At 67.5% G+C, this 111,131-nt stretch carries 99 protein-coding genes, 3 tRNA genes and 2 riboswitches (1 of these 104 cut by a window edge); of the genes, 56 read left to right on the forward strand and 46 right to left on the reverse strand.

Features of this window, described 5'->3' with window-relative positions:
* Positions 1–887 carry the 3' portion of a LysR family transcriptional regulator gene (locus QO033_RS11670; RefSeq protein WP_284481152.1) on the forward strand. 31 nt of this gene lie to the left of the window's left edge, so only the last 887 of its 918 coding nucleotides appear in the window; the start codon falls outside the window, past its left edge; the stop codon is at positions 885–887.
* A gap of 84 nt (positions 888–971) precedes the next feature.
* Here the strand turns inward: QO033_RS11670 and QO033_RS11675 are convergent, their stop codons facing one another.
* Entirely contained in the window at positions 972–1,205 is a 234-nt protein-coding gene (locus QO033_RS11675) for a hypothetical protein (protein ID WP_284481153.1), read from the reverse strand.
* Between the two features lie 330 nt (positions 1,206–1,535).
* Here QO033_RS11675 and QO033_RS11680 point away from each other — a divergent pair.
* Positions 1,536–1,612, forward strand: a tRNA-Arg gene (locus QO033_RS11680).
* 170 nt (positions 1,613–1,782) lie between these two features.
* Here QO033_RS11680 and QO033_RS11685 read toward each other — a convergent pair.
* The 14 genes from QO033_RS11685 to iscR all read right to left on the reverse strand — a co-directional run bounded on the left by QO033_RS11685 (position 1,783) and on the right by iscR (position 18,939).
* Positions 1,783–6,393, reverse strand: coding sequence for a M10 family metallopeptidase C-terminal domain-containing protein (locus QO033_RS11685; protein WP_284481154.1), 4,611 nt, complete (start codon positions 6,391–6,393; stop codon positions 1,783–1,785).
* A gap of 770 nt (positions 6,394–7,163) precedes the next feature.
* Complete coding sequence (locus QO033_RS11690; RefSeq protein WP_284481155.1) at positions 7,164–8,312, reverse strand: Hint domain-containing protein; 1,149 nt, start codon at positions 8,310–8,312, stop codon at positions 7,164–7,166.
* A gap of 171 nt (positions 8,313–8,483) precedes the next feature.
* On the reverse strand, positions 8,484–9,500 hold the full coding sequence (locus tag QO033_RS11695) for a methyltransferase (RefSeq protein ID WP_284481156.1): 1,017 nt from the start codon (positions 9,498–9,500) through the stop codon (positions 8,484–8,486).
* Positions 9,501–9,622: 122 nt separating this feature from the next.
* Entirely contained in the window at positions 9,623–10,843 is a 1,221-nt protein-coding gene (locus QO033_RS11700) for a cysteine desulfurase (protein ID WP_284481157.1), read from the reverse strand.
* Positions 10,836–11,420 carry a Yip1 family protein gene (locus QO033_RS11705; protein WP_284481158.1) on the reverse strand — a complete coding sequence of 195 codons (585 nt, stop codon included), beginning with the start codon at positions 11,418–11,420 and terminating at the stop codon, positions 10,836–10,838. Before QO033_RS11705 ends, QO033_RS11700 begins: the two co-directional genes overlap by 8 nt.
* Positions 11,417–11,902, reverse strand: a complete 486-nt coding sequence (locus QO033_RS11710) for a YIP1 family protein (protein ID WP_284481159.1) — start codon at positions 11,900–11,902, stop codon at positions 11,417–11,419. Before QO033_RS11710 ends, QO033_RS11705 begins: the two co-directional genes overlap by 4 nt.
* A complete protein-coding gene (locus tag QO033_RS11715) occupies positions 11,902–13,185 on the reverse strand; it encodes a SufB/SufD family protein (protein WP_284481160.1) in 1,284 nt (427 codons plus the stop codon). Before QO033_RS11715 ends, QO033_RS11710 begins: the two co-directional genes overlap by 1 nt.
* Complete coding sequence (gene sufC / locus QO033_RS11720; protein WP_284481161.1) at positions 13,185–13,940, reverse strand: Fe-S cluster assembly ATPase SufC; 756 nt, start codon at positions 13,938–13,940, stop codon at positions 13,185–13,187. The genes QO033_RS11715 and sufC overlap by 1 nt, the downstream gene beginning before the upstream one ends.
* 65 nt (positions 13,941–14,005) lie before the next feature.
* Positions 14,006–14,611 carry a hypothetical protein gene (locus QO033_RS11725; protein WP_284481162.1) on the reverse strand — a complete coding sequence of 202 codons (606 nt, stop codon included), beginning with the start codon at positions 14,609–14,611 and terminating at the stop codon, positions 14,006–14,008.
* Between the two features lie 3 nt (positions 14,612–14,614).
* Positions 14,615–14,926 carry a heavy metal-binding domain-containing protein gene (locus tag QO033_RS11730; protein ID WP_284481163.1) on the reverse strand — a complete coding sequence of 104 codons (312 nt, stop codon included), beginning with the start codon at positions 14,924–14,926 and terminating at the stop codon, positions 14,615–14,617.
* 39 nt (positions 14,927–14,965) lie between these two features.
* Positions 14,966–15,883: an FkbM family methyltransferase gene (locus QO033_RS11735; protein WP_284481164.1), complete on the reverse strand. Its 918-nt coding sequence runs from the start codon at positions 15,881–15,883 to the stop codon at positions 14,966–14,968.
* The gene (gene sufB / locus QO033_RS11740; RefSeq protein ID WP_284481165.1) at positions 15,880–17,403 is read right to left on the reverse strand and encodes a Fe-S cluster assembly protein SufB; all 1,524 of its coding nucleotides are present in this window, start codon (positions 17,401–17,403) and stop codon (positions 15,880–15,882) included. The genes QO033_RS11735 and sufB overlap by 4 nt, the downstream gene beginning before the upstream one ends.
* A 17-nt stretch (positions 17,404–17,420) precedes the next feature.
* Positions 17,421–18,473, reverse strand: a complete 1,053-nt coding sequence (locus tag QO033_RS11745; protein WP_284481166.1) for a cysteine desulfurase family protein — start codon at positions 18,471–18,473, stop codon at positions 17,421–17,423.
* A 4-nt stretch (positions 18,474–18,477) separates the two neighbouring features.
* Positions 18,478–18,939, reverse strand: a complete 462-nt coding sequence (iscR, locus tag QO033_RS11750; protein ID WP_284481167.1) for a Fe-S cluster assembly transcriptional regulator IscR — start codon at positions 18,937–18,939, stop codon at positions 18,478–18,480.
* 183 nt (positions 18,940–19,122) lie between these two features.
* Here iscR and QO033_RS11755 point away from each other — a divergent pair, with 183 nt between their 5' ends.
* The 7 genes from QO033_RS11755 to typA all read left to right on the forward strand — a co-directional run bounded on the left by QO033_RS11755 (position 19,123) and on the right by typA (position 25,871).
* Positions 19,123–19,776, forward strand: a complete 654-nt coding sequence (locus tag QO033_RS11755; RefSeq protein WP_284481168.1) for an alpha/beta hydrolase — start codon at positions 19,123–19,125, stop codon at positions 19,774–19,776.
* A gap of 75 nt (positions 19,777–19,851) precedes the next feature.
* Positions 19,852–20,448 (forward strand): HD domain-containing protein, encoded by a 597-nt coding sequence (locus QO033_RS11760; protein ID WP_284481169.1) that lies wholly within the window; start codon positions 19,852–19,854, stop codon positions 20,446–20,448.
* A 159-nt stretch (positions 20,449–20,607) separates the two neighbouring features.
* Entirely contained in the window at positions 20,608–21,822 is a 1,215-nt protein-coding gene (locus QO033_RS11765; RefSeq protein ID WP_284481170.1) for an NADP-dependent isocitrate dehydrogenase, read from the forward strand.
* A gap of 173 nt (positions 21,823–21,995) precedes the next feature.
* Positions 21,996–22,628 (forward strand): YitT family protein, encoded by a 633-nt coding sequence (locus tag QO033_RS11770; protein ID WP_284481171.1) that lies wholly within the window; start codon positions 21,996–21,998, stop codon positions 22,626–22,628.
* Positions 22,629–22,817: 189 nt separating this feature from the next.
* Positions 22,818–23,537, forward strand: a complete 720-nt coding sequence (locus QO033_RS11775; RefSeq protein ID WP_284481172.1) for a sulfotransferase family protein — start codon at positions 22,818–22,820, stop codon at positions 23,535–23,537.
* A 103-nt stretch (positions 23,538–23,640) separates the two neighbouring features.
* Positions 23,641–23,976, forward strand: a complete 336-nt coding sequence (locus QO033_RS11780; protein ID WP_284481173.1) for an SMR family transporter — start codon at positions 23,641–23,643, stop codon at positions 23,974–23,976.
* Between the two features lie 77 nt (positions 23,977–24,053).
* Entirely contained in the window at positions 24,054–25,871 is a 1,818-nt protein-coding gene (gene typA, locus QO033_RS11785) for a translational GTPase TypA (RefSeq protein WP_284481174.1), read from the forward strand.
* 81 nt (positions 25,872–25,952) lie between these two features.
* Here the strand turns inward: typA and QO033_RS11790 are convergent, their stop codons facing one another.
* Both QO033_RS11790 and QO033_RS11795 read right to left on the reverse strand, forming a co-directional pair.
* On the reverse strand, positions 25,953–26,546 hold the full coding sequence (locus QO033_RS11790) for an SAM-dependent methyltransferase (protein ID WP_284481252.1): 594 nt from the start codon (positions 26,544–26,546) through the stop codon (positions 25,953–25,955).
* Positions 26,547–26,620: 74 nt separating this feature from the next.
* Entirely contained in the window at positions 26,621–27,700 is a 1,080-nt protein-coding gene (locus QO033_RS11795) for a PA0069 family radical SAM protein (protein ID WP_284481175.1), read from the reverse strand.
* A 187-nt stretch (positions 27,701–27,887) separates the two neighbouring features.
* Between QO033_RS11795 and QO033_RS11800 the strand changes: the two genes are divergently transcribed.
* Both QO033_RS11800 and QO033_RS11805 read left to right on the forward strand, forming a co-directional pair.
* Entirely contained in the window at positions 27,888–28,586 is a 699-nt protein-coding gene (locus tag QO033_RS11800; protein WP_284481176.1) for a corrinoid protein, read from the forward strand.
* 3 nt (positions 28,587–28,589) lie between these two features.
* Positions 28,590–29,297, forward strand: coding sequence for a DUF1638 domain-containing protein (locus QO033_RS11805; protein WP_407682111.1), 708 nt, complete (start codon positions 28,590–28,592; stop codon positions 29,295–29,297).
* Positions 29,298–29,605: 308 nt separating this feature from the next.
* Here QO033_RS11805 and QO033_RS11810 read toward each other — a convergent pair whose 3' ends face one another.
* A complete protein-coding gene (locus QO033_RS11810) occupies positions 29,606–30,016 on the reverse strand; it encodes a SufE family protein (protein ID WP_284481178.1) in 411 nt (136 codons plus the stop codon).
* A 139-nt stretch (positions 30,017–30,155) separates the two neighbouring features.
* On the opposite strand from QO033_RS11810, the gene QO033_RS11815 reads away from it, so the two are divergent.
* A complete protein-coding gene (locus tag QO033_RS11815; RefSeq protein ID WP_284481179.1) occupies positions 30,156–30,677 on the forward strand; it encodes a hypothetical protein in 522 nt (173 codons plus the stop codon).
* Between the two features lie 68 nt (positions 30,678–30,745).
* Here QO033_RS11815 and rnd read toward each other — a convergent pair whose 3' ends face one another.
* From rnd to purM, 3 genes are all read right to left on the reverse strand, one after another.
* Positions 30,746–31,903 (reverse strand): ribonuclease D, encoded by a 1,158-nt coding sequence (rnd, locus tag QO033_RS11820; protein WP_284481180.1) that lies wholly within the window; start codon positions 31,901–31,903, stop codon positions 30,746–30,748.
* 133 nt (positions 31,904–32,036) lie between these two features.
* Positions 32,037–32,633: a phosphoribosylglycinamide formyltransferase gene (gene purN / locus QO033_RS11825; RefSeq protein WP_284481181.1), complete on the reverse strand. Its 597-nt coding sequence runs from the start codon at positions 32,631–32,633 to the stop codon at positions 32,037–32,039.
* Positions 32,630–33,676, reverse strand: a complete 1,047-nt coding sequence (gene purM, locus QO033_RS11830) for a phosphoribosylformylglycinamidine cyclo-ligase (protein ID WP_284481182.1) — start codon at positions 33,674–33,676, stop codon at positions 32,630–32,632. Before purM ends, purN begins: the two co-directional genes overlap by 4 nt.
* Before the next feature lie 119 nt (positions 33,677–33,795).
* On the opposite strand from purM, the gene QO033_RS11835 reads away from it, so the two are divergent.
* Positions 33,796–33,871: transfer RNA gene (locus tag QO033_RS11835), tRNA-Ile, on the forward strand.
* A gap of 610 nt (positions 33,872–34,481) precedes the next feature.
* Here the strand turns inward: QO033_RS11835 and QO033_RS11840 are convergent.
* Positions 34,482–34,721, reverse strand: coding sequence for a hypothetical protein (locus QO033_RS11840; RefSeq protein WP_284481183.1), 240 nt, complete (start codon positions 34,719–34,721; stop codon positions 34,482–34,484).
* A 149-nt stretch (positions 34,722–34,870) separates the two neighbouring features.
* Between QO033_RS11840 and QO033_RS11845 the strand changes: the two genes are divergently transcribed.
* Complete coding sequence (locus QO033_RS11845) at positions 34,871–36,517, forward strand: tetratricopeptide repeat protein (RefSeq protein WP_284481184.1); 1,647 nt, start codon at positions 34,871–34,873, stop codon at positions 36,515–36,517.
* A gap of 71 nt (positions 36,518–36,588) precedes the next feature.
* Here QO033_RS11845 and QO033_RS11850 read toward each other — a convergent pair whose 3' ends face one another.
* The gene (locus tag QO033_RS11850) at positions 36,589–38,322 is read right to left on the reverse strand and encodes a tetratricopeptide repeat protein (protein ID WP_284481185.1); all 1,734 of its coding nucleotides are present in this window, start codon (positions 38,320–38,322) and stop codon (positions 36,589–36,591) included.
* Between the two features lie 162 nt (positions 38,323–38,484).
* On the opposite strand from QO033_RS11850, the gene QO033_RS11855 reads away from it, so the two are divergent.
* A complete protein-coding gene (locus QO033_RS11855) occupies positions 38,485–38,733 on the forward strand; it encodes a hypothetical protein (RefSeq protein WP_284481186.1) in 249 nt (82 codons plus the stop codon).
* A gap of 295 nt (positions 38,734–39,028) precedes the next feature.
* On the opposite strand, the gene QO033_RS11860 is transcribed toward QO033_RS11855, so the two are convergent.
* The 4 genes from QO033_RS11860 to QO033_RS11875 form a co-directional block, all read right to left on the reverse strand.
* Positions 39,029–41,224, reverse strand: a complete 2,196-nt coding sequence (locus QO033_RS11860; RefSeq protein WP_284481187.1) for a xanthine dehydrogenase family protein molybdopterin-binding subunit — start codon at positions 41,222–41,224, stop codon at positions 39,029–39,031.
* Between the two features lie 3 nt (positions 41,225–41,227).
* Positions 41,228–41,674, reverse strand: a complete 447-nt coding sequence (locus tag QO033_RS11865) for a (2Fe-2S)-binding protein (protein WP_284481188.1) — start codon at positions 41,672–41,674, stop codon at positions 41,228–41,230.
* A gap of 199 nt (positions 41,675–41,873) precedes the next feature.
* Positions 41,874–43,253: an MFS transporter gene (locus tag QO033_RS11870; protein ID WP_284481189.1), complete on the reverse strand. Its 1,380-nt coding sequence runs from the start codon at positions 43,251–43,253 to the stop codon at positions 41,874–41,876.
* A complete protein-coding gene (locus tag QO033_RS11875; RefSeq protein ID WP_284481190.1) occupies positions 43,250–43,966 on the reverse strand; it encodes a dihydrofolate reductase family protein in 717 nt (238 codons plus the stop codon). The genes QO033_RS11870 and QO033_RS11875 overlap by 4 nt, the downstream gene beginning before the upstream one ends.
* A 305-nt stretch (positions 43,967–44,271) precedes the next feature.
* Here QO033_RS11875 and QO033_RS11880 point away from each other — a divergent pair, with 305 nt between their 5' ends.
* Positions 44,272–44,709 (forward strand): cytochrome P460 family protein, encoded by a 438-nt coding sequence (locus QO033_RS11880; RefSeq protein WP_284481191.1) that lies wholly within the window; start codon positions 44,272–44,274, stop codon positions 44,707–44,709.
* Positions 44,710–44,793: 84 nt separating this feature from the next.
* On the opposite strand, the gene QO033_RS11885 is transcribed toward QO033_RS11880, so the two are convergent.
* Together QO033_RS11885 and QO033_RS11890 are read right to left on the reverse strand one after the other, a co-directional pair.
* Positions 44,794–45,807, reverse strand: a complete 1,014-nt coding sequence (locus tag QO033_RS11885; RefSeq protein ID WP_284481192.1) for a PQQ-dependent sugar dehydrogenase — start codon at positions 45,805–45,807, stop codon at positions 44,794–44,796.
* Positions 45,797–46,258 (reverse strand): (R)-mandelonitrile lyase, encoded by a 462-nt coding sequence (locus QO033_RS11890; RefSeq protein WP_284481193.1) that lies wholly within the window; start codon positions 46,256–46,258, stop codon positions 45,797–45,799. The genes QO033_RS11885 and QO033_RS11890 overlap by 11 nt, the downstream gene beginning before the upstream one ends.
* 464 nt (positions 46,259–46,722) lie before the next feature.
* Between QO033_RS11890 and QO033_RS11895 the strand changes: the two genes are divergently transcribed.
* Complete coding sequence (locus tag QO033_RS11895) at positions 46,723–47,469, forward strand: SDR family oxidoreductase (RefSeq protein WP_284481194.1); 747 nt, start codon at positions 46,723–46,725, stop codon at positions 47,467–47,469.
* 142 nt (positions 47,470–47,611) lie between these two features.
* Here QO033_RS11895 and QO033_RS11900 read toward each other — a convergent pair whose 3' ends face one another.
* On the reverse strand, positions 47,612–49,021 hold the full coding sequence (locus tag QO033_RS11900; RefSeq protein WP_284481195.1) for an amidase: 1,410 nt from the start codon (positions 49,019–49,021) through the stop codon (positions 47,612–47,614).
* Positions 49,022–49,148: 127 nt separating this feature from the next.
* On the opposite strand from QO033_RS11900, the gene QO033_RS11905 reads away from it, so the two are divergent.
* Positions 49,149–50,072: a LysR family transcriptional regulator gene (locus QO033_RS11905; RefSeq protein ID WP_284481196.1), complete on the forward strand. Its 924-nt coding sequence runs from the start codon at positions 49,149–49,151 to the stop codon at positions 50,070–50,072.
* Between the two features lie 21 nt (positions 50,073–50,093).
* On the opposite strand, the gene QO033_RS11910 is transcribed toward QO033_RS11905, so the two are convergent.
* From QO033_RS11910 to QO033_RS11920, 3 genes are all read right to left on the reverse strand, one after another.
* Positions 50,094–51,155 (reverse strand): hypothetical protein, encoded by a 1,062-nt coding sequence (locus QO033_RS11910; protein ID WP_284481197.1) that lies wholly within the window; start codon positions 51,153–51,155, stop codon positions 50,094–50,096.
* A 137-nt stretch (positions 51,156–51,292) separates the two neighbouring features.
* Positions 51,293–54,001: a cation-transporting P-type ATPase gene (locus QO033_RS11915; protein WP_284481198.1), complete on the reverse strand. Its 2,709-nt coding sequence runs from the start codon at positions 53,999–54,001 to the stop codon at positions 51,293–51,295.
* A gap of 172 nt (positions 54,002–54,173) precedes the next feature.
* Positions 54,174–55,490, reverse strand: coding sequence for an ATP-binding protein (locus QO033_RS11920; protein WP_284481199.1), 1,317 nt, complete (start codon positions 55,488–55,490; stop codon positions 54,174–54,176).
* A 145-nt stretch (positions 55,491–55,635) separates the two neighbouring features.
* Between QO033_RS11920 and QO033_RS11925 the strand changes: the two genes are divergently transcribed.
* Together QO033_RS11925 and QO033_RS11930 are read left to right on the forward strand one after the other, a co-directional pair.
* Positions 55,636–56,550, forward strand: a complete 915-nt coding sequence (locus QO033_RS11925) for an MBL fold metallo-hydrolase (RefSeq protein WP_284481253.1) — start codon at positions 55,636–55,638, stop codon at positions 56,548–56,550.
* A 100-nt stretch (positions 56,551–56,650) separates the two neighbouring features.
* Positions 56,651–56,725, forward strand: a tRNA-Asn gene (locus tag QO033_RS11930).
* A gap of 298 nt (positions 56,726–57,023) precedes the next feature.
* Here the strand turns inward: QO033_RS11930 and QO033_RS11935 are convergent.
* Positions 57,024–57,818, reverse strand: a complete 795-nt coding sequence (locus QO033_RS11935) for a sulfite exporter TauE/SafE family protein (RefSeq protein WP_284481200.1) — start codon at positions 57,816–57,818, stop codon at positions 57,024–57,026.
* Between the two features lie 378 nt (positions 57,819–58,196).
* Between QO033_RS11935 and QO033_RS11940 the strand changes: the two genes are divergently transcribed.
* The gene (locus QO033_RS11940) at positions 58,197–59,033 is read left to right on the forward strand and encodes an IclR family transcriptional regulator (RefSeq protein WP_284481201.1); all 837 of its coding nucleotides are present in this window, start codon (positions 58,197–58,199) and stop codon (positions 59,031–59,033) included.
* A 1-nt stretch (position 59,034) separates the two neighbouring features.
* Positions 59,035–59,862, forward strand: coding sequence for an IclR family transcriptional regulator (locus QO033_RS11945; RefSeq protein ID WP_284481202.1), 828 nt, complete (start codon positions 59,035–59,037; stop codon positions 59,860–59,862).
* A gap of 18 nt (positions 59,863–59,880) precedes the next feature.
* Here the strand turns inward: QO033_RS11945 and QO033_RS11950 are convergent, their stop codons facing one another.
* Positions 59,881–60,573: an EthD domain-containing protein gene (locus QO033_RS11950; protein ID WP_284481203.1), complete on the reverse strand. Its 693-nt coding sequence runs from the start codon at positions 60,571–60,573 to the stop codon at positions 59,881–59,883.
* Between the two features lie 39 nt (positions 60,574–60,612).
* Positions 60,613–61,767 (reverse strand): NADH:flavin oxidoreductase/NADH oxidase, encoded by a 1,155-nt coding sequence (locus QO033_RS11955; RefSeq protein ID WP_284481204.1) that lies wholly within the window; start codon positions 61,765–61,767, stop codon positions 60,613–60,615.
* Positions 61,768–61,933: 166 nt separating this feature from the next.
* On the opposite strand from QO033_RS11955, the gene QO033_RS11960 reads away from it, so the two are divergent.
* Complete coding sequence (locus QO033_RS11960; protein WP_284481205.1) at positions 61,934–62,545, forward strand: NAD(P)-dependent oxidoreductase; 612 nt, start codon at positions 61,934–61,936, stop codon at positions 62,543–62,545.
* A gap of 26 nt (positions 62,546–62,571) precedes the next feature.
* Here the strand turns inward: QO033_RS11960 and QO033_RS11965 are convergent, their stop codons facing one another.
* The gene (locus tag QO033_RS11965) at positions 62,572–63,333 is read right to left on the reverse strand and encodes an SDR family NAD(P)-dependent oxidoreductase (protein ID WP_284481206.1); all 762 of its coding nucleotides are present in this window, start codon (positions 63,331–63,333) and stop codon (positions 62,572–62,574) included.
* A gap of 206 nt (positions 63,334–63,539) precedes the next feature.
* On the opposite strand from QO033_RS11965, the gene QO033_RS11970 reads away from it, so the two are divergent.
* Positions 63,540–64,361: a helix-turn-helix transcriptional regulator gene (locus QO033_RS11970; RefSeq protein ID WP_284481207.1), complete on the forward strand. Its 822-nt coding sequence runs from the start codon at positions 63,540–63,542 to the stop codon at positions 64,359–64,361.
* Between the two features lie 34 nt (positions 64,362–64,395).
* Here the strand turns inward: QO033_RS11970 and QO033_RS11975 are convergent, their stop codons facing one another.
* Positions 64,396–65,343: an AraC family transcriptional regulator gene (locus QO033_RS11975; protein WP_284481208.1), complete on the reverse strand. Its 948-nt coding sequence runs from the start codon at positions 65,341–65,343 to the stop codon at positions 64,396–64,398.
* 323 nt (positions 65,344–65,666) lie between these two features.
* Between QO033_RS11975 and QO033_RS11980 the strand changes: the two genes are divergently transcribed.
* Together QO033_RS11980 and QO033_RS11985 are read left to right on the forward strand one after the other, a co-directional pair.
* Positions 65,667–67,376, forward strand: coding sequence for an FAD-dependent oxidoreductase (locus QO033_RS11980; protein ID WP_284481209.1), 1,710 nt, complete (start codon positions 65,667–65,669; stop codon positions 67,374–67,376).
* Positions 67,377–67,408: 32 nt separating this feature from the next.
* Positions 67,409–68,047: an EthD family reductase gene (locus tag QO033_RS11985; protein WP_284481210.1), complete on the forward strand. Its 639-nt coding sequence runs from the start codon at positions 67,409–67,411 to the stop codon at positions 68,045–68,047.
* Positions 68,048–68,150: 103 nt separating this feature from the next.
* Here QO033_RS11985 and QO033_RS11990 read toward each other — a convergent pair whose 3' ends face one another.
* The 4 genes from QO033_RS11990 to QO033_RS12005 form a co-directional block, all read right to left on the reverse strand.
* Positions 68,151–68,951 (reverse strand): SDR family NAD(P)-dependent oxidoreductase, encoded by an 801-nt coding sequence (locus tag QO033_RS11990; RefSeq protein WP_284481211.1) that lies wholly within the window; start codon positions 68,949–68,951, stop codon positions 68,151–68,153.
* A 106-nt stretch (positions 68,952–69,057) separates the two neighbouring features.
* The gene (locus tag QO033_RS11995; RefSeq protein WP_284481212.1) at positions 69,058–70,155 is read right to left on the reverse strand and encodes a C4-dicarboxylate TRAP transporter substrate-binding protein; all 1,098 of its coding nucleotides are present in this window, start codon (positions 70,153–70,155) and stop codon (positions 69,058–69,060) included.
* A 40-nt stretch (positions 70,156–70,195) separates the two neighbouring features.
* Positions 70,196–71,506, reverse strand: a complete 1,311-nt coding sequence (locus QO033_RS12000) for a TRAP transporter large permease (RefSeq protein ID WP_284481213.1) — start codon at positions 71,504–71,506, stop codon at positions 70,196–70,198.
* Between the two features lies 1 nt (position 71,507).
* Positions 71,508–72,029, reverse strand: coding sequence for a TRAP transporter small permease (locus QO033_RS12005; protein ID WP_284481214.1), 522 nt, complete (start codon positions 72,027–72,029; stop codon positions 71,508–71,510).
* Between the two features lie 689 nt (positions 72,030–72,718).
* On the opposite strand from QO033_RS12005, the gene mtlD reads away from it, so the two are divergent.
* Positions 72,719–74,944 carry a bifunctional mannitol-1-phosphate dehydrogenase/phosphatase gene (gene mtlD, locus QO033_RS12010; RefSeq protein WP_284481215.1) on the forward strand — a complete coding sequence of 742 codons (2,226 nt, stop codon included), beginning with the start codon at positions 72,719–72,721 and terminating at the stop codon, positions 74,942–74,944.
* 90 nt (positions 74,945–75,034) lie between these two features.
* Here the strand turns inward: mtlD and QO033_RS12015 are convergent, their stop codons facing one another.
* Positions 75,035–76,018 carry a TauD/TfdA family dioxygenase gene (locus tag QO033_RS12015; RefSeq protein ID WP_284481216.1) on the reverse strand — a complete coding sequence of 328 codons (984 nt, stop codon included), beginning with the start codon at positions 76,016–76,018 and terminating at the stop codon, positions 75,035–75,037.
* A gap of 253 nt (positions 76,019–76,271) precedes the next feature.
* On the opposite strand from QO033_RS12015, the gene QO033_RS12020 reads away from it, so the two are divergent.
* From QO033_RS12020 to cobJ, 8 genes are all read left to right on the forward strand, one after another.
* Positions 76,272–76,874, forward strand: a complete 603-nt coding sequence (locus tag QO033_RS12020) for a TetR/AcrR family transcriptional regulator (protein ID WP_284481217.1) — start codon at positions 76,272–76,274, stop codon at positions 76,872–76,874.
* Positions 76,875–76,943: 69 nt separating this feature from the next.
* Positions 76,944–77,173: riboswitch (cobalamin riboswitch) on the forward strand.
* A gap of 95 nt (positions 77,174–77,268) precedes the next feature.
* Positions 77,269–77,631 carry a DUF1636 domain-containing protein gene (locus QO033_RS12025; protein WP_284481218.1) on the forward strand — a complete coding sequence of 121 codons (363 nt, stop codon included), beginning with the start codon at positions 77,269–77,271 and terminating at the stop codon, positions 77,629–77,631.
* 6 nt (positions 77,632–77,637) lie between these two features.
* Positions 77,638–78,672 (forward strand): cobalamin biosynthesis protein CobW, encoded by a 1,035-nt coding sequence (cobW, locus tag QO033_RS12030; protein ID WP_284481219.1) that lies wholly within the window; start codon positions 77,638–77,640, stop codon positions 78,670–78,672.
* A 137-nt stretch (positions 78,673–78,809) separates the two neighbouring features.
* On the forward strand, positions 78,810–82,055 hold the full coding sequence (gene cobN, locus QO033_RS12035) for a cobaltochelatase subunit CobN (protein WP_284481220.1): 3,246 nt from the start codon (positions 78,810–78,812) through the stop codon (positions 82,053–82,055).
* Positions 82,052–83,218 carry a precorrin-3B synthase gene (cobG, locus tag QO033_RS12040; RefSeq protein WP_284481221.1) on the forward strand — a complete coding sequence of 389 codons (1,167 nt, stop codon included), beginning with the start codon at positions 82,052–82,054 and terminating at the stop codon, positions 83,216–83,218. The genes cobN and cobG overlap by 4 nt, the downstream gene beginning before the upstream one ends.
* Positions 83,219–83,848, forward strand: coding sequence for a precorrin-8X methylmutase (locus QO033_RS12045; protein WP_284481222.1), 630 nt, complete (start codon positions 83,219–83,221; stop codon positions 83,846–83,848).
* 2 nt (positions 83,849–83,850) lie between these two features.
* On the forward strand, positions 83,851–84,567 hold the full coding sequence (locus QO033_RS12050; RefSeq protein WP_284481223.1) for a precorrin-2 C(20)-methyltransferase: 717 nt from the start codon (positions 83,851–83,853) through the stop codon (positions 84,565–84,567).
* Positions 84,564–85,301: a precorrin-3B C(17)-methyltransferase gene (cobJ, locus tag QO033_RS12055; protein ID WP_284481224.1), complete on the forward strand. Its 738-nt coding sequence runs from the start codon at positions 84,564–84,566 to the stop codon at positions 85,299–85,301. Before QO033_RS12050 ends, cobJ begins: the two co-directional genes overlap by 4 nt.
* Here the strand turns inward: cobJ and QO033_RS12060 are convergent.
* Positions 85,277–86,026, reverse strand: coding sequence for a cobalt-precorrin-6A reductase (locus QO033_RS12060; RefSeq protein WP_284481225.1), 750 nt, complete (start codon positions 86,024–86,026; stop codon positions 85,277–85,279). The two genes, cobJ and QO033_RS12060, sit on opposite strands and share 25 nt — an antisense overlap.
* On the opposite strand from QO033_RS12060, the gene cbiE reads away from it, so the two are divergent.
* The 11 genes from cbiE (at position 86,025) to QO033_RS12115 (ending at position 95,713) form a co-directional block, all read left to right on the forward strand.
* Positions 86,025–87,212, forward strand: a complete 1,188-nt coding sequence (gene cbiE / locus QO033_RS12065) for a precorrin-6y C5,15-methyltransferase (decarboxylating) subunit CbiE (RefSeq protein WP_284481226.1) — start codon at positions 86,025–86,027, stop codon at positions 87,210–87,212. The two genes, QO033_RS12060 and cbiE, sit on opposite strands and share 2 nt — an antisense overlap.
* Entirely contained in the window at positions 87,209–87,571 is a 363-nt protein-coding gene (locus QO033_RS12070; RefSeq protein ID WP_284481227.1) for a cobalamin biosynthesis protein, read from the forward strand. The genes cbiE and QO033_RS12070 overlap by 4 nt, the downstream gene beginning before the upstream one ends.
* Positions 87,568–88,353: a precorrin-4 C(11)-methyltransferase gene (gene cobM, locus QO033_RS12075; RefSeq protein WP_284481228.1), complete on the forward strand. Its 786-nt coding sequence runs from the start codon at positions 87,568–87,570 to the stop codon at positions 88,351–88,353. Before QO033_RS12070 ends, cobM begins: the two co-directional genes overlap by 4 nt.
* A complete protein-coding gene (locus tag QO033_RS12080; protein WP_284481229.1) occupies positions 88,350–89,672 on the forward strand; it encodes a cobyrinate a,c-diamide synthase in 1,323 nt (440 codons plus the stop codon). The genes cobM and QO033_RS12080 overlap by 4 nt, the downstream gene beginning before the upstream one ends.
* Positions 89,669–90,391, forward strand: a complete 723-nt coding sequence (gene cobA, locus QO033_RS12085; protein ID WP_284481230.1) for a uroporphyrinogen-III C-methyltransferase — start codon at positions 89,669–89,671, stop codon at positions 90,389–90,391. The genes QO033_RS12080 and cobA overlap by 4 nt, the downstream gene beginning before the upstream one ends.
* 17 nt (positions 90,392–90,408) lie before the next feature.
* Positions 90,409–90,637, forward strand: a riboswitch (cobalamin riboswitch).
* A gap of 79 nt (positions 90,638–90,716) precedes the next feature.
* A complete protein-coding gene (locus QO033_RS12090; protein WP_284481231.1) occupies positions 90,717–91,394 on the forward strand; it encodes an energy-coupling factor ABC transporter permease in 678 nt (225 codons plus the stop codon).
* A 75-nt stretch (positions 91,395–91,469) separates the two neighbouring features.
* A complete protein-coding gene (gene cobF, locus QO033_RS12095; protein ID WP_284481232.1) occupies positions 91,470–92,240 on the forward strand; it encodes a precorrin-6A synthase (deacetylating) in 771 nt (256 codons plus the stop codon).
* 253 nt (positions 92,241–92,493) lie between these two features.
* Entirely contained in the window at positions 92,494–93,312 is an 819-nt protein-coding gene (locus tag QO033_RS12100; RefSeq protein WP_284481233.1) for a UDP-2,3-diacylglucosamine diphosphatase, read from the forward strand.
* A complete protein-coding gene (locus tag QO033_RS12105) occupies positions 93,305–94,432 on the forward strand; it encodes a ceramide glucosyltransferase (RefSeq protein ID WP_407682112.1) in 1,128 nt (375 codons plus the stop codon). The genes QO033_RS12100 and QO033_RS12105 overlap by 8 nt, the downstream gene beginning before the upstream one ends.
* A gap of 1 nt (position 94,433) precedes the next feature.
* Positions 94,434–95,006: a DedA family protein gene (locus tag QO033_RS12110; RefSeq protein ID WP_284481235.1), complete on the forward strand. Its 573-nt coding sequence runs from the start codon at positions 94,434–94,436 to the stop codon at positions 95,004–95,006.
* On the forward strand, positions 95,003–95,713 hold the full coding sequence (locus QO033_RS12115; protein ID WP_284481236.1) for a glycosyltransferase family 2 protein: 711 nt from the start codon (positions 95,003–95,005) through the stop codon (positions 95,711–95,713). Before QO033_RS12110 ends, QO033_RS12115 begins: the two co-directional genes overlap by 4 nt.
* Before the next feature lie 18 nt (positions 95,714–95,731).
* On the opposite strand, the gene QO033_RS12120 is transcribed toward QO033_RS12115, so the two are convergent.
* The gene (locus tag QO033_RS12120) at positions 95,732–96,280 is read right to left on the reverse strand and encodes a TetR/AcrR family transcriptional regulator (RefSeq protein ID WP_284481237.1); all 549 of its coding nucleotides are present in this window, start codon (positions 96,278–96,280) and stop codon (positions 95,732–95,734) included.
* Positions 96,281–96,451: 171 nt separating this feature from the next.
* Between QO033_RS12120 and QO033_RS12125 the strand changes: the two genes are divergently transcribed.
* Complete coding sequence (locus QO033_RS12125; protein WP_284481238.1) at positions 96,452–97,864, forward strand: MFS transporter; 1,413 nt, start codon at positions 96,452–96,454, stop codon at positions 97,862–97,864.
* Positions 97,865–97,953: 89 nt separating this feature from the next.
* Here the strand turns inward: QO033_RS12125 and QO033_RS12130 are convergent, their stop codons facing one another.
* Positions 97,954–99,546 carry a gamma-glutamyltransferase family protein gene (locus tag QO033_RS12130; RefSeq protein ID WP_284481239.1) on the reverse strand — a complete coding sequence of 531 codons (1,593 nt, stop codon included), beginning with the start codon at positions 99,544–99,546 and terminating at the stop codon, positions 97,954–97,956.
* Positions 99,547–99,912: 366 nt separating this feature from the next.
* On the opposite strand from QO033_RS12130, the gene QO033_RS12135 reads away from it, so the two are divergent.
* The 9 genes from QO033_RS12135 to QO033_RS12175 all read left to right on the forward strand — a co-directional run.
* Entirely contained in the window at positions 99,913–100,557 is a 645-nt protein-coding gene (locus QO033_RS12135) for a GntR family transcriptional regulator (RefSeq protein WP_284481240.1), read from the forward strand.
* 51 nt (positions 100,558–100,608) lie between these two features.
* Positions 100,609–101,433 (forward strand): sulfite exporter TauE/SafE family protein, encoded by an 825-nt coding sequence (locus QO033_RS12140; RefSeq protein WP_284481241.1) that lies wholly within the window; start codon positions 100,609–100,611, stop codon positions 101,431–101,433.
* Between the two features lie 112 nt (positions 101,434–101,545).
* Positions 101,546–102,184: a FecR family protein gene (locus QO033_RS12145; RefSeq protein ID WP_284481242.1), complete on the forward strand. Its 639-nt coding sequence runs from the start codon at positions 101,546–101,548 to the stop codon at positions 102,182–102,184.
* Positions 102,178–104,034, forward strand: coding sequence for an adenylate/guanylate cyclase domain-containing protein (locus tag QO033_RS12150; protein ID WP_284481243.1), 1,857 nt, complete (start codon positions 102,178–102,180; stop codon positions 104,032–104,034). The genes QO033_RS12145 and QO033_RS12150 overlap by 7 nt, the downstream gene beginning before the upstream one ends.
* A gap of 88 nt (positions 104,035–104,122) precedes the next feature.
* On the forward strand, positions 104,123–105,853 hold the full coding sequence (locus QO033_RS12155) for a sigma-54-dependent Fis family transcriptional regulator (RefSeq protein WP_284481244.1): 1,731 nt from the start codon (positions 104,123–104,125) through the stop codon (positions 105,851–105,853).
* Between the two features lie 138 nt (positions 105,854–105,991).
* Positions 105,992–107,791 carry a flavin-containing monooxygenase gene (locus tag QO033_RS12160; RefSeq protein WP_284481245.1) on the forward strand — a complete coding sequence of 600 codons (1,800 nt, stop codon included), beginning with the start codon at positions 105,992–105,994 and terminating at the stop codon, positions 107,789–107,791.
* 67 nt (positions 107,792–107,858) lie between these two features.
* A complete protein-coding gene (locus QO033_RS12165; RefSeq protein WP_284481246.1) occupies positions 107,859–108,911 on the forward strand; it encodes a 2,3-butanediol dehydrogenase in 1,053 nt (350 codons plus the stop codon).
* Between the two features lie 266 nt (positions 108,912–109,177).
* Complete coding sequence (locus QO033_RS12170) at positions 109,178–109,999, forward strand: class I SAM-dependent methyltransferase (RefSeq protein ID WP_284481247.1); 822 nt, start codon at positions 109,178–109,180, stop codon at positions 109,997–109,999.
* Between the two features lie 182 nt (positions 110,000–110,181).
* On the forward strand, positions 110,182–111,131 hold a 950-nt coding region (locus QO033_RS12175; protein WP_284481248.1), incomplete at its 3' end, for a hypothetical protein.

Raw genomic sequence — 111,131 nt, forward strand, 5'->3', positions numbered from 1 at the left:
TTCAGGCCGTTGTCGAACAGGGCAACTTCAGCCGCGCCGCCGAACGGCTGAACACCACCCAGCCGTCGCTGTCGCAAGCGATCCGTGATCTTGAGGATGCGCTGGGCGCCCGGCTGTTCGACCGCACCACCCGCCGTGTCGATCTGACCGAAGCCGGGCGGGCCTTTGCCGCCTCCGCGCTCAGCGGCCTCGGCGCCATCGAACGGGCGGTAAGCAATGTCCGCGATCTCTCCACCCTGCGGGGCGGCCGGATACGGATTGCCGCGCCGCCGCTGCTGGCCGCCACCGCCCTGCCCCGTTTCGTCCGCCGCGCCGCCCGCGCCCATCCCGGACTGCAGATTCAGATCGCTGACGTCGGCACCGATGCGATCCTGGACCGGGTGCGCTCCGGTCAGGCGGAGATCGGGATCGGCACCTTTCATCCGGCCGAGGACGGGCTGCAATCGACCAGCATCCTGCAGGACAGCCTGATGGTGTTTATGCCCGAGAATCACCCGCTGGCGGCGCAACCGGTCCTGAACTGGCGCGCGCTGCGCGATCTGCCGATCGCTACGCTGACGCGGGAGAGCGGTATCCGTCTGCTGGTCGATGTCGGTTTCGAGAGCGCCCGGCAGCCATTGCGCCCGGCCTTCGAGGCACATCAAATCTTCACGCTGCTGTCGCTGGTGGAGGCTGGTCAGGCCGTGGCGGTGCTGCCGGCCTACTCGCAGGCGGCGCTCTATGGTCGGGCGGTCGCGGTCAGACCTCTGACCGACCCGGTGATCAGCCGCGATGTCTCGGTGATCCGGGCGCGCGACCGGTCGGCGCCGCCGGCGGTTCAGGCGCTGCTTCCGCTGCTGCGCACCACCCTGCGCGAGATGGTCGAGGAGGTTCTGACCGGCGGGTAAGCTGCCCGCCGTGTCACCTTTTCAGATCCGGGACGGATGACGGCGCATGGCCGGTCAGTCCGGTCCCGAAGCCCACCCGCCGGATCAGTTGCCGGTCGTGGTGGTGGTGGTGCTGTCGTCGTCGGACAGCGCAACGCCCAGCATGACGGCGCCGGCAACGAGGGCCGCGCCCTGATCCTGCGTCAGGCCAGTATTGCCCAGCATCTTCGGGGCGTCTTGGCCGGCCGGGGGCGTCTGCGCCGCCGGCGTCGATTGGGCAAATGCTGCGGAGGAGAAGGCCAGAGTGGCCACGGCGGCGGTTGCGATGAAAGCTTTCATCAAATCTTCCTTTCCTATTCACGTCTTGGCGACGCCCGCAACATAAGCCACGGTTAACGCTCACTGAACAGAGGCAATTTGCCGCTCACCGTCCGTCGGCGGCGGGCTGCGCCCCGGCGCCCAACTGCGCGGCAAAACTCTGCCGATGCAATAGCTGCGTAGGCTTTCGTGGCGTCATCGGCAAAGATTTGCACAGCATGGCGAACCGGCGGATCGTCGAGCGGCGCGGCCCCCCGACATGGGCCGGATTGCGTCGCGGCAACTTCCCGGGGCCAAGCTGGTTTTTGCGATTGCAGCCCCGCGCGCGATGCCCTATACGCCCCAGCACAGGCACCTGTAGCTCAGCTGGATAGAGCGCTGCCCTCCGAAGGCAGAGGCCAGAGGTTCGAATCCTCTCAGGTGCGCCATCTTTCTCTCTCTGCCAGTCTCCGCACACCGCCTGCCGTTTAGCGCGCGCCATGTCTTGGCCTTCGGCACTGGCCCTGACGCTTCGGCCCAGATCTGCCCGCCGTCCCGACACAAAAAAGTCGGACCAGGAAACCCGATCCGACTGAGATTGCGACATGCGAAGCCCGGGTCAGGCGAACCAGAAGTCGGAGCTGTCGAGATCGGCCTTCTGCACCCCCAGCAGGGTGATGCTGTTCGACGCGTTCACCGTGATCACCGTATCGGCCCCGACATCGGCCGTGCGGCTGAGCAGATCGGCGAAATCCGCGATCAGGTCGCTGGAGATCGAGATCACATCCGCCTCGCCGCTGGCGCCGGCATGGAAATCGGCGATCCGGTCCTGACCGAAGCCGGCCGCGAACAGGAAGAGATCATCGCCCTCGCCGCCGTTCAGCAGATCGTCGCCGCGCCGGCCGTCGAGCGTATCGTCGCCCCGCCCGCCATAGAGCGCGTCATCGCCGCCCCGGCCGGTGATCACGTTGTCCAGCACATTGCCGCCCAGGACCTGCCCGTCGCCGGTGGTCGCCATGAGATTCTCGACATTAGCGATCGCCCCGAGCGAGAAACTGGCCAGCCCGGTGCGCACCGTATCGATCCCCTTGTCGAACCATTCGACAATCACATCCCCGGCGTTGTCGACGACATAGGTGTCGTCGCCGGCTCCGCCGGACATGATGTCCGCCCCGGCGCCGCCATTGAGCCAATCGTCGCCGGCCCCGGCCAGAAGCTGATCCGCCCCCAACCGGCCATAGAGCAGATCGTCGCCGCGCCGGCCGTCGAGCGTATCGTCGCCCCGCCCGCCATAGAGCGCGTCATCGCCGCCCCGGCCGGTGATCACGTTGTCCAGCACATTGCCGCCCAGGACCTGCCCGTCGCCGGTGGTCGCCAAGAGATTCTCGACATTGGCGATCGCCCCGAGCGAGAAACTGGCCAGCCCGGTGCGCACCGTATCGATCCCCTTGTCGAACCATTCGATAATCACATCCCCGGCGTTGTCGACGACATAGGTGTCGTCGCCGGCTCCGCCGGACATGATGTCCGCCCCGGCGCCGCCATTGAGCCAGTCGTCGCCGGCCCCGGCCAGAAGCTGATCCGCCCCCAACCGGCCATAGAGCAGATCGTCGCCGGTGTTGCCGGTAAGGACATTGTCCAGCGCGTTGCCGGTGAGCGACTGGCCCGCGGCGGAGGTGCCGGTGAGATTCTCGACCTCGTCGAAGGCCTTCAGCCCCAGCGCGGAGAGGGCTGTCCGCACCGTGTCGACGCCGCCGTCGAAGCTCTCGGTGATGATATCCGCCAGATCGTCGACGACATAGGTATCGTCGCCCTGTCCGCCATTCATGATGTCGGCGCCAGCGCGACCGTCCAGCCAGTCGTCCCCCAACCCGCCATAGAGCGCGTCATCGCCGATATGGCCGGTGATCACATTGTCCAGCGCGTTGCCGGAGAGGGTCTGACCGCCGGCAGACAGGCCGGTCAGGTTTTCCACGTTGTCATAGGACAGCTTCAGATAGGCCAGCTCGGTGCGCACCGTGTCGATCCCGCCACCGGCCCATTCGACGATCTGATCTCCGGCGCTATCGACGAGATAGAGGTCATCGCCGGTGCCACCATTCATGATATCGTCGCCGAGGCCGCCGTTCAGCACATCATCGCCGGCGAGCCCTCGCAGGGTATCGTTCCCGGCCCCGCCATAGAGCGCATCGTCGCCGATATGGCCTGTGATCACATTGTCCAGCGCGTTGCCGGCGAGCGTCTGCCCCGCGGCGGAGGTGCCGGTCAGGTTCTCGACGCCCACGTAATGGGTGAGCCCCAGGCTGGCGAGCGCGGTCAGCACCGTATCGGTGCCACGCCCTTCCCCTTCGACGACGGTGTCGCCGAGACTGTCGACGACATAGGTGTCGTCGCCCAGCCAGCCCGACATGAAATCGTCACCGGCGCCGCCGTCCAGCGTGTCGTTGCCCAGGCCGCCATCCAGCGTATCGTTGCCCGCGGCGCCAATGATGACGTTGTCCAGATCGTTGCCGCCGAGGATCTGCCCCTCCGAATTGGTGCCGGTCAGGTTCTCGACATTGTCGAAGTCCGACAGCTCCCAAAACGTCAGCCGGGTCTCCACGGTATCGACGCCGCCATCGGCCCATTCCACGATCGCATCGGCAACGTCGAAGACGATATAGGTGTCGTCACCGGCACCGCCATACATCAGATCGTCGCCCGTGCCACCATCCAGGAAGTCGTCGCCGGCCCGTCCAAAGAGCGTATCGTTGCCGTAAGAGCCATAGATGCGATCGTCGCCGATATTGCCGGTGATCACGTTGTCCCGGTAGTTGCCGGCCAGGATCTGGCCGGTGGTGGCGCTGCCGGTCAGGTTCTCCACGTTCACCAGCTTGCCAAGCCCGACCGAGTCCCAATCACTGATGATCAGATCGGTGCCGCTGTCGGGGTTCTCGATGATCACGTCCCCCTCGTCCTGCAGCAGGTATATGTCGTCGCCGAGCCCGCCGATCATGCGGTCATCGCCCTCTCCGCCGTCCAGCAGGTCGTCACCGCTGCCCCCGTTGAGAGTGTCGCGCCGGTCGCCGCCCCGCAGCGTGTCGTTGCCGGCGCCGCCCTGCAGATTGTCGAAATTCGTACTGCCGATCAGGACATTGTCCGTTGCGTCGCCAAGAAGCTCGATCTTGTAGCCGTCATTCCCGAAATGGTTCCACCACAAGAAGGTGAAGGCGGAGACGTCGATATCACTCACCCCGTTCTCAGCATAGATCCGCAGGGTGACATCGGGACTGGACAACCAGTAATCGCCTTCGAGCTGCAGATTGGAGGCGAAACTGGTGCCGAGCTGTTCGCTGCTGATTTCGATGATCGTCTCCCACGGGTCGATCAACGCGGCGATGCGCTCGATTGAGGAGACCTGCACCTCGCGGAAGTCGAAAGTCCCATGGCCCTCAATCCGGATGGTGTCGACATCCGCACCGCCGTCGACAACGATGGTCGGCCGCAGGACGTTGCCGTAGTTGAAGATGATCTGATCGCCGCCCACGCCGCCGTAGATTTCGGTATGGGCGCCGGTGCCCCAGATATAGATCTCGTCGTGGCCGCCGTTGCCATAGATCGTCTGATCCTGGTTCGGGGCCCAGATTTCATCGTTGTTCTCGCCGCCGATCAGCTCCAGCCTGTCGTCTGAGACCGTGTTCCAGCCGGAAAAGCTCACCGAAGGCGACCAGATCGTGGAGCCATCGATATGGAGCCGCAGCGTGTGCGAGGCCCCGGCGCTGGGGGTTTCGTTGACGATCGAGCTAAAGCTTGCATAGGTCGCGTCGATGACGGTGGTCACCCCCGGGGCATCGCCGGTCAGTTCCAGCCGCTCTACCGACAGGCTGGCGTGGACATCTCTGCGGAAGTCGAAATAGCCGCCGCCTTCCAACTGCACCCGGTCGGTGCCGCTGCCGCCGGTCACGGTTTCGCCCGCCGCCAGATCGGCGCCGCCGTTGCGGTAGAGGAAGATATCGTCGCCTGCACCGCCCGTCATGATATCGGCGCCGGCCCCGCCCTCAAGAAAGTCGTTGCCGTTTCCTCCGCTGAGGACATCGTCGCCGAGCCCGCCGAACAGCGTGTCGTTGCCACCCTCGCCATGGATCGTATCGTTGCCGGCGCCGCCATCGATAATGTTGTCGGCGTCATTGCCATAGATCACCTCGTCACCGGCACCGCCGATGATATTCTCGATGATCGTGCCCGGCGCCAGCGAGAGGTTGCCGATCAGACCGCCGACATCCGACAGCGACGGCGCGATGTTGCTGGCAGAGGTCACCCGCATGTCGATCCGGCTGGAATTCGCGAAGCCCGACAGATCCAGCGTATCGATGCCGCCGGTATCCACCAGGCTCAGCGTGCTGGTCGCCAACAGCGTGTCGAGCGAGGCGAAGACCGAATTCGCGGTGTCGGCCGCCGGTCCCGTCGTCCCCGGGGTCCAGTCGGTCCAGCTGGTATTGAAGCCCCAGACGGTATCCCCGCCGGTGGCGCCATTGGCCAGACCGTAGCCCATCGGGCTGTACATCCGGTCCAGCGTCACCCAGTCGACGACCTGCGGCCCCACCACATTGACATCGCCCAGGGCGCTGCCGCTCGGCGTTGCCTGCCCCGGCGCGGTGTAATTGTCCTGCGCCCAGTAGGACATCATGGAGAACTGAATCGTATCGTTTCTCCATTGCGCCTGAACGTCATAGGTCATGTCCCCGTTGTCGGGGCTGTAGTTGCCCGGGCGCCCCAGTCCCAGTGCGGTGCCGATCTCGCGCAGGGCCGCGTGAAAGTAGTAATCGCCCAGCGTGCCGTCGCCCGCCCAGTCCTGGGCAATGTTCACCCAGGCGTTGATGATGGACCCGTCGGCCGACTGGTTGAAGTTGGCAAAGGCCTGCCCGGCAATCTCGTCCCCGAAATTCAGATCGGCGTCGGTGGCGTCGGTTTCGACGAAATCGATGCCCAGGATCGTCTCGTAGATATCGAGAGCGTGGCGAATCGCGTCGATCCGGGTGGCGCCGAGGATCCCGTCGGCATCGTAATCGTTGCCGCCGATGTTGTAGGTGATCACCCCGTCCCGGGCGTTGAGCCCGCTGTCAGCGAGGTTCCAGAACGGCGTCGGCCATTCCGGCACCGGCCCGTCGAACCCGTCGGTGAAGCCGAGACGGTCATCCCAGTAGTCCGCCTCAAGACTGTCGGTGTTCAGCTCATTCAGGTAGACCGACATAGTGTCGAGCGAGACCGCCGGATCGGGCGACGCGACCGCAACCGGCGCAGTCGCAACCGGGCCCGCCCCGGCGCCTTCATCAGCCGCCGGAGCGGCCTCCGGCGCGGAAGGGAGGACCGAGGGCATTTGTACGGCCGCGCTGTTGGGGCGCGCGGGCGTCGCCTCAGCAGCCCCCCCGGTCCCGAGGCTTGCGGTGTCCGGCTGGGGGGGGAGAATCGTCACCGGGGTGACCGCCGCAGACAGCACCCCATCCGTTTCACCGCCCGCATCCGCCGCTGAGGCCCCGGTTCCTGTCGCTCCGGCAGGCTCCTCCGTCGGCGCGACGCGTTCCACCCCGTGCCCCGCGGGAGCATCAGGCCCATCCTCTGTGTCCGGCGCGTCCTCTGCCAGTGCATCCGGCTCGGGGTCCGCGTGGTCTGATGCGGCCGGCAGATCCGGCTCTGGCATCGCCACCGCGGGCCCTGATGTCACGCTCTCGCCCGGAAGGTAGCTTTCGATCGCCCGCCTCAACCGATCGACCTCCTCCGCATCGACACCATCGAAGCCATTGTTTTGAAAATGAGTCATCTCGAAATCCCCTCCGGTAAAAGCGCTTTACCCTCCTGGATTGAGAGCCAAAACACATCACAACTTAGTGATGCTCATCAGTTTTGGAATATATCGTCAAGGCGTCGCCGGACTTGTGCCGAAATGAGCATGTTCATGCTCAGGGCTCGCTGCTTTCCGACGCGGTCTCCGCGGTGACCCCGGCCCTGTCGCCATGCCCGGGCTCAGGCCTCGACGCAGGGCACCGCCGCCGCGGCCAAAGGTGCGGATGCGGCACCCGCGGCCGCCATCCCCAGCGGACGGAAGGCCTTGGGACGCGCGGCGACCCGGCGGGCCCATTTGCCGCATTTGCCGAAATGACGCGCATGCCGAGGCGCGGTTGGATAAAGCGCGCAGAGGCGGATCACATCGATCGGACTGACACCCTTCATCGCCTCGCGGCCCGGAAAAAAGCTCTCCACCGCGATACCTTCGGCAAAAACGATCTCATGCTGCGCGAAGGCGAGGTTGAAATAATCGACACTGCCCCTGGCGGGCGCGCGGCGCACTCCGGGGCGCGACAGCTGCGCCTTGGCCGCCACCAGGCATTGCCGAGCGGCGCCGGCATGCAGCAACCGGTGCTGCGGCGAGCAGATCAGATCGTTCAGCGGCAGACCGTCGCCCAGACTGCCGGCGGCGATCCTCACCGGCGCCATATGGGCGTTGCTCCGGTCCAGCTCCACCCCGCGTGCCACCACGAACGCCAGAGGCTGCGGCCCGTGATCCAGCGTCGACACCAGGTCGCCGGGGCGCAGGGTCTCGACCGGGCGCGCTCCCGCCGGCGTGGCGATCCGGGTGCCCGGCACGAAACAGGGCACGGCGGCATTTATCATATCCTCGAAATCGAGCTCACCATCGTTATCGCCCTGATCGGGGTCGCCATTTTCGTCCTCGGCCGAATAGGTCATATGGCTCGGATCCTCGGGCAGGTTGCCGTTAAGGTCATAGAGGAGATAGCCCCCCGACCCGCGCAGCACGATATATTCGTCGCCCCCGCCCAGCCCGCCGACGATGTCATGCGCGGGCACCAGCCGTTCATACCCCGGCACCGCCGACCATCCCGCTTCGCCAGTGTTGGGGTCGCCATCGGGATCATCGGCGGCGGAATAGGCTTCCAGACGCCACATCTGGCCGTTCTGAAACTCCGTCGCCGTGCTGTTGACATTCTGATACCACACCAGCCGATAGCTGTCGCTGGCCCCACCAAGCGCTTCGACGTCATAGAGCTCCATTGCGAACCCGGGCTGGCCCGGGTTGCTGCTTTGACGATAGCTGCCGACGGAGGCGAGCATGTCGCCCCGCATCGGGATCGGATCGGTATAGGTTGCGGACATGGCAAACGGCCTTTGACACCAGCATCAACACAGGACGGGACGGCCTGGGCTGAAGTTAACTTATTAAGGAACGAATACCCGACATCCTCGGGAGGTTCAAAGCCACGCCAGCGCATAGCCGCCATGCCGACGCGAGGTCATGCATCCCGCATACCTTTGATATCTGTAGGTTTATGCCGGCTTCACCGCGGCGGCCAGCATGGTCATTTCCGGGATCATCACGCCGACATCGACCGCCTCGAACCCGGCCGTTTCCAGCGCCAGTTTCAGCCAGCCCTCGTCCAGCGATCGCGCCCGCGGGGTAAAGGCGGTGTGCTGCAACTGCCAGAGCGCGGCCAGCTTGGGGCCGCTGCGATCCTCGCGCACCACGAAATCATGCAGCAGGAAGCGGCCGCCCGGCGCCAGGTGATCGCGGGCCCGGGCGATCAGCCCGTCATGGGTCTCCCCCGGCACGCCGGAGAACAGGTAGGACATCAGCACCGCATCTTGCCCGCCCGGCCAGCCGGTCTCCAGCGCATTGCCCTCGACATAGGTGATCCGGTCGGACAGCCCGGCCTGTTCGACATATTCGCGCCCCAGCTTCGCGACATTGGGGAAGTCGACGATGGTCACGCTGAGATCGGGAAACGCCTTGCACAGGGTGATGGCGAAGGCGCCGGTGCCGCCACCGACATCCAGCAGCGTCTTCGCCGCCGACAGGTCGATCTTGCGCGCCAGCTGCCGCGCCGGCCCGAGCGAGCCGGCATGCTGGCTGGCGGAATAGAGCCTGGCCTCCTCCGGATCGGCGAACCATTCGGCATAGGAGGCGGTGGCCTCCTCCGGAAGATTGTCCTGCAGCGCATCGTCGATCTGATCCAGCAGACCATACATCTGTTGGCCCACCTGCAGCCGCAGGTAATCGCCGAAGTCGTATTTGGCGCCCTTGACCAGAAACGCCTCTGCCGCCGGAGAGTTGGCGAAACGGCCGTCGCCCCGTGCCTCCACCAGGCCGAGCCCGGCCAGCGCCGTCATCAGGGTTTCGGTTCGCGCCTCATCCAGGGGGCAGCTTTCGGCCAGCTCGGCACAGCTTTGCGGCCCGTCGGAGAGATGGGTAAAGACCCCTGCCCCCAAGGCGGCGAACAGCGCCTTCGATCCCATGAACCCGAATGCGATTTCGGAAATCTGGTCGGCTTCGGTCAGTACGGTCATCTTCTCTCCCTTCGAGGTTGCCTCGAAGAGAGGTTAGCCGGGTCCCGGATGAAATGCCATTCGCGACACGGGATATGTCGTTTTTCGACCTCTTCCCGCCGTCGCGAATGGTCATGTTTTGGTCAGGCGAAGAGTTCCCTCGCCAGTTCCAGCGCCTCGATCAGCCGGTCGACCTCTTCCGTGGTGTTGTACAGCCCGAAGGAGGCGCGGCAGGTGGCGCTGAGCCCCAGATGCTCCATCAGCGGCCCGGCGCAGTGATGACCAGCGCGCACCGCCACCCCCTTCTTGTCGAGGATGGTGGAGATATCGTGCGGGTGGGCGCCACCCTCCATCGTCAGCGAGAAGATCGCCGCCTTGCCGGGCGCCTGCCCCTGCACATGCAGCCAGTTCAGCTTGGCAAACTCGGCCTGGGCATAATCGCGCAGGCCGGCCTCATGGGCGGCGATGTTCTCCATGCCCAGATCCATCATGTATTCCAGCGCCACCCCGAGACCGATCATCTGGACGATGCCGGGCGTGCCGGCCTCGAACTTCAGCGGCGGATCGGCATAGGTCACCTGATCGCGGGTCACTTCGCGGATCATGTCGCCGCCGCCGAGAAACGGGCGCATCTCCGCCATCCGCTCCGCCTTGACATAGATCGCGCCGGAGCTTGACGGACCATAGAGCTTGTGGCCAGTGATGGCGTAGAAATCGCAGCCGATGTCCTGCACGTCGACCGGCATATGCACCGCGCCCTGGCTGCCGTCGACCAGCACCGGCACCCCCTTGGCATGGGCCCCTGCGGTGATCGCCTTCACATCCACCACCGTGCCCAGCACGTTGGAGCAATGGGTCACCGCCACCAGTTTCGTCTTCGGGCCGATGGCATCGATCACTGCCTGCGGGTCGAGCGATCCGTCCGGCGCCATTTCCACCCATTTCAGCACCGCCCCCTGGCGTTCGCGCAGGAAATGCCAGGGCACGATATTGGCGTGATGCTCCATCACGCTCAGCACGATCTCGTCGCCCGGTTCGAACCGTGGCGCCGCCCAGGCGTAGGAGACCATGTTGATCCCCTCAGTGGTGCCGGAGTTGAAGATGATCTCATCCTCATGCCCGGCGTTCAGGAACCGCGCGACAGTGCCGCGCACGGCCTCGTATTTCTCGGTCGCGAGGTTGGACAGATAATGCAGCCCGCGGTGCACATTGGCATATTCATGCGCATAGCTGCGGGTGACGGCGTCGATCACCACCTGCGGCTTCTGCGCCGAGGCGCCGTTATCCAGATAGGTCAGCGGCTTGCCGTTCACCTCCCGCGACAGGATCGGGAAATCGGCACGGATTTTGGTCAGATCATACATTCTGGGGGGTCCCCGGCAGCACGCCCCCGAGGAGCGCGATCAGGATGAAAAGGATCACGGTCATGATCACCATCGACAGCACCAGCACGCCCACGGCCCGCGGCAGCGACGCCAGCCCATGCGCCACATCGATGAAATGCACCATGATATAAAGCCCGAACAGCATCGCGGCGAAGACGCCGATCAGCGCCAGCCCGGGTGACAACAGGGTCAGCACCAGGGTCGCCACCTGCACCAGGATGCGCAGCAGCTGCATCCACAGAACCAGCGTCATGATCGCCTCGACCGAGGCGGTGCCGCCCAGCATCCGCCCCGCCCAATAAAGCGAGACGACGGAGAGCAGAAGGCTCGCCCCCACGAAGGCGGCGAAGATCAGCGGCATCCCCAGGGGGCCGGGCATCTGCACCCCCATGATCAGATCCGACAGGCTGTAGACCAGCGCGCTCAGCACCGCCGACAGCACCAGCGCGGTCCACAGCACCGGCCGTGGCAGCCCCAGACCGATCAGCAGGCGGGCGGCCTCTGCCGGACGGGTCAGCGAAAGGCCGATCATGTCGGCCCAGAAGGTCTTGTTCATACCGGTTGCCTCTCTGCCTGCCGCAAGCCGGACAGCCAGAACCAAAGAAACAGGCCGAGCCAGATCAGCCCGACGGCGTCGCGGGCCGGGCCCGGACCGATAAAGCCCGAAACCAGCCCATGCAGCAAGAGCGCCGGGGTCGAGGCCAGAAGCGCCCAGAACAGCGCCAGCCGCGCCCCGTACCAGCCGCCGCGCCCCCCCACGGCCCGGGCCAGCACATGGCTGGCGGCCGCCAGCAGGTAGAACAGCAGCGGCGCGATGATCACCCAGGCCAGCAAGCTGGCGCCGAGGATCATGTTCAGCTCCTGCCCGCTCAGGTAGGCCTCGCGCGAAAGCCGCGGCAGCTGCGCGACAAAGACGATCACGCAGCCGGCCATCAGGATGGCCAGCGCCCGGTCCTCCCGCTGGCCGGAGGCAAGCAGCTCTCGCATCACCCGCCCCGGACCGCGATAGGTCGCCACGATATGGCCGGTGACCGACATCAGCTGCGGCGGGCCAGCCAGGCTTCGAGCCGTTCCAGCAGATCTTCCGCCAGCTTCGGATCCTCGATCTCGTCCACCGCCTCGGCCAGGAAGGCCAGGGTCAGCAGATTAGTAGCGTCCTTCTCCGGCACCCCGCGCGAACGCAGGTAGAACAGCGATTCCTCGTCGATCGCGCCAGAGGTGGAGCCATGCGAACAGGCCACGTCATCGGCATAGATCTCAAGCTCCGGCTTGGCCAGGAACTGGCTGTCGCCATCCAGCAGCAGCGACTGGCTGATCTGATAGCCATCGGTCTTCTGCGCCTTCTGGTTGACCAGGATCTTGCCCTGGAACACCCCGACCGCGCCGTTCTTCAGCACCTTTTTGAACACCTGCCGGCTTTCGCAGTTCAGCGCATCATGGGTGACGAAGACGGTGTCGTCGTGATGGAAATCACCATCGCCCAGGCAGGCGCCGGCGACATGGGCCAGCGCATCGTCGCCGGTGAATTCGACGATCTGCTCATTACGGGTCATCACCCCGTTCACCGTCAGGGTGAAGGATTTGTAGACCGAACGCGCGCCGAGACGACTGAACATATGGGTCACCGCCCGGCGTTCGTGATCGCGGCCCTGGGCCCGGACATGGTGCAGCTTGCCGCCGTCGGCGATGTCGACCTCGATGCACTTGTTGAACCGGGCCGCCGCCGGACCGTTCTCCAGCAGCGTCAGCTCCGCCTCCGGTTCCACCCGGATGATGTGGTGCAGGATCGCATCCGAGGTCTCGGAGGCATGCACATAGACGAGGCTGATCGGCTTCGACGGCGTACGGGTGACATGGATCGCCAGACCGTCGCGAGCGAAGGCCGTGTTCAGCGCCGCCAGCGGCCGGGCCACCGGATGCTGCCCCCGTTCCTCAAGAACGCCATAGAGGTCCTTGGCCCAGTGGATGTCCTTGTCGCAGATATCGGCGATCCGGTCGATGCGAACCCCCTCCAGCTCCAGATCGTCGGAGGCCTCGGGATCGAACACCCCGTCGACGAAGACGATCTTCAGCCGGTCGATGGAGGAAAACACCGGCACTTCGTCGTTGTCGAAGACCCGTGCCGGCAGCGGTTCCGGCTGGATCAGCGTGTCCGGGCGGGTGAAGCGCCAGTATTCGTCGCGCCGCTGCGGCAGGCCCATCTCGGTCAGCCGTGCCAGCGCCTCCTTGCGGGGCTTGTCCAGGCAGCCGCCCTCCGGCAGGACCAGCCCGGCGAGCCGCGCCTCAAGCGCCTCCTGCGCCTTGCGTTCAGGGACCGCCATCACGCCACCTCGTTCAGGATGTCGGCATATCCGTTGGTCTCGACCTCGAGCGCCAGCTCGGGCCCGCCGGTCTTGATGATCCGGCCCTTGGCCATGATGTGCACCACATCGGGTTTGATGTGATCGAGCAGCCGCTGATAATGGGTGATCACCAGGAAACCGCGGCCAGCGTCCCGCAGCGCGTTGACACCGTCGGAGACCAGTTTCATCGCATCGACGTCGAGACCGGAATCGGTTTCATCGAGGATACACATCTTCGGCTCGAGCATCGCCATCTGCAGGATTTCATTGCGCTTCTTCTCACCACCGGAGAAACCGACGTTGACCGGCCGCTTCAGCATGTCGGCATCGATCTTCAGCGCCTTGGCGCGTTCGCGCACCAGCTTGAGGAAATCGGCCGCGCTCAGCTCCTCTTCGCCGCGCGCCTTGCGCTGCGCGTTCACCGCGGTGCGCAGGAAGGTCATGTTGCCGACCCCGGGGATCTCCACCGGGTACTGGAAGGCCAGGAACAGGCCGGCGGCGGCGCGTTCTTCCGGTTCCATGTCCAGCAGGCTCTCGCCGTCGAGCGTGGCGGTGCCTTCGGTCACCTCATAGCCGTCGCGCCCGGCCAGCACATAGCTGAGCGTCGATTTGCCCGAGCCGTTCGGCCCCATGATCGCATGCACGGTTCCCGGCTCGACAGTCAGGTCGACCCCTTTGAGGATTTGCTTATCCTCTTCTTCAAGCTGCACGTGCAGGTTCTTGATTTCCAGCATCTTTTCCTCTTTCTCGTCTCAGGCCACGGGGGTCCCCGGGCGATGTTCCTATGTCTGTGCCAGCCTCAAGGCCGGGTCATGTATTTGATCACCTGCAACAGCCGGTCGGGCGGAACGGGTTGCGGCGTCACGTCGAAGGCGGCCATCCGTCCGATGATCTGCGGCGTGCCCAGAAACTCCTCCGCCCGCGAAAACCAGCTGCGATGGGTGTAATCGTCGAACAACAGCGTCACTGGACGGGTGATCGAAAACGCCGTGGCCAGGGCACAGCCGATCCGGAACCGTCCATCCACCAGCACCACGTCCGGGTGGCGAAACCCCTTTTTCCCCCAGATCTTAAGCGGATAGTCCGGGAACTTGCGCCAGTCGCTCTCATCCTTCGGATGCCCCCAGTCGCGGGTCTTGCCGATGTCGGACCAGTGGATGTCCACCTTTGTCCCCGCGGCCGGCGGGTTGTCCGCGAACCAGCCCTGCATCATCTTCGCCCATTTGCGGTCGCTCTCGACCGAGGTGACATGTTTGCGCGGCATCTCCGCCGCAAGCACGGTGGAGCCGCCGGAACCATATTCCAGGATCACCTCTGCCGCCTCATAGGCCGTGCGCAGCGCCTCCGCCTCCGGCGCGGGCAGCGTCAGGACCGGGCGATCGATATGGGCGGCGGCAGCGGGCATGGCTTAGTCCAGGACCACCGCAGTGCCGGAGGCGCTGACCATCAGCATGTTGTTGATCACCTCGTAATCCAGATCGACACCGACGACGGCAGTGGCCCCGAGGGCGGCGGCGCGCTCTTCCATCTCGGCCAGGGCGGTGGCCCGGGCGCGTCCCAGCTCCTGCTCGTAAGCGCCTGATCGGCCACCGAGAATATCGGTGATCCCGGCAAAGAGATCGCGGATGACATTGGCACCGAGGATGGCTTCGCCGACGACGATGCCCTTGTAGCCGGTAATCTTGCGCCCCTCGACCGAGGGTGTCGTTGTCACGATCATTTTCCGCATCCTTTTTCTTTAAAGATCAGGCCGCTGGCCTTAACTCTTCATCCAATCCGGCAAAAACTGCAGAAACCCTTCGGCAACCTCGGGACCGATCACGCCACGCTCTTCCAGCCGGTCGAGGCAATGGATCGCCAGGTCGAAACTGTCAAACACCGTGCCGGCGGCGATCGCCAGCTGCGTCCACTGCGCATCGCTCCATTCCCCGGGCGCCTCCGGGTTACGGATATAGACCGCGTCACCATCGATCAACTGACTGCGAACAGCCTTTCCTTTCAAGGCTTTGGCCTGCGAATTTGCCACCATAGAGGGTTTGGCGAACATCAGCTTGTGCAGCACGAAACCCTGTTCGTGCAGCTCCACATCCAGCTTGCCCCAGAGCGGTTCGCCCTCATACATGCGATAGAACCGCACCTCGGGGATGATGCAGACCGCCTGCGACAGCTTCTGCCGGCCGTGCCGGATCACGTCCAGCTCCCCGCCCTGAATGTCGATCTTCAGCAGGTCGGGCGGCGGCAGATCGTCCAGATCGTCCAGCGCCACCAGATCGATCTCTGCCTGAGGCGCCTCGGGGCGATACCAGCCGGGATGGCCAAGAAAGGCCACCGACTGTTCCCGGATCGGATAGAGCGATCCCAGCCCGTTCTGCGGATGCATGTGGAAGGTGCCCTTGCCGGGCGCCCCCACTGCCTTGTTGATGTAATGCGCCCCCGGCCGCGGATTGGCCTCGAGTGCGGCAAAGGCCTTCTCTTCCGGCTCGAACCCCCAGACCTCGCAACCGCCGAGTGTCAACAGCGGATCGTAATCGGGCGTATTGATCGGATTGGCCCCGACGTCGAGGATGCGCAGCGGCCGCGCCGGCGCCAGCCGGTCGCGCAGATAGGCGACACGCTCCGGCAACAGCCGACGGCCGGGCACTGCCTTCCCCTGCGGATCGGGGCCGTCCATGCTCATCCCACGGACCCTTCCAGGCTGATCGCCACCAGCTGCTGGGCTTCCATGGCGAATTCCATCGGCAGCGCCTGCAGCACGTCCTTGCAGAACCCGTTGACCACCAGCGCCACGGCCTCTTCCTCGTCCATGCCGCGCGATCGGCAGTAGAACAGCTGATCCTCGTCCACCTTGGAGGTCGTCGCCTCGTGTTCCGCCCGCGAGGAGTTGTTCTTCACCTCGATGTACGGGACCGTATGGGCGCCGCACTGGTTGCCGATCAGCAGGCTGTCGCATTGGGTGTAGTTGCGGCTGTTCTTCGCCTTCGGATGCATCGACACCAGCCCGCGATAGGTGTTCTGCGCCTTACCGGCCGAGATCCCCTTGGACACGATCCGCGACCGGGTGTTCTTGCCCAGGTGGATCATCTTGGTGCCGGTATCGGCCTGCTGGTAATTGTTGGCGATGGCGATCGAATAGAATTCGCCCTGGCTGTCGTCGCCGCGCAGGATGCAGGAGGGGTATTTCCAGGTCACGGCAGAGCCGGTTTCCACCTGCGTCCACATCACCTTGGCGCGGTCACCGCGGCAATCGGCGCGCTTGGTGACGAAGTTATAGATGCCGCCCTTGCCGTTCTCGTCGCCCGGATACCAGTTCTGGACGGTGGAATATTTCACCTCGGCGTCTTCCTCGATGATGATCTCCACCACCGCGGCGTGCAGCTGGGACTTGTCCCGCTGGGGCGCCGTGCAGCCCTCCAGATAGGACACGTAAGATCCCTTGTCGGCGATGATCAGCGTGCGTTCGAACTGACCGGTGTTCTCCGCGTTGATGCGGAAATAGGTGCTCAGTTCCATCGGGCAGCGCACGCCGGGCGGCACATAGACGAAGGAGCCATCGGAGAAGACGGCGGAGTTCAGCGTGGCATAGAAGTTGTCGGAGACCGGCACGACCGACCCGAGGTATTTCCGCACCAGCTCGGGATGTTCCTTGATCGCCTCGGAGATCGAACAGAAGATCACGCCGGCCTTCTGCAGCTCCGCCTGGAAGGTGGTGCCGACCGAGACGGAATCGAACACCGCGTCCACCGCGACCTTGCGGCCCTCGGTGGGCATGTTCTCCGCCCCTTCGACACCGGCCAGGATCATCTGTTCCTTCAGCGGGATGCCGAGCTTTTCATAGGTGGCCAGCAGCTTGGGGTCGACCTCGTCCAGCGACTTCGGCTTGACCTCCATGCTTTTCGGCCGGGCATAGTAATACTGGTCCTGGAAATCGATCTCGGGATAGTCGATCATCGCCCAGTCGGGCTCTTTCATCTTCAGCCAGCGGGCATAGGCCTCGAGACGCCATTCTGTCATCCACTCCGGCTCGCCGTTCTTGTCGGAGATCAGCCGCACGATGTCCTCGGTCAGCCCCTTGGGGGCATAGTCGGTCTCGATCTCGGTTTCCCAGCCGTATTTATAGGTGCCGCCCACATCGCGCACCGCATCGACCGTCTCCTGATCGACCCCTTCTTTGACCCCAGTCTGATCTATCGCGACCATCTGCTTCACTCCTGACCTCACGCCGCGCGGGCGCGATGTTTCTTTTGTTTTTCGCCCCACGCTTCGGCAAAGCGCAGCACATCTTCTTCGGTTGTTGCAGGCCCCAGCGAAACGCGGATCGCGCCACCGGCCGTGGCCGCATCATATCCCATTGCCGTCAGCGCCTCACTGGCCTTGGCCTTGCCGCTGGAACAGGCGCTGCCGGCGCTGATGGCGAAGCCCGCCAGATCCATCTGCATCACCTGTGTTTCCCCCTTCCAGCCGGGGGTGGCAAAGCAACTGGTGTTCGGCAGGCGCGCCGCCGATTTGCCCACGAAAATAGTCGCTGGCGCCATATCGGCAATAGATGACTCTAGAATATTTCTAAGTTTTTCGACCCCGGTCCAGACCCCGTCGGCCAGATCGCGCGCCGCCGCCTCGGCCGCCGCGCCGAAACCGGCGATGCCGATGGTATTCTCGGTGCCGGAGCGGCGCCCCATTTCCTGGCCACCACCGCGGATCTGCGCCGCCAGATCGGTGCCGCGCCGGATCACCAGCGCCCCGACCCCCTTCGGACCGCCGAGCTTATGGGCCGAAATCATCGCCATCTCCGCCCCGCACCAGTTGAAGGCGAAGGGGATCTTGCCGAAGGCCTGGGTGGCATCGGTTACCGCCAGCCCCTCGGGCAACCGTTGCAGCACCCCGGTTTCGGAATTCGCTGCCTGCAGCACGCTCCGCCCCGGATCGGACATCTGCACCCGGCCGTCACGGTCCACCGCCAGATCCTCGGTTATCCATGCCCGGATCGCGTCGTGTTCCACCGCCGCGCCATGCAGTCCGCGCCCGGCGCAGGCCAGCGCCGCCGCCTCGGTCGAGCCGGAGGTGAAGATCACATCCGCCCCCTCGGCGCCAAAGGCCGCCGCCACCTGGCCGCGGGCGCGTTCGATCAGCCCCTTGGCGGCGCGCCCCTCGGCATGCACGCTGGAGGGGTTGCCGGCCAGATCCATCGCCGCGATCATCGCCTCGCGCGCCTCGCGGCGCAGCGGAACGGTGGCGTTGTAATCCAGATAGACCCGCGGTTTCACCGACATCACCCTACTCCGCGTCGACCACGGCAAAGATCGAGGGCACCGCCGGACAGGGCGCCAGCCCGTTTTCCACCACATCGGCCAGGCTGGTCTGATGCAGGAAGACATAGACATGCGCGCTGAGGCTTTCCCACAGCCTGTTGGTCAGCGACTGCGCCCGGCTGCCCGACGACCCGCCCGAGGCACCGGCGCCCTTGTGCATCGCATCGACCGTCTCGTCGACCGCCGCCAGCACATCGACGACGCGAATCTCCGTCGACGGCCGCGCCAAACGATAGCCGCCGCCCGGCCCCCGCACCGAGGTCACCAGATCGGCGCGGCGCAGCTTGACGAAGAGCTGTTCCAGATAAGGCAGCGAAATCTTCTGCCGCAGCGAGATATCGCCGAGCGTCACCAGCGCCCCCTCGGGCTGCAGCGCAATATCCGCCAACGCCACCATCGCGTAGCGTCCCTTGGTTGACAGCTTCATGTTCGCGGCCTCCAGACCAGATTTTACACGCGATTCTTGACGTTGCGCCTGTCAATGCGTATGTCCGCGGGACAGCGCAAGACCCCGCCCTGCGCAAAAAGTTAGAAACGTTCTAAGGTGCCTTAGGAATTCTGTCAAGAATGTCCGGGACACCCTCCGACCAAAACAGGACAGACGCCCAATATGCCCGAGGTGATTTTCGCCGGACCCGAAGGCCGCCTGGAAGGCCGCTATCACCCGCAAAAGGAAAAAGACGCCCCCATCGCCATCGTGCTGCATCCGCATCCGCAGTTCGGCGGCACCATGAACAACAAGGTCGTCTACAACCTGCACTATGCCTTTTATAACATGGGCTTCACGGTGCTGCGGTTCAATTTCCGCGGTGTCGGCCGCAGCCAGGGCGAATACGATCAGGGCGTCGGAGAGCTGTCGGATGCCGCGGCCGCGCTGGATTACCTGCAGTCGATGAACAACAACTCCAAGCATTGCTGGGTTGCCGGGTTCTCCTTCGGGGCCTGGATCGGCATGCAGCTGCTGATGCGCCGGCCGGAGATCACCGGCTTCATCTCGGTCTCGCCGCCTGCGAACATGTACGATTTCTCCTTCCTGGCGCCCTGCCCGTCCTCGGGCCTGATCATCAACGGCGACGCCGACCGCGTGGCGCCGCCCGCCGATACCACGGCACTGGTGAACAAGCTGCACGAGCAGAAGGGCATCACCATCACCCATCAGGAAATCCCCGGGGCGGATCATTTCTTCCAGGGCGAACACATGGATACGATGATCGGCGATGTCACCAGCTATGTGAAGCGCCGGCTGACGGAAAACACCCGCTAAGGGCCCGCCCGGCTCAGCCTCCAATCCCCGTCGCGGGGGACCAGCCTCCCCGCGACCGCCGACAGAAAGCCCGACATGACCGATACGCCCACCGCGCGGCTGGACGCGCAGATCGACTTTCTGAAGGAAACCGACAAGCTGAAATCGATCGACCGCGCCACGCGGCTGATCGGCAACGGCCGGTTCGAAAACTCCGCCGAACACAGCTGGCACATCATGCTGCACGCGCTGGTGCTGGCCGATCAGGCCGGCCCCGGGGTCGATATCGACCGGGTGCTGAAGATGCTTCTGCTGCACGACATCGTCGAGATCGACGCCGGCGACGCGCCGATTCACGGGCAAGTCGATCACGCCGCCATGGCCGCCAAGGAAGAGGCCGCGGCGCAGCGTCTCTTCGGTCTGCTGCCGGCCGATCAGGCCGAAAGCTTTCTGACCCTGTGGCGTGAATTCGAAGCTGCAGAGACCCCGGATGCGCAGTTCGCCAAGGCCATCGACCGGTTCCAGAGCCCGGTGATCAATCTGGAGAACGGCGGCGGCAGCTGGGACGACTACAACGTCACCCTGGCCCAGATGGAGACCCGCGTCGGTGCCCCCATCAGCCGCGGCGCGCCGGGTCTATGGGCCTGGCTGCAACCCAAGCTCGCCGCCTTCTTCGCCCGCCGCACCAGCTGAAGCTGCCGCAAGACCCGGCGGCGTCGCCGAGCCGGGTAAAATCTGTGCGACAAATCGGTATACCTTCGCATACATTCTTTTCTGCGCTGCGGAATTGCGCTACACCGCGCCCGACTCCCCTCCCGGAGCCTCCTCCACCGCAGCACAGGGACCGCACCGATGACCAAGATCAAGGTGAACAACCCGATCGTCGATATCGACGGCGACGAAATGACCCGGATCATCTGGGACTTCATCAAGAAGAAACTGATCCTCCCCTACCTGGATGTCGATCTGCTCTATTACGACCTAGGCATCACCGAGCGTGACCGCACCGACGACCAGATCACCGTGGACGCCGCCATGAAGATCAAAGAGGTCGGCGTCGGCGTCAAATGCGCCACCATCACCCCCGACGAGGCGCGGGTCGAGGAATTCGGCCTGAAACGGATGTACCCCAGCCCCAACGGCACCATCCGCAACATCCTGGGCGGCGTGGTGTTCCGCGCTCCGATCATCTGCCGCAACGTGCCACGGCTGGTGCCGGGCTGGACCAAGCCCATCGTGGTCGGCCGCCACGCCTTTGGCGATCAGTACAAATGCACCGATTTCCGCTTTCCCGGCGCCGGCAAGATCACCCTGAAGTTCGAGGGCGAAGACGGCACAGTGATCGAGAAGGAGGTCTACGACGCCCCCTCCGCCGGTATCACCATGGCGATGTACAACCTGGACAAGTCGATCATCGACTTCGCCCGCGCCTCGCTGAACTACGGGCTGAACCTGGGCTGGCCGGTCTACCTGTCGACCAAGAATACCATCATGAAGGCCTATGACGGCCGCTTCAAGGATCTGTTCCAGCAGGTCTTTGACGAGGAATTCGCCGACGCCTTCAAGGAAAAGGGCATCTGGTACGAACACCGGCTGATCGACGACATGGTGGCAAGCTCGCTGAAATGGTCGGGCGGTTATGTCTGGGCCTGCAAGAACTACGATGGCGACGTGCAGTCCGACACCGTGGCGCAGGGCTTCGGCAGCCTGGGCATGATGACCTCGCAGCTGATGACCCCGGATGGCAAGATCGTCGAGGCCGAGGCGGCGCACGGCACAGTCACCCGCCACTATCGCCAGCATCAGGCCGGCAAGGAAACCTCGACCAACTCGATCGCCTCGATCTTCGCCTGGACCGGCGGGCTGAAGCACCGCGCCAAGCTGGACGACAACACCGCGCTGATGACCTTCGCCCAGACGCTGGAGAAGGTCATCGTCGACACCGTGGAATCGGGCTGGATGACCAAGGATCTGGCGCTTCTGGTGGGCCCGGACCAGAAATGGCTGACCACCATGGGCTTCCTCGAAAAGATCGACGAGAACCTGAACAAGGCGCTCGCCGGCTGAGCCAGACCGCAGGCAAGTGGTATCTGCCCGGACCCTCTGCCGAGGATCCGGGCATTTTCTTTCCCGCCCCTCCGAAATCCGCACCGGTTACAGGTCGGCCCTTGACTGGTCAGCATTGCTGTCCTAATTTCTGCATGTGCAAAGCGACGTTTCGACCGCAAAGGACTGTGGGAATGACGATGCAGACCAACGTGCAGACGACTGTTCAGAAATCGGTGGATCACAGCGCCCTTGACGATGTGCAGGGGCTGGGACTGGGTATCTTCCTGTCCGGGATCGGCATCTATGTGCTGACCAGCGCCGGGCTGATCACCGGGCAGACCGCCGGGGTGGCGGTGATCCTGTCCTATCTGACGGGCTGGTCCTTCGGCGCCATGTTCTTTCTGATCAACATCCCCTTCTACCTGCTGGCCTATCGCCGGCTGGGGCTGGAGTTCACCGTCAAATCCGCACTCTCGGTGACGTTGCTGTCGGTGATGACGGAACTGCTGCCGCTGGGCTGGACCGTCGGGCCGATGTCGCAACCGCTGGCGGCGCTGATCTTCGGCGCGGCCACCGGGCTGGGCCTGCTGGCGCTGTTTCGCCACAAGGGATCGCTGGGCGGTCTCGGCGTCGTCGCCCTGCTGGTGCAGGATACCACCGGCTTCAGGGCCGGCTATGTCCAGCTGATCGTCGATGCGGTGATCTTCTCCATCGGGATTTTCCTGTTCCCCGGCGAAACCGTTCTGTGGTCGCTCCTCGGGGCGCTGGCGCTGAACATGGTGATCGCCTTCAACCACCGCCGCGACCGCTACGTCGCCACCTGAGGCAGCGCGCGGCAGCGCCTTCCCTCCCCCGCGGACCCGGAGCCCCCCTGAGAGCCGGGCGACGGAAATCCTGTCTGCTGTCGTTGAAGGTCAAAACGACCCGACGACATGAAGGACAGCCCCAATGAATGCCTGCCGCCCCGGTGCCGCGACACGCCCCATGCTCCACGCCCCCCGGAGGCGCGCGGCATGAGCCGACATCTCCCGCTGATCCCGGCGCCGACCTGGCATCTGGCATCCTATCCCCGCAGCGGCAATCACCTGGTTCGCAGCCTGATCGAATTCGCCACTCACCGGCCGACGCTGGGCTGCCCCGGCGCGACCCAGGACGCCCCGATCTACCAGCGCCCCGCCAATGCCCGCGCCCGGCTGATCGATATCCGCGACGCCGATCCGGTGGCCTTCAAGTCGCATTTCGCCAATCAGATCCAGCGCCACGATCAGGACTATCTGATCGACCATTTCCTGCTGATCACCCGCGACCCGCGCGAGGCGATCTCCTCGCATCTGGCGCGCGATCTGACCCGGCATTTCTGCCTTGGCGACCGCACCCTGCGCCGGCGGGTCGAGCAGGAGCTGAACATCTATATCGCCCTGCTCTATGCCTATCGCGCCTATCCGGCGCGGCGGCGGCTGCATGTGCGGTTCGAGGACCTGACCGCACCGCCCGAACGGTCGCACCCGGCGGCGCGCGCCCTGCTCGATGCGATGGGGCTGCCCTCGGCCGAGCTGACGGCCGCCGGCTGGCTGCAGGTGCGCAAGATCGCCGCCGCCAGCCAGCATTCGCTGGGGCGCCGCGGCCAAAAGGTCCGCGCCCGGCTGCGTCAGGCCGTGGGAGCCCGGATCGGTGCCGCGGATGTGGACCATTTCCTGGCGACCGGAAGCTGGTCCGGCCCGTTGTCGGGCTGAGCCGTCGCGGACACCCTTGTCCCGCGCGCCCGGCTCTGGTTAGAGGAAACGGGGTCCCGCCCGATCCCCGTTCCCGTCTGCCCGTTCCGCGCCGAGGTGTTTGATGCCGTTGCACTACGTTTACCTGATCCTCGCCGTCGCGGCGGAGACCATCGGCACCACGGCGCTGCAGGCCAGCCAGCAGTTCACCCGGCTCTGGCCCTCGGTTCTGGTGGTGATCAGCTACGCCGTCAGCTTCTACCTGCTGGCCCAGGTGCTGCGCCTGATGCCGGTCGGCATCGTCTATGCGATCTGGTCCGGGCTCGGCATCGTCTTCATCGCCGCCATCGGCTTCGTCGCCTTCGGGCAGAAGCTCGACGCCCCGGCGCTGCTGGGTCTCGGGCTGATCATCGCCGGCATTCTCGTCATCAATCTGTTCTCCAGCTCCACCGGGCACTGATCTGCGGCAATTTACACTGGCCTTCTGCGTTGCAGCAGGCTATGCGCCCTGCAATTCCTGCATTCGAGGCAAGACATATGGACCTTCGCAATATCGCGATCATCGCGCACGTTGACCACGGCAAGACCACGCTGGTGGACGAGCTGCTGAAACAATCGGGCGCCTTCCGCGAAAACCAGGCCGTGGCCGAACGCGCCATGGACAGCAACGACCTGGAGCGCGAACGGGGCATCACCATCTTCGCCAAGCCGACCTCGGTCGAGTGGAAAGGCACCCGGATCAACATCGTCGACACCCCCGGCCACGCCGATTTCGGCGGCGAGGTGGAGCGCATCCTGTCGATGGTCGACGGTGTGGTGCTGCTGGTCGACGCCGCGGAAGGCCCGATGCCGCAGACCAAATTCGTCACCTCCAAGGCGCTGGCACTGGGGCTGCGCCCGATCGTGGTGCTGAACAAGGTCGACAAGCCCGATGCCGAACCCGACCGGGCGCTGGACGAATGCTTCGACCTCTTCGCCTCGCTCGACGCGGATGAGGATCAGCTCGATTTCCCGCACATGTATGCCTCCGGCCGCTCCGGCTGGGCCGATGCCGAGCTCGACGGGCCGCGCAAGGATCTCTCTGCGCTGTTCAACCTGATCGTCAACCACGTGCCGGCGCCGCGCCAGATCAAGCATCAGGACGAGGATTTCCGGATGCTGGCCACGACGCTCGGATCCGACCCCTTCGTCGGCCGCATCCTGACCGGCCGGATCGAAACCGGCCGCGTCAAGGTCGGCCAGACGGTGCAGGCGATCTCCCGCATCGGCCAGAAGATCGAGCAATTCCGCGTCACCCGGGTGCAGGCCTTCCGCGGTCTGGGTCAGGCAGACATCGAAGAAGGTCTGGCCGGCGATATCGTCAGCCTCGCCGGGATGACCAAGGCCACCGTGGCCGATACCATCTGCGCCCTGGCCGTGGACGATCCGCTGGACGCCCAACCGATCGACCCGCCGACCATCACCGTGACCTTCGGCATCAACGACAGCCCGCTGGCTGGCCGTGAAGGCAAGAAGGTGCAATCGCGCGTCATCCGCGAACGGCTGATGAAAGAGGCCGAATCCAACGTCGCCATCAAGATCGCCGACACCCCCGGCGGCGAGGCCTTCGAGGTCTCCGGCCGTGGCGAACTGCAGATGGGCGTTCTGATCGAGAACATGCGCCGCGAAGGGTTCGAGCTGTCGATCTCCCGCCCGCAGGTGATCATGCGCGAAGAGGACGGCCAGCGGCTGGAGCCGATCGAAGAGGTCACCATCGACGTCGACGACGAATACTCCGGCGCGGTGATCGAAAAGCTGACCGGCGCGCGCAAGGGCGATCTGGTCGAGATGCGGCAGAACGCCGGCAAGACCCGGATCGTCGCCCATGTGCCGTCGCGCGGGCTGATCGGCTATCACGGCGAATTCCTGACCGACACCCGCGGCACCGGCGTGCTGAACCGCGTGTTCCACTCCTGGGCGCCCTACAAGGGGCCGATCCCGGGCCGGCGCCAGGGCGTGCTGATCTCGATGGAAGACGGCGAGGCAGTGGCCTATGCGCTGTGGAACCTCGAAGAACGCGGCAAGCTGTTCCTGGGCGCCCAGGCCAAGGTCTATCAGGGCATGATCATCGGCGAGCACTCGCGCGACAACGACTTGGAAGTGAACCCGCTGAAGGGCAAGAAGCTGACCAACGTGCGGGCCTCCGGCACCGACGAGGCCGTAAAGCTGACCACCCCGATCACCCTGTCGCTGGAAGAGGCCATTGCCTACATCAACGACGACGAGCTGGTCGAGGTCACCCCGAATTCGATCCGCCTGCGCAAACGCTATCTCGACCCGCATGAGCGCAAGCGGATGGCAAAGAGCAACGGGTAAATCTGCCCGCTTTCACGACGAAGGCCGCCCCAATGGGCGGCCTTTTCTTTGGCAGGCTGCTGGCAGGGCCCACGCGCCGGGTCAGAGCGGCTTGCGGGCGATGAAATCGATCAGCGCGGAGCGGCCGGAATGCCCAGGGCCTTCGTCGATCTCGCGCTCATAGGCCGCGCAACGCAGCAGCTCCCAGCCCGGGAACGCCTGCGTCAGCATCTCCTCGGTATACATATGCGACGGGTCGCGCGGTCCGCCGGTGCCATACTCCACCTGTTTCGGCGTGTAGCCATGCAGCAGCAGAAGCCCGCCCGGCGCCACCGCCTGCGCCATCCAGCGAAACAGCTGATCCCGTTGCGCCGGCGCCGCGAACTGGATGAAGATGCCGACCACGACATCGAAGCTTTGGCTCCAGTCCCAGTCCTCGATGCCCGAAAGGTGATAATCGACCGCGACACCGCGTTCCGCCGCGAGCCCCCGCGCCTTTTCCAGACCGACCGGAGATGCATCGAAGGCAGTCACCCGATGCCCTTCGGCGGCGAGGAAGCTGGAGTTCCGTCCCTCGCCATCGGCAACGCAGAGAACCGTCGATCCCGGCGCCAGGCTACCCGCCCTATCGGCCAGAAAGGCCGCCGGCGCCACCCCGAACAGATATCCCGGTTGCGCATAGCGTTGATCCCACATCGACATGGCGGCTCCCCGATTATTCAGTGTCATCAGGGCGATATGGGGCCAACCGCCGCCCGGTCAAGCGCCGGTCAGAACAAAGACAGCTGATCGCCCTTCTGCGGCGGCACCCGGAACAGATCGGTGCGCAGCGGCGCCACCCTGCCGTTCAATCCCAGCCGCCCGGCCGCGGTGCGGAACCGTTCGGCGATCATCCGGGCGTATTCGCCCTCGCCCCGCATCCGGTGGCCCCAGCGCGGATCGTAATCGCGCCCGCCGTGCATTTCCCGCACCCGCGCCATCACCCGGGCGGCGCGGCCCGGTTCCTGTTCGGCCAGCCATTCCTGCCACAGCGGCGACACCTCGCGCGGCAGCCGCAGCATGATCCAGCTCGCCGCATCGGCTCCGGCCGCCTTGCCCGCCTCCAGGATCGCCTCAAGCTCGTGATCGGTCAGCGCCGGCACCACCGGCGACACCATCAGCCGCACCGGCACCCCGGCCGCCGTCAGCCGGCGAATGGTTTCCAGCCGCCGCGCCGGACGCGGCACCCGCGGTTCCATCCGCCGCGCCAGATCGGCATCGAGCGTGGTCACCGACAGCCCGACCCGCACCAGCCCGCGCGCGGCCATCGGGCCGAGGATGTCCAGATCGCGCTCCACCAGGGTGCCCTTGGTGACGATGGCGACCGGATGATTGAACTCGGCCAGGACCTCCAGCACCGACCGGGTGATGCGCCGCTCCGCCTCCAGCGGCTGATAGGGGTCGGTATTGGTCCCCAGCGCCAGCACCGCCACCCGGTAGCGTTTCGCGCTCAGCTCCTGTCGCAACAGCTCCGGCGCCCCGGGCCGCGCCAGCAGCCGGGTTTCGAAATCTAGCCCCGGCGACAACCCCAGATAGGCATGGCTGGGCCGGGCAAAGCAGTAGATGCAGCCATGCTCGCATCCACGATAGGGATTCAGCGACCGGTCGAAGGGCAGATCGGGGGATTTGTTCCAGGCGATCGCGCTGCGCTGCGGCTCGTCGCGCACCTCGGTCCGGAAGCCGGGGCGCGGTTCGGGGATATCCCAGCCGTCCGCCTCCTCCACCCGCCCGAGATCGAAGCGACCCGGCTGATTGCTGGCGGCGCCCCGGGCGCGGCGGCGGTCTGGGTCTATGACAGGATCGGGACTCATATGCCGACGTTAGAACAAAAAAGGAACATGCGCAATTCCCCGCGACCGGCCGCCGCATTTTCCCGCTGTTGGTCGGTTGCGGCGCGGCGGGTGTCGCAAATATCACAACCCGTCGACCGGCTTGTGGCATCAAGATATGCAGATCACCACCTGCGGGGATTTCCCCGCCTGTCAGGGAAATGCGCCCATGTCGGAAGAAGATGACATCATCCTCAGCGAGCTCGATGACGAAGAGCTGGTCCAGCAGATGTTCGACGACCTCTACGACGGTCTCAGGGAAGAGATCGAGGAAGGCGTCAATATTCTTCTGGACCGCGGCTGGGCCCCGTATCGCATCCTGACCGAAGCGCTGGTCGGCGGCATGACCATCGTCGGCGCCGATTTCCGCGATGGTATCCTCTTCGTGCCCGAAGTGCTGCTGGCGGCCAACGCGATGAAGGGCGGCATGGCCATCCTGAAACCGCTGCTGGCCGAAACCGGCGCGCCGCGGGTCGGCAAGATGGTGATCGGCACCGTCAAGGGAGACATTCACGACATCGGCAAGAACCTGGTGTCGATGATGATGGAAGGCGCCGGTTTCGAGGTCGTCGACCTCGGCATCAACAACCCGGTCGAGAATTATCTCGAGGCGCTGGAAACCGAACAGCCCGACATCCTGGGCATGTCCGCCCTGCTGACCACCACCATGCCCTATATGAAGGTGGTGATCGACACTCTGGTCGAACAGGGCAAGCGCGACGATTATATCGTGCTGGTCGGCGGTGCGCCGCTGAACGAGGAATTCGGCAAGGCGATCGGGGCCGATGCCTATTGCCGTGACGCGGCCGTCGCGGTGGAGACAGCCAAGACCTTCGTGGCGCGCAAACACAACTCGATGAGCGCCTGAGCCATGGTGCGGCGGCGGTCCAAAGACCGCCCCGCGCGGCGGCCCGGATTGCCGCCGCCGGCACCGGGCGGCGCCCTGACCGACAGCCGCCTGACGGAGGAAGGCTTCGCGCCCCCCGTGGCGGCGCCCGGTCGCATCCTGCTGATCGCCTGCGGCGCTCTGGCGCGGGAAATCCTGGCTCTCAGGCAGGCGAACGGCTGGGATCACATCGACCTGACCTGCCTGCCCGCGATCCTGCACAATCACCCCGACCGGATCACCGAAGCGGTGGAAACCGCCGTCGACGCCCATCGGGCGCGCTACCGGACGATCTATGTCGTCTATGCCGACTGCGGCACCGGCGGCCGGCTGGCTGCGGCCTGCGCCCGGCTCGGGGTCGAAATGGTGGCCGGGCCGCATTGCTATTCCTTCTTCGAAGGCAATGCCCGTTTCGCAGCCGAAGACGAACCCACCGCCTTCTACCTGACCGATTTCCTGGTACGCCAGTTCGACGCCTTCGTCTGGCGGCCGCTGCAGCTGGACCGGCATCCGGAGCTGCGCGACCTCTACTTCGGGAATTACACCAAGCTGGTCTATCAGGCGCAGACCGAGGATGCGGCCCTGACCGAACGCGCCCGCGCCTGCGCCGACCGGCTCGGCCTGAACTTCGAACGGCGCTCTACCGGCTACGGCGATCTGGAAACCACCCTCAGGGACTGGGCCGGCCGCTGAGGCAGAGAATGCGCCTGCGGCGCATGCCTTCGGCGAGAGTATTTTGACAGAGAAGAAGGCTCCGGGCGGGCTCGGTCCACCCCGCCATCCGGCCAGCTCAGGCGGGACGGCGGGGCTTCTCCTCTGACGGCCATCGGCTCTCCAGCCTGTACCGCGCGTCTAGGGAAGCAGACCTTGATGAATGAGGGGTTAACCAACCGCGCGCGCGCCGACACCCCAGGCGCGCCCGTCCTGCTTCTTCTCTGCAAAAATACTCAACGGACCCGGCACCGGCCGCGATCGTCACCGGTGTCGGGCCGGGCGCGCGATCAGACCTGTTCCGCGGCGACCAGGCGGATCCGTTCGATCATCGCGGTGAGCCCGTTGGAGCGTTGTGCCGAGAGGTGATCGTTGAGCCCGAGACGGCCGAGCTCGCCACGGGCATCGATCCCCGGCACCTCCGCCACCGGCACCCCGTTGTAGAGCGCGCGTAGGACCGCGATCAGGCCGCGGACGATCATCGCGTCGCTGTCGCCGTCAAAATGGAACACGCCGTTCTCGATCACCGGGTGCAGCCAGACCTGGCTGGCACAGCCGTCGACCTTGGTGGCCGGCACCTTCAGCGCCTCGGCCAGCGGCTCCATCGCCTTGCCGCGATCGATCACGTAGCGATAGCGATCCTCCCAATCCTCAAGAAACTCGAAATCCTCGACAATTTCTTCGAAGGCGGGCGCAGCCATGGGACGGGGTCCTTGCAGGGTTGTTGACGGCTTCTGACCTAAGACCCGCCTGCGCGACTGTCCAGACCCGGCTTGCCGCTTTTCAACCGCGCCGCGATGCGGTAGTCGGAGAGGACGGACCAAGAAAGAGTTTCGGCACATGCAAAGACCTCTCACTGTTCTGCTGGTGGCAAGCCTGGTGCTGGCCGGATGCGGCTGGCGCGACTCGCGGCTCAACCCCGGCAACTGGTTCGGCAAGAGCCGGTCGGAGGCTATCGAACCCGCGCAGCCAGATCCGGTGAACCCACTGCTGCCCAAGAAAAACGGCAAGGGCATGTTCGCCCGGCCGGATCCCGAGGATCTGAGTGTGCCGATCTACACCGTCAGCAAGCTCGAGGTCGAGCCGACCAATACCGGCGCTATCATCTACGCCGAGGGCGTGGCGCAGCGGCAGGGCCCCTATGACGTGGAGCTGCGCGATATCAGCACCGCGGAGGAAGAGGCCGAGGGCGTGCTGTCGCTGTCCTACCGCGTGGTCTATCCGAGGAAAGCGACACCGCAGGGGAGCGAATATTCCCGGACGGTGCGCGCGGCGCTGTCGATGAGCAAACAGCAACTGAGCCGGATCAAGACCATCCGGGTGAGCGGCGAGACCAATCAGCAGGTAACCCGCCGCCGCTGACCACAGCACAGGCGCCGCGGCGGATCAGCCGCGCCGCCATCGACCGCCTGCGCCCGGGTCCGGTCAGATCAGAGATCGACGACGCGCACGGTCTGGCCCTTGGCCGCCAGCGCGATCTTGCCTTCACAGAGCTGCAGCGCATCGGCGCCGAACACCTCGTAGCGCCAGCCCTTCATCGCCGGAACGTCGCGCAGCCCGGCGGCGATGGCGTCCAGATCCGCGCTCGGCGCGATCAGCTTCGCCGCCACACCGGCGCTTTCGGTCTTCGCCTTCAGCAGCACCCGCAGCAGATCGGCCAGCGCCGGGTTCACCTGCAGCTTGTCGCGGCTGCGGTCGGGTTTCGGCAGATCGTCGGCGGGGCAGTCGATGCCGCGGCCGATGGCGCTGAGGATACCGTCGGCGATGGCGCCGCGCCGCGCCTCTCGCAGCAACAGGCGCAGCCCGCCCAGATCGGCATGGGTGCGCGGCTTGACCGAGGCCATCTCGACCAGCGCGTCATCCTTGTAGACCCGGTTGCGCGGCACGTTGTGATCCTGGGCATAGGATTCGCGGAACGCCGCCAGTTCGCGCACGATGGCGAGGAAGCGGGCTGAGTTGGTGCGGGTCTTGACCCGGCGCCAGGCCTCTTCCGGGCGGATGTCATAGGTGGCCGGATCGGTCAGGATCTCCAGCTCTTCGGTGACCCAGTGGCTGCGGCCGGATTTCTCCAGCTCCGCCGCCAGATATTCGTAAATCTTGCGCAGATGAGTGACATCGGCCAACGCATAGCGTTTCTGCGCATCGCTCAGCGGCCGGCGCGACCAGTCGGTGAAGCGCGAGGTCTTGTCCAACGGCTGATGCACGATCTTGCGCACCAGGGTCTCGTATCCGGCCTGTTCGCCAAAGCCGCAGACCATCGCCGCGACCTGGGTATCGAACAACGGCTTCGGAAACACCCCGGCCTCGACCCAGAAGATCTCCAGATCCTGGCGCGCGGCATGGAACACCTTCACCACGTTTTCATCGCGGAAGAGCGCATAGAGCGGCTCAAGCGAAATCCCCTCGGCCAGCGGGTCGAGCAGAACGGCGGTTTCGTCGGTGTCGCCCGGCATCGCCAGCTGCACCAGGCACAGCTTGGAATAATAGGTCCGCTCGCGCAGGAATTCGGTGTCGACGGTAACGTAGGGCTGGGTCCGGGCAGCGTCGCAGAAGTCTTGCAGGTCCTGCGTGGTCGTGAGCGTTTTCATCAAATGCGTTTTCTATGTTCCTGAAGTCCGGTCCGACCCGGCCGAAAATCGCGGCGGACGTCGGATTTGGGATTCATACGCACTTCCAGATCGCTTTGCAAATCCACAGATCGCCGGCGATGACTGGCGCGGCTCAGCCCAGAAAGATCGGCGTCCGGTCCCCTTCGGCGAACCGCCGCAGCACCGCGGGATAGAGGATATGCTCCTGCTCCAGCACCCGGGCGGCCAGCACCTCCGGCGTGTCGCCCGGCAGCACCGGCACCCGCGCCTGCCCCAGAATCGGCCCGTCGTCCAGTTCGGCGGTCACCTCATGGACGCTGCAGCCATGTTCCGCGTCGCCGGCTTCCAGCGCCCGCGCATGGGTGTGCAACCCCTTGTACTTCGGCAGCAGCGAGGGGTGGATGTTCAGCATCCGGCCCTGCCACTGGCTGACGAAACCGGCGGTGAGCACCCGCATGAACCCCGCCAGACAGACGATATCGGGCTGCGCCGCCAGCAGCGGTTTCATCAACTCCGCCTCGAAGGCGGCGCGATCCCCCTTGAAGGGGCGGTGTTCGACGAAGGCGGTCGGCACGCCACGGTCGGCCGCCTTGGCCAGCCCGCCGGCGTCGGGATCGTTCGACAGCACCAGACAGGGCCGCGCCGGGTGATCGCCGGTCATGCTGTCGACCAGCGCGACCATATTCGATCCGCCCCCCGACAGCAGGATCGCCACGCGTTTGTGGCTCACGACAGCGCCCCTTTGTAGGAAACCCCCTGCCCCGCCGTCACCGTGCCGAGCGTCGAGACGCTCTCGCCCGCGGCGGTGAGCAGTTCGGTCAATGCCTCCGCCCGCTCCGGCGCCACCACGACGATCATGCCGATGCCGCAGTTGAAGGTCTTGAGCAGTTCCGCCTGCGCCATGCCACCGGTCTCGGCCAGCCAACCGAAGACGGGAGGCAGCGCCCAGGCGTCCAGATCGATGTCCGCGCCCAGTCCCTCGGGCAGGACCCGCGGCAGGTTCTCGGTCAACCCGCCGCCGGTGATATGGGCCAGCGCATGCACGCCGCCGGCCCGGATCGCCGCCAGCACCTGGGTGACATAGAGGCGCGTCGGCGTCAGCAGCGCCGCACCCAGCGTGCCCTCGCCCCAGGGGCAGGCATCGTCCCAGCCGAGCCCGGAGATCTCGACCAGCTTGCGCACAAGCGAATAGCCGTTGGAATGCACCCCGTTGGAGCCGAGCCCCAGCAGCACGTCGCCCTCGGCCACACCCTCGGGCAGCGCGGTGCCGCGTTCCATGGCGCCGACGGCAAAGCCTGCCAGGTCGAAATCGCCCGCCGGATACATGCCCGGCATTTCCGCCGTCTCGCCGCCGATCAGGGCGCAGCCCGATTGTGCACAGCCCTCGGCGATGCCTTCGATGATCCGCGCCGCCTGCTCGGTCTCCAGCTTGCCGGTGGCGAAGTAGTCGAGGAAGAACAGCGGCTCAGCCCCCTGGCAGACCAGATCGTTGACGCACATGGCCACCAGATCGATGCCGACGCCGTCGACATTGCCGGTATCGATGGCGATCCGCAGCTTGGTACCGACGCCGTCGGTCGCCGCCACCAGCACCGGATCGCTGTAGCCGGCCGCCTTCAGATCGAAGAGCGCCCCGAAGCCGCCCAGCCCGCTGGCCACGCCGGGCCGCGCGGTGCGCTTGGCCGCCGGCTTGATCCGTTCGACGAGCGCATTGCCCGCGTCGATATCCACGCCTGCTTCGGCATAGGTGATGCCGTTCTTGCCTGTCGTCATCGGCCGGTCCCTTCGATCGCTGATTGCGCGCGGGTTAGTCGATTGCGCGCCCCGATGCAACGGTTTGACGACGGATAGGCTTGACGCCGAAGCGGATCGTGATACGCAAACAGGCAGGCGGGCCTGTAGCTCAATGGTTAGAGCAGAGCGCTCATAACGCTTTGGTTGCGGGTTCAAGTCCTGCCGGGCCTACCACCAGATTCGCATCGACTTGATTTTTCAAGGAAAAATCAAAGGGTGTCCTGCCTAAACCTACGCGCGGGGCACCGGCTCACAGAATCGCATGGCCTGTTGCCGGAACGGCCGCCCTGATCCTCCTCCCTTTCCATCGCTTTGTCGGCGCGGACAGGCCACATGCCAGCGACATCCGCATCAGGCCTTCGGGAAAAGACCCAGCAGAGGCGAATAAAGCGCGGTGGCCAGACGTAGAGGCCCTGCGAATGGGCTTCAAGGAAGGCACCGAACCGCGAGCCAGTCGCGAACGGCTCGGCCGACGACGGCCGTCGCTAGTCGAGCGGCGCGCTGCTGGTAGCCGCGGGGGTCACCCTATCGTGGCACGAGACCCGCCCTGTCGACGCTCCGACCCCGGCCAGTCCCGACCCGATGCCGAAGTGACCCGAAGCCGGCCTTTGCGGCCAAAGCGATTGCGCGACGTCCAAGCGGCGCCCCGTACGGGCGGGTCGCCCGGCCCGGCTGTCCCCGGTCGGGCCGAAACCGGCGCGGTGAACCTGCCCTGCTGCGCTTGCGGCCATGGTGGGGCCGCCCCACAGGTCCTTCGCCAGCCGGCCCGCGGATACGGGTGCTCCTATCCGCGCTTTGGGACATACCGGGAAAAGGCCCGGTCGGCGTCGCGGCGGGACATCCCCATATCGTCCAGCCGCTCGGCCGGAAGCGACTTGAGCTGCTGTTTCTGGCGATAGCGGTTGTCCGCGTCGGCAATCCAGTTGAGGAGGCGCAGGAGCAGTCCGGGGCGCGCCGGGCTCTGTTTCTCGGTTTCAGCGGTGTCGTGGCGGGCGGTCAGCGTTGCGGTCTGCATCTGGGTCATCCTCCTACAGGTCTGAATATCGGATGAATTCAGCTTGCCACCGCGCCGCAATCAGACCGCAAATCCCAGCGTGAAAACGGATGCCAGGGACGCAATATTTTCGTAAAATCGCACGACTCGTCCCGAAACCCTGAGATCGGAACTGCCTGTTGCCGAGCCGCCCCAGCCTGACTCTCCACGTTTCCGGCACCTTCCGTGCCCATGACGGCGAGGGTCAGGACATTGCCGGCCTGTCCCGAAGAAGTCGTGGACTGCTGGCCTATCTGGCGACGCAGGCCGACATGCGGGCCGAGCGTGGACTGATCGCCGATCTGCTCTGGTCGGACCGGTCGGAAGGACAGGCCCGTGCCTCGCTGCGTCAGGAGCTTTCCCTGCTGCGGCGTTCCCTTCCCGACGGGCTTCTGGGGACGGATCGACAGACGGTCTGGCTGGATGCAACGCGCGTCGCGATTTCCGGCGCCGCCGGCGGGGCGGAATTCCTGAGCGGGTTTGACCTTGCCTCAGAGGGATTCGAGGACTGGCTGCGCCAAAGGCGGATGATGGACGCCGTCTCCCATTCCGAAACACCCACCGCAGCGGTGCCGAGCAGTCCCGAGCCCGCCTCCCGCCCGACGCTCGCGGTTCTTCCCTTCGACGAATTCGGCGTGACGGAGGACGACATGTTCGCCGATGGCGTGGTCGAGGAGATCACCGGCGCGCTCTCCCGTATCCGCGACATCGAAGTGATCGCACGCCAGTCCGCCTTCGCGCTGCGGCGCGAACGGCTGGACGTGCCCAGTGCCGCGGCGCGGCTGGGGGCGACCTATATTGTCGAAGGATCGGTCCGGCGCGCCGGAGATCGGGTCAGGATTGCCGTGCAGCTGGTGAACGGCCCGAACGGGCACACGCTCTGGTCTGAGCGGTTCGACGACCGGCTCGATGATCTTTTCGATCTGCAGGACCGGATCGCGTCACAGGTGGCGGGCCAGGTGGCCCCCAGCCTGCGCGCGGCCGAGATTGCCCGCGCCCGCTCGCACCCGCCTGAAGATCGCACCGCCTATGAGCTCTATATCACCGCTCTGCCGCAGTTCTGGGCCAGCCAGAAACGGAGCATCCTGAAAGCGATCGACCTGCTTGATGCGGCACTGGCGCGGGACCCGGACTATGGCCCGGCACTCGCCTACAAGGCCTGGGCCACCGCCCATCTGGCGACCTATATGTGGTCGTCCGACCCCGACCGCGATCACGACCTGGCACATGAGCTCGCCAATCGCGCGGCGTCGGTCACCGACGACCACGCGCCCTCTCTGGTGGCCATTGCGGGGACCTATGCGTTCACGGCGGAAGATCCGGGCCTCGGCCTGGACTTCGCCCGCCGCGCGCTTCGCGTCGACCCCAACAATGCCTGGGGCTGGATGCGTCTCGCCTGGGCGCAATATTACGACGGCGTGCCCGAGAAAACGCTGCAGTCGATCGAAACCGCCGAGCGTCTGAGCCCGCTTGACCCGTTCCGCTACAACATGCTGATCGCCCGGGCCGCCGCGCTTCGGGAACTCGGAGAGCCGGACAGGGCCGTGGATATCATCCGGGAGGCGATGCGGCTGAAACCCGACCTGACCTGGGCCAGCCGGACGCTGATCGGAACGCTCCTCGCCGCCGGTCGAGAGGACGAGGCCCGGGCCGAAATGCAGCGTCTGCTGAGCAACCACCCGGACATCACCGCCGAAAGTTTCCTGAAACTGACCCCGCGCGCGATCCGGAAGAACGGCCAGCAGTATCTCGATCGCTTTCGCCGGATCGGCCTCTCCGACCGGTGAGCCCTCGCCTCAGGCCAGCGCAGGGGTCGGCGACCCTGCCCTGCGGAAGGTTCGCCGCCGCCGTCCCCTGATCACCTCCCCGCACTGAAGGCCCCGGCGTGTCTGAGGTGCGAGACGAAGACCTCCAGCGTCTCCGGGTCTTCGAACGGATAGGTGGAGCGCACGTAGTCCTCGCTGAAATCGGGCTGGATCCGCTCCAGCCGGTCCAGAGCCTTGCGCGCCCGGTCCATTTCCCCTGCATGCGACAGCGCCGCAATGGCGCGCTGCAGACCGCGCGAGTAGTTTGGCGCCAGCGCGATCAGGCGCACCGCCGCGGCCACGGCCTCGGCGGTCTCTCCCAGGAGCATGTGGCACGTGGTGATATCGCCGAGGACACCGGCCGAATTGGGATGGTTCGGGTTGAGCCGGAAGACCGCTTCCAGATGTTCCAGGGCCTCCTCGACCTTGCCGACGTTTTCCAGGACACAGCCCAGAATATGCCGCGCCGTCGCATCCGAGGGGTTGAGGCGCACGGCTTCGCGGGCATGAAACTCGGATTCAACGAATTCCTTGCGTCCGAACAGCAGCGCGGTGGCACGATAGCCGCGCGCCTCCCAGTTGGTCGGATTGATCTCCAGGGCCGTCTGGGAAGCATTCAGCGAGGTGCTCAGCGCCGCCTCCCGATCCTTCGCCCAACCCATGATCGTCTCGTGCCAATAGCATTTGGACAGCCAGGCCCAGGCACGGGCGAGACCGGGCTCTTTCTCGAGCGCGCGCCGCAGCAGCGCCTTCTGTTCTTCATTGGCCTCCCGGGAGCCATAGCCCTCACCGCCACGGCGCTGCGAGTCGCCGGCCTGCAACAACAGCTGCCAGGCGGACAGATCCGTCGGGCGGGCCTGCGACAGCCGCTGCGAATTCGCCCTGGAGATCTCGGGTTCGATCTGCGCGACGATGGCCCGGCTGACCTCCTCCTCGAAATCGAAAACATTCTCGAGCGAGCCATCGAAATGCCGCGACCAGATCGACTTCCCGTCTTCAGTTGCGGTCAGCGTCACATTGACCCGCACCTGATCCCCCGATGTGCGGACCGCGCCGGTCAGCGCATAGACCGCGCCGAGCGCGCTGGCTGTCTCGCGCACATCGATTTCCCCGGCGGTCTTGTACCCCAGCGCCTCCGGTCCGATGACCGGAAACCAGCGCCAGTAGGACAGGTTCAGGCGCACCTCCTGCGCGAGACCGAGCGCGAGAGAGGAATCACACCCGTCGCCGCCGGGGCAGTCGAAGCCGACCACAAGCACGGAGGGTCGGTCGAAGATGGCCATTGCCGGCGTTTTGGGCGCCTCTCGCGATGGGGCTCCGGCGCGGCCGCCGCGATCCGGGGCCGGCGGCAGCGCCATGCCCTCCGGCACGTCGGCGACTGTCGGCGCGGCCCGTTCCTGGCGCAGCCAATCCTCGAACCCTTCGGACGCCAGATCGAACCCGTCGAGGAACACCCCGGTTACCGAGGCATCGATCGCAACGCGCAGCGGATCGAGCCAGACCAGTTGCCGGTTCGCCTGCAACAGGTCTTCCGGCAGGATTTTGCGCAGGACCGACAGTTCCTGCCGAAGAGAAGCGCGCGCCTGCTCCTCCGGGCGATCCGACCAGAGAAGATCGGCCAGACGGGCCCGCTCGGCGCGCATCCGGGGTTGTTGCGACAGGAACGCGAGCAGCGCCTGCCCGCGCCGCGACAGGCCGCTCAGTTCATTTCCCTGCCGATCCCGTGCCGAGAAAACCCCGGCAAGGGTCAGGATCAGCTCTGGGCGCTCGTCGGGTGACGCAATCATCTCACTGTTTTCAAATGATTTTGTGATATCCGCTTCCGATTTTACGCGATTTTTGCGCGCAAGGGAGGATTTTGATGCACCCTTTTTGCGGAGCCTTTGCGGAGAGGTCGCATTCTGAGCGCATCAACAGCCACACCAACCGGAGAGCACGAGATGATACCGATGACCCGCACCCCTCGCCCCGCCGCCCGCACAGCCCGGCAGACCCCGATCTGGCTGCGCATCCTGAACTGGGTCGCCGACCGCGACGCCGCTTACCGCGCCACGCAAAAGCTCCGCTCCATGCCCGAAGACCGGCTGGAAGACATGGGGATGTCCCGCAGGGCGGCCAATGCCGCCTTCTACGGCCGGGGGTCGCGCCGGGCGGACCACGGCGCTTCGGTCCGGCTGACCGCGTTCCGCAAATCCTGACCGGGGGTCCCATTTGCCGCGACGATCTTCGGGGCTTCAGCCCCGGGTCATCGCCCCTTGCCCCCGCCAACCGCAGGTGCGTTCCGTCGACAATGACCACGGGGAGCAATCGTCTGCGCCAGCAAACGCAGGTGGATCGCCTATCCCGCAGGCGTCACCATCGGAAACCCTCAAGCCATCGCCGTTTTCCGGCCTCAGCCAAACGTGCGTTGCGCGCGGGTTCCCTGTCCGATGCCGCACGCCTTCCCCGGCCTTGCGGCCGGGGAAGGCAATCGTGCCGCTCGGGCGGCGCGGCTCAGCCGAGGTCGTATTTCGACAACGGCAGGCTGCGGATGCGTTGGCCGGTCAGCACCGCCACCGCGTTGACGATGGCCGGGCCGACCGCCGGCAGGCCGGGCTCTCCGACGCCGCCCATCGCCGCGCCGCTGCCGACGATCGCGGTATGGACCCGCGGCATCTGATCCGGGCGCAGGATCGGGTACATGTCGAAGTTGCGCGCCACCGGCTCGCCGTTCTCATAGACCAGCTCCTCGACCAGCGTCTGCGAGGTGCCGAGCGCGACGGCGGATTGCACCTGCGCCTCGACCGTGCTGGGGTTGACCACCTGGCCCGGATCGATGGCGACCCAGATGTCGTGCACCTTCGCCTCGCCAGCGTCGATCGAGACCTCGGCGATCACCGCGACCTCGGAACCGAAGGGCGAGGCCATGGCGACCCCGCGGGCGCGGGTACTGCCATCGGCGGCCTCGAACGGCCCCTGTTTCCAGCCTCCCGCCAGCTCCGCCACACGTTCCAGCAGGCTGCGGTGCCGCTCCGACCCCGACAGCATCGACAGCCGCATCTCATAGGGATCGAGACCGCCGGCCGCCGCCAGCTCGTCCAGAAACCCCTCGTACATGAAATCGTGCATCGAGTGGCCGACCGACCGCCAGTAGCCGATCACCGCCGGGTTCGCCTGGAAGATCTGGCCGATGTGCTTGTTCGGGATCGCATAGGTCTTGCCCGAGATGCCCTCGGTCGCCGACGGGTCCTGGCCCGGAGGGGCGTTGTACCAGCGTTGCGTCGGCCCCTCGCCCACGACCTCGATCTGCAGCGCCTCGGGCCCGTTGGGGCCGACACTGCCGCGGAAGCGCGCAAGGCCCAGCGGACGCGGGGCGTCGCGCAGGAAATCCTCCTCGCGGGTCCAGATCAGCTTGACCGGCCGGCCGACGGCCCGGGCCAGCGCAATCGCCTGCGGGAAGGGGTTCGCCGTGGCATAGAGGAAATGCCGGCCGAAGAAGCCGCCCAGAACCTGTTGGTGCACGATGACCTGCGCCGGCTCCAGCCCGGCGGCCCCGGCCGCGGCGTTCTGGAACATCTCCGGCGCCTGGCAGGGCATCCACAGATCCAGAGTCCCGTCCGCGTTGAACCGCGCCGTGGCCGAGGGGGGCTCAAGCTGGCCATGGACCACATAGGGGGCGTCATAGACCGCCTCGATCACCGTCTCTGCAGCCGCAAGCTGGCCGGCGGCATCGCCTGCGGCTTCCACCTCGACCACCTCGCCTTCGGCCGTCGCCAGGCTGTCGCGGAACCCGGCAGAGGAGAAATCGGCGGGCATCGGCCATTTCGCCTCGCCCTCCGTCCAGTCGATCTCGGCGGCATCGATGGCGCGGCGCGCCTGCCAGAACTTCTCGGCCACCACGGCCACGGCCCCATCCAGCAGATGTACCGAATGGACGCCGCGCATCGCCTCGATCTCCTGCAGGTTGGTGACAGCCGCCGGCGTCAGCCCCAGGCGCGGGGCGTGGCGCAGCGCGGCCAGCAGCATGCCCTCGACCGCGACGTCGATGGCGTAATTCTGCCGGCCGGTGGATTTGGCCCGCACGTCGAGCCGCGGCACAGCGGACCCGATCCAGCGGAAATCGGCCGGGTCCTTCAGCGCGACGCCCGCCGGCACCGGCAGGTCCATCGCAGCGGCGGCAAGATCGCCATAGGCCGCGCGGCGGCCGCTGTCCTTGTGGATCACTTCGCCGGGCTCGGTCACCAGCTCCTCGGCCGCGACACCCCAGCTGCGGGCGGCGGCCTCGACCAGCATCGCCCGCGCGGCGGCGCCCAACTGGCGCATCACCGGATAACCGGTGCGCGTCGACATGCTGCCCCCGGTCAGGCGGAAGCCGCCCATGATGGCGAAGGGCTCGCCCGGCGGTGCGATCTCGACCGAGAAATTCTCCGGCGCGAGGTCGAGCTCCTCACCGACGATCTGCGCCATGGCGGTGAAGATGCCCTGGCCGCCCTCGATGAACGGGCTGCGCAGCAGCGCGGTGCCGTCCGGGCGCAGTTCGAGATAGGCCGTCACCGCCGGCGCATCGGCGGCAGCGGTCTGGCCCCGGGCGGGACGCAGCGGCAGCGTCGTCGCCAGCACCAGGGCACCGGTTCCGGCCAGAAAGCCGCGGCGCGACACATTCACCGGCCGGTCGGCGATCCGACGTGCGAGATGATCGAAAACACCCATGCCTCAGCCCTCCGCGACGCTGCGCACGGCGGCGCGGATCTTGTTGTAGGTGCCGCAGCGGCACAGGTTGGTCATGGCGCCGTCGATATCGTCATCGCTGGGGTTCGGCGTCTCGGTCAGCAGCGCAGTGGCGGCCAGCACCTGGCCCGACTGGCAATAGCCGCATTGCGCGACCTCGTTTTCGACCCAGGCCGCAACCACGCGGCGGCCGACCTCGGTTTCCTCGACGGTCTCGATCGTGCGGATCTCCTGCCCTTCGACACTGTCGGCCGGGGTCACGCAAGAGCGCGTTGCCACACCGTCGACCAGCACGGTGCAGGCGCCGCATTGCGCGATGCCGCAGCCGTATTTGGTCCCGGTCAGGCCCAGTTCTTCACGGATCACCCACAGAAGCGGGGTATCGGGTTCTACGTCGACGTCATGCGTCGCACCGTTGATTGTCAGCTGCATGGTCAGTCCTGTCGGTGGATGGGTCTGTTGCTCTCGGGTCATGGCCCGCGCATGCCCGCGGGCGGCGCGGAGCGGCCATGCCACTCGGTTCTCTGCGAGTGTCAGTGTCCTACGGACCGGGGCGCAAGGCTATGGGGTTAAATCCGATAGCGGCAATGAGCCTGATTCATGAATATCCCACGCCGATATCCGTCTCGGGTCAGCCGGGCAGTGCACCGTCCCCTCCGCCCCGCGACAGCAACAGCATCGCCACCACCCCCAGCAGACTGACCGCCGAGGTAGCGATCACCGCCTGGTGCCAGCCCTGAAAGAACCCGGCGCTGCCGGTCCCGGCGATCAGCACCGAAATCAGCGAGATACCGAGCGCGGACCCCAGATAGCGAGCCGTGTTGTTTGCGGCCGACCCCATCGCCGTGCGCTCCAGCGGCACGGTCTGCACCGCCTCATGACCGAGCGAGGCATTGAGAATCCCGTTGGACACGCCGGCCACCAGAAGCCCCGGCAACACGATGGCCCAGCCGCTGTCAGCGTCGGCAGCGATCAGCAGCGCCTGGCCGATGGCGCAGCCGAAGATCGACCAGATCACCCGCCCACGGGAGGACCACCAGGCCGGCAGGAACCGCGCGCAGAGCGCGGCAACCACCGTCACCCCGGACCAGGCGAGGATGACCACAGCCGCGGCCAGCGGCGACAGCCCCAGCCCGCGCACCAGCACCGTCGGCACCATCGACATCAGCGCCAGCACCCCGGCTCCGGAGGCGAAGGCGGCCAGCGTCGCGGCGACGAAGGCGGCATTGCCGAACAGCCGCAGTTCCAGGATCGGGTTGGCGCTGCGCCGCTCGAACCAGACGAAAAGCGCCAGAAACAGCACCGCCAGCGCGATCAGCCCGGTCACCATCCCGGAGGAGCCAACGCGCAGCTCCACCAGCGCCGACATGAGTGCCGACATCCCGACGATCAGCAGGGCCGAACCCGGCAGATCGACCCGCTGCCCGGCGCGCGGGCTCTCGGGCAGGCGGGCTGCCGCCAGCAGCGCCAGCAATGCCGAGACCGGCGCGATCAGAACGTGGATCGCGGCCCAGCCGGACAGCGACAGCAGACCGGAGGCCAGGATCGGCCCCGCCGCCACACCGGCCCCGAGCGAGGCCGCCCAGATCGCCGCCGCGTGCCGGCGCGCCTCGCCGTCGTAGATCTGCCCCAGGAGGCCCAGCCCGCAGGCCATGATCCCGGCACTGCCGAGCCCCTGCACCACGCGCATCACGATCAGCAGCGGTCCGTTGCCGGCCAGCGCCGCGCCGACCGAGGCCGCCGCCGTCAGCCACAGCCCGCCGACGAAGGTTCGGCGCCGGCCCAGCGTGTCGCCGAAGGCGCCGGCGGTCAGCAGCCCGCAGGCGGCACCGAGCGGCATGCCGCTCATCACCCAGGCCTGCTCCCCCGCGCCCAGTCCCAGCGTCGCCGTCATCGCATCGAGCGTGGTCAGCGGCGCGGTGAACACCACCAGCGCCAGCAGCGTGGCCAGCGCCACGATCACCAGCGGCATCTTCGGGGTCCCGGCCACGGGCATGGTCGCGCCGCTCATTGTTCGCCCTCCTGCGATCCTGCCCCGGTGTCGATCACCCGGTGGCGCATCCAGACGCAGCCCCGGTCCAGGGTTTCGACCGCGATCAGTGCCAGCCGCCGCGCCCGGGTCTCGCCCCGATGCTCATAGATCGCGGGCACACCGCCCTGCCCGTCCACCACCGGGTAGACCAGCGTGCTGGTCTCGTCGATCAGCCCTTCGGAAAGGAAGGCGCCGTTGATCTCGCCACCGCCTTCGAGGATCAGCCGCCCGACCCCGAAGGCCGCGCCGATCCGGGCCAGCAGGTCGGCCAGCGCCCCGGCACCGGTTCCCAGAAAGAACACCGAGACCCCGCGGCCCTTCAGCGTTTCCACATGCGCGGCGGCCACGGTCGGCCTCAGCACCATCACCAGGTGGGCGCCCTCGATCTCGCCGCTGTCGGGCAGCAGGCGACCGCGACGGTCGAGACAGATGCAAATGCCTGCGCCCGCGCCATGGCCCGGCGCGAGATGATCCCGACGCGGCCCGATGTCGTCGGCCGGTGCCGGTGGGACGGAGCGCAGATAATGGCTCTCCATCGTCGTGCGCCCGACGATCCAGCCATCCGCCTCCAGCCGCGCCGCCGCCGCGTCGTAGACCTCCAGCAGGCTCGCCTCGCTGCAGGGCCAGCGGTCGGTCAGAAGCCGTCCGTCGATGGAGGTGATCATATGGCAAACGATGCTGGGACGGGTCATGGAGGGGCTCACGCGAATTCGGAGGGACAGGCCACGCGGGGGGGACCCGCCGGGCTGCCTGTTACATAACCGTCCGGGGGTGGCGGCGTGTATGCCCGTTCTTTGTCTCGCAGAGATGAATGCTGCTCATGAATGCCGGCGGTGGCGGAGGGCTCAACCGGGCTCTGCCTGGTCCCGATCCAGTCCCATCAGGACCCAGCCAAGGCATTCATGAAGACCCCTCATCTGTATCATCGACCGGGGCCGGATTATCGCCGGCCGCTCCGGGCGCTAGCCTGACCGCATCGCTCAAAGGGAGAGACACCATGCGCCTTTCGACCGCCCTTTTGCCCGGCTTGCTCGTCCTCGCCTCGCCGCTGCTGGCCCAGATGATCAACGCGGACGTCACGATCCCGGAGGGCTATCGCGACGGGGATCATTACACGACGGTGACACGGGGCGGCATCACCGAAGAGATCTATACCAGCGCCGAGGCCATCGCCGCCGCCCGCGCCGGTCAGCCGTTTCCCGAAGGCACCCGGATCACCATGGACGATCTGCGCGACGGCGCCCTCTATCGCATTCTGGTGATGGAGAAACGGGCCGACTGGTCCGACCTCTCGGTGGCGGGCAGCTGGCAGTTCCGCGAATTCGCCCCGGACGGCAGCCCCGATCTCAGACAGGACGGCAGCCGCTGTCAGGCCTGCCACGCCTCGCAACAGCAGAGCGATTATGTCTTCACCCGCGACCGCATGATCGACTGACCCCGCCGCGCCCCGGCGACGCGGTGCGCGCGAAGACAGACGGAGGAGAGGCGCACAGCCCCTCCCCCCAAGCCGGCCGCCGCGTCACCGCGAGATGCGGATCATCCGGTCGTCCGAGACCCCGTCCCGGCGCGGCGAGCGGGTGGTGGTGATCGCGTAGATATGATCCCCCAGCACCAGCACATCGCGGATCCGGGCACCGAGATCGATCGCCCCCCGCTGAGAGCCGTCCGTGCCGATCCTCAACACCGAGCCGGCGCGCAGGCTCGCCAGCACCAGGTGATCGCCATCCCAGGCCAGACCGGAGGGGGCCCAGGTGCGCCCGCCGGAGTGGACCAGCGGCGCCCGCATCCCGTCCCGGGTCTCATCGCCCTCGATCAACGGCCAGCCATAATTGGCGCCCCGTTCGATCCGGTTCACCTCGTCATGACCGGACTGGCCGTGTTCGGCGGCATAGAGCTGCCCGTCCGCGTCCCAGGCCAGTCCCTGCGGGTTGCGATGGCCCAGCGACCAGACCGGAGAGCCCGGCCAGGGGTTGTCGGCCGGAACCGCGCCCTCCGGCGTCAGGCGCAGGATCTTGCCGGCGAGGCTCTGCAGGTCCTGCGGCCGCTCGCGGTTCTCGGTCCAGCCGGTGGTGACATAGAGCATGCCGTCCGGTCCGAAGGCCAGCCGTCCGCCGTTGTAGAGTGGATGGCCCGGGATCGCGTCGAGCAGGACTCGCGTTTCGCGCCAGCCCCCCCCGTCCAGTTCGATCTCGATCACCCGGTTACTGCGGGCCTCCGGCGTTCCCATGTGCTGATAGGCCACCGCGCGACGGCTCTCGGCGAAATCGGGCCGCAGCGCGAGGCCGAGCAGCCCACCGCCCTTGTCATTCAGGATCGGGGCGCTGGTCCGCACCGGCATGCGGGTGAAGCGCTGACCATCGAAGACACCGATCGTTCCGGCCTTTTCGGTGATATAGATCGCCTCCGCCGCCGCCTCGATATCCCAGGGATAGTCGAGCCCGTCGAGCAGCGTCTCCTGCGCCGCCGCCGCGGCAGGCAGGAGAAACCCGGCCACAGCCAGGCCGCGCAGCGCAAAGCCCGGCTTAATGCCCATGGTAGTCCGCATCGGTGACATGTTCGCCCCAGGTCACCGCCGAGCCGTCGACAACCGCCTGAATCGCGTAATGCGACATCGCGGTGGTATCGGTAGCACCATGCCAGTGTTCGACACCCGGCGGGCACCAGACCACGTCACCGGCCTGAATAACAATCTTCTCGCCGCCGCGTTCCTGCGTCCAGCCGGTGCCCGAGGTCACCACCAGCTGCTGCCCCGCCGGATGGGTATGCCACGCCGACCGGGCGCCGGGCAGAAAGGTAACATGACCGGCGCTGACATCGTTCATGTTCGGACCGAAGGCCATCGAGACATAGGCAGTGCCGGTAAAGGTTTCGGCGGCGCCGATCCGGCCAGCCTGTTCTGCCGCGCGGGTGACGGTCATCTGCTGCGCCGCGGCCGCGACGGGTGCGGCAGCCATGAGGGCAAGAATTGCGAAGGTCGGTTTCATCAGGTCGTCTCCATTGGTTGTGAGGCGGCCGCTTGGCCTTTGGCAGGGGGCGTTCCCCTGTTCCCGAACCTGAGATAGCCTCTGTCCACGGGTTTATAATAACGCCGAAACAGGATACGCTCATGAGGGTCTCTCATGAAAAGACGCGGGGCCAAACCCTACCGGCCGCTGGACGGGAGCCGACGTTCCCGGTTCGCCGCCCCACACGCCCCGCCATTCATGAAAGACGCTCATGGGTGCAAGAACCCTGCTGCCGATGATCCGCCGCGCGGGGTGGCATAGATGACGACCTGCCGGGGCGGTGATCGCGCCGGCCTTGTCCCCCTGCGGACACCGGCCAGCGCCACCACTATTGCGCGGCGGCAGCGACGGCAGAGGACAGGTGCAGTTTTCAAACGGAGCTGTGGCGCGCCGCATCGCGGCCCCGACCCGCAGCTTTTCAGACTCCAGGGAAGGAGACCACCATGACCGATAACATCACCGGCAAAGTCGTCGTCATCACCGGCGCCTCCAGCGGTATGGGCGAGGCAACCGCACGCGATCTCGCCGCCAGGGGCGCGCGGGTGGCGCTGGGTGCGCGGCGCGCCGACCGGCTCGAAACCATCGTGCAGGACATCCGCGCTGCCGGCGGCGAGGCCATCGCCGTCGCCACCGATGTCACCAAACTCGAAGACGTGCAGGCGCTGGTCGCCGCCGCCCGAGACACCTTCGGCCGGGTCGACGTGATCTTCAACAACGCCGGTCTGATGCCGCTGTCGCCGCTGGACAGCCTGCGGATCGACGAGTGGAACCAGATGATCGACGTCAACATGAAGGGCACGCTCTATGGCATTGCCGCGGTACTGCCGATCTTTCAGGAGCAGAAGTCCGGCCATGTGATCAACGTGTCGTCCGTCTACGGCCATAAGACCGTCGCCACCGGCGCGGTCTACTGCGCCACCAAACATGCCCTGCGCTCGCTGTCCGAGGGCCTGCGCCAGGAGGTGAAGGCCTATAACGTGCGCGTCACCGTGATCTCTCCCGGTGCGGTCGATACCGAGCTGACCCAGCATATCACCGAGCCCGGCCTCGGCGATCAGCTGCGCGAATTCGTCCCGCAGATCGCCGTGCCCGCCACTACCATGGCCGATATGGTCGCCTTCGCCATCTCTCAGCCGGCGAATGTGGATGTGAACGAGATTCTGTTCCGCCCGACCGTCCAGCCGGAGTAAGCCCGGCGGCCACCGCAGAGACATCGCCCTCCGGGATCGCCCGGGCTGAAACGATGTCCCCCGAAGACGACCGGGCTGCGCCTGACGTGGCCCGGCTCCGATCCGGTCTGACGATCGCGGGGGCCGAAGACAGACCCTCCGCTCAGGACATGGCCGTTTCCGGGTGGCGCGCCGCCCAGCCCAGCATCTTTTCGAACTGCCGCGCCGCGCGCAGCACCAGCGCCTCCTCATTCGGGCGGCCGATGATCTGCAGCCCCACCGGCAATCCGTGCACGAAACCGCAGGGCACGCTGGCGGCACAATAGCCGGCCATGTTCACCGGCAGCGTATAAGACACCAGCGCCGGGATCCGCAGCGTCAGATCGGTCGGATCGACCACGGGGGAAACGATGCCGATGGTCGGTGCCAGCAGCAGATCGGTGTCGGCGAAGACATCCTCCAAATGCCGGATGATTTGTGCCCGGCGCAACAGGGCGCGGGAATACTCCGTGCCGCTGACCCCGGCGGCCCAGTCGAACCGGCTGCGCGCATAGGGGGTGAGCTGTTCGCGCTTTTCCGGATCCTGCATCAGCGCCTCGCCCAGATTGGCCTGCCGATCGACGAAATCCAGCACCTTCCAGGCCTCGTCGATGCCGTCGGTCTCCAGCACCACCTCCCGCGGAGCAAGCCGCGCCCCGGCCTCCGTCACCCGGTTCGCCGCCGCCCGCACGGTGGCAACCACCTCAGGATCGGCGAACCCCTCGGCCACGGTATTGTGCCACCAGGCGGCGCGGACCCCGGCGATGCCCTCTTCCAGCGTGGCGAGGTAGTCGGGCGGTGCGTCCCGGCGGCAGAGCGGGTCCCCCTCCATCGGGCCGGCGATCACCTGCAGCAGCGTCGCAGCATCGCGCACGTCCCGCGCCATCGGCCCGATGGCAGAGAAGAACAGGGTCGAGCCGAAGCCGCCGTGGCGCGGCACCCGGCCCCGGCTCGGCAGCAACCCGAAGACCCCGCATTGCGCCGATGGCAGACGGATCGAGCCGCCGGCATCGCTGCCGATCGCCAGCGGCCCGAAGCCCGAGGCCAGCGCCGCCGCCGCGCCGCCGCTGGAGCCGCCGGCGGTGCGGCTCAGGTCCCAGGGGTTGCGGCACTCCGGCGCGACATAGCCGACAGTGCGCCAGTACATTCCGAATTCCGGGGTATTGGTCTTGCCAAGGATCACCCCGCCGGCGGCGCGGATCCGCGCGGCATAAATGCTGTCCTCCACCGGCACGTGATGCTCCAGCGTCCTGGAGCCGCCGGTGGTGCGCAGCCCCTTGGTGAAGAACTGATCCTTGATCGTCACCGGCACCCCCGCCAGCGGCCCCGGCGCCTCTCCGGCGGCGAGACCGGCATCGACGGCGCGAGCCTCCTCGATCGCCAGATCGTCGGCCAGGGTGATAAAGGAATGAATGGCACCGTCGCGCGCACGTATCCGCTCCAGCAACTGCCGGGTCACGCTCTCCGCCGTGCGCTTTCCCGCCAGGATCTCCGACCGCAACTGCCATGCCGGGCACCAGTGCATCTCTGTCATCGGGGGCTCTCCTGTCTTCGCCCGGCCTGCGCCGGTCCGGGGGGCGGTTCAGGCCCTATTGTGCGGCAGGGCCCGGCCATGGAACAATGGCCGCCGGGAGTAACAACCATAACCGGAATGGCATATCGTGGACTTGCAGCAGCTGCGCTACTTTCTGATCGTGGCAGACCATCTGAATCTGTCCCATGCGGCAGAGAGCATTGGGATTTCCCAGCCGGCCCTGTCCAAGGCGATGGCCCGGTTGCAGGCCCGCACCGGTGTCCGCCTCTATGCCCGCAACGGTCGCGGCATCGCGCTGACCGATGCCGGCCACGCGCTGCGACACCGCGCGGCAGAGATCCTCGATCGGGTCGAGGCGGCAGAGCTGGTGATGTCAGACATGCGTGCCGGGGTTGGCGGCCACGTCCGGCTGGGCGCCGGCCCGTCGTTCCTGGCCGGCAGTGTACCGGCCGCGCTCTCATCGCTGCAGGCAGAGGACCCGTCGCTGCGCTTCACCCTGCGCGAAGGCACCACACAGGAGCTCTATGACTGGGTGAAGACAAGGGAAATCGACTGCGCCCTGCTCGGCTGGATCAGATCGCCGGAGGCCCCGACCCGGGGCGATGCCGCGCTTGCCTTCAGCCGGTTGCTGGTCGACGATCTGGTCATCGTCACCCGCGCCGACCATCCGCTGCAGCTGTCGCCGCCGCGCCGCTTCGCCGATCTGTCGGCCTATGACTGGGTCTTGCCACGGATGAGCACCCGCCTGCATGGCGAGCTCGACCGCATCTATCGCGCCGCCCGCGCCGATCCGCCGGTGGCGCGGGTGCAGACCAGTTCGCTGTTCGCCACCTGCGCCATCCTGCGGCGCAGCGATCTGATGACGCTGCTGGCCCGCAGCGCACTGTCCGATCCGGAGATGGCGGGCCTGCGACCGCTGGAACAGGGCTGGCTGACCCTGCAGCGCGAGGCGTTCCTGGTCACCCAGCGCGATCTGCCGCTGCCACAGGCGACCGGGACGCTGATCCGGGCGATCCGCCAGCGCCTGGCCGATCCCGCCGGCGGCGCCTGATCCGCCCGCCGGCCGCCGCCGCTAAAGCGACGCGGCGGCGATGCCGGCGTCGCCGATATCCCCGGCCCAGACCCGCAGCAGCCCCAGCGTGCCCATGAACTCCTGCGCCAGCAGTAGATCGCTGGCGACGAGATCGGGGACGGCAACGGCGATCTGCGTCAGCGCCCCCCCTTTCGCCGCCGCGTTCATACTGCCGGCGCCGTGCCGCGAGGCATGGCTGAAGCGGACGTCGCGGCCCGGCGCGCAGATGTCGGAGAGATAAAGGTTGTAGGAGGTCGCCGCGGTCCGGGTCTGGACATGCAGCTGGCCGCTGTTGCCCATATGGGTGTTCAGCGCGCTGCGGATCCGGTTGTCGGCATCGGTGCCCCAGAGCAGGAAAACCACCTGCGCCACCCGGTCTTCGCTGGCATAGGTCAGCCCGCCGTTCAGCGCCAGGCTCACCGCCGAGGCCGGCGGCATATCCGCCGCCGCCACCGTCAGCACCTCCCCCGCCCGGGTCGCCGCCGCCGCCCCGGTGGGGATATAGCTCGACAGTGTCGGACCCGCCTCCAGCTGGGCGTTCCGCACCGTACCGGAGACGCTCAGGCTCAGGCTGCCGGCCGTGGCCGGGGCAAAACTCAGCCCCACCCGATGCGCTTCGCCCGCGCCGGTGCCCGCCAGCGGCCCCGCCGTTGCCGCGCCGGTCAACGACACGCTGCCGGTGCCGGTGAAGGACAGCGTATAGGTCTGCGCCGTTACCGCCACGTCCTGGCTGGCGAGCGTCGCGCTGTTGAGCAGCAGGTTGCTGCGGCCGGCGCTTTCCAGCAGCAGGCCGGCGGGCCGCCAGCCGCCGCCCTTCCAGACATGATGGCCAAGGCGCGGCACCCCCGCCGGGGCGATCTTCAGCGCCCCCTGCCCGTCGACATAGCTGGCGGCAGAGGCGCGGCCGAAGCTCAGCACATCGCCGAACGCCCGCGTCGCCCCGGCCCGGCGGTAGCGGCCGGAAACGAAATCCGCCACCAGCGCCGGCATCTGCCCGGCGGCGGCATAGCCCTGCCAGAGATCGCCCTGAACCGACCGATCCAGCACCCCGATCCCGATCATCGCCAACCTCCGCGCTGCCCCGGTCGTCCGGTCACCCGATACTGCATCCCTGCCCCCTCTTCGCGCTGATCCTGGCGTGAGCATAGCCAGGGCACGCCGGACGTTGCCCGCGCGCCCGGTTGACGCATTGACAGGGATCAGCCCTTGCGAAGGCTGCCGTTGCGGGCGCGGAAGGCGAGCCGCATCTGTTTCTCGATCTCGATCAGCGCGAAGAACACCACGCCGATCGCCACAATCAGCACCCCGTCGCGGAACGGCACCGCCTCGGTTCCGAAGACCCGCTGCAACGGCGGCAGATAGGTCACGGCGAATTGCGCCGCGGTCACCGTCAGCACCGAGGCCCAAACCATCGGCGTGCCCTTCACCGCCTGCCAGGTCAGCGAGGTGCCATAGATGTTACGGATGAAGAACAGATAGAAAATCTCCTGCACAACCAGCATGTTCATCGCCATGGTCCGCGACAACGCCTCGCTGTAGCCCTGATCGTGGGCATAGCTGTAGACACCGAAGACCGCGACCAAGCAGAGGAAGGAGACCAGCAGGATGGTCCAGACCAGATTGCCGGTCAGCAGCGGTTCGTCGCGCGGTCGCGGCGGCCGCCGCATGGTGCCCTCCTCCGACCGCTCAAAGGCCAGCGCGATGCCCAGCGTGATGGCGGTGATCAGGTTCACCCAGAGAATCTGCACCGCGGTGATCGGCAGCGGCATGCCGGCGAACAGCGCCACGATGATGGTGATCGCCTCGCCACCGTTGGTGGGCAGGGTCCAGCTGATCACCTTCTTGATGTTGTCGTAGACCGTCCGCCCCTCGCGCACCGCCGCGGCGATCGAGGCGAAATTGTCATCCGCCAGCACCAGTTCCGCCGCCTCCTTGGCCGCGGCGCTGCCCTTCTGCCCCATGGCGATCCCGGCATCGGCGCGTTTCAGCGCCGGCGCGTCGTTGACCCCGTCGCCGGTCATCGCCACGGTCAGACCGCGCGACTGCAGCGCCGCCACCAGCCGCAGCTTGTGCTTGGGCGAGGTGCGGGCGAAGATGTCGGTCTCGCTGGCGGCAGCGGCCAGATCGCTGTCGTCCATCGCCTCGATATCGGCGCCGGTCAGCACCCGGTCGCAGTTCTTCAGCCCGATCCGTTCACCGATGGCGCGGGCGGTGGCAGCGTGATCACCGGTGATCATCTTCACCCCGATGCCGGCGGCATGACAGTCCGCCACCGCGGCAATCGCCTCCTCGCGCGGCGGATCGATCAGCCCGATCAGCCCGATCAGCGTCAGCCGCCCTTTCAGGTTCGCCATGTCCAGCATGTCCTCGCCGGCCGCCGCCGGCGCCATTGCCACAGCGATCACCCTCTGGCCTTCGTTGGCGAGTTCCTCCACCTGGCGGAACCAGAAAGAGGTGTTGAGCGGGGCCCGCCGGTCACCCGGTTCCAGCTGATCACGGCAGAGCGCCAGAACCGCCTCCGGCGCGCCCTTGACATGCAGCGCGCGCGCGCCGTCCGGCGCCTGATGCAGCACCGCCATATAGCGATGCGCCGCGTCGAAGGGGATTTCATCGAGCCGCGCCCAGGCGGCAAAGGGATCGGCGCCATCGCGGGTGATCTTGCCGGCCAGCGCCATCAGCGCGCCTTCCATCGGATCGCCCTCGACCCGCCAGCCCTGATCGGCCTGCTGCAGCACCGCATCGTTGCAAAGGCCGGCGGCCGCGGCGAAATCCATCAGCACCGCGTGATCGGCAGGATTGGCATCGGCCTCGCGCCAGCGCACCGCCCCCTCCGGCGCATAACCGTTGCCGCCGACAGAAAAGACGTGATCCGCCGCCGCCAGCGAGGCCACCATCATCTCGTTCCGGGTCAGCGTCCCGGTCTTGTCGGAGCAGATCACCGAGACTGAGCCCAGCGTCTCGATCGCCGGCAGCCGCCGCACGATGGCGTTGCGCCCTGCCATCGCCCGCACCCCGACCGCCAGCGTGATGGTCAGAACCGCCGGCAGCCCTTCGGGGATGGCCGCCACCGACAGGCCCACCACCGCCATGAACAGGCCGCCGAAATCCATATGCATGACGAAATAGCCGTACCCGAGCAGACTGGCGCCCAGGATCAGGATGAACAGCGTCAGCCAGCGCGAGAAGACGTTCATCTGGTGCACCAGCGGCGTGGTCAGCACCTCGACCTCCTGCAGCATGCCGCTGATCCGGCCGATCTCGGTTCCCGCCCCGGTCGCGGTCACCACCCCCTGGGCGGTACCGGCAGCGACCAGCGTGCCGCTGAACAGCATCGAGTGGCGATCCCCCAACGCCGCGTCCTCTGCCACCGGCGCGGTGCCCTTGTCGACGGGGACGGATTCGCCGGTCAGCACCGCCTCCTCCGCCTTCAGCCCGCGGGCCGAGATCAGCCGAAGATCCGCCGGCACCCGGTCGCCGGCCTCGAGGATGACGATATCGCCCACCACCAGATCGGCGGCCTCCACCGTCTGGCGGCGTCCGTCGCGACGAACCGAGGAATGCGGCGCCAGCATGTCGCGGATCGCCTCCATCGCCTGTTCGGCGCGGCCCTCCTGGATAAAGCCGATCACCGCATTGGCCAGGACCACCGCCAGGATCACCCCGGTATCGACCCAATGCTGCAGCAGCCCGGTGACCAGCGCCGCCGCCAGCAGCACATAGATCAGCACGTTGTGGAACTGCAGCAGGAAGCGGACCAGCGCGCCCCGGCGCGGCGGCTCCGGCAGCAGATTCGGCCCATCGCGCCCGATCCGGCGCAGCGCCTCGGCCTGCGTCAGCCCCTCGGGCGTGGTCTCAAATGCGCTCAGACAGGTTTCGACCGGCTGGCTATGGGCGGAAATCTGCATCATGGTCCTCAGTGCCTCATGTCTTCGGGCCGCGCCGGACGCGACGAAATGCCCGCGCAGCCCCGGCAATTTCTGTCACAATAGTCACAGTTTCTTGCCGGCCCATGATCATGCCTCTGCACTGCGGCAATCTGGCACGGGTGGCCCCGCACTGCCGCCGGTTTGAGCGTCGCGCCTAGCGTCCGATCACGATATCGGCGCAGAGCCCGCCGAGCGTCTCGCTCTGGCCCAGACGCAGGGTGCCACCATGCGCCCGGGCGGCATCGGTGACGATCGCCAGCCCCAGCCCGACGCCGCTGCCGCGATCCTGATTGCGCGCCGGATCCAGCCGGGCGAAGGGTTTCATCGCCTCCGCCCGCTGATCGGCCGGGATGCCGGGACCGTCGTCCTCGACCCGGATGCGCAGGCTCTTGTCCGTCAGCAGCACCGAGACCTCGGCCCGGCTGCCGTAGCGGACCGCGTTGTCGATCAGGTTTTCCACCGCGCGCCGGATTGCCACCGCCCGCAGGGTCACCAACCCCGCCCCCTCGGTCCGGGTCAGCTCGACCGCCTTGCCCGCCCGCACCGCGTCTTCGACGATCTCGCGCACCAGCGCCACCGGATCGGTCGGCTCCGGTTCCGACAGCATGGCACCGCGGGAGAATTCAAGAAAGGTATCGACCAGCCGCTGCATCTCGTCAACGTCGCGCAACAGCGGCGCGGCCTCTTCATCGTCGATCATCGACAGCCCCAGCTTCAGCCGGGTCAGCGGCGTGCGCAGATCGTGGCTCACCCCCGACAGCATCAGGGTGCGCTGTTCGATCTGCCGTTCGATCCGCGCCCGCATGTCGAGAAAGGCGCTGCCCGCCGCCCGCACCTCGGTGGCGCCGCTGGGCCGGAACGGTTCCATCCGGCCGCGACCGAAGGCCTGGGCGGCATCCGCCAGCCGGGTGATCGGCCGCAGCTGGTTACGCATATAGATGAAGGCCACGATGGTCATCAGCAGCGCGAAGAACACCATGGTGACGATCAGCTGATGCGGCGTGCCCACCGTGACCTGACTGCGGTGAAACCCGACCTCCAGCGGCCCATGCACGGTGCTGACGAAGATCTGCACGGAGGAATCGGCATTGAACCGCACCGCCAGCGTCTCGGGCATCCAGCGGCGCATCAGCGACCGCACATGCATGCCGGAGAAATCGTACCAGCGCATGAAGTCCTCCGGCACCTCCTCCGGCTCGACGAAGCGCAACCGCATCTGCAACGCCGGCAGCGCCGGTTCCAGCGCCAGCAGCGCCGCCTGCCGGTCCGGCGCCTGATCGGCCTGGTCGATGACGAAGGCGATCTCCTGCTCCTTGTTGCGGGTCATCTGTTCGATGATCCCCTGCAGGTGATTCTGGATGAAGGCGACCGACACCACCAGCATCACGGCGATGACCGGCAGCAGCAGGATCAGCGCCGCCCGCGCATAGAGCCCGCGCGGCATATAGTGTTTGAGCCAGTCGAACGACATGCGCTAAGCCTAATGGGCAAGCTGCGGCGTGGAAACCGGATTCAGAAGGAAAGCCGCGGCAAAACAACCCGCTAGGGTCAGGACCGGCGAAACGCCGCCGGACTTGTCGCCCGATCATGCCGTCAACCCCGAGGATCGCCCGATGCTGCAGCCCCCCGATGATTTCGACCCCACCCATGGCGTGCCCGAGACCCTTTCGGACGGGCTGCGCCGGCTGGTGGCGCCGAATCCCTCGCCCATGACCTATCGCGGCACCAACACCTATCTGGTCGGCACCCGCGAGCTGGCGGTGATCGATCCCGGTCCGATGAGCGAGCCGCATCTGGAGGCGATTCTGGCCGCGCTGGAGCCGGGCCAGAGCATCAGCCACATCGTCGTCACCCATTCGCATTCCGACCATTCGCCGCTGGCCAGGCCGCTGGCCGAGCGCACCGGCGCCCGCATCCACGCCTTTGGCGGCCCTGAGGCCGGGCGCAGCGCGGTGATGGACAGGATCGCCGCCACCGGCCTCGCCGGCGGCGGCGAGGGGATCGACCACGGCTTCATTCCGGATGAACTCCTGCCCGATGGCGGCCTGATAGAGGGCGACGGCTGGGCGCTGGAGGTGATTCACACCCCCGGGCATCTCGGCAACCATATCGCCCTGGCCATGGGCGACATCTGTTTCACCGCCGATCACGTGATGGGCTGGGCGACCTCTCTGGTTTCGCCCCCGGATGGCGATCTGACCGATTTCATGGCCTCCTGCCGCCGCCTGCGCGACCGCAGCTGGTCGGTGTTCCACCCCGGCCACGGCGCCCCGATCGCCACCCCCGCCGCCCGGCTTGACTGGCTGATCGAACACCGCCTGGGGCGCGAGGCGCAGATCCTCGAGGCGCTGAGCGACGGGCCCGCCACAACCGCCCAGCTGACCCGGCGCGTCTATACCGATGTGAACCCGATGCTGCTGCCCGCCGCGGAACGCAACGTCTTTGCCCACCTCGTTGATCTGACAGGACAAAACCGCGTTGAGACCGGCGACGCCCTGGGCATCGAGGCGATGTTTTCCAGGCGCAGCTAGGCACCGAAGAACGAGGTCGCAGGCGGTGCAAGATTTTTCAAAAAACTGTCAAAACTCCTCTTGCACCCCCCAAACCCCATGGCTATACACCGCCACATGTTCCGGCGTAGCTCAGCGGTAGAGCAGTTGACTGTTAATCAATTGGTCGTAGGTTCGATCCCTACCGCCGGAGCCATAAAAAGCCCTCAAGTCGCAAAGGCTTGAGGGCTTTTTTGCATCTAACCGCTAAGCTTCATTTCCCATGGAAAACAGCGCTACGGCCGGTCAGTTTCGAAAGGGGCTTTCGGGCCAGATTGCGGCACTTTTCCCCTCCGGCGGCGCGGATGTTCCAGGGTCTTGGCCGATCAGAGCCGGTTGCGACCCGGCCCCAGCCCGCGCGCGTGGCGCGGGCTTTTCGATGACGGTGCCCTCATGCGAAGCGCGATGTGGGGAACAGGGAAAGCCGTTCCCTGCAGGACCCACCCCGCGAGCGATTATGCCCGATCCAGGCTCCCATGCCCGCCCCGGAGACCGGCCTCTGCCACCCCCTGCAGCAACAGGATGCAGCCGATCGCCAGCAGGATCAGCGTGATGATCAACCTGAAGCGATCGGCGTCGACATGCCGGACCAGGCGGGCGCCGGCCCAGCTGGAAGCCACCGCCAGCGGCAGGTACAGCGCGCTGACCGCCAGCGTTTCCCGGTTAAAGAGCCCCAGCGCCGCGAAGCTCGGCAATTTCATCAGGTTGACCGCGGCGAAAAAGATCACGCTGGTGCCGACATAGACCTCCTTGCGCAACCCTTTCGGCATCACGTAGATCTGAAAGGGCGGCGGCCCGGCATGGGCGATGGCGCTGGTGAAGCCGCTGGCTGCCCCGGCCAGACCCCCCAGAAGCCGATCATAGCGGGGAGCGCTTGCCGCCCCGGGCAGCCGCCGGACAAGCCCGAGGAGCTGCCAGCCCGCGAAGATCACGGAGACCGCCCCCAGCACCACTTTGACGCCCCATTCGGGCACGCTGGTTGCCAGCACATAGGCGGCGAGCACCCCGATCAATCCGCCGGGAATCATCACGCGCAGGAGCCGCGGGCAGAAACTGCGCCGATAGAGAAAGACCGCCACGGGATCCTGGATCAGCATGATCGGCAGCATCAGACCCGCGGCGGTGAGAGGGTCGGTAAAGGCGGCCACCAGCGGCGTGCTGGCCATGCCGATACCGGCAAATCCCCCCTTGGAAAGACCGAGGATGATAACCGCGATCGCCATCACCACGTAGAATACCGGATCCGTCATGCTGCCCTCCTCCCGGCCCGGCCGGGCCAGAGTATGCCCCACCCCCGCGCAGCGCGCGCGGGCCAGTCCCCCCGCTGATTTCATATGGATAATCTATTCGTCAATAACAAATATGATGAATGGCACCGACCACCCCCATCATGATACGACATTCCGGAGGTGGTGCCGCCGCTCATCGGCGGCGGATCTCGTTTGGAATGCCGGAAGGCCGACAAAATGCCATCGCCATCCGTAACGCCGTGGCGGCTTTTCCCCTGCCGGTGTAATTAGACGGTGTATCACGCGGCAGAATCTGGCTAACCTTTCTGCTCATCACAAATTCCGGAGGGAGCCACATATTGGTCTGCCCTCCGGCGGAAGGCAGAAAGGACGGCCCCCATGCGCCAGGGAGCACGCGGCATCCAGTCGATCGAGGTGAGCGGCAGAATCCTGCGCGCCCTGGCCCAGACCTGCGGCCCGATGATGCTCAAGGACCTGGCCCAGGCCGCCGACCTCGCCCCGGCGCAGTGTCACGCCTATCTGACCAGCCTGCGGCATGTCGGGCTGGTGCGCCAGGATCCGGCCACAGGCCATTACCGCACCGGCGCCTTCGCCCTGCGGCTGGGCATCGGCTGGATGAAAAGCACACCCCAGGCCGCGGCGGCCGTGCGGGAGCTGAAGGCGCTGACCGAGGAATTCGGCGTGATGTCGCTCCTCGCGGTCTGGGGCGCTGCGGGGCCGACGATCATCCATTTCAACGCCGGGGTGACGCAGACCGCGCTGAACATCCGCCAGGGCACGCTGTTCTCGGTCACCGGCACCGCCACCGGCCGGGTCTTCGCCGCCTTCGGCACCACGCCGGAAATCGAACAGCATATCGACGCCGATCTGGACAAGTCGCGACAGCGCAGCGGTATCGGCAGCATCCTGACCCGGGCCGATTTCGACCGGCAACGCGACACCACCCGCGCCCGGGGGTTCGCCACCGCCGAGGGCGGGCCGGTGCCCGGCCTGAACGCCGTCGCTGCGCCGATCTTCGGCTGCGACGGGCAGATGCGCTTTGTCGGCACGCTGATCGGGCCGACCGACGAACTCAACGTCGGGGAAGAGGCCGCAGAGGTCCGGCGGCTGCTGGCCGTGACCGGCTCCCTTTCCGCCCGCGGCGCGGAGGTTGCGGGCTCCCCCTCCCAGACCTATGCCGGAAGCATCGCCCCGGCCGACAGAGAGGTGGGATGACATGACCGCCCGGATCACCCAAAAGCCCGCCGCGCCGAAATCCGCCGCGTCGAAACCGGAGGGACGCGGTGTCCAGTCGATCGAGACCGGGGCCCGCCTGCTCACCGCGCTGGTCGACGAAGGCGAACCAATGGCGCTGAAGGATCTTGCGCAGATCGCCGGCCTCGCCCCGGCGCAGGCGCATGCCTATCTGGTCAGCTACCGCAAGACCGATCTGGTGGAACAGGATCCCGAGACCGGACGCTACCGGCTGGGGCGCTTCGCCCTCGACCTCGGCATCGCCAGCATGCGCACCACCGATCCGATGCGACTGGCCAGCGAAACCGCGGTGGCGCTGTCCGAACGCACCGCGCTGCATGTGGCGCTGGTGGTCTGGGGCACCTTCGGCCCCACGGTGGTCGAAGTTCAGGAAAGCGGCAGCCAGCTCAACATGAACACCCGGCCCGGCACGGTCTATTCCCTGACCGGCACGTCCAGCGGCCGGGTCTTCACCGCCTTTCTGCCGGAGGCCACGATCAAGGAGGCGCTGGCGCGCGAGAAACGCGAACGGGCCGACAGCGGCCGCGTCGGCACCTATCGCTTCATGTCCCGCAAGGAGATCGACCAGATCCGCAGCGCCGGCTGGGCGATGGCAGAGAATCCGCCGGTTCCCGGGATCACCGCCTATGCCGCGCCGGTGTTCGATCACGCCGGGCAGATGGTCATGACGGTGACGATCATCGGTCATGACCACTATCTGCGCGACCGCGCCGAGAGGGAGTTCATCCCCGCCCTGCTGGAGGCGACCCGGCAGCTGTCCGGCGAGCTGGGCTACAGCGCCGGGACCTGAGCCGGGTCGCCCGCCGGATCAGGCGATCTGCCGGGTCTCAACGAAGAACGGGGTGATTTCATCCAGGAAATCCAGCGCATGCTGCTGGGTCCGGGTAACGATATCGCTGGCATAGAGCTGCGCCGCCGTCTCCTTGTCGCGGAACCAGAATTCCACGATCCCGTCCACCGGCACCGCGTCGTACTCCGCGCTCTCGGTGCGCGAGCCGTGATAACGGTCGACGACGAGGTTCTGCACATAGCCCAGCACATCGGGCCACTGCCTCACCCAATCGGCATGAACCTTCAGCCATTCGTGGCGGAACTCCGCCTCAGACACCCCGGGCAGCCGCTTCAGCAGTGTCATCCGCTTCACGAAGGGCCCCTCGCCCAGCTCGACCGGCACCACCACGTGTTTCTCGCAGGCAAGCAGATGGACATCGCCCAGAAAGTCTTCCTCGTCCTTATGCGCGGCACCGAAGGCAGGGGTGGCCACCGCCGTCATCATCGCCTCAAGATCGTCGAAATGCAGCTCCGACATCCCATCCAGATCCCAGGGGCCGCGGGCATGGTCGATGCCGAACTGTTCCTTGTCCACAACCCGGTGCTGAAAATAAGCCCTGAGCCCAGGGAACTGCGCCGCCAGCGGCCCGTGCGCCGCCTGCCAGTGCCGGTCGAAGGCCTCCGGCGTCAGCTTCGGGTTTCGCTGCAGCAGGCCGAACCGTGCAATCATCTTGTCTCTCCTCCTGTTTCGGCGGGAAAGGCCCGCCACCTATTCCTGTTCGGCGATCAGCCGACGCAGCACCGGTTCGCGCTTGTCCAGCCAGGCGGCATGCCGCTCCGGCCAGAGGGTATAGCCCGCCTCCCCGGTCAGCGCCCGCCGCGCCGCCGCCGGCCAATAGGGGTCCTGCAACGCCGCGCGCCCGATCGCCACCAGATCGGCCTGCCCCCGGGCGACGATCTCCTCGGCCTGCGCCGGGCTGGTGATCAGCCCGACCGCCTGCGTCGGCACCCCGACCTCGGCCCGCACCCGGGCGGCGAAGGGCACCTGAAATCCGAAGCCGCGCGGCACGTTGCTGCGCCGGGTCTCCTCCGACAGCCCGCCGGAGGAGCAATCGATCACATCGACCCCAACCGCCTTGAGCCGCGCTGCCAGCACCACGGTGTCATCCATGCCCCAGCCGCCTTCGGCCCCGTCGACGCAGGACAGCCGGGCGAACAGCGGCTTGTCCGCCGGCCAGACCGCCCGCACCGCCGCTGCGATCTCCACCGCCAGCCGCATCCGGTTCTCCAGCGTGCCGCCATAGGCGTCCTGCCGCTGGTTGGCGATGGGTGACAGAAAGCTCGCCACCAGATAGCCGTGACCGTAGTGCAGCTCGATGGCGTCCATGTCGGCGGCATCCGCCCGGCGGGCCGCGTCGACATGCTGCGCGACGATCTCCGCGATCTCATCCGCGCTCAGCGCCTGCGGCACGCCCCATTCGGGCCCGGCGGCGATGGCGCTCGGCCCGACCCGGCGCCAGGCGATCCCGGCGGCCTCGATCTCCGCCGCGCTCAGCGCCTGACCGCCGTGCCAGAGCGGCTGGGAAAATGCCTTGCGGCCGGAATGGGCGATCTGCACCCCCATCAGCCCGCCATTGGCATGAGCGAAATCGGCCAGCCTCTTCAGACCGGGAATATGATCGTCCGACCAGATCCCCAGATCGTCGATGCCGACCCGGGAGTCGGAGGCGATCGCGGTGCTTTCGGTGAACACCAGCCCGGCGCCACCCAAGACGAACTTGCCGTAGTGAACCAGATGCCAGTCGGTCGCATGGCCGTTCCGGCCCGCATGCTGACACATCGGCGAGATCACCACCCGGTTCCTGAGCGTCCGCCCCCGCAGCGTAAGGGGGGTGAAAAGTGTCGCTGTGGCGGTCTCGCCCATGGCCTGTTCCTTCTGCTCATGCGCGCGCAGGCCCGATCCGCCCCGGCGCGCCGTGTCGGGCCACCATGCCAATCCCGGCCGGGGTTTCCTGTCGCAAGCGGTGAGGACAGACCCACGACCCCCCGCTGTGGCCGGATGGAGCGCGCAAATCCGAGGAGGGGAACACATGAAAATCGCAATCATCGGGGCGGCCGGAAACGTCGGGCGGCGGCTGGTGGCCGAAGCGCTGTCGCGCCGGCACGAGGTCACCGCCATCGGCCGCACCCGCACCCGGCTGGAGGAGCTGGCCAATGTCACCGTCAGGATCGCGACCATCGGCGACCCCGACGCGCTGGCCGAGGCTCTGGCAGGCCAGGACGCGGTGATCAGCACGGTGCGTTTCGTCGACTACGATCCGCAGAACCTGCTGAGCGCGCTGCGCAAGGCCGGCGCGCCCCGGCTGCTGGTGGTCGGCGGCGCCGGTTCGCTGACCTCGCCCGCCGGCGGGCTGGTGATGGACGGACCGAATTTCCCCGAAGCCGCCCTGCCCGAGGCCCGTGCCGGCGGCAAGATGCTCGAGGCGCTGCGCGGCACAGAGGACCTCGACTGGAGCTTCCTGTCGCCCTCGGCGATCTTTACAGCCGGCGCGCGCACCGGAGAGTTTCGGCTCGGCCAGGACGATCTGCTGATCGATGACGGCGGCAAGAGCCATATCTCCTACGAGGATCTCGCCGTCGCGATGCTGGACGAGGTCGAGGATGGCCGCCATTCCCGGATGCGGTTCACCGTCGGCTACTGAAGCCGCCGCGGAGAGCGACAGCGCGCTCAGCGCGCTGTATATCCGCCATCCGCCCCCAACACCGCGCCGGTCATGAAGCTGGCCCGGTCGCTCAGCAGGAAACAGATCGCCTCGGCGATTTCCGCCGGCCGCGCCAGCCGCTGCATCGGGTGACGGTCGGCGATAGCGCGCCGCTCCGCATCGTCGCGGCCAGAGAGGATCGGCGTATCGACATAGCCCGGCGCGATCGCGTTCACCCGGATGCCCTGCGTCGCATAGTCCAGCGCGGCACTCCGCGTCAGCCCCACCACGCCATGTTTGGCAGCGGCATATCCGGCGCGGCCCTCGGCGGCGACGACCCCGAGGATCGAAGACATGTTGACGATGCTGCCGCCACCCGCGGCCAGCAGCGCCGGGATCTCCGCCCGCAGGCAATGAAAGACACCGGTCAGGTTAACGCTGAGCTGACGCGCCCATTCGTCGAGCGGGATATCGGCCAGCGCGCAATAGGGTGTGACCACGCCGGCGTTGTTCACGCAGCCATCCAGCCGACCGAACCGCTCCAACGTGGCCGCGATCGCTGCCGTCACCCCGGCGGCATCGCTCACATCCAGCCACAGCGCCGCCGCCTGCCCACCAGCGCCGCGCAGATCGGCCGCCAACGCCTCCGCCGCGCCACCATCGAGATCCGCGATCATCACCCGCGCCCCGCGACCGGCCAGCAAACGCGCCGTCTCCGCCCCGATGCCCGAGGCGCCGCCGGTCACGAAAACCACCCTGCCCGCGAATTCCTGTCTGTCCTCCGGCATCCCTGTCCCTCCCGCATGGTTTTTCCGATCCGGCGATCATCGGGCAGAGCCCGTTGCGCCGCTGTCGCCACAGCTCAGGACAGCGGCTGGCAATTCCAGACAAGACCTCTGGCAAGCGGATGCAAGCACGGGCCGGCGCCACGGCCTATCCTCATCCCCAAGGACCGGGCCCAGACCCCGCGTCCCGGACCAGGGAGGACGACACGATGATCTTTTCGCGAATTGATATGGCCGAGGCCCGCGCCGATACCGCCATTGCCGATCTGTGCGAGATCGTTCAGGCGGTGGGAACCGATCGCTTCGACGACATGCTCGACAGCCTGTTGCGCAGCCGCTTCGCCATCGCCGAGGTCTTCGCCGCCCGTTACCCGCGCAACGCGCGCGGCCGTCCGGTCCTCATCAGCAGCAGCGACGACGCTGCCGCCCGGTCGCGGGCCGAGGACTATTGCGCCAGTTTCTTCGGCGACGATCCGCTGTTCGACATGCTCGACACCGACACGCCCGACGGGTTCTACGCCATCCAGGTCGCGGCAGAAAGCGTGCGCGCGCCGCGCTTCCGCTCCGCCTGCTTCACCCGGCCGGGTTATTGCGAAAACCTGACCCTCGTGCGCAAGGAAGGCGACACGCTGCTGCTGCTGAAGCTGTTCGCCCGGACGGCCAACGGCCCCTTCAGCCCGGCGCAGGTCAGCGAGCTGAGCCAGCTCGGTACGTTGCTTCTGCCCCTGCTGCTGCTGCACACCCGCCTGTCGGGAGAGGAACACCGGTTCCGCCAGGTCAGCGCCGAGGAGATGGAGGACTGCGTGTCCTGGGCTTTCCCGGAACTGACCCGTCGCGAGGTGGCGGTCTGCGCCCGGTCGATCCTGGGGGTGACGGCAGAGGGGATCGCGCTCGACCTCGGGATCAAGCAAACCAGCGTGCTGACCTATCGCCGCCGTGCCTATGCCCGGCTGAACGTCAGCTCGATCAATCAGCTCTCCTCGATGCTGATCCAATCCTCCGCCGCACGCAAACTGGCACTGGCGTCGTAAGACGCCAGCCCGGGGGAAGTGCCGCGCCGCGGTCTCAGTTCTTTTTCAGAAGGCTGCTCGGCAACACGCCGAACTTGCGGGAAAACGCCCGGCTGAAATGGGCGACATCCTTGAACCCGAAGCTGAAGGCAGCCTCGGTCACATTCTGCACCCGCGCCCGCAGCAGCGCGTCATGCGCCAGCTCCAGACGCCGGTCCCAGACCCAGCGCATCGGTGTCGTGCCGCCGGTGGCGAAGGCCCGGTTCAGCGTCCGTGGCGATACCCCGCTCGCCTCCGCCAGACGGTCGAGGTTCAGGTCGGTATCGTCGATATTGCGGTTCACGAACTCCGCCAGCCGATCCATCAGCGCCCTGGCATGGCGCTGCTCCACCGGCGCCGGCTCCGGCCCGACGGTGGAGACCACGTCCAGCGTCGCCCCCACCAGCTGCTCGGTGTTCAGCGTCTGCCGCGTCACCGCGCCGGTGCAGAGCTTTTCGATCATGGTCAGCGCCAACAGGCTGTTCACATTGTCCTGCCTCAGCACGATCGGCGATTTGCTGTTCACGATCGCCGGGCAATGCCGCTCCATCAGCTCCGGCGTCACCCAAAGCGCCATGGCCAGGTATTTCTGCGGGATTTCCAGCTCGAACGGCGTGCCATGGCGATAGACCAGCGCCTCACCGTGGCGGGCCAGGCAACGATCTTCGCCCTGGGTCAGCCGCAGCTCGCCGCGTTGCGCCATCAGAAACATGTAGCCGTCGAACTGATCGCGCTGGATGTAATGCGAGTCCCGCGCGAACCATCCGGCCGACGACTGGATGCGCGACATCCGCGCCTGCCCCAGCGAGACCGAGCTCAGTTCACCACGGAACTGCCTGTCCTCGCCCGGCACGTATTGGGTTCGCGAAAACGTGGCGCAAACGATCTCGTGCCAGGTATCGACATCGTCCATCCGGACATAGCTGACCTCCGGCTGGGATATACGGGCCGTCATCGTTTGCATTTGCGCCTCCACCTCTCCCAATAACTAATACATTAACAATAGACGAATTCCAAGATCTTCCATCCTGGCACCGTCTCGGGCCCCTCCGCTCACCTGCTCCGCGCCCGCACGATCCTGAAAAAACCATGAATTGCATCATGTTGGACGCATCTTTTCGCCCGAAGCTTTCACCGGGAGCTTTGTCATCGGCTGGGGGGACAGACCTGACGGCCTCTCCTGAGCAAACTGCAGATCGAACGGAATGACCCGCGCGCCCGGACGATTCTCTGCACCTCCGGGAGGCGCGCGCCAGCAAGCACAGTATCGACAAAGGTGAGAAGCCAATGAACAAGAATGAGTTTGACGTCATCGTTGCCGGGTCCGGTGCCGGTGGGCTGTCGAGCGCCATCGTCGCCGCCGACGAGGGCCTCTCCGTGCTCGTGATCGAGAAGTCCGACAAGTTCGGTGGCACCACGTCCCGCTCGGGCGGATGGATCTGGATCCCCAACAACAGCCACGCCAAGCGCGAGGGGCTGGAGGATTCCTTCGACAAGGCCCGCACCTATATCGAGGCCGAGGCCGGCAACCAGTTCGACGCAACCCGGGTCGATGCCTTCCTCAACAGCGGGCCGAAGATGCTCGACTGGTTCGACCGCAACACCGATGTCAAATTCACCCTGGGCAGCTATTTCCCCGACTACCACCCCTATCAGCCGGGCGGGATGGATGGCGGCCGTTCGCTGAACGCCGATCCGGTGAACCTCGCCACCCTCGGCAAGAACGCCGACCGGCTGGCGCCGCCGATCCCCGAGGCGACCTTCATGGGCATGATGGTCGGCTCCAACCGCGAATTGAAGCACTTCTTCGAGGCCACCCGCTCGGTCAAATCCTTCGGCTATGTCGGCGCGCTGCTGGCCCGCTACGGGTATGAGAAGGTTCGCTACGGCAAGACGATGCGGCTGACCAACGGCGCCGCGCTGGTGGCGCGGCTGGCCAAATCGGCCTTCGACCGCGGGGTCGAGATCCGGACCAGCACGCCGCTCAAGGACCTGATCCTAGAAAACGGGCGCGTCACCGGCGTCGTCGTCGATGGCCCCTCGGGCCAGCAGACGCTGAAGGCGCGCAAGGGCGTGGTGCTGGCCACCGGCGGCTTCCCCTTCGACATGGAGATGCGCAAGAAGCTCTACAGTCACGCCCCGACCGGCAGCGGCCATTATTCCCCCGCCAACCCCGACAATACCGGCGACGCGATGCGGATCACCGCCGATCTCGATGCGGCGATCTCTGACGGCTACAAGCAGCCGGCCGCCTGGGTGCCGATTTCGCTGGTGCCGCGCAAGGACGGCAGTTATGGCACCTTCCCGCATTTCGTCGACCGCGGCAAACCCGGTGTCATCGCAGTGATGCGCAATGGCCGGCGCTTCGTCAACGAGGCGAATTCCTATCACGATTACGGCTCCGGGCTGATCGCCGCCCACGATGGCGTCGGCGAGGCGGAATCCTGGCTGATCATCGACCACCCGACCCTGCGGCTCTACGGGCTGGGCTTCGTCAAACCCTATCCGATCCCGCTGCAGCCAGCGCTGCGCTCGGGCTATCTCAAGCGCGGCAAGACCCTGCGCGAACTCGCCGCCGCCACCGGTATCGACCCCGACGGGCTGGAGAAGACCGTGACGGATTTCAACCGTCACGCTCGCGAGACCGGCGAGGATCCGGAATTCGGTCGCGGCACCACCGCCTACAACCGCTATCTCGGCGATCCCGATCACAAGCCCAATCCCTGCGTGAAGCCGATCGAGAACGGGCCGTTCTACGCCATCCGCGTGGTGCTGGGCGATCTGGGCAGCTTCGTCGGCCATCGCACCGATGCCTCGGCCCGCGTGCTCAACAGCCACAACGACCCGATCCCCGGGCTCTATGCGGTCGGCAACGATGCCGCCAGCCTCTTCGGCGGCAACTATTCCGGCGGCGGCATCACACTGGGCCCGGCGATGACCTTCGGCTATATCGCCGGCCGGCATCTGGCGGGGATCAGCGAGGGGGCGGCCGCCTGAGCGCGGTGCCCCGATCCAGGAAAGGGACGTCCATGATCAAACGTTGCACATTGCTGCGCCGGCGCGAGGACGTCCCCGTGCCGGCCTTCCGCGACCACTGGTCCAGCATCCACGCCGATATCGCCGCCGGCTTTGACGGGCTGGACCGGTACAACCAGAACCATGTCACCCGGGTCTGCTGGCAGTTCGGCCCGCCCCGGTTCCAGGTCGACGGCATTGTCGAACTGTGGTTCGGCTCGCAGGCAGATGTCGACCGCGCCGCGCAGTCCGACACCACCAGGGCCCTGATCGTGGATGAGCCCAACTTCCTCTCCGGCCTCACCGCCCTGGTGGTGGGGGAAGCCGACTGTCCGCAGGCGGCAGCGGCAGAGGCGGCGAAATACATGGTCCTGGCGCGCAGCACCGCCCCGGTCCGGCTGGAGGCCGCGCTGGTGGCCCATTGCGCCGCCCTGACGGCAGCGGGCACCGCGATCACGCTGAGCATCGATCCGCTGACACCGGGCTTCACCCGCGAGACCCTGTGGTCAGAGCCCCAGCCCCCGACCCTGCTGATCTCGATCCGCACCGCCGATCCGCGCCTCGTCTCGGAAACATCGGCACTGCGCGGGATCATCAACGATCACGCCGAGGCGGCGCTGGCGGTCGCAGTCGACGAGCTTCGCATCGTCTGAGCCCCGACGTCTGGGCCCGCACGCCGCGGGCAAATCCACATAGACCCCAAAAAAAGGCGCCCCGCACCGGGGCGCCTGCAGAGCCGTCATGGCCCTCTCTTCCTTACATCGACAGGAACCCGCCATCGACCGGCAGCATCACGCCGGTGACGTAGGACGACTGCGCCGAAACCAGGAACAGCGCCGGGCCAACCAGCTCTTCGGGTTCACCGAAGCGACCGAAGGGGATGTGTTCATAGTATTTCTTAACCGTCTCCGGGTTCGATCGGGTCGGCAGCGTCATCGGCGTGGCGATCACCCCCGGCGCGATGCCGTTGACCCGGATGCCGAAGGGCGCCAGTTCTGCCGCCAGCGTCTGGGTCATCAGCAGGACGCTGCCCTTGGACATGCCGTACCCAACCCCGCCGGTGGTGGAGCGGAAGCTGGCGATCGACCCGAGGTTCACCACCCGGCCGCGCGTCTGCTTCAGCTGCGGCAGGAACGCCTTGACCATCTGCACCGAACCCATCGCGTTGACCGAAAGCTGGGCCTCGACCGAGGCGACGAAACCATCGTCGTCGGTCAGAACCCGGCGCACGATGCCGGCGTTGTTGATCAGGATCGAAGCCGGGCCGACCTCGCGCGCGACAGACTCGGCCAGCGCGTCGCAATCCGCCATCGTCGAAACATCGCCGGTCATGCCGACGATATCGCCGCCCTCGGCGCGGATCGCCTCGACCGTTGGCGCCAGCGCCTCGGCATCGCGGTCGGTCGCCACCACCCGCGCCCCGCAGAGCGCAAGACCGCGGGCGATCGCCGCGCCGTTGCCCATGGCGGCGCCGGTGACCACGGCGATATCCGATTTCAACATCCCCTTGAATTGCCCGATATCGAGCCTGCTGTCGGGCTGGGCGTCCTCTGCCATGATCGTTCTCCTTCTGCAGCTGGACTTTAGCGTAAAATGCCCCGCCATTCGCAACACCGAACGGCGGGGCCCTGGGAGCGGCCCCGCGCGGGGGCCGGATCAGACCTTACTGGGCAAGCTTGCTCATCAGGTGTTCCCGGATCAGCGCCGCCACGGCGGCATCGTCGGTCCGGTCGATCTCGTCGAGCCGTGCGCTCCAGGTCTTCTGCAGCTCGGCATATTCGTCGAAGATCTCCTGCGCATGCGGCACGTTGGTGGCGTTGCTGACCAGATTGGCGATGAACTCTGCCTTGAAGCCGTCGATATGCTCTTCCAGACCGGCGCTGGCATCATGCAGGCTGATGTTCTTCGCCTTGGCGTCGTCGAAGGCCGCGGTCACCGACTGGTCGAATTCGAGCTGGGTGCGGGCCAGCGCCAGCGCCATCTCGTCCTTCAGCAGCGCGCGCTCCTCGTCCGAGAACCGGCCCCAGCTGTCCTTGTTGAACACCCAGTTGGCCCCGGTCACCACCCCCAGCGGCACCACGGTCATATCGGTCACCACTTCGTTGAAGGAGGCGGTGATCATATTGGTGGGGTCGGCCAGGATACAGTCGAGCGAGCCGCGCTGCATGCCACTGTAGGCATCGCCGATCGGCACCGAAACCGCGGTGGCCCCCAGCGAATCCGCCAGCCCGGTGAAGGCGGCGCCGGCGGTGCGCATCCGCTTGCCCTTGGCTTCCTCCGTCGTCGTCACCTCGGTGTTGCACATCATGTTGTAGACCGGGGTCGAGAAGGCGCCGGTGAAGACGACGTTGAACTTGGCCCATTCCGCCTGCGCGTCCGGGTTGGTGAAGTTCAGCTCGCTATAAGCCAGCGCCACGGCGAGCGAGTCGTCGGCGACGAAGCTGGCGCTGTTCAGGAATGCCTGGATCGGCAGTTCCGCCGGGGTGTAGGACGGGTAGACGAAGCCGACATCAGCCACCCCGTCGCGCATGCCGTTGATCGTGGTTTTCGCCGGCAGCAGCGACCCACCATAGTGGATATCGAATTTCATCTTGCCGCCGGTGGCCTCGCGCACCCGGTCGAACATGCCGGCATAGGCATTCTTGGCCTGCGGATAGGTGGCCGGCAGATAGATGCTGGCCTGATAGGTGGCCGCCGCCGCCGCGCCGGCCCAGACCGTCATGGCCATGGTCGCCGCGAGAGAGAGTGTCTTGACCTTCATTTCGTGTCTCCTCCAATGAAAGTAAGGGGTCAGTATCGTGTCAGTGCGTGAGGCCGGGCAGCCACAGCGACAGGATCGGGAATGCGATGATGAGCGCCAGCGTCAGGATGTCGGACAGCAGGAAGCCGAAGGTGCCGCGAAAGACCTGGCCCAGCGTGACCTGATCTCCCATCGCGCCCTTGACGACGAAGATGTTCAGCCCCATCGGCGGCGTCACCATTCCCATCTCCAGCAGCTTGACGGTGATCACCGCGAACCAGACCAGATCGATCGAATAGTGTTCCAGCACCGGCGCCAGCACCGGCAGGGTCAGAAGCATGATCGACACCGGCTCCAGAAAGCAGCCCATCACCAGATAGAGGACCGAGATCGCCAGGATCACGCCCAGCTGGCTGTGGATGTGCATCGCCACCAGGTCCGAGAAATAGCTTGCCAGACCGGTCAGCCCGAGAAGCCGCTGGAACAGTGCCGCGCCCACCACGATGATGAAGATCGAGGCGGTGCCGGTCGCGGTCCGCTTCAGCGCGTCGCGGAACCCTTCGAGGGTGAAGGACCGGCGCACGATGGCCAGCAGGATCGTCAGCGCCGCGCCGATAGCGCCTGCCTCGGTCGGGGTGAACAGCCCGACGAAGATGCCGCCGATGACGCAGAGGATGATCAGCGGCAGCGGCCAGACGTCACGGAAGGCCTCGCGCTTTTCCTCGGCCGAAATCTCTTCGCGCACCCGCGGCGCCAGCGACGGCTGCAGCGTCACCCGGATGGTGATATAGAGGATGAAGACCACGGCCGAGAGCACGCCGGGGATCAGCCCCGCCAGGAACAGCTGGTTGATCGATTCCGACATGGTGATGCCGAAGACGATCATCAGGACCGAGGGCGGGATCAGCGCGCCGAGCGTGCCGGCCGCCGCCACCGAACCGGTGGCCAGCCCGGGATGGTATTTCGCCTTCAGCATCTCCGGCACCGCGGTGCGCGAGAACGCGGCCGCCGTGGCGACGCTGGACCCGCTAGCCGACGCGAAGAGCGCGGCCGAGATCACCGTCGCCGAGGCCAGCCCCCCGGGCAGCCAGCCCAGGGTGATCCGGGCGGATTTGAACAGGTTCTTCGTCAGCTCCGACGAGGCGGCGATATAGCCCATCAGCAGGAACATCGGGATCGCCGACAGGTTCCAGTCGCCGACCATTTCGAACGGCACCGCCTTGAGAACGCCGAGCCCCGCGTTCAGGCTGATCGAGGCCCAGATGCCGCCAAAGGCGACCGCCCCCATCGCGATGCCCACCGGGACCCGGATGGCCACCAGCAGCAGCACGATTCCAACGCTGATTGCGCCGATGAGTTCGCGTTCGGTCATTTCAGAAAGATCCCGCAGTATGATGATCAGAAGGTTTCTGGCCGGTGACGAGCATGCGGATCGCGATGATCAGCTTGGCCGCGGCCACGGCGGCCGCCAGGATCAGCCCGATCGGCATGAACACCCGCGCCGGCCAGATCGGCACATCCCAGGTGCCGGTGACATATTCGCGCACCTCGAAGGCCTCTATCGCGACCTTGAAGTAGAGCCAGCCCAGCAGCGCATAAAAGGCGGCGCCGAGGATATAGGCGACGATATCGAAGAGATCCTTCATCAGGTCGGGCACCGCATTGCGCAGCGCATCGACGGCGATGTTCTCGTCCAGCACCTCGAGCAGGGCCAGCGGCAGGAAGATCGTCGCCACCATCAGATAAGAGGCGACGATCGCATCGATGCCGGGAAGCGCGATATTGAAGATCGCGCGCATCAGCACGTCCGAGGTGACCAGCACCAGCATGATGATAATGCCGATCCCGGCCAGCCCGGTCGCGGCCCTCGACACAAGCCTCAGGACACCAAACATGTTCTCTCTCCTCCCATACCGGCAGTCTTCGATGCGCACCGACGCCGCCTGCCGGTCGTTTTCCCCGATGCCACTGGGCTACGGGGCGGCGACATCGGGGTCTGGCCCCTCGCGCCGGCACCCGGGCTCTGCCCCGGCACCTGGTCCGGCTTCCGCGTTCGTATCGACGAAAGCATGGGGGATTGTGCCGTCACATTCTGTCGTCACCGCGAACGACAAATTTTTCCCTTCTGCTATCGCCGCCCTCCCCCCGCCGGATCGGGCGCGTCGACATGTCCACAGGGTAACACAGTTGCCGGCCCTTCCCCCGCCCGTGCCCGGCCCTGTGCCCGTTTTCCCGGCAGGGTTGTCGAAATCCACGCCCGGGACGGCCTTTCCATTGGGTGAAATTTGACAGACCAGCGGGCGCTCGTTACCGTTAACAGGCTCATTCGGCACAGCTTTGCCGACGGGCGGAGCGTTTCGGGTCCGCGCCTTCCGGCGATCGCGCCCCTGCCTGCATTGCCGCGCTCTGCCTGCGACGGACCTCTGGTCTGTCCCAATTCATCTCACGCAGGCCGGCCCCGCCGATGCGCCGGGCCGAAACACAATCCACCGAGGACGACCGCCCACCCGCAGGGAGGAGCGAGGGCGTTTTATCCTCAGCCTTGTCACAGGGAGGAGCCATGTGAGGACAAACAGGACACATAATGATCCATTTCGGCCAGAAACCGATTCACGCCGTCATTTTCGACATGGACGGGACGATGTTCGACACCGAACGTCTCCGGTTCGAAACCATCCGCCAGGCCTCTCGCGAGCTGACCGGAACCGCCATCGCTGAAAACACGCTGATCGGCTCGCTCGGGCTCAGCGCCAAACGGGCCGAAGCGCTGGCCAAGGCGCATAACGGTGCCGATTACCCCTATCACGAGATCCGCGCCCGCGCCGACGCGCTGGAACTGGCACATGTGCGCCGCCACGGCGTACCGGTGAAACCCGGGCTTTACGAGGTGCTGGAACGGCTGCGCCGCAGCGGCCTGTCGCTGGCGGTCGCCACCTCCTCGCGCCGCGCCATTGCCGAGGAATATCTGATCAACGCCAACGTGATGAAATACTTCGATATCACCGTCTGCGGCGATGAGGTCGAAAGCGGCAAACCCGATCCTGAAATCTTCCTGCGCGCGGCGGCGGAGCTGGGCTGCGCCCCGGAGGTCTGCCTGATCATGGAGGATTCCGAGAACGGGCTGCGCGCGGCCGACAGCTCCGGCGGGCTGCCGGTCTACCTGCGCGACATCAAGGACCCGCCCGAAGCGATCCGCGCCCGCGCCTTCCGTGGCTATCAGACCGCGATGGAGGGGTTTCTGGAGGACCTGCGCGAGGTCACCCCGGCATTATCGGTGCCGGCGCTGACCGATCCCTTTCCCGACACGCTGAACGATCACAAGGTCGGTATCCACGGCTTCGGCGCCATGGGTGGCGGCTATCTGGCGCAGATCTTCTCCCATTGGGACGGCTACACCCGTCCGTCGGAGATCATCGGCGTCACCGGCGATGCGATCCTGCGCGATCTGGTCAATGCCTTCGGCCGCTACACCGTGCGCTATGGCGGCCGGGCCTTCGACCAGACCATCGAGAACGTGCATCTGATCGACAGCGCCGACGAGGCTGCGGTCTGCGACATGTACCGCGCGGCGGCGATCATCGGCCTCAGCATGCCCGAAGGCGCGATCCGGCACCAGGCGCCTCTGATCGCCAAGGGGCTGCTGGCCCGGCATCGGGCCGGCGGTGGCGCGCTGGTGATCCTGACCATCGTCAACAAGGTCTCCGGCGCGCGGTTCATCCGCGATGCGATCGAGACCGCGCTGCGCCGTCTGGCCCCCGATCTCTGCGACGAGATCATGGCCAAGACGCCGGTGCCGGAAACCGTGGTCAGCCGCATCGTGTCGCGGATGTCGCGGCAGGCGCTGATGCGGCAGGCTAGGATCAAGCTGAAGATCTTCGACGAGCTGTCCCGCCCCCCTGCCGCGCCGATGGCATCCTCCTCCGACATGCCGGCGGCGCTGGCCCAGGCGACCCGGCGGCTGCACCGCGCGGCGGAGACCGCCCGGGCAGTCGATCAGCTGTCACTGGTGCTTTACCACAGCGAACCCGACATGCCGCTCTATGCCGAGGCCGGGCCGCAGATGCTGACCCGGCTGCGCCAGGTCCATACCGTCGACGACATCCATATGGTGCAGATGATCAAGAACCGGCTGTGGAACGGCACCCATGCGATTATCGCTTGGTACGCCCGGCTGCTGGGCCACGACACCATCGGCCAGGGCATGAGCGACCCGCGGGTCGAGGCGCTGGTCGACCGGCTGCTGGGGACCGAGATTCAGCCGGCGCTGCTGGCCGAATTCCCCGCCGCCAAGGATCTGCTGCCGCGTTTCGTCGACACCTTCGTCAGCCGCTGCCGCAGTTCGTTCAAGGACGGCACGACCCGGGTCGGCCGCGACCCGCTGCGCAAGCTGCAGCGCCGCGAACGGGTGTTCGGCAATATCGACATGGCGCGCCGGCACGGCCAGCCGACCGAGGCGCTGGAATTCGGCGCCGCGCTCGGGCTGCTCTATGCGCTGCGGATGGATCCGCCGGACAAGGAGTGCCGCACCATTCAGGAGGTGTTCGCGCGCAACCGGCGGATCGAGGATGTGCTGACCTATGACGGCCCCTATCACGGTGCGCCCTATCCTGGGCTGAAGGCCGGGGCCGATGCCGCCCTGATCGCCCGTATCGCCCGGCATTTCAGTGCCCTGCAATCAGGTGACACCCAACACTGGAACTGGCCGCTGCACTGGGACGCGGCAGAGACGGACACCGCCGCCGGAGAGACCGCTGCCGTCGCCGCGCGCCCCGGGACGACAGCCGCAGCGCTGGAAGCCTCCGCCGCCTGAACCACCCCGATCTGGCCCGATCTGGCCCATAACCCGATCCCGGGGACGCTCCGGCCGCTCAATCGGCCGGAGCGTCCCCGGGATCGGGGTTCAATAGGCGCCTTCCGGGATCTGGAAGCCATTGCGGCCGGGGAATTCGGGCGCCAGTTTCCGGGCGTTGGGCATCTTGACCCAGAGCCTCAGCAGCCGGCGCATCCGCTCCGGCTCCTCGAAATCCTCGAAGGCATTGCGCGAATGCAGCACCGCATAATTATTGGCGAATTGCAGATCGCCCGGCTCCAGCATCATGTCCAGCCGCATCCGGTCCATGGCGATGATCTCGTCGAACAGATCCAGCGCCTCGTTCTCCACCTGCGACAGCGGCGCATTCATGATCTCATGCCCCAGTTCCAGATACTGCCGCAGATACCGGCAGCTGAGCTTGCCATCGTGAAAGCTGAAGATCGGCGACAGGCTCGGCATGTCTTCGCACAGATGCGAGAAATACCACGGCCGGTAATAGAGGCCGAGAAATTCCCGGTGGTTTTCCAGGATCTCGTTATAGATGCCGGCGACCGAGATCAGGCTGCTGAGCCCGCCTTGTTTCGCCTTGCGGATCGACAGCAGCCCGACCACGTCTGACGGGTCCGAGTGATAGGGCAGATAGAGGTTGGTCTCGTAGACCCGGGTTTCCTTCTTGCTGGCATCGCCCACCGCCATGACCTCGCCGATCAGGTCGCCGCGCGGGTTCTGGCCGACCGGCTGCCCCATGTGCAGCCCAATGGCCCAGTAGATCGTGTTGATCTGAATGTCGCTGTAACGCTCCACCGGCAGGCCGCGCAGGACACAGAAGCCGCGGCCGTTTTCCAGCTCGTCCGAACAGCGGGCCAGCTCTGCCTCAAGCGGCCCCAGAGGGAAATCCGCCTTGGTGAAATGCGGAAAGCTCAGCCCGCGCGCCTCCAGCCCGGCCAGTGCCGTGTCGATCGCCGCCACCGCCTCCGGGCTCAGCGGATGAATCCAGCTGTTGTCGGCGTCGAAATCCTCCGCCACCCAGGCCGCGGGAGAGGTGATTTTCTCGGTCAGAATGATGCTCATCAGGGGTCCTTTCTCGGGCTTCGGGTGCGGTGGCGGAGCGTCGCTGGCTCGGGCACATGCGAATCTCCATACCATCTGGTATAGACTTTGCGAAGACCCGCCGCGCCGGTCAATCCCCTTGTCCCGGAGCCGCACTCCGGGGCGCCTTCGGGACCCGCAGGCTGGCGCGGCGCGGATGCAGCGGCTACAAAGCGCCGGGGACAGCGGCAGGACCGCCGGCCCCGGACCCAGGACCGCAAGGCGAGCGCAGCAGATGACCGACCCCGCAGACCGCGACCCGCCCGCCGCCGGCACCGGCCGGATCAAGGCAGACCGGCTGTCGCCGCAGGACTGGTTCGACGCCGGCATTGCGCTGGTGGCCCGCGACGGTCCCGCCGGGCTCCGGATCGACAAGCTCTGCTCCGCAATGAAGGTCACCAAGGGCAGCTTCTACTGGCATTTCCAGGACCGGCAGGACTTCCTGCTGCAACTCTTCGACCATTGGCGCCGGCGGGAGACCACCGGGCTGATCGAACGGGTCGAGGCGCTCTATTCCGACCCGGTGGCGCGGATCTGGCATGTGGTCGAATTCGTCACCCTCGGCAGCTATGATGTCGGCGCCGAGGTGGCGATGCGGCAATGGGGGCACGGCGATGCCCATGTGCGCCACGGGCTGGAACAGGTGGATGCCGAACGGCTGGGCTTTTTCAGCCGGCAGTTCGAGGCCTGCGGCTTCGCCCCGGACGCCGCCCGGACCCGCGCGATCTCGGTCTATGCCTTCACCCTCAGCTGCGGCTACATGCTGACCGGGGAAAGCCCGGAGGCGCTGGAAACCCGGCTGCGTCAGGGGCTCGATCTGCTGCTGGCCCCCGCCTGACCGCGCCTCCCACACCGGTACCGTTTCCGCGAACCACCTGTGCCCGCTTGACAATTCCCCGGTCCTGGGATCAGGTGCAGATCTGCTGGTTCCTGTCCCTGACAGGCGAAGAGGGAATGCGACAGGTCCGCCGCCCGCACGGGTCCGGACCGAAGCGCAGCCGCCCCCGCGACCGTGACCGGAGAGGTCGTCCAACCACTGGCCGAGAGGCTGGGAAGGTGGGCAGACCGCTGGAGTGCCAGCCCTGGCTGTGCTCCTGAATCCGCAAGCCGGGAGACCTGCCAGCATCGTGATGTAACGGGCGAACGGGGTGTTTCGCGACCGGCTATGGGCTGTTCCATTGTCGGGCGCCCCTGCTGGCCTTTCCCCTTTTGCCGCTTTTCGAGAGGGGACCATGGCCAGGGTCACGATCACCGTCTGTACCACCTGTCGCCGCGGCCAGCCGGACGCTGCGGACAGCCCGCGCCCGGGCACCCGCATGCTGCAGGCCCTGCAGGCCGCCGATTTGCCTGACGGGGTGGATCTGCGCCCTGTCGCCTGCCTGTCGGCCTGTTCGCGCGGCTGTGCCCTCGCGCTCAGCGGCGGCGCCGAACGCTGGACCTATATCTATGGCGATCTCGACCCCGACGCGGATGTCGCCGACATCCTGCAAGGCGTCACCGCCTATTCCGCCACCGACGACGGGCTGGTGCCCTGGCGCGACCGTCCGGTGATCTTCCGCAAACAATCCATCGCCCGCCTACCGCCGCAGGAGTAACCGCGCATGTCCGATCTGTCGAAAATCCCCGTCACCGTCGTCACCGGCTTTCTCGGCGCCGGCAAGACCACGCTGATCCGCCACCTGATGGCCAACCCGCAGGGCAAGCGGCTGGCGGTGCTGGTCAACGAATTCGGCACCGCCGGCGTCGATGGCGATATCCTGCAGTCCTGCGCCGATGAGAATTGCCCGGCCGAGAATATCGTCGAGCTCGCCAATGGCTGCATCTGCTGCACCGTGGCGGATGATTTCATCCCGACGATCGAGACGCTGATGGCGCTGCCGCAAAAGCCAGATCATATCCTGATCGAAACCTCCGGCCTCGCCCTGCCGAAACCGCTGCTGAAGGCCTTCGACTGGCCGGCGATCCGCTCGCGCATCACTGTCGACGGGGTGATTGCACTGGCCGATGCCGAAGCGGTGGCCGCCGGCCGCTTCGCCCCCGATGTCGAGGCGGTCGAGGCGCAGCGCGCCGCCGATGACAGCCTGGACCACGAAACCCCGCTGTCGGAGGTTTTCGAGGATCAGATCGCCTGCGCCGATATCGTGCTCCTCTCCAAGGCCGATCTTGCGGGAGAGGCTGGCCTTGCCGCCGCCCGCGCGGTGATCGAGGCCGAGGCGCCGCGCAAGCTGCCGGTGCTGCCGATGACCGAAGGGGTGATCGACCCGCGCGTGGTGCTGGGGCTGGAAGCGGCGGCCGAGGATGATCTTGATGCGCGCCCCTCGCATCATGACGTCGTCGACGATCACGAACATGACGACTTCGACAGCATCGTCGTCGATCTGGGCGAGATCGCCGATGTCGCGGCGCTGGAGGCGGCGATCCTCAGGCTTGCCCGCGATCAGCATGCGCTGCGGGTCAAGGGGTATGTCGCGGTGGCGGGCAAGCCGATGCGCCTGCTGGTGCAGGCGGTGGGAGAGCGTCTGCGCACCCAATACGACCGCCCCTGGGGCGATGCGCCGCGCCGGTCGCATCTGGTGGTGATCGCGGAGCACCACGACATCAACGAACCGGCGATCCGCGCCATTCTGGGGGCCTGAGGCAGGATGATCGGGCACCGCCTGTTTCAACAGACCACCGCAGCATCGCACCCGACACCGAAGGGGGGCGGGGTCGGGCGCGGTCCGGATCGCAAGCGACCCGGTGTTCCCGGCATGACTGCACGTGGTGCCCTCTGATGCACGTCGTCTTCCGCGAAAGTCACGGGCTGGAGGAAACCGACACCCCGCAGGATCTGCGCCAGAGCCCGGCCGATCTGCTGGTGCTGTCCTTCTCCGACAGCGATCTCGGCGCCTTCGCGGCGGGCTGGAAACGGGCGGCGGGCGGGCTGCCCTCGCTGCGACTGGCCAATCTGGCGGCGCTGCGTCATCCGCTGTCGGTCGACACCTATGCCGAGCAGACGCTGCGGGGCGCCAAGGGCGTGCTGGTGCGGTTGATCGGCGGCGAAAGCTATTGGCCCTATGGGCTGGCAGTGCTGCAGGACATGGCACGCCGTCAGGGCATCGCGCTGGCGATCCTTGCCGCCGATGGCCGCCCCGATCCGCGCCTTGACGCGCTCTCCACCCTACCGACCAGCACGCTGCGCCGCCTGCAGACGCTCTGCGACGCCGGCGGTGCAGTGGCGGCCCAGGCGGCGCTGGCGCAGCTTGCCCTTTCCGCCGGCCTCTATGCCGGTCCCGTCGCCGGCGCCAAAACGGTGCCCGAAGCGGGCTTCTATCGCCCCGGCCTTGGCGTGGTCGCGGCGCCCGAGCGGGACGAGCGGCCGCTCGCCCTTGTCACCTTCTACCGGTCCTACCTCACCTCCGCCGATACCGATCCGATCGACGCGCTGATCGCGGCGCTGGAGGCGCGCGGGTTCACCGCCATCGGCGCCTTTGCCCCCAGCCTGAAGGAGCCCGGCGCCGCCACCTGGCTGCGCACCGAGATCACCCGCCTCAAACCCGCCGCTATCGTCAACGCCACCGCTTTTTCTGCCAAGGGCGGCGATGGCGCGCCCTCACCGCTCGACGCCGGCGCCTGCCCGGTGCTCCAGGTCGCCCTTTCCACCGCCGAGCGCCGGCACTGGGCAGAGGCCGACCGCGGCCTGTCCCCCGCCGATCTGGCGATGCATGTGGTGCTGCCGGAGGTCGATGGGCGCATCTTCGCCGGAGTGGTCAGCTTCAAATCCGCCGGCGCCCGCGATCCCGATCTGCAATTCGCCCGGCTCACCCACCGGCCCGAACCCGACCGCATCGCCGCCGTCGCCGACCGCGTGGCGGGCTGGCACCGGCTGGCAACGCTGCAGCCAGCCGACAAGCGGCTGGCGCTGGTCCTGTCGACCTACCCCGGCAAAGCGCATCAGCTGGCCCATGCGGTGGGGCTGGACGCGCTGGCGTCCTGCCACGCCATCCTCTCCGAGCTGCGGGAGACCGGTCACGACACCGCGCCCCCGCCCGACCTCGGCCACAGCCTGATGATCGAGAGGCTGAGCTGGCCGGTCGAGGCCTACCTCAAGGCGCTCACCGCCCTGCCGCAGGCGTTGCAAGACGATCTGACCGCCGCCTGGGGCGCCGCAGAGGACGATCCGGCAGTGCGTGATTGCGTCTTCGATTTCGCCGCGATCCGAAGCGGCACATCGGTGATCGCGCTGCAACCGGAGCGGGGCGCGGTTCAGGTCCGCGCCGACGATTATCACGACCTGTCGCGCATCCCGCGCCATTCTTACGTGGCCTTCTACCTCTGGCTCAGGACGCGGGCCGATGCTCTGATCCATATCGGTGCCCATGGCACGCTGGAGTGGCTGCCGGGCAAATCCGTCGCCCTGTCGCCCGCCTGCTGGCCCGAGGCGCTGATCGGCGATCTGCCGGTGATCTATCCCTTCATCGTCAACGATCCCGGCGAGGCGGCGCAGGCCAAGCGCCGCGTCGGCGCCGTCACCCTCGGCCACCTGCCGCCGCCGCTGGCGCAGACAAAGCTGCCCGCAGGACTGGGCCGGCTGGAGCATCTGCTCGACGAATATTCCACCGCCGACGGGCTGGATCCTGCCCGCCGCGACCGGCTGATCGCCGATATCCGGGCGGAGGCGCAGGGCACCGGGGTGGAGGACGATCTGGGCCTTGGCCCAGACACCTCCGCCGCCGAGGCGATCACTCGCATCGACCGGTTCGTCTGCGACATCAAGGAAAGCCAGTTCGGCGAGGGGCTGCATGTCTTCGGCACAGGTGAGTGCGGCGCCGAGGAGCGCGCCGGGTTGCTAGCGGCGCTGGCGGGCCGTTTCGTGGCGCCGGGTCCCTCCGGCTCCCCCTTCCGGGGGCGGGCCGATGTGCTGCCCACCGGGCGAAACCTTTTCACCACCGATCCCCGCGCGGTGCCGTCGCGCGCCGCCCATGCCCAGGGGGTGAGGTTGGCCGAGGAGTTGCTGCGCCGCCACCTTCAGGATCATGGCGATTGGCCGCGCGGGCTGATCGTCGATCTCTGGGGCTCGGCCAGCATGCGCACGGCGGGCGAGGAATTCGCCATGGCGCTGCACTTGGCGGGGCTGGCGCCGACTTGGGACGAGGGGTCCGAACGCGTCAGCGGGGTCGAAATCATCCCCCTGACCCTGCTGAACCGCCCCCGGATCGACGTGACGCTCCGGGTCTCGGGCTTGTTCCGCGATGTCTTCCCCGGACTGGCGCAGATGTTCGAGACCGGGGCACAGGCACTGGCCGCGCGGGAGGAGACGGCGGAGGACAATCCCTATCTCACCCGCATCCCGCGTGTCTTCGGGCCAAGGCCCGGGGCCTATGGGCTGAACATGGGGGCGGCGTTGGAGGATTATGGCGACGAGGGCCGCGCCCTGGCAGCAGAGGCATGGATCAGCGCCTCCTCTCACAGCATCGATGTAAAAGGGAACATCTCCCCGGACCGCCCGGCGCTGGAGGCCCGGGTGCGGCAGGCCGCTGCCTTCGTCCACCTTCAGGATCTGACAGAGACCGATCTGCTGATGGCCGCCGATTACGCCGCACATGAGGCAGGGTTCGCCGCCGCCAGCGCCGCGCTCGGAGCCCCGGCCCCGGCGCTCTATCATCTCGACGCGACCCGCCCCGAGGCCCCCCGCGCCCGCGCCTTGGGCGAGGAGATCGCCCGCGTCACCCGGGCGCGCGCCGCCAATCCCGACTGGGCCACGGTCATGATGCACCACGGCTTTCGCGGCGCGTCGGAAATCGCTGCGACGCTCGATCATCTGGCCGCCTTCGCGCATCTGGCCGGGGTGGTGCCGGCGCATCTGTTTGATCTCTATTTCGACGCCACGCTGGGGCGTGCCGATCTGGTGGACTTCATGGGGCGCGAGAATCCACAGGCATTGCAGGCGCTGCGCGACCGCTTCCGCGCGCTGCAGGCGGCAGGCCTCTGGATCACCCGGCGCAACTCCATCGCCGCGGCACTGGAGGGGGCGACATGAGCGATCCGGTCATACAGGGCTGGTGCCCCGGTGCACTGCGCCCGATGGCCTCGGGCGACGGGCTGGTGGTGCGCATCCGCGCGCCGCACAGCCGGCTGACCCCGGAACAGGCGCGCGGCCTGGCCTATCTGGCAGGCCGATACGGCAACGGGCTGATCGACCTGTCGGCACGGGCCAACCTGCAATTGCGCGGCATCGGCCCGGCCAGCCATGCCGCGCTGATCGACGGGCTGCGCAGCTTGGGTCTGGTGGATGGCAGCATCGCGGTCGAGACCCGGCGCAACATCCTGCTGACACCGTTCTGGACGCCCGGGGACGCCAACGACCGCATCGCCCGTACCCTCACCGCCACGCTGATGCAGGAGGCCGCCCCCGATCTGCCCGGCAAGTTCGGCTTCGCCGTCGATTGCGGCCCCGCGCCGGTACTGACTGAGACCCCCGCCGATATCCGGCTGGAACGCGGCGCCGACGGCGGGCTGATATGCCGCGCCGATCACGCGACGCATGGCGCGCGGGTCACCATCGCCACCGCCGCCAGCACCGCGTCGAGCCTAGCGCGCTGGTTCCTCGACAGCGGCGGCGCGCCAGAGGGGCGCGGGCGCATGGCGCGGCATCTCGGCCGCGGCGCCGTGCCCCCCGGCCGCTTCGGAGAGGCCGCCATGTCCCCGGCCCAAACCGTGCCCGACCCCGGCCCCTGCCCCGGGGGTGTGCTGGTGGCGCTGGAGTTCGGCCAGATGCGGGCCGAAACGCTCACCTCCCTCGCCGATCTCGGACCGCTGCGGCTGACGCCCTGGCGCATGCTGCTGATCGAAGGCGCCGGGATAGCTCCGGCACTCCCCCGGTTGATCGCCGATCCCGAAGACCCACGCCTGCGCATCTCCGCCTGCACCGGCGCGCCCGGTTGTCCGCAGGCGCTCGCCGCCACCCGGACACTCGCCCGCGTGCTGGCACCGCATCTGCCGGCGCACCAAAGGCTCCATATCTCCGGCTGCGCCAAGGGCTGCGCCCACCCGGGCCCGGCACCGCTGACGCTGGTCGCCACTGGCCCGGATCGCTTTGACCTGACCCGCCAGGGCCGCGCCAGCGATCCGCCCGCCCGCCGCACTCTCAGCCACGAAACACTGACCTCCCATCCCGACCTTTTGACCGACGAAGGCCCCTGAATGCCCCACGTTTACGAAACCGATGGCGCCGCGATCTATGCCGAGAGCTTCGCCACCATCCGCGCCGAGGCCGACCTGGCCCGCTTCACCCCTGAGGAAGAGCCGGTCGTCGTCCGCATGATCCATGCCGCCGGTCTGGTCGGGCTGGAACGGGACGTTGAATTCTCTGCCGGCGTGGCAGAGGCCGCGCGCGCGGCGCTTCGGGCCGGGGCGCCGATCCTCTGCGATGCGCGCATGGTGTCGGAAGGCATCACCCGCCCGCGCCTGCCTTCCGACAATGCGGTGATCTGCACCCTGCATGACCCGAAGGTGCCGGAGATGGCCAAGGCGATGGGCAACACCCGCTCTGCCGCAGCACTTGAGCTGTGGCGGCCGCATCTGGCCGGCGCCGTGGTGGCGATCGGAAATGCGCCGACCGCGCTGTTTCACCTGCTGAACATGCTGGAGGATCCCGCCTGCCCGCGTCCCGCTGCGATCATCGGCTGCCCCGTGGGTTTTGTCGGTGCCGCTGAATCCAAGGCCGCCTTGATGGCCGATCTGCCCACCCCCGCCCTGATCGTGCGCGGACGGCTTGGCGGCTCGGCTATCACCGTCGCCGCCGTCAACGCGCTTGCCAGCCGAAAGGAATGACGATGGGCCGTGTGATCTGCGTGGGCCTTGGCCCCGGCGACCCCGATCTGATGAGCCTGCGCGCCTATCGGCTGATCTCCTCCACCCGGCAGGTGGCGTTCTTCCGCAAGCCCGGCCGCGCCGGTCAGGCACGCCAGATCGTCGAGGGGATGCTATGCGACGGAGCGAGTGAACTGGCGATGGAATATCCCGTCACCACCGAAATCCCGGTGAGCGATCCGGACTACAACCGCCTGCTCGCTGCCTTCTACGACGATTGGGCGACGCGGCTGGCCGATCTGGCACGGGCCGAAAACGTGGTGGTGCTGTGCGAGGGCGATCCGTTCTTCTACGGCTCCTTCATGCATCTGCATTCCCGCCTCGAGGGCCGGGCCGAGGTCGAGATCGTGCCGGGCATCACCGGCATGTCGGGTTGCTGGACCGCCTCCGGCCAGCCGATCACCTGGGGCGACGATGTGCTGACGGTGCTGACCGCCACCCTGCCCGAGGACGATCTGGCGCGGCGCGCCGGCGACAGCGACGCGCTGGTGGTGATGAAGATCGGCCGCAACCTGCCGAAGCTGCGCCGCGCGTTGGAGCGCGCCGGCCGGCTCTCTGACGCCTGGCTGATCGAACGCGGCACCATGCCGGGGCAATCGGTGCGACGGCTGGAGGAGGTCGCGGGGCCGGTGCCCTATTTCTCCATCGCGCTGGTGCATGGTCAGGGCCGGCGGCCATGAGCGGTTGGATCGCGGTCGCGGGTCTGGGCCCCGGCGATGACGCGCTGATCACACCCGAAGTTCAGGCGAGCCTGGACCAGGCCACCGATGTCATCGGCTATATTCCCTACGTCGCCCGTGTCGCCCCGCGCGATGGTCTCACCCTCCACCCCTCCGACAATCGGGTGGAGCTGGACCGCGCCAGCCATGCGCTGCACTTGGCAGCAGCGGGACGGCGGGTGGTCGTGGTGTCCTCCGGCGATCCCGGCGTCTTCGCCATGGCCTCCGCCCTGTTCGAGGCGCTGGAGGCCGGGCCTCGGGATTGGCTGACACTCGATATCCGCATCCTGCCCGGGATCACCGCCATGCTCGCCGCCGCCGCCCGGCTGGGGGCGCCCTTGGGGCATGATTTCTGCGCCATCAACCTTTCCGACAATCTCAAGCCCTGGGCGCTGATCGAGCGGCGGCTGCGGCTGGCGGCGCAGGCGGGTTTTGCCATGGGGTTCTATAACCCGCGCTCGAAATCCCGACCCCACCAGTTCGCCCGCGCGCTGGAGATCCTGCGCGAGGAATGCGGCGGGAACAGGCTGATCAGCTTTGCCCGCGACGTGACCAAACCCGGCGAGATGCTGAAGACTGTGACGCTGGCCGAGGCGACGGCAGAGATGGCCGACATGCGCACGGTTGTAATCCTCGGCAATGCCGACACCTGCCGCGTCGGTCGCTTCGTCTATACCCCGAGGCGCGCGGGATGAGGCAGCCAGTCCATCACCTCCGCCACGGTCGCGAAGACCTGCCGCGCCGGCACCTCGGGCCGGTCGATCAGGATCACCCGCAGCCCCAGCGCCCGCGCGGCGTCGAGCTTGGCGCGCGCACCTGTCCCACCGGCGTTCTTGGCGACGATCAGGTCGATGGCGTGCCGGCGCAGCAGCGTCCGATCGCCGTCGAGCGTGAAGGGGCCGCGCGCGATCTCCACCGCCGTGTCGGGCAAGGGCAGCGGCCCCTCGGGCGCATCGACCAGCCGCAGCAGGTAATGATGCTGCGGCTTGACCGCGAAGGCATCGAGCCTCTGCTTGCCGATGGCGAGGAAGACCCGGGCGGGCGCCTCCGGCAGGGCGGCGACCGCTGCGGCGATGTCGGGAACATGACACCAGTCATCCCCCGGCTCCGCCTGCCAGGGCGCCCGTTCCAGCGCGCAGAGCGGGATGTTCGCCGCCTCGCAGGCCTCTGCCGCGTTGCGACTCATCCCGGCGGCGAAGGGATGGGTGGCGTCGATCACATGGGTGATCTCTTCCTCTCGCAGGAATGCCTCCAGCCCCGCCGCTCCGCCGAAGCCGCCCACCCGGGTCGGCAGCGGCTGCGCCACCGGCTGCGCCGTGCGCCCGGCATAGGAAAAGACCGCCTCCGCCCCGGCCTCCGCCAAGACGCGGGCAAGCTGGCTGGCCTCGGTCGTACCGCCGAGCAAAAGGATGCGTGTCATGTCTGAACCCTGGGTCAGTATCATCGGTCTGGGCGAAGATGGACTGAGTGGGCTCACGCCCGCAAGCCGCGATGCGCTGGCGGCGGCAGAGGTGATCTTCGGCGGGCCACGGCATCTGGCGCTGATCGGCGCCGGGGCCAGAGGCCGGGACTGGCCAGTGCCCTTCTCGGTCGCCCCGGTGCTGGCGCTGCGGGGCCGGCGGGTGGCGGTTCTGGCCTCGGGCGATCCGTTCTGGCATGGCGCCGGCGGCAGTCTGGCGGCGCATCTGGCCCTAGGTGAATGGCGCGCCTTTCCGGCGCCGTCCACCTTTTCGCTCGCCGCCGCGCGGCTCGGCTGGCGGCTGGAGGAGGTCTTATGCCTTGGCTTGCATGCCGCCCCCTTCGCCCGGCTGCGCCCAGGGCTGGCGCCGGGGGTGCGGGCGATCTGCCTGCTGCGCGACGGCTCGGCCCCGGCGGGCCTGGCCAACTGGCTGACAACGGCAGGCTTCGGCGCCTCCGACTTGTGGGTGATGGAGGCCTTGGGCGGCCCGCGCGAACGGATCCGCCACACCCGCGCCGACAGCTTCGATCTGACCGATATCGCCGCCCCCGTGGCCATGGCCATCGCTGCCGCCGGCGGCCCCGGCCTGCCGCGCGCCAGCGGCTTGGCGGATGACTATTTTGCCCACGACGGACAAATCACCAAACGGCCGGTTCGGGCGCTGACGCTGTCGGCGCTGGCACCGCGTCCCGGGGAACTACTCTGGGACATCGGCGGCGGCTCCGGCTCGATCTCGGTCGAATGGGCACTGGCGGCGCCGGGGGCTAGGGCCATGACCATCGAACCCCGCGCAGACCGCGCCGCCACCATCCGCGCCAATGCCGAGAGCTTCGGCCTGGCGCATCGGATCGAGGTGATCGAGGGCGCGGCGCCCGAGGCGCTCGCCGACCTGCCCGCCCCCGATTGTGTCTTCATCGGCGGCGGCGGATCGCAGGCGCTGCTCCAGCCCCTGTGGACGACACTCCGCCCCGGCACCCGGCTGGTCGCCAATGCGGTGACGCTGGAGACCGAGGCGCTGTTGACCCAGTGGCACGGGCAGCAAGGCGGCAGCCTGATCCGGGTGGAGCTGTCAGAAGCATCCCCGCTGGGCCGGATGCGCGGCTGGACCCGCGCCCGCCCCGTCACCCAATGGAGCGTCACGCGATGAGGGTCGCCGGGATCGGTTTTCGCGCCGGCGCCCCCGTCGCCGCCCTGCGCGCCGCGCTCGATCTGGCCGGCGGCGCTGTCGAGGCGCTCGCCACGCTCGACCGCAAGGCCGATGCGCCGCAGATTCGTGCGCTGGCGGCAGAGCGCGGCCTGCCGGTGCTGTCGATGACAGAGGCGACGCTTGGATTGCAGATTACCCTCACCCAATCCCCCAACCAGATCGCCCGCTTCGGCACCGGATCGCTGGCCGAGGCCGCGGCGCTGGCCGCCGCCGGTCCCGGCGCCCGGCTGACCGGATCGCGCGTGATTTCCCCCTGCGGCATGGCCACCGCCGCAATCGCAGAAGGACCAAAGACATGACCGTCCATTTCATCGGCGCCGGCCCCGGCGCGCCCGACCTGATCACGCTCCGTGGTCGCGACCTGATCGCCGCCTGCCCGGTCTGCCTCTATGCCGGGTCGCTGGTGCCCGCGGCGCTGCTGCAGCATTGCCCCAACGGCGCCCGCATCGTGAACACGGCGCCGCTGTCCCTGGACGAGATCATGGCAGAGATCGCCACCGCCCATGCCGCAGGCCAGGACGTGGCGCGGCTGCATTCCGGCGATCTGTCGGTCTGGTCGGCAATGGGCGAACAGCTCCGCCGCCTGCGCGCCATGGGCATCCCCTATGACGTGACCCCGGGCGTGCCCGCCTTCGCCGCCGCCGCCGCGACCTTGGGGACGGAGCTGACCCTGCCGGGCGTGGCGCAATCGCTGGTGCTGACCCGGACATCGGGCCGCGCCTCGGCCATGCCCGAGGGCGAGACGCTGGCGAATTTCGCCGCCACCGGCGCGACGCTTGCCATTCACCTCTCCGTCCATGTGCTGGAGCGGGTGGTGGCGGAATTGACGCCGCATTACGGCACCGACTGCCCGGCCGCGGTGGTCTGGCGGGCGAGCTGGCCCGATCAGCGGGTGGTCAAGGCAACGCTTGCCACGCTGGAGGCGGCGACTGAGGGCGAACGCGGGCGCACCGCGCTGATCCTGGTGGGCCCGACGCTCGGGGCCGAGGAGTTCGGTGAAAGCCGGCTTTATGCCGGCGACTACGACCGTCGGTTCCGCCCGGTCGGCACCGCCCCCCGCTTTCCGGAGGGCACGGAATGACGCAGCCCCTCCCCCCCGGGCTGATGATCTCCGCCCCCGCCTCGGGCACCGGCAAGACCACGCTGATGCTGGGGCTTCTGCGCGCGCTCAGCCAGCAGGGACAGACCGTGCAGCCGTTCAAGAGCGGGCCGGATTACATCGACCCCGGGTTTCACCGCGCCGCCTGCGGCCGGGCGTCCATCAACCTCGACAGTTGGGCGATGGCACCGGGGAGAATGGCCGGGCTGGTGGCGCGCGCAGCGGGCGCCGATCTGATCCTGGCCGAAGGCTCCATGGGCCTTTTCGATGGCGTCGCCCGCCCGGGGGAGGCCGGCAATGGCGCCAGCGCCGATATCGCCGCCACGATGGGCTGGCCAGTGGTGCTGGTGATCGACGTCTCGGGCCAGGCGCAATCGGCGGCGGCGACCGCCCTGGGTTTCGCCCGCTTCCGCCCGGATGTGATGCTGGCGGGCGTGGTGCTGAACCGGGTGGCGAGCCCCCGGCACGAGGCGCTGGTGCGGGTCGGGATGGCGGCCGCGGGCATTCCCGTTCTGGGCGCGCTGCCGCGTCAGGCGGCGGTCGAAGTCCCCGAACGGCATCTGGGTCTGGTCCAGGCGGAGGAGCACGGCGCAATCGACGATCTGCTGGATCGCGCCGCCCGTGCCATCAAGGATCACGTCGACCTGCCGCGCCTGCTGACCGCCGCCCGAGGCACCGCCATCACCGACGCCCCAAGCGCCCCCCCGAAGCCCCCCGCGCAGCGGATCGCCCTGGCCCGCGACGCCGCCTTTTCCTTCGTCTACCCGCATCTTCTGGAAAGCTGGCGCGAGGCGGGGGCGGAGATCCTGCCATTCTCGCCACTGGCCGATCAGGCGCCGGATGCCACCGCCGATCTCTGCTGGCTTCCGGGCGGTTATCCTGAGCTTTACGCCGGCCAGCTGGCGGCGGCGGAGCGGTTCCGCACCGGTCTGCGCGCCTTCGGCCAGACCCGGCCGGTGCATGGCGAATGCGGTGGCTACATGGCGATGGGCGCGGCGCTGATCGACAAGGACGGGGTGCGCCACGACATGGCGGGGCTTCTCGGCCTCGTCACCTCCTACGAAAAGCGGCGGATGCATCTGGGCTATCGTCTGGCGGAACTCTCCGCGCCACAGCCGGGCCACGCTGCCGGCACCCGCCTGCGCGGGCATGAGTTCCACTATTCCACCATCCTCGATCAGCCCGACGCGCCGCTGGCCCGTGTCACCGACGCCAATGGCGCCGAGGTGGCGGAAACCGGATCGCGCCGGGGCCTCGCCACCGGCACCTTCTTTCACCTGATCGCGGAGGCCACGGCATGAGCGGTTTCGTCAGCTTCGTCTCCTCCGGCCCCGGCGATCCGGAGCTGCTGACGCTGAAGGCAGTCGACCGGCTCAGACGTGCCGACGCGGTGCTCTACGACGATCTCTCAGCCGGGCCGATCCTGGAACACGCCCGCGAAGGCGCCGATCTGGTCGGCGTCGGCAAGCGCGCCGGCCGCCCCTCGCCCCGGCAGGATCATGTGAGCCGCCTGCTGGTCGATTACGCCGCCACCGGCGCCCGGGTGGTACGGCTGAAATCGGGCGATGCCGGCATTTTCGGCCGGCTGGAGGAGGAGCTGATCGCGCTGCGCGCCGCCGGCATCGACCACGAGGTGATCCCGGGGGTCACCGCCGCATCAGCCGCCGCCGCCGCCGCCGGCATCCCGCTGACCCGGCGGCTGACCGCCCGGCGGTTGCAGTTCCTCACCGGTCACGACGTCAGCGGGGTGCTGCCGGGCGATCTGAACATGGCGGCGCTGGCCGATCCCGGCGCCACCACCGCGCTCTATATGGGGCGGCGCACCTTTGCCGCCCTTGCCCGCCGACTGATCGACGCCGGCCTTTCGCCCGACACCCCGGCGCTTCTGGCCGAAGCGGTCTCCACCCCCGAAGAACGTCTCAGCCGGCACAGTCTGACCGGGCTGGCAGAGACCGCCGGAGCGCAGCCGGGCGATGCCCCGGCGCTGATCCTCTTCGGCCCCCTGGCAGAGGAGGATTGACAGCCCGAACCCAACGATGACACCAAAGAGATGACGGTATCCGGCCGCGTCCTGCCCCCTGCGGTGAGACGCCCGGATCAAGAGGGAACACGGTGCGGCCCCGATGGCGCCAAATCCGCGACTGCCCCCGCAACTGTAAGCGGCGAGCCCGCCCGGAACATGCCACTGGCCGCTCTGCGACCGGGAAGGCCCGGAACCGGCACCGACCCGCAAGTCAGGAGACCTGCCGTCCATATCGCCCGCCGTGGCGATCAGACAGACCGGCCGCCCCGGCCGGATCACCCTCAGAAACCCCGTCGGGTGAGACGGGAAGGAGACTTGAGACATGCATATCGAACCCGGGCTCGTTGCCGGAGCCAAAATCTTACTCAGCTATGCCACCGCCGCCGGTGCCGCGACCTACACCGCCAAGAGCTGCTGGGCCAGCCTGCGCCAGAGCGGCGCGGCCTCGCTGATCCTGCGCAGCGTGGCGACCACGGCGCTGGTCTTCACCTTCTTCGAAATCCTGCCGCACTATCCCGTCGGCGTGTCGGAGGTGCATTTCATCCTCGGCTCCACCCTGTTCCTGATCTTCGGGGCGGCGCCCGCGGCGCTGGGGCTGGCGCTGGGTCTCTTGATCCAGGGCGTGTTCTTCGCCCCCTTCGATCTGCCGCAATACGGGATGAACATGACCACGCTGCTGGTGCCGCTCTTCGCGGTGCAGGCGCTGGCGCATAGGATCATCGCGCCCCATACCCCCTATGTCGATCTGAAGTACCGCCAGGCGCTGGCGCTCTCGACCGCCTATCAGGGTGGTGTGGTGGCCTGGGTCGCCTTCTGGGCCGTCTACGGCCAGGGCTTCGGGGCCGAGAACCTGACCTCGATCGTCACCTTCGGCGGCGCCTATATGTTGGTCATCATCGTCGAGCCGTTGGCCGATCTGGCGGTTCTGGCCGCGGCCAAGGCGCTGAACGGCCTGCGGGGCAGCGGCATCGTGACGCCGCGGCTCTACAACGCCGGCTGACCGGACCTCCATGACACCGACGCGACGGCCCGGGGCGCTCCCCGGGCCGCAGTCCCGTAGTTGCGAGCCCCCCGCATGATCGAGCTGTTCCTGATCGGTATCGGCACCGGCAATCCCCGACATCTGACCCTTGAGGCGATCGATGCACTGCGCGCCGCCGATCTGGTGCTGATCCCGCGCAAGGGGCCCGGCAAGGACGATCTGGCCGGGCTGCGCCGCCGCATCTGCCGGGAGGTGATCACCGGCGACCACCCGCAATTGCAGGAATTCGACCTGCCGAAACGCGACGCCGCCCATCCCGACTACCGTGCCGGCGTCGACGACTGGCACGATGCCATCGCCCGCATCTGGGCGACAGAGATCCGCGCGGGCCTGCCCCAGGGCACCGGCAAAGTCGGGTTCCTGGTCTGGGGCGATCCGTCGCTCTACGACAGCACCCTCCGCATCGCCGAGCGGGTGGCGGCGGACCTGCCGCTGCGGCTGCATGTGATCCCCGGCATCACCTCGATCCAGGCGCTGACCGCCGGCCATGCGATCCCGCTGAACCGGATCGGCGCCCCTGTCACCGTGACCACAGGCCGGCGGCTGCGCGATCACGGCTGGCCCGGCGCCGCGGACAGCGTGGTGGTGATGCTGGACGCCGGCTGCGCCTTCGACGCGCTCGCCCCCGAGGGGATCGACATCTGGTGGTCGGCCTATGCCGGCATGGCCGAGGAAATCCGCCTTGCCGGCCCGCTGGCCGAGCTGGCCCCGCGCATCGCCGAGGTCCGGGCAGAGGCCCGCGCCCGCCATGGCTGGATCATGGATATCTATCTGATGCGGCGCCGGGAGACCGCCGCCGGCTGAGCGGCGCGGCAGACGGCCCCGGTCGCCCCCCGACGATGGAGAATTCACCGTTCCGATACCGGAGCGTCACGAAACCATCATCTGCAGGCGGCATTCACGCCGGTGAATGAAGCTCGACAAGGTCCGCGGACTTGGCTCCTCCCGTTACAGGTTCTGACTGCGCCCCGGCTGCGGCACCCGCCCGCCGCCGCAGCAGAGCCCGTGCCGGAAGCCCGGACCGCCGGCCGGTGTCGTGCCAACCGGAGGCCCGCCCATGTCGCCCGCGTTCGCCCCTTTGCGACTGAAATCCCTGTTCCTCTCCGATCTGCACCTCGGCGCCCGCGCGGCCCGGCCCAAGGCAGCGCTGGAGTTCCTCGCCGCGCATGAGGCCGAGACCATCTATCTGGTCGGCGATATCTTCGACATCTGGCACGGTGGCCGCATCCACTGGCCCCGCGAGGCCGAGGAGCTTCTGGCCGAACTGGACCGCCGGGCCGCGACCGGCACCCGGGTGATCTATCTCTGCGGCAATCACGATGCCAAACTGCGGTCCCCGGAGGCCCGGCTGCCCGCCGGGATGACCGCCCCCCGCCACTGGCAGCGCCACGAGGTGCTGACGCATGAGGCCGCCGATGGCCGGCGCTATCTGGTGCTGCATGGCGATCAATGCGACTCGCGGCTGATGCGGCAGCATTTCATGACCCGGATCGGCAGCCGCGCCGATGCCTTTCTACGCGGGCTCGACGACTGGCTCGGTCGCCGGCTGACACCCCCGGCCCCGGGCCGGCCCAGCCGGATCGAGCGCGCCATCAGCACCTTCAACAGTCTCTTCGTGATGGGCGGGCGGTTCGAGGCCCGTCTGGTCGCCCTGGCCCGCTCGGCCAAGGCCGACGGGGTGATCTGCGGCCATTCCCACAAGCCGATGCTGCGCAGCATCGGCGGCACGCTCTATGCCAATTGCGGCGACTGGGTCGACAGTTTCACCGCGCTGATCGAAACCCACGAAGGCGCATTGCGGCTGGTGGAATGGGCCCGGCCGCCTCATGCCACCCGTCCCAAGACCAGCTTCGGCCCGCTGGCGCAGGATGCCTGAGATGATCGTCACCGGACTTCTGGGCGGCTGTGCCGCCCTCTCACTGGGGGCGCATCTGGGCAGCAACGCGCTGGCGATTGGCCGCCCCTGGCTGCGCCGTCGCCGCAGCGATGCGCCGGCCTTCCGACCGCATCTGACGCTGATCCGCCCGGTCAAGGGCCTCGACCCGCACGATTGCGAGACGCTGGCCAGTTCCTTCACCCAGGACTATCCCGATTACGAGGTGCTGTTCTGCGCCGAAACCGCCACCGATCCCGCATGCGCCGCGATCCGCGAGATGATCGCCGCCCATCCCGGGGTGCCGGCGCGGCTGCTGATCGGCGACAGCCGGCTCAGCGCCAACCCCAAGCTGAACAATGTCGAAAAGGGCGTCGCGGCGGCGCGCGGCGACTGGTTCGTGCTGACCGACGCCAATCTGATGCTGGCGCCCGATTACCTCTCCACCCTCGCCGACAGCTGGGGCGTCGATACCGGCCTGGTCTCCGGCCCGCCGCTGGGCACAGCCGCCGAGGGGCTCTGGGGCGCGGTGGAATGCGCCTTTCTCAACGGCACCCAGGCACGCTGGCAGCTGGCGGCGGATGCGCTGGGGCTGGGTTTTGCCCAGGGCAAGACGCTGTTCTGGAACCGCCGGGTGCTGCGCGCCGGCGGCGGGCTGGCAGCGCTGGGACGCGACACCGCCGAAGATGTCGGCGCCACCAAGCTGGTGCGCGCCCAGGGGCTGCGGGTGCGGCTGCCGCTGCGGCTGTCCGGCCATCCGGTGGGCCGGCGCCGGGTGCGCGCGGTCTGGGACCGGCAATTGCGCTGGAGCATCATCCGCCGCGACGGCTTTCCCGGTCTCTTCGCGCTGGAACCGCTGCAGGGGCCGCTGCCCGGCCTGCTGGCGCTGATCGCGCTGGCGCTGGCCGGCGCGGTGCCCGGGCTGCTGCCGCTCGCCTATGTCGCGCTCTGGTACGGGGCGGAGCTGCTATTCTCCCGCGCCTATGATCTGCCGGTCGGGCCGCGCGATCTGGCGGCGATGGCGCTGCGCGATGCGATGCAACCGGCGCTCTGGATCGCCGGGCTGCTGCGGCAGAGCTTCGACTGGCGCGGCCATGCGATGACGGCGGAGCCGGCGGAATAACATGCTGGGGCTGGAAAGCATCGCTGCGCTGATCGGCAAATACGGGCTGGCGCTGGTGGCGCCGGTGGCCGTGGTCGAAGGCCCGATCGTCACCGTCATCGCCGCCTGGCTGGCCAGCACCGGGCGCTTTGCCCTGGGGCCGGTGATCGTCGTGGTGATCCTGGCCGATCTGCTGGGCGATTTCCTGGCCTATGCGCTCGGCCGCTGGGGGTTGGGGCGCCTGCCCGAGGGCTGGCGCCGCCGGCTGGGGCTGCGCCCGGCCCGGGTCCGGGGGCTGGCCGGGCATTTCGCGCAGAAGGGCGGCCGTACCCTGATCCTCGGCAAGCTGACCCACTCGATGGGCCTTCCGGTGCTGGTCGCCGCCGGCACCGCGCGAATGCGGATCGCCCTGTTCCTCTGGTACAACCTGCTGGGCACCGTTCCCAAGAGCCTGTTCTTCGTCGCCCTCGGCTATGGCTTCGGCGCCGCCTACGGGCGGATCGACGACTGGATCGGCCGTATCTCCCTGATCCTGCTGGTCGGCCTTCTGGTCACCATCGGCTGCTGGATTTTCTATCGGAAATGGCACAAATGACCCTGCCCCGCCTCAGCTGCATCCTGCCCGCCTATAACGAGGCCCCGCGCCTCGGCCGGGTGCTGGACGTCACCCTCGCCGCACCGCAGATCGACGAGGTGATCGTGATCGACGACGGCTCCACCGACGAGACCGCCGCCATCGCAACCGCCCGGACCCGCGACTGCCCGCGGCTGCGGGTGATCCGCCAGCCCCGCAACGGCGGCAAGACCCGCGCTGTGGCCGAGGGGCTGCGGACGGCGCGCGGCACCTTCGTGATGTTTCTCGACAGCGATCTGACCGGGCTCACCCCGGCGCATCTGTCACAGCTGAGCCAGCCGGTGCTGAGCGGTGCGGCGGGGGCGTCGCTGTCGCTGCGCGGCAATGCCCCGGCGCTCTGGCAACATCTCGGGCTCGACTATATCTCCGGCGAGCGGGTGATGCCGCGGGCGCTGATGATGCGCGAGCTGGCCGCGCTGGACCGGCTGCCGCGCTTCGGGCTGGAGGTCTTCATGAACCGGCTCTGGCTGGAAGCCGATCTGGCCATCGCGGTGGTGCCCTGGCCGGATGTGGCCAGCCCGATGAAATTCGAGAAATACGGCCCCCTCGCCGGGGTGAAGGCGGATGTCGGCATGATCCGCGACATCTTCACCACCATCGGCGCCTGGACCGCACTGCAACAAATCCGGGGGCTGCGGCGCCACAGGATCGGTCCCGTCACCGCCTGAGCCGCCCCGGTCGGGGGATCAGCCGTCGCGATCGGCCAGCCAGGCGCGGGTTTCGGCAAGCACCTCGCCCGACAGCTCGGGATCATCGCTCATCCGGGCGAGGATCAACGCCCCCAGCATCGCCGACCAGCTGCCGATCGCCACCCGGCGCCGGGCAGCCGCATCCGGCCCCTGCGCCGCCGCCGTCATCCTGTCGATCTGTTCCCTGAGGCTGTCTGTCATCACCCCGCGCGCCTCGCCGGAGCGGCGCGGCATCTCGCCCGCCAGCGCCGCCATCGGGCAGCCACCGGGCATGTCGGCACGATGCGCCGGTGTCAGATACCGCTCCGCCCGCGCCGCGATAGAGGCATACTCGCTGGCCACCTCCTCCATCGCCTGCGCCATCGCCGCGGCGAAGAGATCGTCCTTGGTCTTGAAGTAGCCGTAGAACCCGCCATGCGTCATGCCGGCGGCGCGCATCACCTCGGCCACGGTGACCGCATCGAAGCCCTTTTCCCGGAACAACCGGCCCGCCGCCCGGACGATGGCCTCCCGGTTGGCTGCCACCTGGTGTTTGCTGACCCGCATCCCGCACCTCCAAATCCCGTTGACTCATTACATGATGATGATCATAAAAATCAAGAATCATGATAGCCATCATGAATAAATCACAGGTCCAACGGGAGGAACGGACATGGCAGGCAGCACAGACATCTCATCAGCGCCGGAAGACCGGAGCCCGGGGCACCGGGGGCGGAGATGACCACACTCGATCCCCTCGCCCCGCCCGCCGCCGGCACGGCGCGCCCGGCCCTGGTGCTGGCGCTCGCCTCTGTCGGTGCCATCCTCGCGACGCTCGATCTCTTCGTGGTCAGCGTCGCCCTGCCCAGCATCGGGCGGGATTTTCCAGATGCCTCCCTCTCCGACCTGTCGTGGATCCTGAACAGCTACGCCATCGTCTATGCCGCCCTGCTGGTGTTCATGGGGCGGCTCGCCGAACGCTTTCGCCGCAACCGCAGCTATCTGGCCGGCGTCGCGCTCTTTACCCTCGGCTCCGCCGGCTGCGCGCTCTCCGGGACGTTGCAGGTGATCCTCTGTTTCCGGGTGATCGAGGCCATCGGCGCGGCACTGATGACACCGACCTCGCTGGGGCTGGTGCTGGCCGCATTCGCCCCGGAAAAGCGCAGCGCCGCCGCCCGGCTCTGGGCTGCCATCGGCGGATTTGCCGGTGCACTGGGGCCGGTGATCGGCGGTTTTCTCCTGATCTTCGGCTGGCAATGGGTCTTCCTCGTCAATGTGCCGATCGGGCTGGCGGCCATCCTCATCGGCCTGCGGATTCTGCCCGATATCCCCGGGCAGAAAGTGCCCTGGCCGGATCTGACCGGGACCCTGCTCGCCACCGCCGGAGTCGCACTCTGGATCTACGGGCTGATCACCGCCGGCGGTCAGAGCTGGAGCGCACCCGGCGCCTGGATCGGCCAGATTGCCGGTCTGGCGCTGCTGGCGATCTTCGCGCTGCATTGCCTGCGCGCCCGGCGGCCGCTGATCGAACCGGCGCTGTTCCGCAACCGGATCTTCACCAGCGCGACCCTGGCGCTGGCGCCCTTCATGATCGCCTTCGGTGCCTTTCTCCTTGCCCGGGTCACCTGGGAGCAGGCCGCATGGGGATGGAGCCCGTTTCGCACCGGCCTGATCCTGGCGCCGGGTCCCTTCCTGGTGCCGCTGACCTCGATGCTGGTTGCGAACCGGCTGATCGCCCGGATCGGCGCGCCGGCTGTCATCGTGATGGGGCTGGTCGCCTTTGCCGCCTCGCAGATGCTGACGGCGCTCGGCTACGGGCTGACGCCCTCGGTACCGCTGTCGCTGAGCGCGGCGGTTCTGTCCGGCATCGGCGTCGGCCTCGCCCTGCCCACACTGATGGGGACCGGCGCCGGCGCCCTGCCGGCATCCTATTTCTCCACCGGCTCGGCGGTTCTGAACATGATCCGGCAGACCGGCATGGCAATGGGCATCGCGCTGGTCGTCGCGGTCGCCGGACAGGCCGCCGCGACCGCCCCCGCGCTGGCGGCCTTTCGCCTCGCCTGGTGGGTGACGGCAGGCTGTGCGCTGGTGGCAATCGTCCCGACCCTGATGATCCGTCCCCCGGCGCCGGATCCGGGGTCAAGGGGCTGAGACCCGCCGACAGCGCCGCCCGCGACACAAACGACCCCGGCACCCATCCGGTACCGGGGTCTGATATTTTCGAAAACGAGCGGCCGAGCTCAGAACCCGAGCGCCATGCCGTCCTTGCGGGTATCGCTGCCGCCGATCAGCAGCGCCCGCGCCGCATCGATGCGAACCGCCTGGCTGCCGCCCAGCGGGCTGGCGACCACCTTCAGCTTGTGGCCGCGCGCGGTGAGCTCAGCCTGCGCCGCGGCGCTCACCCCCGGCTCGATCTGCAGCTCTCCACCGATGGCGAAGCTGCGCGGCGCATCCATCGCCGCCTGCAGGTCCATGCCGCGATCCAACAGGTTCGACAGGAAGGCGGCGTGACCCGCGGCCTGATACTGCCCGCCCATCACCCCGAAGGGCATCACCGCGACGCCATCCTTGCACAACATGCCGGGAATGATCGTGTGCATCGGGCGTTTCTTCGGGCCGATCGCATTCGGATGCCCCTCGATCAGCCGGAACGAGCTGCCGCGCGAATGAAACAGCACCCCGGTCGTGGGATCCAGCCGGGTGGATCCGAAACCGTGGAAGATCGAGTTGATGAAGGAGATCGCATTGCCCTCGGCATCGACCACGCTGAGATAGATGGTGTCCTTGTGTTCCGGCTCGTCCCAGAGCGCCGGCGGCAGCGCCTTGTCCATCCGGATGCGCCCGGCAAGCGTATCGATCACCTGATCGGACAGCAGTTGTTCGGCCAGCCCCTCGCACTCTGCCGGATCGGCCAGCAGCGCATCGCGGTGGTGATAGGCGAGCTTCGTTGCCTCGGCATGCAGGTGGATGCGGTCGGCCTCGGACAGATCGGCGCCCATGTCGAATTTCGACAAGATCCGCAGAATGATCAACGCCACCAGCCCCTGCCCGTTCGGCGGACATTCGAACACCTCGTGATCGCCGTAGGGGGTGGAGATCGGCGTCACCCAATGGGCCTGGTCGCGGGCCTCGTGGAAATCCGCCTCGGTGTGCAGCCCACCCAGCGATTGCAGATGCGCCACCATCTTCGCCGCGGTCTCCCCCTCGTAGAACCCGGCGGCGCCCTTTGCCGCAATCTCGCGCAGGCGAGCCCCCAGCAGCGGCTGGGCATGGCGGTCACCGACGGCGGGCGCGGCGCCTCCAGGCAGGAACAGCGCGGCAGCATGCGGATCGCCGGCCACCAGCGTGGCATTCGCCGCCCAGTCCATCGCCACGCGCGGGGTCACCGGATAGCCGTTCTCGGCATAGCCGATGGCGCGCTCGAAGAGCCGCTCCAGCGGCAGCGATCCGTGATCGGCATGCAACCGGCACCAGGCCGAGATCGCACCGGGAATGGTCACCGCATGCGGGCTGGTCTGCGGGATCTCATCCGTGAGCCCCGCCGCCTTCAGCGCCGCGACGGTGGCCGCAGCCGGCGCCCGCCCCGAACCGTTGAGCGCCTGAACCGCACCACCCTTCGGCGCATAGAGGGCAAAGCAATCGCCGCCGATCCCGGTCATCAGCGGATCGACGACGCATTGCACCGCCACGGCGGCAATCGCGGCATCGACCGCGTTGCCACCGGCAGAGAGGATGTCGAGCCCCGCCGCGGTCGACAGCGGATGCGAGGTGGCGATCATTGCCTTGGAGGCCAGGGTCGAGGGGCGGTGCGCGGAGAAGAAATCGAAAGTCATACAAGTCCTGTCGTGTTGAGGGGCCAAACAGCCCGGAACCTCTGCGCCCTCCGCGGGAGAAGACGCACAGGCAGTCGTTGCGGCGCCCGCCTGCGGCAACAGGCCGGCGACGGTCCGGCGGCAATGGCGCCGGACCGGGTGCGGATCGCGGCCATGGCCTGCAGCATCCAGCGGGCTCTGGCTTCCGCCCGCGGTGGTGCTTTTCATGGCCTTGCCTGCGAACACCGATCCTGGTCGAGCAGCGGAAGCAGCGGATCGACCGGCAGGTTCGTGCCATGGACCTTCCCCGCCCAATTGAATTCACCTTGACCATTTATGTATACATATGCAAGATGAAAGTGTACCAAATTCAGGACCCCGCCCCAAGTGAGCATTCGGACAGCAGAAAGCATATTCGATGCACTGATCGCCCGGATCGTCGCCGGAGACATGCGCCCGGGGGAGCCGCTGGTTGAACAGGCCCTGGCCGAGCAGTTCGGCGTGTCGCGCACCCCCGTCCGCGAGGCGCTGCACCGGCTCGAACAGGCGGGCCTGGCCGAACGCGGGCTCCGGCGCGCCTTTTTCGTGCGCAAGATGAAGGCCGAGGATCTGGCCGAGCTGTTCGAAGCCGCCGGCGAGGTGGAAAGCGTGCTGGCCGCCCTCGCGGCCCACAGGATGAGCGAAATCGAACGTCATACACTTTCGGCGATCCTCAGCGAGGGCGATGCCTGCGGCGACGATCCCAGGGCCTATGGCGAAATCAACACCCGGTTTCACGAGACCATCAAGACCGGCGCGCATAACGCGATCCTGGCGGCGACGCTGGACGACTTGAACCTGCGCACCCAAGCCTGGCGCGTGGCGAATTTCCAGGAGAACCAGCGCCGTCTCGCCACCTCCCGCGCCGAGCACCGTTCCATCGCCGAGGCGATTCTGGCGCGCGACGCCGACGAGGCGCGGCGCCGGATGTGCAGCCATGTCGCCTCCTCCTACATCGTCGCGGCCGATCTGCTGGCCCGGCGCAATCTGTGACCCTTCCCGCGACCCTATCCGCCGTCGCCCCCAATTCCGAGGACCCCCGCCATGCCCGACCTGACGCTGACGCTTGAACTTCTCGCCGTTCTGATCGTGATCGGCGGCCTTGCCGGGGTGCTGGCCGGCCTGCTGGGGGTCGGTGGCGGCATCGTGCTGGTGCCCGCCTTCTTCTTCACCTTCCAGACGCTGGGCTACGACGGGCCGCAGATCATGCAGGTCTGCCTCGGCACATCGCTGTCGACGATTATCGTCACCTCGATCCGCTCGGTGCTGAGCCACAGCCGCAAGGGCGCCGTCGACTGGGACATCCTGAAAAGCTGGGCGCCCGGCATCGTGGTCGGCGCGATTGTCGGCGTGCTCGCCGCCGCCTCGCTGCGTTCGGTCAGCCTGCAGATGATCTTCGGCGTGCTGGCGCTGGTCATCGGCGCCTACATGGGGCTGGGCCGCAGCGACTGGCGGCTGGCCGAGAGCATGCCCAAGGGTGGCCGGCAATATCTGTTCTCGCCGGTGATCGGCTTTCTGTCGGTGCTGATGGGCATCGGCGGCGGCAGCTTCGGCGTGCCCTTCATGACCCTGCACAACGTGCCGATCCACCGTGCCGTGGCCACGGCCGCCGGCTTCGGTGTGCTGATCGCCATCCCCTCGGCCATCGGGTTCCTGCTGATGTCGATCGACACGGCTTCGCGCCCACCCTATACGCTCGGCGCGGTGAACGGCCCGGCCTTCTTCATCGTCATCGCCATGACGCTGCTGACCGCGCCGATCGGCGTCCGGCTGGCCCATTCGCTCGATCCCAAGCCGCTCAAGCGGATCTTCGGCCTGTTCCTGGCGCTGGTGGCGCTGAACATGCTGCGCAAGGTGCTGCTAGGCTGAGCGCCCGCCGGCGCCGGGATCCACCGCGACCGCATCCGGCGCCGCCGAAGATGTTGACCTGCCCTCCGCCAGCCGCCATGCTCGCTTCAGCGCCTGCTGCGGAGAGGCCGTTATGACAGATCGAAACCTGCTGTTTGCCTGTCTGGCCGTCCTGACCCTCGGGCTGGGCGCGCCGGTCGCGGCGCAAAGCTCGGAGCCACGTCCGGGAAGCCCCCCCGGAACCTGCATCGTCACCCGGGTCGACGGCCCGGCAATCGTTTCGGCCCGCGGCGCCGGCGCCCGGCCGGCGGAGATCGGGCTCGGCCTCGGGCGGAACGCGAAACTGCGCACCCGGGCCGGGGCGCGCGTCACCCTCGCCTGCGCCGGCGGTCTGGAGGTCGTCGTCGGCCCCGACAGCGAAGTCGATGTCGTCGGGCTGCTGGACGGCGGTAGCCGCCCCTTGGGTCTGCGGCTGATCGACGGGATCGCCGGATTCCTCTTCGCCAGCGAGGACGACCACGGCGTACAGGTCCGGACCCCTTCGGCGGTGGCGGCGGTGCGCTCCACCCAATGGGCGATGCAGGTCGACCGCCGGGCCAGCGCCATCTTCACCCGCGAAGGCACCGTCTTCGTCGTCACCCGCAGCGGCGACACCCGCCTGGGCCCCGGCGAGGGGGTGGATGTCGCGCGCTCCGGCAGGCTCAGACCGGTCACCCGCTGGGGACAGCCGCGCATCGATCGCCTCGGCGCGCTGCTCGGCCCCGATTGGTAGCCCGCAACCGGTTTCGCCGCGCCCGTCTTCTCACCGGTGCGGTGGTGCTGCTGGCGAGCCTGCTGATCGGCCTCTGGCATCCCGGCGACCGCAGCAGCTTCTGGCAGGGGATCGAAGGCCGGCTGCTCGACGCCCGGTTCCTCTGGCGTGGGCCGCTGCCGCCGCCCGAGGGGATCGCCATTCTCGCCTTCGACGATGCCACCATCGCGCAGCAGCAAGCCTTTCCCCCGACCCGCGCCGCGTTGGCTGCCGCAGTCTCCGCCGCCACGGCGGCGGGCGCGCGGGCCGTCGCGCTGGATGTCCTGCTGCTGGAGCCGCGCACCGGCGATCAGGCGCTCGCCGCTGCCCTCGCCGCGACCCCGGCGGTTCTGGCCGTGGCCGAGGCCCCCGCCGGCACCCCGCTGCGGCGCCTCAAGGACGGCGGCTTCGATCTGGTGATCGCCACCGCGCCGCGCGACCCGCTGCCCGCGCTGGCGCCGACGGAACAGCTGAGCGCCACAGCCCGGCTCGGCCATGCGATGCCGGATCAGGATACCGATGGCGCCGTGCGCCGGTTCGACGCCGCCCGCGCCCTGGCCACCCGGGACGGCCCGCTCTGGTATCCGGCCCTGGCGGTGGCGGCGCTGGCCGCCGCGGATCGCGCCAACGATCTGCAGCTGCGGCGAACCGCCGTCGGTGGCCGCCTGACGCTCGGCCCGCGCGGGGTGCCGCTGGATCTCCACGGCGCCCTGCCGCTGCTGTTCTACGGCCCCTCCGGCACCATCCCGACCTATTCCGTCGCCCGGGCGGCAGAGGTTGATCTGACCGGCAGGATCGTCTTCATCGGCGCCACCGCCACCGGCTTCGGCGACCGCCACGCCACCCCCTTCGACGCCGCCTTTCCCGGGGTCGAACTGCACGCGACCCTGGCCGCCAACCTGGGCGAAGACCGCCTGCTGCGCCGCGACGTGCCGGCCTGGCTCTGGGGCGTGGTGCTGGCGCTGGCGGCGGCGGCGAGCGGTTTTGTCGCCGCCGGGCTGGAGCGGCCCTGGCTGGTGGCGCTGGCAACCAGCGCGGTGGCGGCAACCACCGCCGCGGCGCTGCAGCTCGCCTTCGCCGCCGGCTGGTGGCTGGATGCGACCACGGCGCTGCTCTGCCTGCTGCTCGGCACCGGTGCGGGGACGGTGCTGCGGCTGCTGGAGCATCGCCGGCGGGCGGCCAACCTGGCACTCTATCAATCGCCGCGTTTCGTCGAACAACTGGCCAGCGCTGCCGATCCCGGCTTCGATCCCGGTGCACGCCCGGCGGTGGTGCTGTTCGTCGATGTGGAAAGCTTCACCAGCTATTCCGAAACTCTCGGCCCCGAGGCCACCGCCGGCTTTCTGCGGCTGTTTCACGGGCTGGTCGAACAGGCGGTGGATCCGCTGGGCGGCATCATCGCGCATTTCGCCGGCGATGGCGCCATGGTGGTCTTCGGCCTGCCCGATCCGGGCCCTGAGGATGCGATGAACGCGCTGCGCTTCATCGACGCACTCTTCGCCGCGGTCGCCACCTGCACCGACTGGCCCGGGCTCGGCCTGCGGGTCGGCGGCCATGCCGGGCCGGTCCAGACCGGGGTGCTCGGCGGCCGCCACCACCGCCAGTTGACGGTGAGCGGCGATGTCGTCAACACCGCCAGCCGGCTGCAGGATTTCGCCAAGACCCGCGGCGCCGCCATCGCCCTGTCTGCGGCGCTGCTCCACTCCGGGCCGGAGACCCGGAGCTGGGCCGCGCGATCCGGCCTCAGCCCTGCGGGGCAGCACCGGCTTCGCGGGCGGCAAACGCCCCTCGACATCTGGACCGGCCCGGTGCCCGGGTCCCGGCAGGGCTGACCCCCGGCCCGTTTCCGCCCGCCCCAAAACTCCGCTCAACGCAACGGCGGCCTTTGTGATATCCTCCCCCCCGGAGGAGGACCGGGGCATGAGCGACCGACAGCACGTCGAGGAGATCGAACGGGTATTGGAAGGCACGCCGACCGGGCGCGACAGTTTCGTCTCCGCCTCTTGGCGGCGCTGTGTCGAACTGTACGGCATGGACCCGATGCGCCGCGATCCCGCCCATATCGTCACCGAAAGCGAACTGCGCGATCACCGCAAGCAGGCGGAATGGATGATCGGCGCCGCGCGCACCAGCCTGCAGAGCCTGTTTCGCCAGGTCGCCGGGCAGAACTATGTGCTGCTGCTGACCGATGCCAAAGGAGTCTGCGTCGACTTTTTCGGCGACGATCTCTTCGTCGACGACCTGCGAACCGCCGGGCTCTATCTCGGGTCGAACTGGTCCGAGGATCTGGCCGGGACCTGCGGCGTCGGCGCCTGCATCGTCACCCAGGAACCGGTGACGGTTCATCAGGACGACCATTTCGGCAACGCCCATACCACCCTGAGCTGCACCGCCGCGCCGATCTTCGACAGTCTCGGCGGACTGGCGGCGGTGCTGGATATCTCGCTGTTGCGGTCGCCGGCGCCAAAGCGCAGCCAGAACCTCGCCATGAGCCTGGTCACCAATGCGGCGCGGCGGGTGGAGATGGCCAACCTGATGGCCGAGGGGCGCCGCGACTGGATCCTGCGGGTTTCCGACCGGCCGGAATTTCTGGACGTCGACCCGGAAGCGGCGGTCCGGCTGGACGGCTCCGGCCGCATCCTCGGCTACACCCGGGGCGCCCGGCGGCTGTTCCCCGATGGCGGCGACGTGCTCGGCCGGCGCATCGACGAGGTACTGGATCTGACGGTGGACGATCTGCCCGACCTGATGCGCGACCGACCGAGCGAGGACCGGATGATCGAGATGCAGGAGGGTGGCGCGCTCTTCGGCCATGCCATCGCCCCGCAGGCACCACGCACCGCGCCCCGCAGCGCCCGGCGCGGCGGGCCGCTGGCCGGGCTCACCCGCGACGATCCGGCAATGACGGAAACGCTGAACCGTGCCGCGCGACTGGCGCGAACGGCGGTGCCGCTGCTGATCACCGGTGAGACCGGCACCGGCAAGACCCGGCTGGCGCGGGCGATCCATGTGGTCGGCACGACAAGCGGCTTCGTCTCGCTGGAAAGCGCCGGGCTGACCCCGGCCGGGCTGCAGGCGGCCTGTTGCGGGGTGAACGGACCGACCACGCTTCTGCTGCGCCGGATCGAAGACCTGCCGCGCGACACCATGGCCGCCATCAGCGCCCTGCTCGACGGCCGTGGCGATCTGCGGGTCATATCGACCACCTGCGAGGCTCCCGGCGCGCTGCCGCTGCCCGCCGCGCTGTTCCACCGGCTGGCAGGCGCCACGCTGAGCCTGCCGCCCCTGCGCCTGCGGCAGGACCTCGGCTGGCTGCTGGATCTGCTGCTGCGCCGCCGCGCGCCCGAGGACATGCGCCTCTCCCCCTCAGCCCGGGCCGAGCTGCTGGGCCGCGACTGGCCCGGCAACCTGAGAGAGCTGGAACAGGTGCTGGACGTGGCGGTCGCGCTCTGCGAGGGGCGGGTGATCGACCAGCCCGATCTGCCGCCGCCCGTCGCCACCCCCGCCGCTGCCGCCGAGGCGGAGGCACCTCTGGAACAGGTGATGGAGGCCTGCGGCTGGAACATGGCGCGGGCGGCGCGGCGCCTGGGCGTCAACCGCTCAACCATCCTGCGCCGCCTGCGCCGCGCCGGGTTGCACCCCGGCGGCTGATCCGTTGCAGGGCGTTGCAGCCGCAACATGCCGCAGCGCAGAGCCCATTTTTCGCAGCCCCTGTCCCATCTGCCGATGGATCGCGCCCCGGACCTGCCGCGATACTCCCCTTGCAACACGCGCAGAGGAGGAGACGCGATGCTCGATTCAACTGTTGTTTCCCGCACGGAGGAGGTGCTGGAAACGCTCAACGCGGCGCTGGAGGCCGGGGACGCGGCCGCCGCAGCGGCACTCTTCGCCACCGACAGCTATTGGCGCGACCTGGTGGCAGTGACCTGGAACCTGAAGACCGTCGAGGGGCCGCAGGGCGTCGCCGACATGCTGAGCGCCCAGTTGCCCCACACCCGGCCCGGCACTTTCCGGCTGCAGCAGGGGGAGGTCCCGTCGGAGGAGGATGGCGTGATCACCGCCTGGATCACCTTCGAAACCGCCGCCGGCCGCGGTTGGGGGCTGATGCGACTGAAGGACAACCGTATCTGGACCCTGCTGACCGCGCTGCAAGAGCTGAAGGGGTTCGAGGAACCACGCGGCCGTCGCCGTCCGATGGGCGCCGAACACGGCGCCAGCAAGAACCGGATGACCTGGAAGGAGAAGCGCGAGGCAGAGGCCGCCTCGCTCGGCTATGACACCCAGCCCTATACGGTGATCGTCGGCGGTGGCCAGGGCGGCATCGCCCTGGGGGCGCGTCTGCGTCAGCTGGGGGTGCCGACCATCGTGCTGGACAAACACGACCGCCCCGGCGACCAGTGGCGCAGCCGGTACAAGTCGCTCTGCCTGCACGACCCGATCTGGTACGATCACCTGCCCTATATCAAGTTCCCCGACAACTGGCCGGTGTTCACCCCCAAGGACAAGGTCGGCGACTGGCTGGAAATGTACACCAGGGTGATGGAGATCAACTATTGGACCCGGGCCGAGGTCGAGGCGGCCAGCTTTGATCCGGCCGCCGGCACCTGGACCGTCGAGGTCAACCGCGATGGCGAAAAACTGGTGCTGCACCCGACCCAGCTGGTTCTGGCCACCGGCATGTCAGGCAAGCCCAATATCCCCGCCTTCCCCGGCATGGAGACCTTCCGCGGCAGCATCCAGCATTCGTCGCAACACGAGGGCCCCGACGCCTGGAGCGGCAAGAAGGTCGTCGTGGTCGGCTCCAACAACTCCGCCCATGACATCTGCGCCGCGCTCTGGGAGGCCGATGCCGATGTCACCATGGTGCAGCGGTCCTCCACCCATATCGTGCGCTCCGACACGCTGATGGAGATCGGCCTGGGCGGGCTCTATTCCGAAGAGGCGCTGGCCAACGGGGTGACGACGGAAAAGGCCGACATGATCTTCGCCTCCCTGCCCTACAAGATCATGCACGAATTCCAGATCCCGCTCTATGACCAGATGCGCGCGCGCGATGCGGAGTTCTACGCCGGGCTGGAAAAAGCCGGTTTCGATCTCGACTGGGGCGACGACGGCTCCGGCCTGTTCATGAAGTATCTGCGCCGCGGCTCCGGCTATTACATCGATGTCGGCGCCAGCCAGCTGATCATCGACGGCGAGGTGAAGCTGGCCAAGGGCCAGGTCGACCACTTCGAGGAAGATGCGGTGGTTCTGGGCGACGGCACCCGGCTTGAAGCCGATCTGGTGGTCCTGGCCACCGGCTACGGCTCGATGAACGGCTGGGCCGCGGATCTGATCAGCCAGGAGGTCGCCGACAAGGTCGGCAAGGTCTGGGGGCTGGGCTCCGACACCACCAAGGACCCCGGCCCCTGGGAGGGCGAACAGCGCAACATGTGGAAGCCGACACAGCAGGAAAACCTGTGGTTCCACGGCGGCAATCTGCACCAGTCGCGCCACTATTCGCTCTATCTCTCGCTGCAGCTGAAGGCGCGGATGGAGGGGCTCGATACCCCGGTCTACGGCCTGCAGGAGGTCCACCACCTGTCATGACCCGCTCCAGCAGCCGGTCCATCCCCGGGCCGGCTGCCTACCCCTTTCGAGATCAGGAGAAAAACATATGAAAGCAGCACGTTGGCACGGCGTGAAGGACATCCGCGTCGAAGAGGTGCCCACCCCCACCGCCGGCCCCGGAGAGGTCGAGATCAAGGTTGCCTGGACCGGCATCTGCGGCAGCGACCTGCATGAATACCTGGCCGGGCCGATCTTCGTCCCGGTGGGAGAGGACCACCCGCTGAGCCACGATCAGGCGCCGATCACCATGGGCCATGAATACTGCGGCGTCGTCACCGGCCTCGGCGAAGGCGTCACAGGCCTCGCCCTGGGCGACCGCGTCGCGATCGAGCCAATCTTCGCCTGCGGCACCTGCCCGGCCTGCCGGGATGGCAAGTACAACCTCTGCGACTCGCTGGGCTTCATCGGCCTATCGGGCGGGCATGGCGGTTTCGCCGCGACCTCGGTGGTGCCCGCGCGCATGGTCCACAAGATGCCCGACGCGCTGTCGATGGAACAGGGCGCGCTGATCGAACCCGCGGCGGTTGCGCTGCATGCGGTCCGGCTGTCGAATATCCGCGCCGGCGACAGCGCCGCGGTTTTCGGCGCCGGCCCCATCGGCCTGCTGGTTGTCGAGGCCCTCCGGGTTGCCGGGGCGGCCCAGATCCATGTCGTCGAACCCGCCGCGGTCCGGCGCGACAAGGCGTTGGAGCTCGGCGCGACCACGGTGATCGACCCGACGGCGGAGGATGCGGTCGCCGCGATCCGGGCCGCCACCGGCGGCGTTCACGTGGCCTTCGAGGTGACCGGTGTGCCGCAGGTCCTGCCCCAGTGCATCGACGCCACCCGGTACGAGGGGCAGACGCTGATCGTGTCGATCTGGGAGGGCGAGGCCGCCTTCCAGCCCAATACCGTCGTGCTCAAGGAACGCCAGCTGCAGGGCACTATCGCCTATCGCAACGTCTATCCGGCGGTGATGGAGCTGATGACCCAGGGCTATTTCAGCCCTGAGAAGCTGGTCACCCGGCGGATTGCGCTCGACGACATCGTCAGCGAGGGGTTCGAGGCGCTGGTCGCCGAGAAGTCCCACGTCAAGATCCTCGTCAAAGCTCCGGACTGAGGCCGGGGCTGAGACCGGCAAACGGGGCGCGCCCATCGGGGGGCGCCCATTCCCCGCGCGCGCCCCGGACCCGCCCGGCCTCCACAGGCCGCCTGCCAAGTCAGGCCCCCGTCCCGGCCCAATGCAAACGCGATTTGCCTCAGTCCGGCTGCGTTGCTAGACTGCGGCGCAGGATGCGTCCTCCTGCTCTCCAACCATCGCGGGGAAACGATGGCCCCGCCAGGAGACCTGCCGGGCAGGTTTGCATTCCAAATGGGGGGAGAAACATGCATACCGACGTGGAAATCCACTACAGCATCAAGAGCAACCTCGCCGACAAGATCGCGACAGGGCTGGAGCGCGCCGGAAAGCGCCTCGATACCCTTGTCTCCAGCGATCTGGCCTCTGTCGACGAATTTCACATCCGCGGCCGCAAGGCGACGCTGGAGCTCGGCCAGAAACTGAACCTCGCCGCCGGCTCCAGGCTCCTCGATCTGGGCAGCGGCCTTGGCGGCCCGGCCCGTACCATGGCCGAGACCTACGGCTGCAGCGTGACCGGCATCGACCTGACCGAGGAATTCTGCCACGCCGCCAACGTGATGACATCCTGGCTGGGGCTGCAGGACAAGGTCGTCTGCCAGCAAGGCGACGCCACCGACCTGCCGTTTGCCGACGACAGTTTCGACGCTGCGATGACCATCCATGTCGCCATGAACATCGCGGCCAAGGACCGGCTCTATGCCGAGGCGCACAGAACCCTGAAACCGGGGGGACGGTTCGCCGTCTACGACGTGATCCAGGGCGATGGCGGCGAGGTGCATTTCCCGGTGCCCTGGGCGCGCGAACCCTCCATCAGCCACCTGGCCACCGATGCGGAGATGCGGACCCTCCTCCCGGCGGCGGGTTTCCGGGTGATCGAGGTCACGGATTCCAGCGCCGAGAGCCTCCGCTGGTTCGAGGACATGGCCGCGCGACTGGCCAGATCGGGGCCGCCGCCGGTCTCGTTCCATGCCATCCTTGGCGATGACTTTTCCGAGATGGCGCGAAACCAAGTGCGCAACCTGGCCGAGGACCGCATCCGGACCATCAGCTATATCTGCGAGGGCTGATCGCACCTGCCGACACACCCGCCACCGGCCCATCACCGCGCCCCTAACGCCGGGCCGATGACGCAAAGTCACTTGACATGTTCCGGCACCCTGCCAAGGTGAAGGCCTGATTTCGTCGCATTCATTCTTTGATTTATTTTACCCGCCCGGCCCGCCGTCGCGACGGGCTTAGGAGGCAGGACATGGTCGACATCACCGTGGGCAGGACAAATGCGGCACCGGGCGATGAAATCCCCCTTCTCATTCGCGACGTCCTGTTCCAGGACTTCGAGACCCTGCGTCTGACCGGTGCCACCGGCGCGATCGATCTGCTGTTTCCCGAATTTGCCGCCGGCGACCACCTCCCCGACGACGACGGCGGCGAAAGGGTTCGTGCGTTCTTCGATTTCATGAAGGGATCGGTCTATGTCGACGACGATGTCCAGCAGGATGCGGCGGTCTTCGAAGTCGCGGTGTTCGAGGCCCCGCTGGATGGCAAGCTGACCTCTTCCCGGTCCGTGACCCTGCGGTTCGAGGGGCGTGATTTCACCTTCGCCGACGATCCGCTGGACACCATCCTGCCGACCGCCGGCACCATCGAAAGGATCACCATCACCGATGAGGTCAGCTTCGCCAGCCTCGCCGAACCGGAGGATTTCGTCCCCTTCCCGGTGGGCCTGAAACTGTCGCTGACCGGTCTCGATCTCGACGCCTCCGGAAATCTGCTGGACGACACCGACACGCTGATGGCGACGATCTTCGCCGGTCCCCAGACCCTGACGATCGATGGTTCGCTGATCCCCCGCTTTGCCGGCGACGGCCGTGACCTGACCGCCGGTACGCGTCTGGGCAGCGGCGATTTCATCACCCTGGCCTCAGGTCCCCTCTCCCCCCGGATCACCGATCCGGTCTGGACCTACGCCGGCGATTTCCTGACGGTAGAGGCCGGGGCGGTGCTGAATGGCGGCCAGGATGTCCTGGTGGGCAGCCTGCCCGGCATGGGCCCCGGCGATCTAGCCGGGGCCATCGCCCAGGTCAGCGGGGATGCGCTGGATGTTGCGGGTGAGGTGAACGGGGGCAATGACGTTCTGAACTTCACCGACAGCCTGACGGCGGCGTCTGCGGGGCTTTTCGGCGATGCGGCGCGGGTCTC

The organism is Pseudodonghicola flavimaris, assembly GCF_030164425.1.
Taxonomy (GTDB): Bacteria; Pseudomonadota; Alphaproteobacteria; order Rhodobacterales; family Rhodobacteraceae; genus Pseudodonghicola; species Pseudodonghicola flavimaris.

Excerpts from the sequence above, each read along its gene's own strand:
- QO033_RS11715 (WP_284481160.1), bottom strand. The coding sequence starts at position 13,185 with ATGGCGGTCCCTGAACGCAAGGCGCAGGAGGCGCTTGAGGCGCGGCTC.
- cobW (WP_284481219.1), top strand. The coding sequence starts at position 77,638 with ATGTCCGATCTGTCGAAAATCCCCGTCACCGTCGTCACCGGCTTTCTC.
- QO033_RS11840 (WP_284481183.1), bottom strand. The coding sequence starts at position 34,721 with ATGACCCAGATGCAGACCGCAACGCTGACCGCCCGCCACGACACCGCT.
- QO033_RS12105 (WP_407682112.1), top strand. The coding sequence starts at position 93,305 with ATGCCTGAGATGATCGTCACCGGACTTCTGGGCGGCTGTGCCGCCCTC.
- QO033_RS12155 (WP_284481244.1), top strand. The coding sequence starts at position 104,123 with ATGAGCGACCGACAGCACGTCGAGGAGATCGAACGGGTATTGGAAGGC.
- QO033_RS11895 (WP_284481194.1), top strand. The coding sequence starts at position 46,723 with ATGACCGATAACATCACCGGCAAAGTCGTCGTCATCACCGGCGCCTCC.
- QO033_RS11705 (WP_284481158.1), bottom strand. The coding sequence starts at position 11,420 with ATGAACAAGACCTTCTGGGCCGACATGATCGGCCTTTCGCTGACCCGT.
- QO033_RS11875 (WP_284481190.1), bottom strand. The coding sequence starts at position 43,966 with ATGACCCGTCCCAGCATCGTTTGCCATATGATCACCTCCATCGACGGA.
- QO033_RS11870 (WP_284481189.1), bottom strand. The coding sequence starts at position 43,253 with ATGAGCGGCGCGACCATGCCCGTGGCCGGGACCCCGAAGATGCCGCTG.
- cobM (WP_284481228.1), top strand. The coding sequence starts at position 87,568 with ATGACCGTCCATTTCATCGGCGCCGGCCCCGGCGCGCCCGACCTGATC.
- QO033_RS11765 (WP_284481170.1), top strand. The coding sequence starts at position 20,608 with ATGACCAAGATCAAGGTGAACAACCCGATCGTCGATATCGACGGCGAC.
- QO033_RS12120 (WP_284481237.1), bottom strand. The coding sequence starts at position 96,280 with ATGCGGGTCAGCAAACACCAGGTGGCAGCCAACCGGGAGGCCATCGTC.
- QO033_RS11855 (WP_284481186.1), top strand. The coding sequence starts at position 38,485 with ATGACCCGCACCCCTCGCCCCGCCGCCCGCACAGCCCGGCAGACCCCG.
- QO033_RS11790 (WP_284481252.1), bottom strand. The coding sequence starts at position 26,546 with ATGTGGGATCAACGCTATGCGCAACCGGGATATCTGTTCGGGGTGGCG.
- QO033_RS11960 (WP_284481205.1), top strand. The coding sequence starts at position 61,934 with ATGAAAATCGCAATCATCGGGGCGGCCGGAAACGTCGGGCGGCGGCTG.
- cbiE (WP_284481226.1), top strand. The coding sequence starts at position 86,025 with ATGTCTGAACCCTGGGTCAGTATCATCGGTCTGGGCGAAGATGGACTG.
- QO033_RS11795 (WP_284481175.1), bottom strand. The coding sequence starts at position 27,700 with ATGAGTCCCGATCCTGTCATAGACCCAGACCGCCGCCGCGCCCGGGGC.
- QO033_RS12165 (WP_284481246.1), top strand. The coding sequence starts at position 107,859 with ATGAAAGCAGCACGTTGGCACGGCGTGAAGGACATCCGCGTCGAAGAG.
- QO033_RS11805 (WP_407682111.1), top strand. The coding sequence starts at position 28,590 with ATGGTGCGGCGGCGGTCCAAAGACCGCCCCGCGCGGCGGCCCGGATTG.
- QO033_RS11745 (WP_284481166.1), bottom strand. The coding sequence starts at position 18,473 with ATGTCGGTGAAACCGCGGGTCTATCTGGATTACAACGCCACCGTTCCG.
- QO033_RS12045 (WP_284481222.1), top strand. The coding sequence starts at position 83,219 with ATGCCCCACGTTTACGAAACCGATGGCGCCGCGATCTATGCCGAGAGC.
- QO033_RS11685 (WP_284481154.1), bottom strand. The coding sequence starts at position 6,393 with ATGTCGGTCTACCTGAATGAGCTGAACACCGACAGTCTTGAGGCGGAC.
- QO033_RS11675 (WP_284481153.1), bottom strand. The coding sequence starts at position 1,205 with ATGAAAGCTTTCATCGCAACCGCCGCCGTGGCCACTCTGGCCTTCTCC.
- cobN (WP_284481220.1), top strand. The coding sequence starts at position 78,810 with ATGCACGTCGTCTTCCGCGAAAGTCACGGGCTGGAGGAAACCGACACC.
- QO033_RS12080 (WP_284481229.1), top strand. The coding sequence starts at position 88,350 with ATGACGCAGCCCCTCCCCCCCGGGCTGATGATCTCCGCCCCCGCCTCG.
- QO033_RS12050 (WP_284481223.1), top strand. The coding sequence starts at position 83,851 with ATGGGCCGTGTGATCTGCGTGGGCCTTGGCCCCGGCGACCCCGATCTG.
- QO033_RS11935 (WP_284481200.1), bottom strand. The coding sequence starts at position 57,818 with ATGACGGATCCGGTATTCTACGTGGTGATGGCGATCGCGGTTATCATC.
- QO033_RS11710 (WP_284481159.1), bottom strand. The coding sequence starts at position 11,902 with ATGTCGGTCACCGGCCATATCGTGGCGACCTATCGCGGTCCGGGGCGG.
- QO033_RS11890 (WP_284481193.1), bottom strand. The coding sequence starts at position 46,258 with ATGAAACCGACCTTCGCAATTCTTGCCCTCATGGCTGCCGCACCCGTC.
- QO033_RS11760 (WP_284481169.1), top strand. The coding sequence starts at position 19,852 with ATGACCGATACGCCCACCGCGCGGCTGGACGCGCAGATCGACTTTCTG.
- QO033_RS11690 (WP_284481155.1), bottom strand. The coding sequence starts at position 8,312 with ATGTCCGCAACCTATACCGATCCGATCCCGATGCGGGGCGACATGCTC.
- QO033_RS11755 (WP_284481168.1), top strand. The coding sequence starts at position 19,123 with ATGCCCGAGGTGATTTTCGCCGGACCCGAAGGCCGCCTGGAAGGCCGC.
- QO033_RS12005 (WP_284481214.1), bottom strand. The coding sequence starts at position 72,029 with ATGTTTGGTGTCCTGAGGCTTGTGTCGAGGGCCGCGACCGGGCTGGCC.
- QO033_RS12145 (WP_284481242.1), top strand. The coding sequence starts at position 101,546 with ATGACAGATCGAAACCTGCTGTTTGCCTGTCTGGCCGTCCTGACCCTC.
- QO033_RS12100 (WP_284481233.1), top strand. The coding sequence starts at position 92,494 with ATGTCGCCCGCGTTCGCCCCTTTGCGACTGAAATCCCTGTTCCTCTCC.
- QO033_RS11975 (WP_284481208.1), bottom strand. The coding sequence starts at position 65,343 with ATGCAAACGATGACGGCCCGTATATCCCAGCCGGAGGTCAGCTATGTC.
- QO033_RS12110 (WP_284481235.1), top strand. The coding sequence starts at position 94,434 with ATGCTGGGGCTGGAAAGCATCGCTGCGCTGATCGGCAAATACGGGCTG.
- QO033_RS12140 (WP_284481241.1), top strand. The coding sequence starts at position 100,609 with ATGCCCGACCTGACGCTGACGCTTGAACTTCTCGCCGTTCTGATCGTG.
- QO033_RS11850 (WP_284481185.1), bottom strand. The coding sequence starts at position 38,322 with ATGATTGCGTCACCCGACGAGCGCCCAGAGCTGATCCTGACCCTTGCC.
- QO033_RS11860 (WP_284481187.1), bottom strand. The coding sequence starts at position 41,224 with ATGGGTGTTTTCGATCATCTCGCACGTCGGATCGCCGACCGGCCGGTG.
- sufB (WP_284481165.1), bottom strand. The coding sequence starts at position 17,403 with ATGGTCGCGATAGATCAGACTGGGGTCAAAGAAGGGGTCGATCAGGAG.
- QO033_RS11880 (WP_284481191.1), top strand. The coding sequence starts at position 44,272 with ATGCGCCTTTCGACCGCCCTTTTGCCCGGCTTGCTCGTCCTCGCCTCG.
- QO033_RS11910 (WP_284481197.1), bottom strand. The coding sequence starts at position 51,155 with ATGATCGGGATCGGGGTGCTGGATCGGTCGGTTCAGGGCGATCTCTGG.
- QO033_RS12015 (WP_284481216.1), bottom strand. The coding sequence starts at position 76,018 with ATGAGCATCATTCTGACCGAGAAAATCACCTCTCCCGCGGCCTGGGTG.
- cobF (WP_284481232.1), top strand. The coding sequence starts at position 91,470 with ATGATCGAGCTGTTCCTGATCGGTATCGGCACCGGCAATCCCCGACAT.
- QO033_RS11945 (WP_284481202.1), top strand. The coding sequence starts at position 59,035 with ATGACCGCCCGGATCACCCAAAAGCCCGCCGCGCCGAAATCCGCCGCG.
- QO033_RS11885 (WP_284481192.1), bottom strand. The coding sequence starts at position 45,807 with ATGGGCATTAAGCCGGGCTTTGCGCTGCGCGGCCTGGCTGTGGCCGGG.
- QO033_RS11950 (WP_284481203.1), bottom strand. The coding sequence starts at position 60,573 with ATGATTGCACGGTTCGGCCTGCTGCAGCGAAACCCGAAGCTGACGCCG.
- QO033_RS12160 (WP_284481245.1), top strand. The coding sequence starts at position 105,992 with ATGCTCGATTCAACTGTTGTTTCCCGCACGGAGGAGGTGCTGGAAACG.
- QO033_RS11810 (WP_284481178.1), bottom strand. The coding sequence starts at position 30,016 with ATGGCTGCGCCCGCCTTCGAAGAAATTGTCGAGGATTTCGAGTTTCTT.
- QO033_RS11985 (WP_284481210.1), top strand. The coding sequence starts at position 67,409 with ATGATCAAACGTTGCACATTGCTGCGCCGGCGCGAGGACGTCCCCGTG.
- QO033_RS11940 (WP_284481201.1), top strand. The coding sequence starts at position 58,197 with ATGCGCCAGGGAGCACGCGGCATCCAGTCGATCGAGGTGAGCGGCAGA.
- QO033_RS11815 (WP_284481179.1), top strand. The coding sequence starts at position 30,156 with ATGCAAAGACCTCTCACTGTTCTGCTGGTGGCAAGCCTGGTGCTGGCC.
- QO033_RS12070 (WP_284481227.1), top strand. The coding sequence starts at position 87,209 with ATGAGGGTCGCCGGGATCGGTTTTCGCGCCGGCGCCCCCGTCGCCGCC.
- QO033_RS12025 (WP_284481218.1), top strand. The coding sequence starts at position 77,269 with ATGGCCAGGGTCACGATCACCGTCTGTACCACCTGTCGCCGCGGCCAG.
- QO033_RS12060 (WP_284481225.1), bottom strand. The coding sequence starts at position 86,026 with ATGACACGCATCCTTTTGCTCGGCGGTACGACCGAGGCCAGCCAGCTT.
- QO033_RS11970 (WP_284481207.1), top strand. The coding sequence starts at position 63,540 with ATGATCTTTTCGCGAATTGATATGGCCGAGGCCCGCGCCGATACCGCC.
- QO033_RS11730 (WP_284481163.1), bottom strand. The coding sequence starts at position 14,926 with ATGATCGTGACAACGACACCCTCGGTCGAGGGGCGCAAGATTACCGGC.
- QO033_RS11770 (WP_284481171.1), top strand. The coding sequence starts at position 21,996 with ATGACGATGCAGACCAACGTGCAGACGACTGTTCAGAAATCGGTGGAT.
- mtlD (WP_284481215.1), top strand. The coding sequence starts at position 72,719 with ATGATCCATTTCGGCCAGAAACCGATTCACGCCGTCATTTTCGACATG.
- QO033_RS11920 (WP_284481199.1), bottom strand. The coding sequence starts at position 55,490 with ATGTCGTTCGACTGGCTCAAACACTATATGCCGCGCGGGCTCTATGCG.
- purM (WP_284481182.1), bottom strand. The coding sequence starts at position 33,676 with ATGACGACAGGCAAGAACGGCATCACCTATGCCGAAGCAGGCGTGGAT.
- QO033_RS12020 (WP_284481217.1), top strand. The coding sequence starts at position 76,272 with ATGACCGACCCCGCAGACCGCGACCCGCCCGCCGCCGGCACCGGCCGG.
- QO033_RS11900 (WP_284481195.1), bottom strand. The coding sequence starts at position 49,021 with ATGACAGAGATGCACTGGTGCCCGGCATGGCAGTTGCGGTCGGAGATC.
- QO033_RS12090 (WP_284481231.1), top strand. The coding sequence starts at position 90,717 with ATGCATATCGAACCCGGGCTCGTTGCCGGAGCCAAAATCTTACTCAGC.
- QO033_RS11780 (WP_284481173.1), top strand. The coding sequence starts at position 23,641 with ATGCCGTTGCACTACGTTTACCTGATCCTCGCCGTCGCGGCGGAGACC.
- cobJ (WP_284481224.1), top strand. The coding sequence starts at position 84,564 with ATGAGCGGTTGGATCGCGGTCGCGGGTCTGGGCCCCGGCGATGACGCG.
- QO033_RS11980 (WP_284481209.1), top strand. The coding sequence starts at position 65,667 with ATGAACAAGAATGAGTTTGACGTCATCGTTGCCGGGTCCGGTGCCGGT.
- QO033_RS11725 (WP_284481162.1), bottom strand. The coding sequence starts at position 14,611 with ATGCCCGCTGCCGCCGCCCATATCGATCGCCCGGTCCTGACGCTGCCC.
- QO033_RS12125 (WP_284481238.1), top strand. The coding sequence starts at position 96,452 with ATGACCACACTCGATCCCCTCGCCCCGCCCGCCGCCGGCACGGCGCGC.
- cobA (WP_284481230.1), top strand. The coding sequence starts at position 89,669 with ATGAGCGGTTTCGTCAGCTTCGTCTCCTCCGGCCCCGGCGATCCGGAG.
- QO033_RS11700 (WP_284481157.1), bottom strand. The coding sequence starts at position 10,843 with ATGTATGATCTGACCAAAATCCGTGCCGATTTCCCGATCCTGTCGCGG.
- QO033_RS11915 (WP_284481198.1), bottom strand. The coding sequence starts at position 54,001 with ATGATGCAGATTTCCGCCCATAGCCAGCCGGTCGAAACCTGTCTGAGC.
- QO033_RS11955 (WP_284481204.1), bottom strand. The coding sequence starts at position 61,767 with ATGGGCGAGACCGCCACAGCGACACTTTTCACCCCCCTTACGCTGCGG.
- cobG (WP_284481221.1), top strand. The coding sequence starts at position 82,052 with ATGAGCGATCCGGTCATACAGGGCTGGTGCCCCGGTGCACTGCGCCCG.
- QO033_RS12000 (WP_284481213.1), bottom strand. The coding sequence starts at position 71,506 with ATGACCGAACGCGAACTCATCGGCGCAATCAGCGTTGGAATCGTGCTG.
- QO033_RS12170 (WP_284481247.1), top strand. The coding sequence starts at position 109,178 with ATGCATACCGACGTGGAAATCCACTACAGCATCAAGAGCAACCTCGCC.
- QO033_RS11990 (WP_284481211.1), bottom strand. The coding sequence starts at position 68,951 with ATGGCAGAGGACGCCCAGCCCGACAGCAGGCTCGATATCGGGCAATTC.
- QO033_RS11775 (WP_284481172.1), top strand. The coding sequence starts at position 22,818 with ATGAGCCGACATCTCCCGCTGATCCCGGCGCCGACCTGGCATCTGGCA.
- sufC (WP_284481161.1), bottom strand. The coding sequence starts at position 13,940 with ATGCTGGAAATCAAGAACCTGCACGTGCAGCTTGAAGAAGAGGATAAG.
- QO033_RS12130 (WP_284481239.1), bottom strand. The coding sequence starts at position 99,546 with ATGACTTTCGATTTCTTCTCCGCGCACCGCCCCTCGACCCTGGCCTCC.
- iscR (WP_284481167.1), bottom strand. The coding sequence starts at position 18,939 with ATGAAGCTGTCAACCAAGGGACGCTACGCGATGGTGGCGTTGGCGGAT.
- rnd (WP_284481180.1), bottom strand. The coding sequence starts at position 31,903 with ATGAAAACGCTCACGACCACGCAGGACCTGCAAGACTTCTGCGACGCT.
- QO033_RS11995 (WP_284481212.1), bottom strand. The coding sequence starts at position 70,155 with ATGAAGGTCAAGACACTCTCTCTCGCGGCGACCATGGCCATGACGGTC.
- QO033_RS11865 (WP_284481188.1), bottom strand. The coding sequence starts at position 41,674 with ATGCAGCTGACAATCAACGGTGCGACGCATGACGTCGACGTAGAACCC.
- QO033_RS11965 (WP_284481206.1), bottom strand. The coding sequence starts at position 63,333 with ATGCCGGAGGACAGACAGGAATTCGCGGGCAGGGTGGTTTTCGTGACC.
- QO033_RS11800 (WP_284481176.1), top strand. The coding sequence starts at position 27,888 with ATGTCGGAAGAAGATGACATCATCCTCAGCGAGCTCGATGACGAAGAG.
- QO033_RS12115 (WP_284481236.1), top strand. The coding sequence starts at position 95,003 with ATGACCCTGCCCCGCCTCAGCTGCATCCTGCCCGCCTATAACGAGGCC.
- QO033_RS11695 (WP_284481156.1), bottom strand. The coding sequence starts at position 9,500 with ATGACCGTACTGACCGAAGCCGACCAGATTTCCGAAATCGCATTCGGG.
- typA (WP_284481174.1), top strand. The coding sequence starts at position 24,054 with ATGGACCTTCGCAATATCGCGATCATCGCGCACGTTGACCACGGCAAG.
- QO033_RS11735 (WP_284481164.1), bottom strand. The coding sequence starts at position 15,883 with ATGAGCATGGACGGCCCCGATCCGCAGGGGAAGGCAGTGCCCGGCCGT.